Genomic DNA, 115343 nt, shown 5'->3' on the forward strand with positions numbered 1-115343 from the left:
ACCATACCTTAAGCCAGGCTAAAAAAAACATGTATATGTTGGGTACCGCGATTTTAGTCTTTATTTTAATTTTCAGTATTGTTGATCTGACCTTTGTGCAGATTAGTTTTTTCCTGGTTTTTATTGCCTTGAATTTCTTGGGATTTTTAGTTGGTAAATCTGCCCCGGCCAGAACGTTGGCCATTTTCTCTACAATTAATGTGTTGTTGTTGATCTCAGCAATGGTAAACAAAGGAGAACTGGCCATGTACAGTGTTTTAGGGATCGGTATTTTCAACTCAATCATGTTCTCCAATATCTACACTTTATCTATTGCAAAATTGGGAGCTTATACCAGTCAGGGCTCATCATTATTGGTAATGGCCATTTTAGGAGGAGCTATAATGCCGCTTGTTCAAGGTGCTGTTGCCGATAAAATTGGCGTACACCATTCATTTATACTGCCATTGGTATGTTACCTCTTTATCTTGTATTTTGGGATTTATTGTTCAAAGCGGTTAAAGGGAATTGAACAGACGAGTATGAAATCTGGGCATTAAAGTACTGTTGTGGGTATATTTTAAGGATTACAAATCCTTAGCTCAAAAGTCGGGATTACAAATCCCGACCAGCACCTTATTGATCCACCCCAGACGTTGGTCCGGATTTGTAATCCGGCCCACGTGTACTCCAGATTTGTAATCTGATTTATAGATTTAATTTATAAATAAATAACTTCCTGTTGTTGGTCCGGATTTGTAATCCGGATCTCGTGTACCCCAGATTTGTAATCTGGTTTATAGATTTAACTTATAAATAAATAACTTCCTGTTGTTGGTCCGGATTTGTAATCCGGATCTCGTGTACTCCAGATTTGTAATCTGGTTTATAGATTTAACTTATAAATAAATAACTTCCTGTTGTTGGTCCGGATTTGTAATCCGGGTCTCGTGTACTCCAGATTTATAATCTGGTTTATAACTACAAATAAACAACGTCCAATAACCCCAATCCACCGGCATAATTTATAGCAGAGCTATAGTTGTAATGTTCTGCCTCCAAAACAATTCCTGATTCAATCGGATTGTTATGGATATAATCTAATTTCTGATCTTTGAAGCCGTTAGAATATAATGTTATTGGATGAAATCCATCTTGCCAAAATTTATATTCTTTGTTTTTTGAGTTTATTCGGGCAGCAAATGAAAATTTATCCAAGAGCCATTCCCGGCTCTCGTTAATTTCTCCAATTGTTTTGATAATCTTTTTCGAGGTGAATTTTTTAAAATCCCTGATGATATCTGAAAGTTTTTTGCCTTCAGTAGCACTAACAATCATATGTAAATGACTTGGCATTAAACACCAAGCATAAATGACTAATCCTTTTTCATCCTGACAATATTTAAGACTTTGGATAACCACTTCAGCAAGTTCTTTCCTCGTGAAGGCATCGATCCATCCTACTACCGTTGTGGTAATAAAATAAATATCGTTTTGATCATTAACCGAATATTTAAAGGCCATGATTGATATCAATTTAACAAGGATTAAAAATCCTTAGCTCAAAAGTCGGGATTACAAATCCCGACTAGCTCTTTCTTTGGTCCGGATTACAAATCCGAACCTTAGATTTTCTTTTTTTTTATCCTTTAAGCAAATAGTTTTTAAACCCTTCAAAATCTATCCCCAACTGATCAGCCTGTTTTGGTTTACTTTCTAAAGCAGTAACCTGTTCCGGAATTTCAATTTTCGCCGCAATATCTTCAGGGAAAATATCTGGAAACTTACACGCGTGTGCCGTTGATAGAAAAACTGCAGCACTTTCATCTGCAGGATTTTCGCTTCTGTATTTTTCGACTGCTAAATAAGCAATTGCCGTATGCGGGCAGGCTACGTAGTTTAATTTTTGGTCAATTTCTTTAATGGCTTCCAGTGTTTCATCATCCGTAAAGCGATAAGCGGTAACCACCTTTTTAATAGCATCTACATCTCCATCAAATAAATCCATAATGCGTACCCAATTGCTTGGCGCACCAACATCCATGGCGTTAGAGTAGGTTTGTGTAGAGGCTTTGGTTTCATAAACACCGGTTTCTAAAAAGCGCGGAACTGTATCGTTAACATTGGTAGCGGCAATAAACTGTTTTATCGGTAAGCCTAGTTTGTAGGCCAATAAACCCGCGCCGATGTTGCCAAAGTTTCCGCTGGGTACCGAAAATACCACGTCCGTTAAACCTTGTTTTTTAAGCTGGGCATAAGTGTTGAAATAGTAAAAGGTTTGTGGAATTAACCGCGAAATATTGATCGAATTTGCAGAGGTCAGCCTGAATTTTGCATTTAATTCATCATCTGCAAAGGCCTGTTTAACCAATGCCTGGCAATCGTCAAAAGTACCTTTAACCTCAATTGCACGTATATTTTGTCCATTGGTGGTTAATTGCAGTTCCTGTATCGGGCTTACCTTTCCTTCTGGATACAGAATGGTAACGCGGGTATTCGGCACACCCAAAAAGCCCAGGGCTACAGCACCGCCAGTATCACCAGAAGTAGCCACCAGAACGTCGAGCAGTTGTTCGCCATCTTTAAGAAAATAGGCCATTACCCTGCTCATAAAACGGGCACCAAAATCTTTAAAAGCCAAAGATGGTCCGTGGAACAGTTCCAGTACAAAGGTTTTGTCGGCTAATTTAACGGCCGGTGCTTCGAAGTTGATGGCTTCACTGATCAGCGCTTTCAAGTCTGCATCAGGAATTTCATCTTTTAATAATGCCGAAGCTATAGTATAAGCAATTTCAGGTAGGCTGTATCGATCAATATGCTCTATAAATTCGTCATCAAGCTGCGGTATTTCTACAGGCATATATAAACCTTTATCCTGCGGCATGCTATTAAAAACGGCATCTTTAAAAGAAACCCGTAAATTTTTATTGTTGGTTGAGTATAGTTTCATGGTTTAATGAGGTTGGAGGGTTGAAAGGTTGAAGGTTGGAAGGTTGAAGGTTGGAAGGATTTGGATGCTTAGCCCTCCACCTTTAAGCCTTCAGCCTTCCAGCTTAAGAAATTACTTTTGGTCCTTCGGCGTTAACCGGCGAAACAAAAGCTTTGCTGTTAATATTTATTTTATGTAAGTGTTGTTGTTGCGATTTGGTTATTTTTTTTGCCGTTTCTTCATCTTTCGTCAAGGCAAAAACAGATGGGCCTGAACCAGAAATCCCAAAACCTATGGCGCCGTTTTCCATGGCCAGTGTTCTCATTTCTTCAAAACCTGGAATCAAGATTGAACGTGTAGGCTCTACCAGTACATCTTTCATGCTCCTGCCGATCAAATCGAAATCATTCATGAACAGTCCGCTTACCAAACCCGCAACATTTCCCCACTGGGTTACCGCATCTTTTAATGCAACTTTACTGCGGATCATCTGGCGTGCATCTTTGGTCGGTACATCCACCTCCGGGTAAACAATGGCTGCGTACATGCCTGCTGGTGTTGGTAACGAAATTACATCGAGTGGTTCGTAACTTCTTACCAGTACAAAACCGCCCAGTAGGGCAGGGGCAACATTATCTGCATGGCCGTAGCCACAGGCCAGTTCTTCGCCTTTCATGGCAAAAGGAACCAGTTCTTTCGCTGTTAACAGATCGCCCATTAATTTATTTATCGCAAATAAGCCCGCAACCGTACTGGCCGAGCTCGACCCCAGGCCGCTGCCAATTGGCATCTTTTTGTGCAGCTCAATTTCAACCCCAACATCTAAACGGTTAATATGCTGTAAATAATGCTGAACACTGGCGCTAACCGTGTTTTTAGCCGCATCTAGGGGTAAACGGCCGTCATCACCTGTAATTCTTTTGATTACCACTCCGGGCGTATCCGTAAAACGCATTTCTACTTCATCACCAGGTTCGTTTACAGCGAAGCCCAGTACATCAAAACCACAAACTACGTTGGCAACGGTTGCCGGAGCGAAAACTTTTATGCTATCTTTCATTATTTCTATATCAAGTAGCGCATATTAAAATTGAAGATTCACCTCAACTTCAATAGCTAACTTATTTATCATTTCTATTTTAATTTCACCACTTTAGCTTAAAGTGCCCACGTTAATAATATCGGCAAAAACACCGGCAGCGGTAACTTCTGCACCTGCACCAGGGCCTTTCACCACCAGTGGCCGCGATTTATAACGGTCGGTAGTGAAAGAAATAATGTTATCACTGCCCGATAGCATATAAAAAGGGTGATTGTCATCAACCATCTGCAGGCTGATTTCTACATTGCCATCTTCTAGCTTGCCAATGTAACGCAGCACTTTCCCATCATTGGCAGCTGTATTTTTTAAGTTCTCGAAATAGGCAGCATTAGCCTGCAGTTCCGAATAAAAATCTTCAACCGATGTGGCATTTAAACAGGCTTCCGGTAAAATATTGTCGATTTTAACATCGCTGGCTTCTAATGGATAGCCGGCATCGCGCGCAAGGATCAACATTTTACGCATAAAATCTTTACCGTTTAAATCATCGCGTGGATCGGGTTCAGTATAGCCCAGCTCTTGCGCTTCTTTTACGGTTTCATAAAAACCTGCATCACCTTTAAAATTATTGAAGATGTAAGAAATAGTTCCCGATAAAATGGCTTCAATGCGTGCCACTTTGTCTCCGCTCATCATCAATTCCCTTAAAGTGCGGATAATCGGCAAGCCTGCGCCAACATTGGTTTCGTAGTAAAAATCGACACCAAATTTGCGTGCGGTATCTTTAAATGATTTGTATTGTGCAAAATCTGCTGAATTTCCTTTTTTGTTGCAGGTTACCACAGAAATACTGCTTTCAAATATGCCCTGATAGAATTCAATCGGGGCCTCTGCCGCAGTATTATCTACAAAAACACAGTTTGGCAGGTTCATGGCCTTCATTTTGGCAACAAATCCGGCTAAATCAGCTTGTTCGCCATTGGTATCCAGCGCCGCTTCCCAGTTATCAAGCGATAAACCATCCTCATTGAAAATCATTTTCCGCGTATTGCTGATCCCGGCAACTTTAACCTGCAGGTCGTTATTGGCAGCCAGGAAAGGCATTTGTTCTTTCAATTGGTTAAATAGCGTTTTGCCAATGTTTCCGGTACCCAAACAAAAGATGTTTAAAGTTCTTTTTAGGTCGGTAAAGAAAGCATCGTGTACAGCGTTAACTGCTTTGGACAGATCGTCCTTACTGATAATTACCGAGATATTGTATTCTGACGAACCCTGTGCTATTGCCCTAACATTAATACCATTACGGCCAAGCGCGCTAAATAAACGTCCGCTCATGCCTGGGGTACGTTTCATGTTTTCACCTACAATGGCCAGAACAGCCAGGTTATTTTCAATTTCGGGCAGTTCGAGTTTCTTGGCATCCAGCTCCAGCTCAAATTCTTTTTTGATCAGGGCAATGGCCTGCGAAGCATCGCTCGGTTTAACCGCAAATGTAATGCTGTGCTCTGATGAGGATTGGGTAATTAAAACAACGTTGATCTGCTCCCGTGAAAGCAAAGAGAACAAGCGGCCGCTAAAGCCCGCTTTGCCAACCATTCCGCTTCCGGTGAGGTTAATAATGCTGATGTGATCGATTGAAGAAATCCCTTTGATAGGCAGGTTAGATGTTTTTACATCACTTTTAATATAGGTTCCTGCAAAATCCGGTTCAAAAGTGTTTTTAATCACAATTGGGATTTTTTTCATAAATGCAGGGATCATGGTTGGCGGGTAAATTACTTTCGCACCAAAATAACTCAGCTCCATGGCTTCGGTATAGCTTAATTCAGGTAAAGAGAAAGCTTTTTTCACAATGCGCGGATCGGCAGTCATCATACCGTTTACATCCGTCCAGATTTCTATTTCCTCCGCATTTAACGCCGCGCCCCAAACGGCGGCGGTATAATCAGAACCGCCACGGCCCAATGTAGTAACCCTGCCTGCGGTATTGCTGGCGATAAAGCCGGTAACAAAAAGTACTTTATTTTTATTTTCCTGATAGAAACTGTTGATCAGCCTTTCAGTAAGTTCGGTATCCACTTTCGCCTGTCCAAAATTACTGTCGGTTTTAATCAGTTCAGCGCCATTTACATAAACAGCATCACCAAAATGCTGCGAAGCAATATGGCTGATCATGAAAGTAGAGCAGCGTTCGCCATAGCTTAAAATCTGATCTTTGGTTTGTAAGCTCAGCTCCTTTAAATTGCTAACGGCCTGTAATAGGTCTTCCAGTTCGTTAAAAAAGATTTTTAACCGTGTAAACACTGGGTTCTGCGCTGCTGCGGGTAGCAGCGAACGGATCACTGCAAAGTGTTTTGCCTCAATTTCTTTTAAATGGGTGTCGTAATCTTCACCCCGCTCGGCCATTTCGGCCATATCGGTCAGTAAATTGGTTACACCACTCATTGCCGATAATACAACTACCGGGCTGTTCTTCTGTTTTTCTTCGCCAACCAGGCGTAAGAGGGTTTTAATGTTCTCGGCCGAACCTACGGATGTGCCGCCGAATTTGAGTACTTTCATTAGTTTATATTGGGTTTAACTGTTTGATATTGCGCGGTTTTTTAGGTTTGCCCTTACAAGTCTCATTCAGCATGGTTTAAAAAAAAAGCGTCCCGATTTTCATCGGGACGCTCTCTGTGTTTTATGTTTTTTCAATTTACAACAAATTAGCCCCGCTGGTTTATACCGGTGGTAATAATAATTGATGTAATAATTGAAGTGTTAAATTTCATCTTGTCTTCGTGTACTTTGTACACCGTAAAGTAGAAGATTATTTTTTTAAAATGCAAATGTTTTTTAATTTTTATTTCGAAATTTTTATTAAAACGTTTAAGTAGATGCAATAGCCGTATTTTTCTATCAATTGTTTTTTTAGGCAAATGATGAGCGTGGCCTGTTTAAGAAAATTATGCGGCAGTTATTTGGCCTAGCCATCGTTTTAAGTATTAATGGGGTTTATAAAATACTTCACTATTTTATTTATGGTAAGTACAAAATACTGCACACTTTAAATAGTTACCCGCCTGTAATTAAGCATAGCCGGCTAAAATTTAAGCAAGCATAAGCAAAAACGCAAAGATGTTGCAGGTGAAATGATATTGTTTAACGTTTTACTTAGTGTAATTTTTAATTTTTTTTATCCTTGTAATTTACGATGTAAACATCTGTAAATAAATTGTTTACATATTAGTGTATTTGCTACAATATGTAAAAAATTACTTATTAAAACTAGTGTTTGTGGCGGATAAGTATTTACCTTTGCTGTACTAACTAACTTATTGTTATGAGCAAAAAGAGACTGCAAGCGCCAGATTTAAGCTATTTAAATCTAGGCGAAAACATTGCTGTAAAGTACCAATTATCTCCACAGGAATTAATTGATGATGCGTTATTGAATAATGAAGGTATGCTTGCCTCATCAGGGGCGCTGGCGGTAGATACCGGAAAATTTACTGGGCGCTCTCCTAAAGACAGGTTTATTGTTTGCGACAGCGTTACCGAAGACCAGGTATGGTGGGGCGATGTAAACATCAAAATCAGTCCGGAGAAGTTTGATCAGTTGTTTGATAAGCTAACTACTTATCTTCACGATAAACAGATCTACGTCCGCGATTCTTCGGCATGTGCAAATCCAGATTATGCGATATCCATTAGGGTAATTACAGAAACAGCTTATCAGAATCTTTTTGCTCATCATTTGTTTATCCGTCCAGAAGACGATCAGTTGGGCCTTACGCCCGAGTGGACCATTATAGCTGCTCCTGGTTTTCTGTCCGATCCAGCGGTTGATGGCACCAGGCAGGAAAACTTCTCCATTCTCAATTTTACCAGAAAAATGATCCTGATCGGAGGAACAGGATACACCGGTGAAATTAAAAAAGGGATTTTCTCGGTACTGAATTTCATTTTACCTGTATTTAAGAACACGCTTTCTATGCACTGTTCGGCAAATGTGGGCAAGGATGGCGATACCGCTATATTCTTTGGTTTATCCGGAACAGGAAAAACCACACTTTCTGCCGATCCGGATAGGGGGTTGATTGGCGATGACGAACACGGCTGGGGCGCAAGCTCGGTATTTAACTTCGAGGGAGGCTGTTATGCAAAATGTGTTGATCTTACCCAGGAAAAAGAGCCTCAGATTTATAATGCCATTAAAAACGGATCTTTGTTAGAGAATATCAACTTTTTTCCAGGTACAAAGGATGTAGATTACAGCAATATCTGTAAAACCGAAAATACCAGGGTTGCTTATCCTATTGATTATATTGAGAATGCCATTTTGCCATCCATAGCCGAGGTGCCAAAAAACATTTTCTTTTTAACCGCAGATGCATTTGGCGTACTTCCCCCAATTTCTAAATTAAATGTAGAACAGGCCATGTTCCATTTTATGAGTGGCTACACCGCAAAGGTTGCAGGCACAGAAACGGGGGTAACAGAGCCACAGTTAACTTTCTCGGCATGTTTTGGCAAGGCTTTCTTGCCCTTGCACCCTTCGAGGTATGCTGCCCTGCTTGGCGAGAAAATGGAAAAACACCAGGTAAACGTTTGGTTGGTAAATACCGGTTGGAGCGGGGGCGCTTATGGCGTTGGCAAAAGGATGAAACTGGCCTATACCCGGGCTATGATTACCGCGGCCTTAAATGGAAGCTTAGATCACAATAAATATAAGCAGCACCATGTGTTTAAATTAATGATGCCGTTGAGCTGTCCGGGCGTTCCCGACGAAATTTTAGACCCGTCGAAAACTTGGGATAATCAGGAAGAATACTTTTTGAAGGCTTACGAACTGGCAGATGCCTTTACCGAGAATTTTAAGCAGTTTGAGGTACCCAAAGTTGCAAAAAGGTACGACGAAGCGTTAAAATTGTGTTAAATATGCTTTAAAATGCATTTTTTGAACGAAAAATTTGCAATTCGAATTTTTTTTAGTTTTTATTGTGAAAGAATTGCCTCCGGCTGAGGCAATTTTTTTGTTATATGCCCAAGGTAGTTACCGTAAACTAAATGTTAAGTAACGATTTGATTGTTTATTGATTTATTAATTTGTAATTTAAAATCAATTTATAAATTTGTTTTTCGCAACAAAATCAGATACGAAACGTTGTGTGTATTACAAAAGAAAAAACAGCTAAAAATTAAAAACAAGAACTAAAACTAAAATTCAAAAAAAAATGGCAAACGCACCAAAACCAACAACTGTTAAAAAAGAGAGCTCTTCTAGTGCTTCAAATGTATTTGCAACATTCGTTATTCCAATCTGTATCGTTATTGGATTCTGTGTTTGGAGATTCGTATTCGGAGAAGGAACTAACTTTATTGATGGTGACAGAGAGAAATTACCTCTACCTGGAAACTACCTTGGAACAGCATACAAAGGAGGTCCTATTGTAGCGATCTTAGTTGGATTACTATTAGTAGTAATTGTATTCTCAATCGAGCGTCTAATTGTTATTGGTAAAGCAAGCGGAAAAACTAGCTTAGATACTTTTATCCGTAAAGTACAAGGCTTATTAAGCGCTGGAAACATCGAAGCTGCAAAAGCTGAGTGTGACAAACAACAAGGATCGGTTGCTAACGTAATCAAATCTGGTTTAAAAAAATATAGTGAAGTTGAAGCTGATACCAACATGGATGTTGAGCAATCAATCGTTGCTATCCAAAAAGATGTTGAAGAAGCTACAGCTTTAGAAATGCCAATGTTAGAGCAAAACTTAACTGTAATTGCAACTTTGGTATCAATCGGTACATTGGTAGGTTTATTGGGTACAGTAACGGGTATGATCCGTGCATTCGCCGGTTTAGCAAACTCTGGAGCTCCAGATCAATCAGCATTAGCGGTAGGTATCTCTGAGGCACTTATCAACACTGCAACTGGTATCTTGGTATCTACTGTGGCAATTATCATGTACAACGTATTAACTTCTAAAATCGACAAGTTAACTTACGCAATCGATGAGGCTGGTTTCAGCATCGTTCAAACATACGCTAGTTCGCATAAATAAGAATTTTGAAAAAATTTTTACCGGCTTTATGGAAAACCGGAAAAAAGATCATCATTATTAAAAACTAGTAAAATATTATGCCTAGAATTAAAGTTAAAAGAACAAGTACAGTAACAGATATGACCGCCATGTGTGATGTGGCATCATTGTTACTTACTTTCTTCATATTAACTGCTACAGCAAGGCAACCAGAACCTTTAGCCGTTTCTACACCCTCATCTACGTATGAGTTTAAAGTACCGGCCGAAAACAATGCGATTTTAACAATCGGACAAGGTAAGGTGTTTTTCGAAGTAGCAGGAAATAAAGTAAGAGCAAGAACATTAGAACTAATGGGCGAACAGTACAGCGTAAAGTTTACACCTGATGAAATCCAACGTTTCTCAGTAATCTCAACTTTCGGTGTGCCATTTGCAAATTTAAAAGGATTTATCGCTATGGGTGGTTCTGACCGTATGAAACCAGGTGTACAAACCGGGATTCCTACCGATTCTACCGATAACCAGTTAAATTCATGGGTTCTTAATGCACGTAAAGCAACTAAAGAAATCAATAATCAGGATATGAGATTAAGTATCAAAGGTGATGCTAAAGAAGAATATCCAGTGGTTAAAAAGGTAGTTGATGTGCTTCAGAAACAAGGAGTAAACAAATTTTTATTGGTTACTAACTCTGAAGCTAAAAAGAAATAAGAAATGGCAGAATTAAATACAGGCGGGAAGAAAGCCACACCAAGGGTTGATATGACTCCGATGGTGGATCTAATGTTTCTTTTGGTAACATTCTTTATCTTAACTACTTCAATATCTACGCCACAAGCCATGGATATTGCAAAACCAGATAAGAACGAGAAGTTACCTGAAAACAGATTAGAATTAAAAGCAAGTAAAACCATGACTATTTTATTAGGTAAAAAGGATAAAGTAGCTTGGTACATGGGTGTTACTGGTGACACAGCACCAACCATTGAATCTCTATCACAAGTGGAGGATGCTATTGTAAAAAATAGAAAAACAGCCGATGCCTCAGGCGTTGCTGGAGACTTTGTTGTATTGGTAAAACCAACAGCAGGTTCAACATTCCAAAACTTTGTAGATATCATGGACGAGCTAGAAATTCTTAAAGTGAAGGTTCGTCAGATTGATGATGATAATATTATGGAGCCAGAGAAGAACTTCATGAAAGAGCAAGGAATTTTATAATCAATAAAACCAGTAGTTATGTCGAAGTTAGATATATTCAGAAAAGAATGGCTTGAAGTGGTTTTTGCGGATAAAAACAAAAATTACGGTGCGTACCAATTGCGTAAAACCAATGGTGCCAACACCACAAGAGCATTAATTATTGGCTCTGTATTATTTCTAGTGCTATTCTTCTCTCCTAAAATCTATAGCCTTATTAAAGGTTCTATGGATCAGCAGGATGAGCAGTTAAAAGCACAAGAAGTAATTTTAGCGCCGCCACCTCCGGTGGATCCAAAAACACCACCTCCGCCACCGGTAGAGCCACCGCCACCGAAGGTAGATCAGGTGAAAATGCCACCTCCAATTGTAAAACCGGATATCGAGGTTCGTGATGAACCACCTACGGTTGAAAAATTGAAGGAAGCCGATCCAGGTCAGAGAGATATCAAAGGTGATCCAACCGCTGATATCGTAATCGCTGAACCAGTTGGTGAAGGACCAAAAAGAGAAGCTGCTGTTGCGGTTGATGATAATAAAGTTTATGACTTTGTTAGTATTGAGAAACAACCAGAATATCCGGGAGGTATTGCTAAATTCTATAAATACTTAGGAGGAGCAATTAAATACCCACCAATGGCACAAGAAAACAACGTACAGGGTAAAGTATTCTTATCATTCGTTGTAGAAAAAGATGGTAAATTAACAGATATCCAAGTTACCCGCGGTTTGGGTAGCGGAACTGATGAAGAAGCTATCCGTGTATTGAAAGCTAGTCCACGTTGGAACCCAGGTATCCAAAATGGTAAGCCGGTAAGGGTAAAATACAACATCAACGTTAACTTTACATTGAACTAATAGTAAATGTTAAATTTTGATATTTTTAAGCAAAAATCGCCTAAACAGCGGTTTTTGCTCATTTTAGGCCTAATCATGTTTGTTTTCTATCTGATATTGGGCTTCGCATTTATTTTTTGGGAACCTATTGCCCTGCGTTTAAACACTATTCCGCAATGGGGTAGAATAGCGATAGGGATCTTCTTAATTATTTATGCTTTTGTTAGACTATTAAGCCTTGGAAGGCGAGACTAATCATCAATGAGAAACTTCCTTTTTACATTATGCATTTTTGCGCTTGTATCGTGCAAACCAAAGGGCAAAACAGAAGCAGTTAAAGAAACCCGCACTAGTGGTACCCTTAAAATGCTGGTTGATGAAAGTGTTGGTCCAATTGTACAAGATCAGATTGATATTTTTAGCCTAGATTATCCACAGGCTAAAATTGAAACCAGGGTTAAGCCGGAAGAAAAACTTTTGCCTGCTTTTTTAAATGATAGCGTAAGGGTAATTGTGTTGCCAAGGCTGTTAACCAAAGCAGAAGAAAAATATTATAACCAACGCAATATAAAAATAAACACTTCGAGGTTTGCAGTGGATGGTATTGCATTAATTACAAATCAGGGCAATATCGACAGTACAATTAACGTTAAAGATGTAGTTGATATATTACAGGGGAAGAAATCAGATAAGAAATTGGTCTTTGATAACGCTTATTCAAGTACCTTTCAATATTTTAAAGAATTGGCTAATATCAGTCAGTTTCCGGCCACCGGTGTCTACTCTAAAAATTCTAGCAATGAAGTAATTAAACTAATTGCAGAAGATAAAAATTTTATTGGTATTTTGGGCGTAAATTGGATTTCGGATCAGAATAGAGAGATGAGTGAATACCTTTCTCAGATTAAGGTTTTAGGTGTAAAAAACTTAAAGGGGAAAATCGGAGACGATAAGTTCTACAAACCAACCCAAGATAATCTGATCAATGGCGTTTATCCTTTTTTAAGAAATATAAATATTATAGATTGCGAAGGAAGGGATGGTTTAGGCACAGGATTTGCAACATGGTTAAGAAGTCAGAGAGGACAATTGATTGTACTTAAATCTGGACTCGGGCCACATAAATTAATGCCGAGGGAAATTAACCTGACAAAAGGAAATTAAATTAAAAATTATAAATTGAACCACGAAGTAATCTAAAGAGACACTTCATTTTTATTAAAAAAAAACAGAATATCCGATGAAAATTTTAAAGAAAGCAATAACCTTAAATGTAGGTTTGGTGTTGATGGGTTCTGCAGTTTTTGCTCAAGATTTAAATGACGCGAAAAAAGCCATTGACGCTGAACAGTACCAAAAAGCATCATCAATGCTTAAATCGTTGGTGAGCTCAAAAGCATCAGATGGTAATAATTATTACAATCTGGGTTTAGTTTATCTAAAAACTGGTTATATCGACTCAGCGAGAGCCGTATTTACCAAAGGTGTTACTGCCGATCCTAAAAACAATTTAAATTTAATTGGTTTAGGCGAGGCTGATATGTTATCTAACGATCCAACTTCTGCCAAAACTAATTTTGATAAGGCAGTTGCTTTAGCTCCTAAAGATTACAAAACTTATTTGTACATCGGAAAAGCTTATTTAGCACAGGATAAACCAAGTGATGATGTATCTAAACCTGATTTTACCAATGCATTGGCTAACATTACCAAAGCAGATGAGTTAGATTCGAAAGATAAAGATGCAGAAGTTTTCTTGGCGCAAGGTGATGCCTATGCTTTACAGAAGAAAAACTCTGAGGCTTTAGGTCCATACATGCGTGTTGGTGATGTTGATCCGAACAACAGAAGGGCTAAAACGCAGATTGGTAAAATGTACAAAGAATCTAGGGCATTTCCTGAAGGTGAAAAAGAATTACAGGATGTAATTGCTGCAGATCCTAACTATGGTCCTGCTTACCGCGAATTAGGTGAGTTATATTTACAGTGGAGTAGCTTTGGTGTTGATAAAGAAAAAGCTGCAAAAGGTATTGAGAATTACAAAAAATACATGGATTTAACGGATAAATCTTTGGAGTCTCAATTGCGTTATGCCCAGTTCTTATTCTATGCTAAAGATTACAAAACTTTAGAGCAAGTAGCTACTTCATTACAAGTACCTGCAAACGATCCTAAAAGTACTGTAGTATCTAGGATGAAAGGTTGGGCGGCTTACGAAAACGGTAACTATCCTCAGGCTTTAAGTAGCTTAACAGAGTTCTTCGCTAAAGAAAAAGATAAATCAAAGATTTTAGGTAACGATTACCTTTATTTAGGTAAAGCACAGTTAAAATCTGGTCAAGATAGTTTAGCGGTAATGAACATTATTGAAGCGGCTAAAAAAGATTCAACAAATGCAGATGCTTTAGCCGAAGCAGGATTATCATTAATGAAAGCTAAAAAATACGGTAAATCTGCAGAGATTTTCCAGTTAGCCATTAAATACAATCCTAATGGAAAAGGTTCCTTAACTAACTATTACTATTTAGGTCAAACTAGATTCTATGAGGCTTATATTGCTCAAAAAGAGAAAAAACCTTTCAATACGGCTGCGTTGGTAGAAGCTGATTCAGCTTTAAGCCACTTGAACAAAGTTTCTCCTGATTTTGCTCTAGGTTATTTTACAAGAGGAAGAATTGCAAACTTGGTTGACGATAAAACTAATCCGAAAGGAACTGCTATCCCTTATTTCGAGAAATATGTAAGCTTGGTAAAACCAGAAGAAGTTGCATCTAATAAAACCAACTTGTCAGAATCTTACAACAATATCGGTGCTTGGTATTCGGATAAAGACAAAGCAAAAGCTATTGATGCTTTTACAAAAAGCTTAGCTTTAGATCCAGCAGATGCTTATGCAGCAGCAAGATTAAAAGAATTACAAGCCCCAGCTCCAGCAAAAGGTAAAGGCAAATAATTAAAAAGTTAAATAATTTAGAAAAGGCAGAGTTTGGTTACTCTGCCTTTTTCTTTTACTTTTGCATCACAAAAATAAAAATTATGCAAGCGCAAAGTTCCTCTATAGATTTTTTACCGATTATATTTCAAGTAATTGTTGCTTTAGGTTTCGTGGTAACCACATTGGTTGCTACCCACTTATTAGGCCCAAAACGTAAAACAGCCGATAAATTGGAAACCTTTGAAGCAGGTATTAAGAGTGTGGGTAATGCCCGTCAGCCTTTCTCTATTAAATATTTCGTGGTAGCTATACTGTTTGTATTGTTTGATGTAGAGGTTATTTTTATGTACCCATGGGCGGTTAACTTCCGTGCATTAAAAATGGATGGCATGATCGAAATGTTCATCTTTATGGGCACATTGCTATTGGGTTTTATCTACGTAATCAAGAAAAAAGTTTTAGATTGGAACTAATCAAGTAACAGTTTTCAGTTCACAATTAGCAGTTAATTGATCAGGTTTTATTAACTGTAAACTTAAAATTGCCAACTGCAAACCGAGCGTGTATCACTTACACTATCTAAAACCCCTTTTAGTTATTTAGAAAGGTTCTAAATCGAGTAAAGCTAGTTTGTTTGCCTTTAAAATATTGTAAATTTGTTGCTCATTCTGCAAAGGGATGAGCATTTTTTGTTTATAAACATGAGTGAAATTAATATAGTAGATGCGCCTCCAGGAACCGAAGGACCTGGCTATTTTGCCACTTCCTTAGATAAAGTGATTGGTTTGGCTCGCTCAAATTCATTGTGGCCACTGCCTTTTGCAACTTCTTGTTGCGGAATCGAATTTATGGCAACCATGGGTTCTCACTACGATTTAGGTCGGTTCGGTGCAGAGCGCTTAAGTTTTTCTCCACGTCAGGCAGATGTTTTAATGGTTATGGGTACCATCGCTAAAAAGATGGCTCCAGTATTAAAGCAGGTGTATATCCAAATGGCAGAACCCCGTTGGGTAATGGCTGTAGGGGCCTGTGCAAGTAGTGGCGGTATTTTCGATACTTATTCCGTTTTGCAGGGTATTGACGAAGTGATTCCGGTAGATGTTTATGTTCCTGGCTGCCCGCCAAGACCAGAAGCTATTTTGGATGGCTTTCAGCGTATTCAGGATTTGGTAAAGAACGAATCTGGTAGAAGAAGAAATTCTGATTATTACAAAGAACTTTTAGGTCAATACGGCATTAAGTAATGGAAGAAACGACACTAAACAATAATATTCTTGCAAAACTTGGCGATAAGTTTGGCGAAAAAGTAACTGCGGTTTCTGAGCCTTACGGGTTGCTTACTTTTGCAACAACCAAAGATGTTATCATCAATGTATTATCGTTTCTTAAAAACGATTTAAATTTTAACTTCTTAACCGACATCACTGCTGTACATTACCCGGGTAAAGATCATGGTATAGCTGTAGTTTACCATTTGCACAATATGGTAGAAAAAGTTAGGGTTAGGATTAAGGTTTTCATTTCAGAACAAAATCCAACCATCCCAACGGCAACTACGGTATGGAAAGGTGCAAACTGGATGGAACGCGAAACTTATGATCTGTTTGGGGTTAAATTTGAAGGGCATCCTGACCTTCGCCGTATTTTAAATATGGACGATTTAGGCGTTCACCCGATGTTGAAACAATATCCATTGGAAGATCCGAACAGAGTAGATAAAAAAGACGAATTTTTTGGAAGGTAATTTATATGAATCATAACCATCCGGTATTTACAGATAACGACCCGCAAAGTGAGCTGGTAACCTTAAATTTAGGTCCAACGCACCCTGCAACTCACGGTGTTTTTCAAAACGTTTTGCAGTTAGATGGCGAGCGTATTGTAAGCGGCGTTTCTACAATTGGGTATATACACCGTGCTTTCGAAAAGATTGCCGAGCATCGCCCATTTTATCAGATTACACCATTAACAGATCGTTTAAACTATTGCTCTTCGCCTATTAACAATATGGGCTGGCACATGACGGTTGAAAAATTGTTGAATATCCAGATGCCAAAACGTGTTGATTATCTGCGCGTAATTGTAATGGAGCTTTCACGTATTGCCGATCACATCATCTGTAACACGATTATTGGTCAGGATACTGGAGCAACAACAACATTCCTTTACCTTTTCCAGTTCCGTGAGCACATTTACGAAATTTTTGAAGAGGTTTGTGGTGCCCGTTTAACTACAAATATTGGCCGTATCGGTGGCTTTGAAAGAGATTTCAATGATATTGCCTTTGCCAAAATCAATAAATTTTTAAAAGAATTTCCGGTAGCGTTAAAAGAGTTTGAAAACCTTTTAACACGTAACCGTATTTTTATCGACAGGACTGCTGGTGTTGCAGAGGTAACTAAAGAAACAGCTTTAGAGTACAGCTGGACAGGTCCGCTTTTACGCGCTACAGGTGTAGATTATGATGTTCGCGTGAGCGATCCGTATTCTTCGTACCAGGATTTCGATTTTGAAGTTCCGGTTGGTACCAGTGGCGATATTTACGACAGGTACCTGGTACGCAATGAAGAGATGTGGCAGAGTGTGCGAATCATAGAGCAGGCCCTCGAAAAATTGAAATCAGAACCGAAAGGCATTTTCCATGCTGATGTGCCTGATTTTTACCTTCCTCCAAAACAAGAAGTGTACAACAATATGGAAGCATTAATCTATCACTTTAAAATTGTGATGGGCGAAATTGATGCACCAAAAGCAGAGGTTTATCACGCTGTAGAAGGTGGTAATGGCGAATTGGGTTTCTATCTGATTAATGATGGAGGACGTACCCCATACCGTTTACACTTCCGCAGACCAAGTTTTGTAAATTACCAGATGTTTGCGCCAATGAGCGAAGGCATGTTATTGTCTGATGCTATTATCAACATGAGTAGTATGAACATTATTGCAGGAGAATTAGATGCTTAAAGTAGAAGAACAAACACCTGTAACGTTATCATCAGAATTGCTGGCCAAATTTGATGAAATAAAAAGCCGCTATCCAGAAGGAAAGCAAAAATCAGCTTTGCTGCCATTATTGCATTTGGTGCAGGCAGAATTTCTTTGGGTGCCAACGTCGGCAATGGATCAGGTTGCCGCATATTTGAATATTCAGCCGATTGAAGTTTATGAGGTAGCAACTTTTTACACCATGTACTTTTTAAAACCACAAGGTAAATATGCTTTGGAGGTTTGCCGTACAGGGCCTTGCTGCTTAGTTGGTGCAGAAAAAATATTGAGCCACTTAGAAGATAAGTTGGGCGTTAAAGAAGGCGAAGTTACTGCCGATGGTTTATTCAGCTTTAGAGGAGTTGAGTGCTTGGCCGCCTGTGGTTTTGGGCCGGTGCTGCAGATTAGCCCGGAATATACCTTTTACGAAAACCTAACTACCGAAAGTGTAGATAAACTGATTGAAGATTTAAAGAACAAGTCCTAAGTCTAGCGTCTTAAGTCGGGAGTCATTTTAGACTCAAGGCTATGGACTATTGACTACAGACTATAGACTAATTAAAATGTCTCGAAAACTGTTACTTGAGCATATAAACGTACCAGGCATCAATACACTTGAGGTCTATCGCCAAAAAGGCGGGTACCGTGCCGTAGAAAAAGCCCTTAAAACTTTAACACCCGAAGAGATTGTTGAAGAAGTTAAGAAATCAGGCTTACGCGGTCGTGGTGGTGCGGGCTTCCCTACGGGAATGAAATGGAGCTTTTTGGCTAAACCAGAAGGCGTTGCACGTTATTTGGTGTGTAATGCGGATGAATCGGAGCCAGGAACATTTAAAGACCGTTATCTAATGACCTATATTCCCCATGCTTTAATTGAGGGAATGATTGTTTCTAGTTTTGCTCTGGGTGCAAAGGCTTCATATATCTACGTTCGCGGAGAGATGATGCCTCAGATCCGTATCCTGGAAAAAGCAATTGCCGAGGCAAAAGCTGCCGGATGGTTAGGCAAAAACATTTTAGGAACAGGTTACGATTTAGAATTATATGTTCAGCCAGGTGGTGGTGCCTATATCTGTGGTGAAGAAACCGCTTTGTTAGAATCGCTTGAAGGTAAAAGAGGTAACCCACGTATTAAACCACCATTCCCAGCAATAGCCGGTTTATATGGTTGTCCAACCGTGGTAAACAACGTAGAATCTATTGCTGCAGTTGTGCCGATCATTAACGACGGTGGCGACGAATATGCAAAAATCGGTATAGGTAGAAGTACGGGTACTAAATTAATATCAGCATCGGGTAACTTGGTTAAACCTGGTGTTTACGAAATCGAATTGGGCTTACCTGTAGAAGAATTTATCTATTCGGATGAGTATTGTGGTGGTATTGCCAATGGAAAACGCCTTAAGGCAACGGTTGCAGGTGGTTCATCTGTGCCTATTTTACCAGCTAATTTAACGTTAAAGTACGCCAACGGCGAGCCGCGTTTAATGAGTTACGAATCGTTGGCTGAAGGTGGTTTTGCTACCGGAACAATGCTTGGTTCGGGCGGTTTTATCGCTTTTGATGAAGATCAGTGTATTGTTCGCAATACCTGGAATTTTTCTCGTTTCTACCACCACGAAAGTTGCGGACAATGTTCGCCTTGCCGTGAAGGTACAGGATGGATGGAAAAAATCCTCCACAAAATCGAACACGGACATGGAAGCATGGAAGATGTTGATTTATTGTGGGATGTTCAGCGTAAAATTGAAGGAAACACGATTTGCCCGCTAGGTGATGCCGCTGCATGGCCTGTAGCAAGTGCTATCCGTCATTTCAGAGATGAATTTGAATGGCACATTAAAGAGCCGGTTAAAAGCCAGAGCCAAAATTATGGTATTGCAAATTATGCAACCCCAATTGAGAAAGCTCCGGTAACAGAAGAAAAATAAAAATACCCCGGTTCGTGTTTCACGAAACGAAGAGATAAATCTTAAGGACGCAATTTGCGACCTTAAGAAAGTTTAACTTAACACGATGAATATGTAAATGAAAGAAGAAATATCACTCGAAATCATCCCAAATGAAGTAATTATTAATAAAATTTATCTTTTCCGGGGAGTTAAAGTGATGTTAGATTCTGATTTGGCAGAACTCTTTGGCGTTGAGACAAAAAAATTAAAACAACAGGTTAGAAGAAATATAGAGCGTTTTCCGGAGCACTTTATGTTCGAATTAACAAAAGAAGAGAATGAGGTTCTAAGGTCACAATTTGTGACCTTAGAACAAGGGAAATATTCAAAATACCTGCCGTTTGCTTTTAGCGAACATGGTATTTTGCAACTATCAAACGTTCTAAAAAGTAAACAGGCGGTAGAAGTAAGTATTAAAATTATTGACGTATTTGTTCAGCTTAGAACAATGGTTTTAAGTAATACGGAGATCAGGTTAGAAGTAGAAAAAATAAAAAAGAAAGTAGACAATCAGGATAAGAATATTGAAGTGATCTTCAGGTATTTTGATGAACTATTGGAACAGCAACAACAGCCAAGAAAAGAAATTGGTTATAAAATCCCGAAAGGGGAGTCATAAATTGTAAAAAAAGATTGCTTCGCGCCTCGCAATGAGGGTAGAAGTAGAAAAAATAAAAGAATATCATTAACCATGAGTGAAAAAGTTAAGGTTACGATAGACGGGATAACTGTAGAGGTTGATAACGGGACCACCATCCTAAATGCTGCAAGGCAAATTGGAGGTGATATCGTACCACCTGCCATGTGCTATTATTCCAAATTACAAGGCAGTGGTGGTAAATGCCGTACCTGTATTGTTAAGGTAACAAAAGGTTCGGAGAAAGATCCCCGCCCAATGCCAAAATTGGTTGCTTCTTGCCGTACAACCGTAATGGATGGAATGGAGGTGCTTAACATTACCTCGCCAGAGGTTATGGAGGCACGTGCTGGTGTTGTAGAAATCTTATTGATTAACCACCCACTAGATTGCCCTGTGTGCGATCAGGCGGGAGAATGCGACTTGCAGAACTTAGGTTACGAGCATGGGTTGCAAAAAACACGCTATGAGTTTGAGCGCCGTACTTTCGAGCGTATTGATATAGGTGATAAAATACAGCTGCACATGAACCGTTGTATTTTGTGCTACCGTTGTGTTTTCACCGCCGATCAGATTACCAATAAACGCGTTCATGGTATTTTAAACCGTGGCGATCATTCGGAAATTTCTACTTATATCCAACAGGCGGTTGATAACGATTTCTCCGGAAACGTAATCGATGTTTGTCCGGTTGGTGCCTTAACCGATAAAACTTTCCGTTTCAAAAACCGTGTTTGGTTTACCAAACCAGTTGATGCACACCGCAATTGCGACCATGAAAAATGCAACGGTAAAGTAACGCTTTGGTATAAAGGGGAAGATGTTCTCCGTGTTACCGCACGTAAAGATCAGTTTGGCGAAGTAGAAGAATTTATCTGCAATACCTGCCGTTTCGATAAAAAAGCAACATCTGATTGGACAATTGAACATCCAACCCATATTGATGATACTTCGGTAATTGCATCTAACCATTACGAAACATTAAAACCATTGCCGGTAATTAAGCCTAATGCAGCATTACAGGCAGCGAACGAAATTGAATTACATAAAACAGTTAAATACTAATGGATACAGGTTTTATCATAGAAAAATTTATTCTGGTAGCGGTAATTTTCGGTATCAGTTTGGTTATTGCCATGTATTCTACCTATGCTGAACGTAAGGTTGCTGCTTTTTTGCAAGATCGTTTAGGCCCGGATAGAGCTGGCCCATTTGGTATTTTACAGCCTTTGGCCGATGGTGTGAAGATGTTTATGAAAGAGGAGATTATCCCAACTACATCCAACCGTTTCTTATTTATTGCCGGTCCGGGTTTGGCTTTGCTCTGTGCCTGTATCGGTACGGCAGTTATTCCTTGGGGCAGCCCGATTGAAATTGGTGGAAAAACCATCCCTTTACAGGTTACCGATATCAATGTAGGTGTTTTATACATTTTCGGAGTTGTTTCTTTAGGTGTTTATGGTGTAATGATCGGTGGATGGGCATCTAACAACAAGTATTCTCTACTGAGTGCCATCCGTGCAGCATCACAGAATATCAGTTATGAAATTGCAATGGGTTTATCCATTATCGCTTTGCTTTTAATGACGAATACCTTAAGCTTAAAGGAAATTGTAGATCAGCAACATGGTTGGAGATGGAATGTGTTATATCAGCCACTTGGGTTTTTGATATTCATGGTTTGTTCTTTCGCCGAAACCAACCGCGCCCCATTCGATTTACCAGAGTGCGAAACCGAATTAATCGGTGGTTACCACACAGAATATTCATCAATGAAATTGGGTTTCTACCTATTTGCAGAATACATCAATATGTTCGTGTCATCGGCTGTAATGGCTGCCTTATATTGGGGCGGTTACAATTACCCTGGTATGGATTGGGTTGCTGCACATGCAGGAACAACCTGGGCACCTCTTATTGGTACAGCTGTTTTCTTTGGTAAAATATGTGCGTTTATCTTTTTCTTCATGTGGGTACGTTGGACAATCCCGCGTTTCCGCTACGATCAATTGATGAACCTGGGTTGGAAAGGTTTAATCCCCTTGGCTATTGCCAACATTATAATAACTGGAATTGTGATTGCGATTATTGAGAAGTTTTAATTATGGAATCATTAAGTAATAAGAAAAAAGTACTGGAACAAAAGCCATTGAGCTTTATGGAGCGCATGTACCTTCCGGCAATTGCCAAAGGAATGGGCATTACCATTAGCCACTTATTCAAAAAAGAGGCTACAGTAAGATATCCAGAAGTAGAACGCGAATTTTCTACCAACTTTAGGGGAATGCACTCGCTTAAACGTGATGAAAACGGCAAAGAACGTTGCACGGCCTGTGGTTTGTGTGCGCTTTCTTGCCCTGCCGAAGCCATTACCATGATCGCTGCAGAACGTAAGCCAGAAGAAAAACATTTATACCGTGAAGAAAAATATGCTGCAACTTATGAGATTAATATGCTGCGTTGTATTTTCTGCGGATTATGTGAAGAAGCTTGCCCTAAAGAGGCTATCTATTTAGATGGACCAATTGTACCTGCTGATTATCTGCGTAAAGATTTCATTTACGGAAAAGACAAACTGGTAGAGGCTCCATTGGAAATGAAAAAATAGACACAATCGTCATGCTGAATTTATTTCAGCATCTATTGAATTAAGACCCTGAAATAAATTCAGGGTGACGAAATTAAAGATTGCTTCGTACCTCGCAATGACGGTATGAAAAACAAATAAATAAATAAACAATTAATGAGTACACAAGTATTCTATTTCGTAGCCACATTAAGTATCCTCTTTTCGCTGATGGTGATTTTTGCAAAAAATCCGATCCACAGTGTGTTGTACTTAATCCTTACCTTTTTCACATTCACGGTTCATTACGTGCTGTTGAATGCTCAATTCTTGGCTGTTGTAAACTTCATCGTTTACATGGGCGCTATTATGGTTTTATTCCTTTTTGTGCTCATGTTGCTCAACTTGAACAAAGAAACAGAGCCGTCTAAATCGCCATTAATTAAAATTGTTGGTGTAATTGCTGGCTGTTGCCTTATTGTAACCTTAATCGGTTCGTTAAAAGCTGCAAGTATTACCAGCCCGTTAATTTTAAAAAATCCGGGATTAGGATTGGTAGAAAACTTGGGTAAAGAGCTTTTCGGACCATTCTTATTGCCATTCGAATTATCATCTCTATTACTGTTGGCAGCAATGGTTGGAGCCGTTTTATTATCTAAAAGAGATGAGGTAGAAGCATAATGGAAAATTTAACAACACAAATGGCCGGCGTTCCGCTAAATCATTACATCTATTTAAGTGCAATTATTTTCACTATCGGTGTAATTGGCGTGTTAACCCGCAGAAATGCAATCGTAATCTTTATGTCGGTTGAGCTGATGCTTAATGCTGTGAATTTGCTTTTAACAGCTTTTTCGGTACACAGCAACGATCCATCAGGACAGGTTTTCGTATTCTTCATTATGGCTCTTGCTGCCGCAGAGGTTGCAGTAGGTTTGGCCATTATTGTAATGGTTTACAGAAATACGAAATCGATAGATATTAATGTTTTAAATCGCCTTAAGTGGTAAATATATAATAAGAATGACAATAGAACAATTGATTTGGTTGGTTCCTTTACTTCCTTTTTTAGGATTTGTAATTAACGGGCTGGGCAGAAAATCTTTATCTAAAGGACTTGTTGGTATTATTGGTAGCGGGGTAATCCTGGCTTCTTTCATTATCAGCGTAGTTATTTTCTTTAGTTTACAGGGCGATACACAAAAATCTCACGAAGTATTTTTATTTGATTGGATCAGTGCTGGTTCACTACACATCCCATTATCATTTTTGGTCGATCCGTTGAGCTCGATCATGCTTTTGATCATTACCGGAATTGGTTTCCTTATCCACCTTTACTCTACCAGCTACATGCACGATGATGAAGGATTTGGTAAATTTTTCAGTTACCTGAACCTGTTTGTATTCTTCATGCTGTTATTGGTGTTGGGATCAAACTATATCGTGATGTTTATCGGTTGGGAAGGTGTAGGCTTATGCTCATACCTGTTAATCGGTTTTTGGTATACCAACAGTGCTTATGCTTCGGCAGCTAAAAAGGCTTTCGTAATGAACCGTATTGGGGATTTAGGCTTTTTATTGGGAGTTTTCTTGTTGTTCAATTTCTTCGGAAGTTTAGAATTCTCGAAAATTTTCCCTCAGGCAGCAAACATGCTTCCTGGCGACTCTAAATTGGTTTTAATCACATTATTATTGTTTATCGGTGCCTGCGGTAAATCTGCACAGTTACCTTTATTTACCTGGTTACCTGATGCAATGGCTGGTCCAACGCCAGTTTCTGCTTTAATCCACGCAGCAACAATGGTTACGGCAGGTATTTATATGATTGCCCGCTCTAGCGTATTGTTCGATCTGGCTCCATTTACACAACATATCATTGCCATTATTGGCGCTGCAACAGCTTTGGTTGCTGCAATTATAGCTTTAACCCAAACCGATATTAAAAAAGTACTGGCTTATTCTACAGTATCTCAATTGGGTTATATGTTTTTAGGTCTGGGTGTTGGTGCTTACACAGGTTCATTCTTCCATGTATTAACCCACGCATTCTTTAAAGCATTATTATTCTTGGGCGCAGGTTCAGTTATCCATGCCATGCACCACGAGCAGGATATGCGCCACATGGGTGGATTAAGGGGTAAACTTAAAACAACTTTTGCTACCATGATGATTGGTACCATTGCTATTGCAGGTTTACCACCATTCTCCGGTTTCTTTTCAAAAGACGAAATTTTAGCGCATGCTTTCCAGTATAGTCCAGTGCTTTGGGGCATAGGGGTGTTAACGGCATTCTTAACTGCTTTTTATATGTTCAGAATGATGTTCTTGACTTTCTCTGGAAAATACCGCGGAACCCATCATGCAGAAAGCCATATCCACGAATCTCCAACAGCCATGACTTTGCCTTTAATCATTTTGGCCATTTTAGCGGCTATTGGTGGAGCCATAAACCTTCCCCATGTTTTTGGAGGAAACGAATGGTTGGCACATTGGTTAGCGGGTGCAGGTGTTGCACAGCACGAATTGGATTTAAGCCACTCAACTGAATATGCTTTAATGGGTACATCGGTAGTGGCAGCTTTGGTTGCTTTGGCCTATGCCTATGCCCGATATGTAAAAGGTGGTCGCGTTCCTGTAGCAGATGAAGCTCCACGTTCGGCACTGGCCAAATTATCTTACAACAAATTTTATTTAGATGAGATTTATGATTTCATCATCACCAAACCATTGGATGCACTTTCGAAATTCTTTTACAGGATTATCGACAATAAATTTATCGATGGCATTGTAAACGGATTGGGATGGGGCACAACAGAGGCAAGTAAAGGCATCCGCTTATTGCAGAGCGGAAACGTTGGTTTCTATATTTTTATGATGGTATTTGGTATCATCGCATTACTGTTATATACATTTAGTTACATATTATAAAAAGGGTTCAACAATAAATAATGGAACAACTTTTACTACTTATATTTCTTCCACTTGCAGGTGCAATAATTAGTGCATTTGCAGGCAAGTCGGCCAAAATTGTGTCTACTGTATTTTCAGTAGTTTCTTTAGCCCTGACTTTGGTTATTGCCTGTAATTTTATCCCAAATGCAAGTACCCAGTTTGAGGTTAACTTGCCTTGGATTACCGATTTGGGCATTAATTTCCACGCAGGTATTGATGGCATTAGTATGCTTGTCGTATTACTGACCAATTTATTGGTGCCAATTATCATTTTATCGAGCTACAAACACGATTATAAAAATGCATCTGCTTTCTATGCATTGATTTTATTTATGCAGGCAGGTTTGTTATTGGTGTTTACGGCAATGGATGCCTTCCTCTTCTATATCGGTTGGGAAGCTGCATTAATCCCGATTTATTTTATCTGTGCATTTTGGGGCGGAAAAGACCGCATCCGCATTAACATGAAGTTCTTTGTCTATACCATTGCAGGTTCGTTATTTATGTTAATGGGTATTATTTACCTGTATCTGCAAAATCCGGCACACAATTTCGATATCCAGGCTTTTTATGCTTTAAATTTAGATAGTGCACAACAAGGATGGATTTTTTGGGCTTTCTTTATCGCGTTTGCCATTAAGATGCCTATTTTTCCTTTCCATACCTGGCAGCCTGATACCTATACTACAGCTCCAACACAGGGAACCATGCTGTTATCGGGTATTATGTTAAAAATGGGTATTTATGGTGTAATTAGGTGGTTGTTGCCAATTGTACCTAGCGGTGTACAGGATTGGTCTTGTTTGGCCATCGGTCTTTCAATTATCGGTATTGTTTATGCCTCAATAATTGCCTTTACACAGAAAGATGCCAAACGTTTAGTTGCATATTCATCAATTGCCCACGTGGGCTTAATTTCCGCAGGTATTTTTGCATTAAACCAACAGGGTATGCAAGGTGCAATGGTGCAGATGTTGAGCCATGGTATTAATGTGGTCGGTTTATTCTTTGTTTTGGATATTATTTTCTCCCGTGTAAAAACACTTAAAATTGAAGAATTAGGTGGGATTGCCAAAGTAGCACCGCAATTAGCAGTTAAGTTTTTAATCATTGTTTTAGGAACAGTAGCCTTGCCTGGAACAAATGGTTTCATCGGCGAATTTTTATTGCTGATGGGTGTGTACAATGTAGGCATATGGGCGGCTGCAATTGCCGGATTAACCATCATTTTCGGCGCCGTTTACATGTTGCGTATGTACCAGAATGTTATGCTTGGTAAAACCAACGAATTAACCATAACCTTTACAGATATTCAGGGAACGGAGAAACTGGTTCTTTACATTATCTGTATCCTGATTATTGTTTTGGGTGTTTATCCAAAACCATTATTGCACTTAACAGAGGCATCTGTACAACATTTATTAGAACAGGTAAATCAAAAATTAACATCAGTAAAATAAGCAATGAATATTATAATAACCATTAGTATAACAGCTTTTATTGTACTTTACGCAGGTTTGTTTAAAGCAAATAAAGCATTATTGCCGCTTACCGTTGTTGGCTTACTTACCGCACTGGGATTTACCTGCTGTGCATGGAATGGCAATGCCGTTCATTTTGGAATGATGCAGACAGATAATTTCGCACTTGCTTTTTCTGGTGTTTGTATTGTAGGTACGCTTTTAATTTTCTTGTTGACACAAAATTATTTCCACGCTAAAAGCGATAATGTTGCCGAATATTATACTTTGATCCTTTTTGCCCTTGCGGGGATGATCATGATGGTATCTTATAAAAACATGGCCATGTTATTTGTAGGTTTGGAAATCATGTCGGTGAGTTTATACATCTTGGCCGGTATCCGTAAAAGAGATTTTGCTTCAAACGAGGCATCATTGAAATATTTTTTAATGGGTGCTTTTTCAACAGGTTTCCTTTTATTCGGTATTACCTTAATTTATGGTGCTACAGGATCGTTCGATCTGGATAGAATACAGGCTTACCTGGTAGATAACAGCAAAGCAATTTCGCCGATCTTTTATCCAGGTGTAATTTTGATGATGATCGGTCTGTGCTTTAAAATCGGTGCTGCACCTTTCCATTTCTGGACTCCGGATGTATACGAAGGTTCTCCGTCACTGATTACTACCTTTATGAGTACAGTAGTTAAGACTGCTGGTTTTGCTGCTTTTTTAAGATTATTTGCAGGTTCATTGGCACCACTTCACGATTTTTGGGTAGTTCCATTAACCGTAATCGTCTGCCTGACTTTATTTATAGGTAACGTTACAGCCCTATTCCAGAAAAACTTTAAACGGATGTTGGCCTACTCGAGTATTTCTCATGCAGGTTACCTATTGTTTTCGCTTATTGTATTAACCAAAAATTCTGGCAACAATGTTCTGGTGTACGCAGCAGCTTATACATTTGCATCAATTATTGCCTTTGCTGTGCTAATTCTGGTAAAACAGAAAACCGGCAGCGATAGTTTCGATAGCTTTAATGGTTTAGCCAAACGCAATCCTTTGGTAGCGCTGTGTTTAACGGTGGCCATGCTTTCTTTAGCTGGTATTCCTTTAACGGCAGGTTTCATCGGTAAATATCTAATGTTCCTGAACGTAATGACCGAGTATAAAACCTTATTGGTTGCATTTGCTATTTTAAATGCGCTGGTAGGATTTTATTACTATTTCAGGGTTATTGTGGCCATGTGGTTTAAAGATGGCGCCGAAACTGAGCTTTTGGCCCCGGTACAGTACAAAGTGGTGTTATTGGTTTCTGTCGTAATTACACTTGTGCTGGGTATTTACCCTGCAATAATTTTAAACCTGATATAGGTATGCTGTTGTTTAATAATTATTTGTAGTTTTACGAATAATTGAATATGCACGATTTTTGGAATAACCTGCATCAACTAATTGATCCCGAGAAATTATTGCGGGAGGGCGGTTTCTATCTTGTCATATTCGTAATCTATGCAGAAACAGGCCTGTTCTTTGGTTTCTTTCTTCCTGGTGATTATTTATTGTTTTTAGCAGGCATGTTTGTGGCTACAGGTAAGCTGGATGTTAACATTGCCATACTTTTGGCAGGCCTATGCGTAGCCGCTATTTCGGGCAATTTTACAGGATATTGGTTTGGGCGTAAAACTGGGCCGGTACTGTACACCAGAAAAGACAGTTTCTTCTTCAAGAAAAGATATTTAAAAGCTGCAGAAGATTATTATAACAAACAAGGTGCCTTTGCACTCATTATGGGCAGGTTTGTACCAATTGTACGAACTTTTGCACCGATTTTTGCTGGGGTGGTAAGGTTAGATTTTAAAAAATTTGCTTTATACAACATTGTGGGCGGAGTACTTTGGATCTGCTCGCTAACATTATTGGGCTATTTTTTAGGCAAACGCTTTGAAAAAGAAATTAACGATTATTTATTATATATTATTATTGGCTTTATCCTTATTACAACTATACCATTATTAATTACCTTTGTAAAAAGTAAAGTAGTGAAAGGTCCTGAAGAGGATAAAACAGATTTAAATTAAAAATGGCAAAAGACGATCATCACGCGTGGCATAGCGTATCTCCTGGACATAACGTTCCAGAAATTGTAAACGCAATTATTGAAATTCCAAAAGGTTCAAAAGCAAAATACGAAATAGATAAAGAATCTGGTCTGATTAAATTAGATAGGGTTCTTTTTTCATCAGTAATGTATCCGGCAAACTATGGCTTTATTCCGCAAACCTATTGTGATGATAAAGATCCATTAGATATCTTAGTACTTTGTTCAGTGGATGTGTATCCAATGACATTGATTGAGGCGAAGGTAGTAGGTGTAATGCACATGGTTGATAATGGAGAGCAGGACGATAAGATTATCGCTGTTGCTGCCCACGACATGTCGGTAAACTATATCAACGATTTAGATGAATTGCCTCCTCACCAAATGAAAGAAATTGTTCGTTTCTTTCAGGATTATAAAGCATTAGAAGATAAAAATGTAACCATCGAACATTTACTAGGTGTTCGTTATGCGCACAAAGTAATTAAAGAAAGCATAGAACTTTATAATACAACATTTAGAGAATTAGCTTAATGGATTTACCCACGGTCTGTTTGTTTTTAAATTCAGCGTTAAGTGCAATACTGCCAACCCAAAATGTAGTTCTTGTAGCTTTACAGGAGCCCGATACCGGATCAGTTGGCTGGCGTTTGTTCTTCGCCTTGTTTTTGGTGCTGTTAAATGGATTTTTTGTAGCGGCAGAGTTTGCTATTGTTAAAGTCCGTGCATCTCAGATAGAAATTAAGGCAAAAACGGGCAGCCGCGTAGGTAAAATGGCTAAGGGCATTATCCACAATCTTGATGGATACCTGGCCGCCACACAGCTTGGTATTACGCTTGCATCACTTGGCTTAGGTTGGGTTGGTGAAGGCGTTATGCATACCATCTTTAAAAATTTATTCGATAGCCTGCACTGGGGCCTGAGCGATGCTTCTATCCATACCGCATCAACCATTGTTGCCTTTTCGCTCATCACCATTATGCACATTGTATTTGGAGAGCTGGCACCAAAATCATTCGCCATACAAAGGCCTGTAGCCACAACACTTTTTGTTGCTATACCCCTTCAGATATTTTATGTGGTGTTCCGTCCGGCTATATGGACATTAAACAGCTTAGCCGCTGTTATATTAAAGCCATTTGGTATTGATACCTCTGGCGGGCATGAATCTATCCACAGCACCGAAGAACTTCAATATCTTTTAGATCAGGGTAAGGAAAGTGGCGCACTTGACAATAATGAGCACGAGCTGATTAAAAACGTATTCGATTTTAACGAACGCGTGGTTAAAAATATCATGGTACCGAGAACCAAAATTTCGGGCATTGAGTTAACTTCTCCCAAAGAGGAAGTAATTGATACCATTATTAAAGAAGGATATTCGCGCTTACCTGTTTATGATGATATCATGGATAAGATTGTGGGGATTATCCACGCCAAGGATATTTTACCATTGGTTGCTGCAGGTAACCAGCACTGGACGTTAAACGATATCATCAGAAAACCATACTTTGTTACGGAAACAAAGAAAATTAACGATCTGATGAGCGAGCTGCAAAGCAACCGCATCCAGATTGCCATTGTTTTAGATGAGTTTGGTGGTACAGCTGGTATGGTAACTTTAGAGGATATTGTGGAAGAGCTGGTTGGCGAGATTCAGGATGAATACGATGAAGAAAAACCCTTGGTAGAAAAAGTATCCGATAACGAGTTTATTGTGAATGCATTTGCAACGGTTTACGATGTGAATGAGCACTTACCGCACGATTTGCCCGAAGATGAAGATTTTGATACCATCGGTGGATTGGTTTCTCACGTTTTTGAGCGTATTCCTGAGGTTGGGGAGAGCAACGAATCATATGGTTATCTCTTTACCATTCTTAAAAAAACCGAGCAGAATATCGAAACAATTAAGTTAGAATTGGTCATCAATAAAGGAGATATGGTTGATAATCATTAATTTCAACTATGCATATTTTTTACACGCCAGATATAACGCAAAATACCTACACCCTTAACGAAGAAGAAAGCAAACACTGTGTTAGGGTGCTCCGCCTTACGGTAGGTTCTATTGTTAACCTGGTTGATGGCAAAGGTGGTTTTTATACCGCCGAAATCACTTCCGACAATCCTAAAAAAGTAGCCTTAGCTATATTAAAGGTAGAAACGGAGTTTCATAAAAGAAACCATTACCTGCATATTGCAGTTGCACCAACCAAAAACATCGACCGTATAGAGTGGTTTTTGGAAAAGGCAACAGAGTTGGGCATTGATGAAATAACGCCGATCATTACCGATAGATCGGAGCGTAGGATGGTTAAGGAAGACCGCTTGAATAAAGTGATCACATCTGCTGTAAAGCAATCAATAAAAGCATACCATCCCAAACTAAACGATGCCATTTCTTTTGATGCCTTTTTAAAACAACCTTTTGAAGGCGATAAATTAATAGCCCATTGTATCGATGCGGGAGAGAAACAGTACATCTCTAAACTTGTACAGCCTCATCAAAAGTACCTCATCCTTATTGGCCCAGAAGGAGATTTCACACCAGATGAAGTTAATTTAGCTTTGAACAAAGGTTTTAAAGCATTAACTTTAGGTGATAACAGGTTACGCACAGAAACTGCTGCGCTATCTGTTTGTTTTGAAATCAATTACCTTAACCGATAACCAGTTTGAAGTTTTCAGTTTTTAATTTTCAGTTTTCAAAGTGGCGAACAATGGCTTTTGCTGTTGCGCTTTTTGCTTTCTGCTTTAGTTTTTTCGCTTTCATTCCACCTACCTATCGGATGGCTAAATTAAAATACAGTGGGGGAGGCGATTGGTATGCAGACCGGACAGCGCTTCCTAACCTCATCACCTTCTGTAATGCAAATCTTAAAACAAATTTTTACACTGAAGAAAGCATTGTAGAAGTAGGTTCAAAAGAAATATTCAACTATCCGTTCGTTTACATGACTGGCCATGGAAATGTGGTATTTAGTGATCAGGAGGTTAAAAATTTAAGGCAGTACCTTACCGGAGGAGGTTTTTTGCATATAGATGATAACTATGGGCTGGATAAATTTATTCGTCCACAGATGAAAAAAGTTTTTCCCGAATTAAGTTTTGTAGAGCTGCCCGCAAACCACGCTATTTACAATCAGAAATTTAAATTTCCTGCTGGCTTGCCCAAAATACACGAACACGATAATAAGCGGCCACAGGGTTTTGCATTAATCTATAAAGGTAAGGTAGTGTGTTATTATACTTTTGAATGCGATTTAGGCAACGGATGGGAAGATTTTGGCACATACCCCGAAGATACTCAGGAAACAAGATCTAAAGCGCTTAAAATGGGTGCAAATTTGGTTCAGTACGCTTTAACGCAATAAATATGTACAAGGTAAAAGTTAACAGCAATTTTTTGTTCGAGATTGAAAGGAAAGAAGCTACAGTTTTGGTAAACGGCAAGCCCGTTCAGCTTGATGTAAGTGCAATTAATCCGGGTAATGCTCATGTATTATATCAGAACAGATCTTTCAATACAGAAATTGTAGAACTGAACAGGGCCGATAAAACCTGTGCCATAAAAGTGAATGGTCATATTTATCAGATTGCGGTAGAAGATCAGTTTGATGAGCTGTTGAAGCAACTTGGTCTGGATAATCTGGCCGCCAATAAAGTTTTAGAAATTAAGGCCCCTATGCCCGGTTTGGTACTCAAGGTTTTGGTTGAAGAAAATACCGAAGTGAAAAAAGGGGATAACCTCCTTATCCTGGAAGCCATGAAAATGGAGAATATCCTAAAATCGCCAACTGATGGAACAGTTAAAAAGCTATTGATTAAACAGGGCGATAAGGTAGAAAAGAACCAGATCTTGGTTCAGTTTAAGTAGTGTTTGCTTCAAAATACGTCATTGCGAGGTATGAAGCAATCTTAATGGGTATGCAAGGTAGCGATCGTTCTAAGATTGCCTCCCCGAAAATCGGGACAGGCTGTCGGCTGAAAAAGCCTTTCCGATGAATCGGAACAAGTCCTCACAATGACGGCTTTTGGCTGGCCTAAGATCCCCTTAAGCTAATTACAAAATATAAAATATTAAAAAGTCCCGATTTAATGTCGGGACTTTTTAATTTATTTACCTCTGCTAACCCTGTAAGGTTTTTGAGGAGGGTTTTTAAAACTTCTTTTTCCTGCTGTGCTAATCTCTGGTGCGCCAAGCATCGTCATGGCACAACGGAAACCAACTTCTGCTGATGATTCATCCTGTTGCATGAAGCGGCGGGTAGCTGGGTTTAACCAGTAAGCCATATCGTTCCAAGAACCACCTTTATAAACTCTCGATTTATCGTTAACCAAGGTTACACCTTCTTCGTTTAACAAAGTGTTTTGTCTGTCACGGTAACCTCTTTGATCGGCCTGGTAAGTGGTTGAAGCTGTTGCAGCCTGCGGATCGGTAGATTTAGAAATCGAATCCGCACGTTTAGCCTGTGCCTGTTTTTCAGCCCAAGTCTGTTTTCTTCCTGAGTAGGCATTTTCCTTTATCGGATTGCCATACTTATCCAGCGATATTTTACCGTTTTGCGAATCTTCTAATTTTTTGTTGGTGAAATAGTTACCACGGTAAGGATTAAAAGCATCAGCATCGGTAAAAGTACCGGTTCTGTAAACGTCGTTAACCCACTCGTTCACGTTTCCTGCCATATTGTATAGTCCAAAATCGTTTGGTGTATACTGAATAACCGGAACAGTTAAATCTCCCTTATCGTTTAATGAACCGCCAACACCCATGTAATCTCCAGGGGCTCTTTTAAAGTTGGCCTGAATCATCCCTCTGGTTTTCTTTTTAGCAGAGCTAACGCCCAGTCCGTTCCAAGGGTAAATTTTATTCTGGTTAATATTTTCGTATTCTGTATTTCCAATCAAACCTAATGCTGCGTATTCCCACTCCGCCTCTGTTGGTAAGCGGTAAGGCTGCATAATTACACCATCTTCTAAGGTTGCAGTTCTTCTAGGCTGACCGTTTTTGCCACCAGTAGAAGCAGCAGCGGCTCCAGCTGTTCCTGTTGCTGCACCCGATTTGGTATTGTAATCTATCGGGGCGTTTTTACCTTTATCATCATACTGGCCATTTAAATAAGCATCAGTATTGAATGGTTGTGCAGGTTTTGGCGCAGCAGCTGTTGTGTTACTATTGCTCTTGCCACCACCCGCTAAGGTTTTATAATCCGTTAAAATTCCTTTTTCACGTAAAATAAATTCGTTTGCTCTTGATGTTCTCCATTCGCAATAACGCGAAGCTTGTTCCCAAGATACACCTACTACTGGATAGTCACGGTAAGCAGGGTGTCTTAAATAATTATCTACGTATGGTTCGTTGTACGATAAAGCACGGCGCCAAACCAAGGTATCAGGAAGTTCATTGTAATAAAATTCACGGTCTTCAGGAAAGTTATACCTGATCCAGTGCAGATATTCTAACCAATCGGTATTGGAAACCTCTGTTTCATCCATATAAAATGATGGAACAGTAACCTGTCTTTTGTAGTTATAAATATTCGGCTCAACTCCTGGTACCTCAATGGCACTGCCACCAACCACCAAAACCCCGCCCTCAATTGGGATTAAACCAGGCCCCGGTGCACGCTTATACTGTGTTGCCACAGCAAATGCTCCAGATTGGTTTTTTTTACTTTTCCTATCTGCATAAGGAATACCTGTTTTGCTTGAGCTGTTGCCGCCTTTCGAGCTACAACTCGAAAGTAGGGCCGCTAATGATAAACAAGTGAAAGAATATAGTAATAGTTTTTTCATATAATGCAACGGGATATAGCCTAATGGCCTTTCAACCGATAAAATTAAACAATTTTAAATGAATATATAAATAATGTGACAATAAAATATCTAATATATTTTTAAGCCTTAACGTATTATTTTTCTTCGTATTGTGTCTGTTTAATTTTTGAACGTTTTTAAAGCTAAATAATTATAAATAAGTGAGATAATTTTTGGCTTGCTGTTAATTTAGGGTAATCTTTATGTTATAGATTCAATTATGCTTGTATGCGTTTAATTACCCCAAAAGTTTAGTCAAATCCATCACTTGGATAAAAATAATAGGGATGATATCAAGATTTTTAGGGGCATCGCGGCATGCGTTTCCCGGCAATCCGTTAGTTGTTGATAAAAATTATGGTCATATTATTAATGCCATGATAGCGAGGTGCAATAAATTATAATATTTTGTTGCATACAATTATTCAGCTAAAACCTTATTAATTTAGCACTTACAATTATTGTAGTCACACTGATATGTAAAAATCGTAGGTTTAATTAGTAAATATTCTCAGAATTCGTAATTTGGTAAAATATAATTTTTGGTTTTACGTTACAGAGTATATTCTCCAGTTATTGCTAATACCAAAATCTAAAATTACGTACCTTTAAAGGATGAATTTCAAGTACATCAGTAAACTTGCTTTTTCTGCACTCTCAATGGCATTGGTGTTTGGTAAAACAAATGCCCAGGTCACTATAGGCAATACCCAAACAAATGGCAGCGAGTCTAACAATATTGTAACGGCAGTTCCATTTCTGCTCATAACTCCCGATGCGCGGTCTGGCGCAATGGGCGATGCAGGTGTAGCCGTGGCCGGTGATGTAAATTCTTCGAGTATCAATGCATCCAAACTGGCTTTTTTAGATAAGCCTTATGGTTTCTCGGTTTCTTACAGCCCTTGGTTAAAAAGCCTCGTTCCTGATATTAACCTTGCTTATTTAAGCGGTTTTTATAAGTTGGACGATCGGAATACCATTGGTGCATCATTGCGGTATTTTTCTCTGGGTTCAATCCAGCTTACCGATATCAATCAGCAGGACTTGGGTATTTCTAATCCGAACGAACTGGCTTTTGATGTTTCTTTTGCCCGCAGTTTTGGCGAAGAATTTTCTTTGGGTAGTTCATTAAGATACATTTATTCCAATCTGGCTTCGGGACAGTTTTCATCATCAGGGCAGGTGCGCAGTGGAAATGCGGTAGCCGTAGATATTTCTGGTTTATATAAAACCCCTACTACACTTTTTGGTAAGCAGGCTATCCTTTCAGCTGGTGCCAATATTTCTAACATTGGTACTAAAATGAGCTATTCGGATGGTGGAGAGAATTTCTTCTTGCCTACCAATTTGAAACTGGGCGGTGCCTCTACTATTATTGTTGATGATTTTAGCACTTTAACACTGGCCCTCGATTTTAATAAACTTTTAGTGCCTACGCAGCCGATATACGACTCGAACAATAATATCGTAAGTGGAAAAGATCCAAATAGATCGGTGCCTGCAGGTATTTTTGGTTCATTTAGCGATGCACCTGGTGGTTTTAGCGAAGAGTTAAAAGAAGTGGGCATATCGACAGGGCTCGAATATTGGTATAACCAGCAATTTGCCGTAAGGGCAGGTTATAATTATCAAAGCCCAATGAAAGGTGATAGCCGTTACTTTACCTTGGGCTTAGGCTTAAAGTATAACGTTTTTAATATAGATTTCTCTTATTTATTGGCAAATGCAGAAACAAGTCCGCTTGCCAATACACTACGTTTTGGTCTTTTGTTTAACTTTGGCGACAAAAAGATTGTTAAAAAGTAATTATAGCCACTTGCGCTGCAATTAACGGTTTAACATTAAAACATTAACCAAAAATTTCCATGAAAATTAGAGTAGGTTTCGGATTTGATGTTCATCAATTAAAAGATCAGCATCCATTTGTGGTTGGCGGCGTAACTTTAGCACATCATAAAGGTGCATACGGCCATTCTGATGCAGATGTTTTGCTTCATGCCATTTGCGATGCACTTTTAGGCGCTGCCAATTTACGCGATATCGGTTTCCATTTTAAGAATACCGATGATAGGTGGAAAGGAATTAGCAGCTTGATTTTATTGAAAGAAACGGTAAAATTATTGGCTGAAAAAGGCTGGCAGATTGGAAATATCGATGCGATGCTTTGCTTAGAAGCTCCAAAAATTAATCCCCACATTCCGGCGATGCAGCAAAATATTGCCGATGCGATAGGGATTTCTACCGAAGATATTTCGATAAAAGCCACAACCAACGAACAGATGGGCTTTATTGGCCGAGAAGAAGGCGTGGTTGCGTATGCCGTTTGTTTGATCGAAAAACCTTAGCCAAAGGTGAAGTAGTTTGGCTGTTAAATCCAATAAATTCGCCAACTATCAGCCTTAAGTTTAATTTTTAGAGAAGAGGGCGTATCATAACTTGAAGTTTCATCCAAATTTGTCACGTTGAGCTCCCGATTTTCGGGACAAGTAGTCCAAACGCCAGGTAAGACTTTTAAACAAGTCCTTCGACAGGCCCAGGGTGACAGTTGTCCATTTGTGAGACAGCCTCTTCTCCTTAAGGTGATTAAGCAGCTTGGCTTTTCACATTCCCAGTTCTTTTTAAAGTTCCCCAGGTTTCGAGCTCGCCTTTTATGGCTTTTCTGAACGAACGGAACAGCACAACATACATCAACTGGCGCCAGAAAAAGCGTTGTGGGAAAAGATACAATAGGTTTTTATATTTTTCTTTTTCCATCCTGAATGCAATGGCTGCAAAAGCCATATCTACCACGATAAAGATAATGTAATAGAAAAGTACCTGCCCGAAACCATTATGCAGGCTTAAAATCCCTGAAAAACCGGTTAATGTAAGGTTATTGATGGCGCTTAAAGAAAAAAGGCCACTGATAAGGGAAATAAGCATAAACAGATCGGCTAAGGGAGAAAAGAGCGGCAAAATAATCTGGTAGATCAGAATATTGGGCATGCCTACCATACCAAAATAGCCGTATTTTTTATTGAGCAATGTTTTCCTATTCTTCCAAAAGCTTTGCATTACGCCAAAACTCCAACGGAAACGCTGTTTTAGTAACATATTTACTGTTTCTGGGGCTTCGGTATAGGCAATTGCACTATCGCAGTTTTTTACAGTGTAGCCTGCCCTGAGTATGCGCATGGTTAAATCGCAGTCTTCGGCAAGCGTATCAATGGTGAAACCGCCAATTTCTATAATTACCTCTTTTCTGAAGGCTCCAATTGCCCCAGGTACAACCGTAATGGTGTTGAGCAGATCGAAGGCACGCCTATCCATATTCTGCGCGGTAATGTACTCGATAGATTGCCATTTGGTGATGATGTTGTGTGCGTTACCAACTTTTACAGTACCGGCTACAGCAGCAATTTTATCGTTGTAAAAGTAGCGCATCAATTCAGTAACCGCATCATCCTTGAGTTGGGTATCGGCATCTATACAAACCACAAAATCGGCGCTGGCTTTAGATATACCATAATTTAGGGCCGAGGCTTTACCTCCATTTGTTTTGCTGAACACCTTAACCTGCGGATGATTGCCAAAGTGGCTGCTGATCATTTCAAAAGTTTTATCTTTCGAACCGTCATCAACAAAAATTAGTTCGAAATCGGGATAGGTGGTTTTTAAAAGGCTGTTAATGGTTTGTACCGCAGTAACCTCTTCGTTATAAGCCGGGATAATGATACTTACTTTCTGAGATGGATGCTGAATTAATTTCCCTGCATTTTGTTTTGCCCTTTTTCTTTGTCTGATGGCCAGGTAAGCAATAAATATGGTCCTCAGAATGGCCAAAACAATCGCTACTGAAAATATGATGTTCAAAACCATATTGCCGTAGTAGAAGAAATTGATAAAAAAGTAATCGCCTGAGCCCGAAAAACCACTGTTTGCTGTAGATTTAACGGCTGGCATAAGCTCTGATCTTTTTTTGCCCATCAAATCGCCAACTGTGGTAAATGTATAGCCTTTGGCTTTAAAAAATTTGATGATCCGTGGTAAAGCGGCAACTGTTGCCTCGCGGTTTCCTCCAGCATCGTGCAATAAAAGGATATTTCCGTTCTCGTGCTGTTTAACCACTTCATTAAAAATCTGGTCGGCAGTTTTGCCGGGCTCCCAATCTTCAGGGTCGATATACTCGCCAATGTTAACATAGTTCTCTTTACGGCTTTGGGCAACAGGCAGTATTTCGGAAATGTTTTGCGGCTCTGCATCTGCATTAAATGGCGCACGGAACAAAATGGTACTGTGGCCGGTAACGGCTTCGATTAACCTGCGCGTAGCATTCAGCTCAAATTTTACACGCCTTGGGCCAATGGCCGACATATCTGGGTGGAAAAACGTATGGTTGCCTATTTCATAACCATCGTTGTATTCCTGCCTAAGCAGTTCCATGTTTTTTTCGGCCATAATGCCCACCACGAAAAAGCATCCGGGTACTTTTTCTTTTTTAAGGATACTGAGTACCTGCGGGGTATATACCGGATCGGGACCATCATCAAAAGTTAATGCAATCTTTTTATCAGCTTCGCCAAAGCGTTTAATTACATATTGTTCAGGCAAACGCGTGTATTTTTGATCGGCAATAGAAAAATTATCTTTATTCAAGGTAAATCTTACACTTCCTGGGGTAGGGGTAGAAATTAAGTCCAAAATTTCGCCGTCGCCCAGATAGGAAATTCCACCCATGTTCAGCGAAGCAATTTTGCGTAAATCGAAAGGTTTTTTCTTTAAGGTATCCAAACTTAAATCGTTCGAAATAAAGCTCCAAAGGCGTTTATCTTCTGAGCCCAGGCGCCACAAAGCAATACCTGCAATATCCCAATCATCAGCCTTGCGGATCAGATTAAAATAGGTGGCTGCATCGGTAAAGTAAACCTCGTGGTTAATGCCGCTGCCATCTTTATAGCTGTAGTTTAAATTGGCCGAAGCAGCATTGTAATTTATCTTACTTTTGTAGTTTACTGCTGCCGTCATGGCCTGTTCGTATGTTACCGGCTTTCCTACACGTTTATCTGGCCAATCGTAGCCATAGCAGGCCAATGCCAATATTACTTTGTTGGCATCAACCTTATTGCAAATGTCGTCAAGCTTTTCTTCCACCCATTCCTGGTGCGAAATATCACCGGCATTACTTTGCTCGGTATGCTGATCGTAAGCCATCAACACAATATAATCATTGTATTTTTGTAAGATTTCTGGCTTATAATCATCGTTTTCGGGTGAAATATCCTGAGATACAATTAGTTTTTCTGCATGGAACTGCGCATAAAGATTTTTCATAAAAGCATTAAAGCTATCGCTGTTTTCGAGGTCAAGTTCTTCGAAATCGATATTAATGCCGCGATAGCCATATTTCTTGGTAATGGCAATCAGGTCGTAAATTAATTTTTGCTGTGCAGGCTGATCATTTAACAAGCGCCTTACCGCTGCACCATCCCAGTGGTCTTTATTGTAGTTGGAAACCACTGCAATAGCCGATTTTTTGGCCGCATGGATTACTTTTAAAGCAGCAGTATCAGCTTTATCTACAATAGAATCGCCGTTTAAAAAGAAAGACTCTGTAGCCACCATATCCAAATGGCCGATGTTCCGTTTAAGATCTGGCAGTGATTTATCAACCGTTGAAGCCCAGCTAACGTAAAAAGCCATGTTTATGCGTTTGGCGTTGCCACGATGGGTTAAAATGCGGTGCTCGCGGTCTTTTTTGATCTTTTGAAGTTTCGATTTTTCAATCGTAAAATCTTTATACTGCTGCGATTTTTTTAATTTCTCTAACTGTTTTTGGGTTAAAGGCGTATTGGTATCAATATATGGCAAGTTTGGGGCCTGTACTGATGATAGGGTATATACAACGCAGCTGATGGCGATAATGAAGGCTAAAAAAAATGTGCGGCTTACCCAGGTAAATGTATGCCAGCGTCTTTTAGTCTCAGTTTGAAATATTTGTTTTCCGGACATTTTTCTGTTCTGATTTATGAATCAAATGTCACTAACGAATATGAAGATTGTATGAATGATCAAGAGCGGGTGCTAGGGAAGATTAATCGTTAGGTTTTTTGAATATATAAATTTATTTAGCTAAATATCAGTGTTATACGGGATATTTAAATGTGAAAAAACCGACAGATTTTAGGGAAATGCCGGCTTTTAACAGTATAATTAGCGATGGTATACTCAAATAATATTGATCACCGATTAGCCATTAGGCCTTCAAGGCTATTGTAAACGCTATCTGATCGGTGTGATAGTTTTATTTATTCTTCGAGGTAGCCAAAGCAGCCTCTGTTATAATCTTCTATGGCCTGGTTAATTTCGGCTTCGGTATTCATCAAAAACGGACCGTACTGTGCAATTGGCTCGTTAATTGGCTCGCCACTTAAAACTAAAACAATACTGTTTTCCAAGGTTTCGATGTTTATCTGCTCCCCTTGGTTTTTAAAATACACAAAACTATCGGCCGGGGCTGTTTCCGATCCATTTACCCTGATTGAACCTTCAATAACCATTAATCCGGTATTGTAGTTTTCAGGGAAACTGAAACTCACCTCTGCGCCTTTATTTAAACGGGCATTGTATAATTCGACAGGGGTAAACGTGCTGGCATTACCTTTTAAACCTTTGTAATTACCGGCAATAATTTCAATTTTTCCCCCGTTTTCTTGTAAATTAAAATGAACCATATCCGCCTGTTTAATGGCTTGGTATTTTGGTTTATCCATTTTATTTTTGGCGGGGAGGTTAACCCAGAGCTGAACCATTTGAAAGGGACCTCCGGCTAAACTGTATTGCGCTTCATGGTATTCTTTATGTAGTACGCCACTTGCCGCTGTCATCCATTGCACATCGCCAGGATAAATTACGCCACTATTGCCCGAGCTGTCGTGGTGTGCCACTGCGCCATGATAAGCAATGGTTACGGTTTCAAAACCGCGGTGCGGGTGAACGCCAACGCCCCTTGGTTCTTTCCGTGCAGAAAACTGGATTTTTGAGCCATAATCCATTAAAAAGAAAGGGCTCATGTTAATATCGTAACCGCTTGGGAAGAAATTGTGTACCCTAAAACCATCGCCTACCATATGGGGAGCAGGGGCTTTAAGTACTTTTTCTATTTGTTTTGTTTCCATTACCTTCTAATTTTATAAGGCATGGCGCAAAGCGCAAGCAGCCTTTTGTAAGGCCCAAGCGCATTGCTCTATGCTAAATTATGCTTGTTTCACGAACTGCAATTCGCCTAAAATGCGAACTTCTTCGCTAACCATTACGCCACCTGTTTCTAACGCTGCGTTCCAGGTTAATCCGAAATCTGAACGGTTAATTTTTCCGCTTAAGGTAAAGCCGGCTTTGGTATTTCCCCAAGGATCGGTAGCAATACCACCAAATTCGGCAGTTAATTTTACGGGTTTGGTTTCGCCTTTAACAGTCAGGTCTCCTTTAACAATGTAATCGCCACCATCTTTCTCTACTGAAGTAGATTTGAATTCAAGGTGGGCAAATTTTTCAGCATCGAAGAAATCGCCGCTTTTTAAGTGGTTATCGCGATCTGTATTTCCGGTATCGATAGAATCGATATCGCCTTTGAAAGAAATTTCTGCATTTTCAAACTCATCACCTTCTGATGATAATTCTGCTGAGAAAGATTTTAAACTACCGGTTACAGTAGTAATCATTAAGTGTTTTACTTTAAATTGTAATTCGCTGTGGGTTGGATCTAAAGTCCATTTTGTAGTTGCCATATCTTTTGTTTTTTGAGATGTTTAATATTTACAACACAAAAGTACAGCACAGGTTTTAACTACAAATTGATGTATGTTAAGTAATTGATTGATTGATTGATTGATTGAATGAAAGAAGGATAGATTGATGGAGGGATTGAATGATTCGTTAGTTTGTTGTATTGTTGAAAGGTTAGACTTTGCGAATCATTCACTCATTCAAAATTCAATCATTCATTAATTAAATTGTGAAAAGTTGGAATGTTGAAAAACCATTCACTCATTCAAAATTCAATCATTCATTAAAGCTAAGGCCTGAAATGTTTATTGGCAAGTTCTTTTCTAACCCTGCTTAAGGATTCGGGAGTGATGCCCAGGTAAGAAGCAATCATCCATTGTGGTACGCGGAGTGTTAGGTTTGGATACAGTTTAATAAAATCAAGGTACCTTTCTTCGGCTGTAGCACTTAACAGCATATTGATTCTTTTCTGCATAAAGCGGATAGAATTATGCAGCATGGTTACGTTTAGCGCTAACAAACAGGGAACTTTGCGTGAGGCTTCGCTCATAAAATTATCCGGAACAATTACGGCTTCAGTAGTTTCTATGGCTTCGATAAAAAATTCTGAGGGCTCATCGTGCATCTGGTTACGATCGGAAATAAACCAGTTTTCCGGGGCAAACTGAATAATGTGTTCTTTGCCTTTCGAATCGATGGAGTAAGACCTTAACAGGCCCTTGCCTACGAAGAAGCCGTATTTTAAAATATCACCTTTATATTGTATGATCTCGTTCTTCTCGAATTTCTTGACTTTTAAGGTTCCCGAAATGCTATCAAACTGTTCATCAGTTAATTCTATCTTAGACTGAAAATATACTTTAAACTGATGGATCATAAAGGTAGGCGGTTATTTTTTTACGGGCTTAATATCGGAAAAATCTACGCCACATTTGCAGTTTCCACCGCAACCATCTTTTTTTACCTGTAAAGATTTAAAAACCAAACGGCCAACATATACCAATGCTACCGCAAAAAGTAAAAAGACTAAAATCGTTTGAATATCCATAGTACAAATATAAGGGCTTTAAAGGCTTTGGTGTTCAGCTAAATGTAAATATATCGGATGTTTTACCACAGATGGCACCGAGTGGTTTTTTAATAACCTCAGTTCGATAACTAATCTTCCTTTAAGCAGGTATTAAAACGGCTTTAGTCGTCACCATGTCCCGATTTTACACCGGATCAGGGTCTTTCATGCTAAGAAGATGCTGAAATAAATTCAGCATGACGACCGCGTTAGACTAATGTGGCTAAAACTGGATGTGAATTAAATCTTTTTATTTTTTTGCTACGGATTCACAGAAAACACGGAAAGATATACCTCCGTGTCATTTCGCCTTTTGCAATAAGCATTGGTTATTAATAATTGTTTACTTTCGTGGAGACACGAACCTAGGCACAAGAAAACAGGAAATGTTATTCCTCTATGGATCTCTGTGCCTTTTCTCCGTAACCTCGGTGGTTAAGAAAATGATAATCACTCCTCCATAAAACCCACCGTTCCGCCAACCCAATCGAAATCGGCATTATAGCGCACGCCGATCATTTTGCCCTTGCTTAAACGCGCTAAATTAATGCATAACTGCGGTTCGCCGCCATCAGGCCATAAGTACATCATCCTGATTTCGGCTTTAACGCCTCCATCAGGCGCCTGAACAGCGGGTTCGTAATTTACTTTGCGTTGCAAAATCCAGTTTTCGGGATCTTTTATATTGGTAATATCTGTTTCTGTTACATCGATAATTACACCCATTCCCGCAAAAGAAAATAAGGGTTTGAGTACATAGTTTTCTAAATCTTTCGGAACTGTTGTTACTTCATTTAAAAATGTAGTTTCGGGTACAAATTCACTTTTTAAAAACGGCATGGTATATTTACTGATGCGGTAAAACCAGTTGGGATGGGTTACCCATTCGATATCCAGTTCTTCACGGGGATCGAAACTGTTTTTGAAAATTTCTGTATTATCGGCAACTTCATCAAAAATCAAACGGTTATAAATTCTTTTTAATTGAATCTGTTTGCCGTTTTCTACATAAAACAATTGCCTGCCTACTTTTTTAATGTCTGCTAAAGCTAAAATCTTGATGCCCAGTAATTTTTGCGTAACAAAAAAATCAATCGCCGTTTTCTGGTTGGGGGCATCTACATCCATTAAGGCAACTTCTTCTGGCTGGTGCTTACCTACAATTACTTCCTTAAGCAGTTGAATATACTTTTCTTCATCAAAACCATTAAGCAAGTAATTTACCGAGCTATCTATTTCGAAACAGGCCTGGAAGGTTTTAGCCAAGTGGTGCTGAAAGCCATACAATGAAGGGAAGCCCTGCATTTCAATTAACATGGGACTAAGTTCTCCGTCCTTATTTTTACAGATACCGAAATCGAATGTTAAAAAATGTGGCTGCTCATTTTCATTGGGAACATTCCAGTTTGCTGGGATTGCCTTTTGGGTTAATGTTTTAAAGTTGGGCTGCTTAATGAGGTTTATAATTTCTTCACCTGCTGCAATCAATTTTTCTTTTAGTGATTTCGGAATAAATATCGGGGTTTCTGCAACCCTGAAAGGAATTTCGGGATAACCTTTTTGCAGGTTGGCCAGAAAGTTTTTATACTTCTCTTCGGTAAACTGTTGATTGTATTTTTGGCGTTGCGCAGGTATCATAAAATTTTATTTAAAACTTATTCCATAGATTTCTCCAGTGCGGACGGAATGACGGATTAGCGAAAGATAGATTGCTTCACCCTTTCGCTTGATCCACTTCTTCAGTTCGCAATGACGAATGTTTTTGAAGGTTATCGATTGCTTTCTTTAAGAAGTTAGGCAAAATAACACTTTGGGTCAATACGATCCTTGCCGGATCATCCAAACTGTTCAGCATGTCGGAATATTTTTGCTCGCCATGCATATCTATAATTGCTTTTTTCTTTTCTTCTTGTAACAGGTACATTTTCATACCCACCGGATCGGCTTCTGGGTGAAACTGTGTACCGATGATCTCGTTCGAAAACCGGATCGACATCATGCAGCGTTCTAAATCAACATGTTTCCGCTCTTTTTCAATGGCCAATAATTTTGCCCCTTTGCGCTCAAAAGCCTCAAAATCGGGTTCAATAACCTGCCAATCCCTACTATCTACCGAGAAGAAAGGATTGGTTATGCCATTAAAAATTTCATCTTTTTCTCCTTCTTCTGTTAACGTAATCGGGAAAATACCAAAAGCATTCGACCGTCTTTCGGTTACATTACCCAGATTATATTTTCTGCAGGCCAGTTGGAAAGAGTGACAGATCAGAAAAACATATTTTTTTCTTTCCCCGTTTTGATGGTTAAATCCTTCTATTTCATCTAAAAGGTTAAAAAAATCATTTTCCCATTGCTCGCCCTTACTTTCAATCGGGCTTCCTGGCCCACCGCTCGAAATATAGGCGTCGTATTCCATGCCCGGTATTTCGCCTTTTTGCCTTAAATCAAAAATATCAAAGGTTAAATCGATATTGTTTTCGTTCTTAAATCGGGATAAAATTTCCTGAATTCCCCTCATGCCCTGGTTAGGTGCGCCATTATTCATGTCAATAACGGCCACCTTTAAACTACTTTTATCCATTATAAAATTACTTTGCGCCTATAAGTGTTTGGGTAGTAATGTAATCTACCACCGCCTCAAAGTTACCAGTTTGCTGGTAAACAGCCAACTGCCTATCTGCACCAGTGCCATGCTCCAGTATTTTATGAACATAATTAATATCATCACGGCAACCTAAATCATCTACCACATCATCGACAAAATCCAATAATTCTAAAATCAGGTTGCGGCAGTTTACTTCCATTTCCTTACCGAAATCAATCAGGTTACCATCAATTCCGTAACGGGCGGCGCGCCATTTGTTCTCGTTTATCAGCGCTCTAGAATAACTTATAAATTCCATATTCTGCAAGCGTAGTTTATACAATTTTGCACATAATGCCTGAAAAAGGGCTGTAAAGGCCATTGTTTCGTCAATTAGCATCGGACAGTCGCAAATGCGGAATTCAACCGTATCGAAAAACGGATGTACGCGGATATCCCACCATATTTTTTTTGCATTATCCATGCAATTGGTTTTAATCAGCAGTTTTACATAATTGTCGTAATCTTCAATGCTGTTAAAAATATCCGGAATGCCTGTACGTGGAAATTTGTCAAAAATTTTCGTCCGGAAAGATTTGTAACCGGTATTTCGCGATTCCCAGAAGGGCGAATTGGTTGATAGTGCAAAAACGTGCGGTAAAAAATACCTTACCTGATTGGCAATATGAATGGCCAGCTCGCGCGATTGAAAACCAACATGAACATGCAGCCCAAAAATGAGGTTGGAACGGGCAGCTTCCTGTAGTTCGTTTACAATTTCGTTGTAGCGCGGATGTTCAGTAATCAACTGTTTTTCCCAATGAGAAAATGGATGCGTACCGGCAGCGCCAATTCTTAAGCCCTGTTCTCCGGCAAGTTGCGATACGGTGTAACGCAACTGTGAAATTTCCTTACGGGCTTCGGTTGTAGTGCGGCAGATACCTGTGCCAACCTCTACAACTGCCTGGTGCATTTCTGCCTTAACCTGGTCTTTATGTATTTTTTGAGCAGCTTCTACAATTTTTTGGTCGTGCGAAGTAAGCTCTCTGGTAACGGGATCAATTACCATGTACTCTTCTTCTATGCCCAGCGTAAACTCGTTCATGCTAAATATTTGTTAAAATTTAAATCCCAATTATTTTTTTGCTGCTGTTTTTTTAGGCTTTGTAGGCGCTTTTTCAGTAACAGCTTTCGCGGCAGGTGCTTTTTTAGCAGGCGCTGTTTTTGTTGGTGCCGCTTTGGCAATTAATGGCTTTCCTCCAACCGAGGCTTTAATGTATTCGCCCCAGGTTAAATTGTCCTGGCCATCTTTCTGTGCTTTGGCGCGTTCTATCGCATAATCTGCGGTGGTTTCTACTACCCAATCAAAATTTTCCTGTCCAACACTTTTAATATCCGCATCTGGTGCCGGATTGCAAAAATCGATGGCAATAGGCACACCATCACGCACAGCAAATTCTACTGTGTTAAAATCGTAGCCTAAATATTGGCATAACTTCAAGGTATACTCTTCAACTTTTTTGAGCAATTTAGGATCGGGCGATTTTCCTTCGGTTGCATAGCGCAGATGATGCGGGTTGCGCGGATCATATTGCATAATGCGTACATGTTTGCCACCAATGCAATAACACCTAAAGTAATCTTCAAAAATAATTTCTTCCTGTAAAAGCATTACCAGTTGCTGTGTGCCGCTATGTTTATCAAAAAAATCTTCCTTATCGTGTAATTTATAAACATCTCTCCATCCACCACCATCGTAAGGTTTCATGTAAGCCGGAAAACCAACATAATCAAAAATGGCATCCCAATTTAATGGCATTTCGAGGTTCGAGAAAGATTCTGATGTGGTTCCTGTCGGGTGTTCTCTAGAAGGTATTAGTGCTGTTTTGGGTACCGGTACACCAATTTGCTCGGCGAGGGCATTATTGAAAAACTTTTCGTCGGCACTCCACCAAAATGGATTGTTGATTACAGCTGTTCCGGTAATGGCTGCATTTTTTAACGATGCGCGGTAAAATGGTACATCCTGCGAAATGCGGTCGATAATTACCGAATAGCCCAAGGGCGCATTCTGAAATATTTTGTCGATTTTAACCGCTTCGGCAGTAATGCCTTTTTCTGCTTTTTGGTTAATTCTTTCGATTACGGCTTCAGGAAAAGAGCGTTCCTGTCCAAATAAAATCCCTATTTTTTTCATCGGTATAATTAAGTTTAATTGTTTAACTGGTTAATCGGTTAATTGTTTGGGTGATACGATTTAATCGACTCTAGACTTAGGACTGGGGACTCAGGGCTAAACTAAAGCTGTGCAATATAATTTGGAAACATTTCACGCCAGATGGGCCAGTCGTGATCGGCATTTGGCCTGATATCGAGCCAGTGGTCGATGCCTTTTTTATTTAAAATGGCCGATAAACGTTCATTGTCCGCCTTACACATATCGCGATCGGTTGTGCCCAGAACAATTTTCATGTAGTGCAGCTCAGGATTACTGTTGTTTAAAAGATAATCTACCGGATTGTTGAAATAAACATCATCATTGTAGAAACCATCTAACTGACCAGAAATATCGAATGCTCCGCTCATGCTAAACATGTGGCTAACCAGCCAGGGATGACGGAAGGCAAAATTTGCAGCATGGTAGCCGCCAAAACTGCAGCCTGCTGTAATAATTTTGCTGTGACCGGTTTCCTGCCTCGCCAGCGGTGCTACTTCTTCCAGCAGGTACTTATCATACCAAATGTGGTTTTTAACCCGGTCGGCAGGGTGGATGCTTTTGTTGTACCAGCTTAATTTATCAACGCCATCGGGGCAGTAGACTTTGATTTTTCCTTCGTTGATGAATCCTTCAACAGAATCTATCAGGTTAAAATCCTTGTTTTCAAAATATCGGCCCATGCTTGTCGGGAACAGTAGGATAGGGATACCACCGTGACCAAAGATGAGCATGTCGATTTCGCCGCTTAGATTAGGGCTGTACCATTTCTTATGTTCTTCTTTAACCATAACAAAAAATTAGATGAACTTAAGGTATAAATTTAAATCTGTAAAAAGAATAGTTTAAAAGGTAAAATGATGTAAATCAAAGCGTATTGTAAAAATTAACCTATGGTAATTAATAGTTTATGGAGATTTGTACCTTTGCCCCGAAATCTGAGGGCATAGCCATGTGATAGGGGATTTGAATATGATGTACACAACAATTTTATCGGTAAAAGTTAACACCAGTAACTTTAAAATACCTTCGGCTTATTTAAAGCACGAAGTAGAAATAGATATATATAGCCCAGAAGGTATTTTGGGAAATGAAAAGATCGAGCTTCTTTTATTAAACGATGGGCAAGATGTTGCTAAAATGAATTTTAGTAGGCTTTTAGAAGAAGCCCATCATGGTAAAAGAAACCATAGGTTAATTGTTGTGGCCATTAAAGCATCTGCCGATCGCCTGTTGGAGTATGGTGTTGCAGGCGTGCCCGATTTTAAAGGCCGAGGTGCCAAAGCAGGTTTATACACCGATTTTATTATTAAAGAGCTGTTGCCTTTTGTGAAGAAGAAAATTGCCATGCCAATTACAGGTAAAGTAGGCTTCGCCGGATTTTCTTTGGGCGGTTTATCTGCCTTTGATATTGCCTGGAATAATCCTGCCGCCTTTGACGCTGTTGGCGTATTTTCGGGTGCTTTTTGGTGGAGGAAAAAGGATCTGGCTGATGGATATACCGATGCCGACCGCATTATGCATGCACAGCTCGAAAGTACATCGACCAAGCCTGATATGAAATTTTGGCTGATGACAGGTACGGATGATGAGAAAGCCGATAGAAATAAGAATATGATTATCGATTCTATTGATGATACCATCGATATTGTAAAAATACTCCTAAATAAAGGCTATAAACGGCCTGAAAACCTTTTTTACTTTGAAAAGGTTGGTGGCAAGCACGATGTTCCAACCTGGGAAAGCGTTATGCCGGCTTTTTTAAGCTGGGCGTTCGAAGTTTAAAATTATATCTTACCTAAAAGCCCATTTATTTTTATGCTCAGCTTTTTAGCGCCAAATTCGTTTAGGTGGTCCCCATCATAAAAATCTTGTGCATGGAAAGAGCTATCCTGTAACAGGTTATAATACTTAATGGCAAGGTGCGATGTGTTTAATCTTTTTATGGTAGATAAGGTGGTGTTTAATTGGTTTCTGCTTAAATGCGATACATAAGATTTATACGCTGGGCTGGTAAACAACAAAACTTTAATGTGTTTTTGCTCTGCAAAAGAGATGATCTCATCAAGTAAGTGCAGATTGGTTGCGTATTGCAGGTTATCTTTCGCAGTATGCCTGGCTGCGGCAATGGTTCCACTTTTAATCAGATCTTTATGGTTAATGGCCTTGTAACCTGCCCCCCAGCCAAGGCTGCTACAGCTGATATCATTTTCGCCTTTTATATAGTGGTTGTAAAGCCTTTCTAAATTAATATTGAGCTTATTGCTCAGCATTTCCGTGCTGTTGAAAATTTTATGGTCGGTATTGATATCATAATAAATGCGGTAGTTTTTTGCCCGCCAGGCTTCAGGGCTGTTTTCTAACCTGCCATAAAATGAAAAGTAATCAACAGGGATTACGATACACTTAAGGTGAGCCCATTTGTTGCTGTATTTTTTCAGGATTTCCAGGTCATAATCAAACGACTGCGAAATGTAGCTGGCATTAAAACTCGATTTAATGTATTTAGGATCTATGCCATAGTAAACATGGGAGCTGCCCAGAAATAAAATATTTACTTCCTTGGCGTGATGATCGAGATAGCTTTTTTTGTACTCATAATCGTTCGGGATCCTTCTGATCAATACTTCAAAAAAAAGGCCTAAAACTACAATTGGAAACAGGAATATGGCGGTATAGGTGATAAATCTTTTCATCGTAATGCTTCGCGGTTAAAACTGAAAATAAATAAACTGTTGTTCTGCTCCGGCAAAAAAGAAGATAACCAGAACAAGGCCGTAATAAATGCCCCATCTAATCGGTTTTGGCCACGATAAGGCAAATTTGGCAATGGCATATTGTTCCATTCTACCGTTACATTCTATTAAGATGAATAAAGCCAGTAAGAGGAACAGTTTAACCGGCAGTAGCTGTGGAATGGTAAAAAACGATTCGGAACCGATTGCCGATATGATATTAAATGCGTGCTGAACAGAATTGGCCCTGAAAAAAACCCATGCAAAAACGGTTAAGCCGAAAGTGAGTGTTATTTCGGTAAATTCTTTTAAGCTTGGCCATGTGCGTCCCTGAGCTACAGTATCAAGGTTCGACCTATTGGTACTGAAAACAATTGAGGGCATAATGTACAGCGCGTTCAGTAATCCCCAGATGATGAAGGTCCAGTTGGCGCCGTGCCAAAAGCCGCTTACCAAAAAGATAACGAAGGTGTTCCGTACCTTGATCCAGGTGCCGCCCTTGCTTCCACCCAGTGGGATATAGAGGTAATCCCTGAACCAGGTAGATAGCGATATGTGCCACCTCCGCCAAAATTCAGCAATATCCCTGGAGAAATAAGGGAAGGCAAAGTTTCTCAACAGTTCTATCCCGAATAATCTTGCTGTGCCCAGGGCAATATCAGAATAGCCAGAAAAATCGCCATAAATTTGAAACGCAAAGAAGATTGCACCCAACAGCAAGGTACTGCCACTGTATTCGCCACTGTGGTTAAATATGGTGTTGGCATAATTGGCGCACTGATCGGCAATTACAATTTTTTTAAATAGCCCCCATAAAATCTGCCGTAAACCATCAATGGCTTTGCTGTAATCAAATGATCGTTCTTTTTTAATCTGCGGTAACAGGTGCGTGGCCCGCTCAATAGGTCCGGCAACCAGCAAGGGGAAGAAACTTACAAATAAAGAGTAATCGATAAAGTTCTTTTCGGCCGGAATCCTGTTTTTGTAAAGATCGATTACATAGGATAAGCCATGGAAAGTATAGAATGATATACCAACCGGGAGAATAACCTTTAATGTCCAAGGGTTTACCTGAAGACCGAAGTTGGCAATGGCATGGGCAAAAGAATCGGCAAAGAAATTATAGTATTTAAATATGGCCAAAAAGCCAAGGTTAATAGAAATGCTGAGCCAGAACCAGAACTTCTTAGCCTGGCTGTTCTTGCTTTCAGTCATTTTTAAGCCCGTAAAATAATCGAGCAGGGTAGAGAAGATCAGCAAGAACATAAAGCGCCAATCCCAGCAGGCATAAAAGAAATAGCTTGCACCAAGCAATAAAATATTCTGAGATTTTAACCGCTTTTTTCCCAATAGCCAGTACAGGATAAAAACTATAGGTAAAAAAGCAGCAAAGCTAAAAGAGTTGAAAAGCATAGCGTTAAGATTAATACTTCGTTTAGGAATAAAATTAATGCTTTGCGCTGTATGATTAATATGGCGGCGAAAGTTGTACGCGGAATTGTTTAATGCTGTGTAATAACCTGTGCAGTTATTTTACGGTATCTGTGTGGCTATACTTTAAAAAAATACCGGTATCGAAAATAGTCCACAGGCAGCTTTTTTGCTTGCATGCTTTTAGGGCCGAGTTGGCCCAGGTATTGCAGGTTTTGAAAATGCTGTAACTGCCCTTGGCCTCATAAAAAGCATCTCCAATATCATAATGGATATTCGATTTAACGTTGATGAGGTGGCCTGCTTCATCTTTTTTAAAACTGTTTAAAACATATTGAACAAGCAGCTTGTACTGCGCATGGCTGATCATGATCCTTTTACAGGCAGCATCTTCCCTAATGTTTTTATAATAGGTGGTGTGCATAGCCGAAGTACTTAAGCCAGAAATGGCTCTCAAAGCTGTGCTTAATTTGAGGTCGGCAAACTCTGGGGTTTCGAGATAGAATTTTTTATCGCCCCAGCCCATGGCCAGGTACAGATAGGTGCTATCGGCTTCGAGGGTATTTGCGTAAGGGATTTCTTTTGTCCAGTTTATTTCAGGGTTAACTGCAGGCATTACAATATCGGTGTGAACGCCATTGGTCATAATGTAAATGGCAACTTCCTTTGGGTTTGTAGCCTTTGCATTTATGGTTATGCGCGAGCAACAAAAGGCAACGGTAAAATAGAGACCAATCAGCGCGATAAATGCAATAGAGAATTTACCCGAATACCTTAAAAACCTTTTGTTCATTGCGATCAGCTTTTATCCTTAATACGGTACAGGTATTTTTGGTAACCCAACCACATAGTCCAAGCTATCAATTTTATTGATGAGCATATAGAAAAACACGATTTTTTGCAGGCATAAATATCTCTACTTTCACAAAATGATAAAGGGACTATTTGAAACACATATTTATGTAGCCGATTTGAAAAGATCAGTCGATTTTTACCAAAACACGCTAGGCCTAACCCTATGCCATTATGAGCAAGAACGCAACATTGCCTTTTTCTGGATCGGTAAGCCACAGGAAGCCATGCTTGGGATCTGGCAAAAGCCAAAAAAAGAGATCGATATCAGGCATTTTGCTTTCCGCTGCGATGTGGAGGATGTACTCCATAAATCAGTCGGATTTCTTGAGGCTAAAAATCTAAAGCCGTATAATTTTCTTCAAGATGGAAACCATAAACCCATGGTTTTTGCGTGGATGCCGGCATTGGCCATTTATTTTAACGATCCTGATGGCCACGCGCTCGAATTTATAGCCATTTTGGATGGAGAAGCAAAGCCGGAACTGGGTGTAATTTCTTATGACGATTGGCTGCTGGCAAATCAATAACTAGTTTCGCCTTGCATACATATTGATCCAACGGGTACCCATACCCCGAACAGCATCGTACGTAATTTGCTGAATATTGTTTGCAAGTGCTGTTATGGCCAAATTGTTCAACAATAAATTAGGCGTAGTTGCGCGGTATCCAAAAAAGCGGATGCGGTTAATTGCTCCCGAACTGATATCGGGCGGCAAGGGTTCATGATAGGTAAAAACGAAACGCGGCCTTTTATTATCAGCAGAAACAACTGCATAATTAAGATACAGCACAAGGTTTGCTTCTAGTGGTGAATGTACAAGCTGTATACTTTGTTCTTTTTTGAGTTTTGCAGTGATGGCGCTGGCCAGGTCTTTTGGGATGGATAAAAGTATATAAAACCGGCCCCTTTTGGTCATGGCTGAGATTTCTGAACCTGGCTTTAACTGGTTGGTGTATAAAAAGGTAGAACTTGTCATGTCTACAGTCCAGTTAAAATAATCCTGATAGCCTTTAACTTTGGTAAATGGTAATATTTCTTTGTGGAATAAGGCTGTAAACGCCGTTGAATTTAGGTTTGATGTAGGAATGTAAACCTTGAGCAAAGGCCCCGAAATCCGGTAAGGATCTGCCCGTACAAATACATCACCCTTTTTAATTTTTAAAGCAGGGTTTATGGTTGCAATTGCGCTATCGGCAAAAACCTTTAGTAGTGTAACACTGATTTTATTGTTTTTTGATTTAAAGATATTTCCCATTGCCAGTTCATCATTAAAACCAGCATCGAGCGTAATGGTGCTGTTGTTGATATTGATGCAGCGCGCTGTAAAAGGTGGAGTAATTTTTTGCAGGGGAAGGCCGATAAAATTGGTGTTTTTCCGCAGGCTATCGTAGTGGTAGGTTGGGTCTTGCTGCAAACGCTGTTTAACATCCACTTCATTGGTAATTCTGGTAATTACTTCCGAAAAAGACAGGTCTACCTTACTTTTTTCAAAAACACTGATCAGCGATTTGGTAAAGGCTCCATGAGGCCGGCCCGATTCGTCGTAAATTTCCAATGCCTTTTCTGCATTTGTACAGGCAGAAAGTGAGGCAAAGCGCGAGTTTTTGGTTTCTGAAGGTCGCGGAATGTTTGCGGTATCTGCTATGGTTAGGGTAGTGCTCATATCAAAGGGGATACTTCCACGGGGTATATCTTTGTTGCCTTCAATCTCATTATAACGGTAGCCATTATGTAGTGATGGAGCTGCTTTGCCCATGGCAATATTTCCACTGTAGCAGCAATCGAACAATGTGGTAAGGATAATTTTTTTCTCTACAAAGCGGTTAAACAGGATCTTTAGCGTATTATCTTTTACAAGGCAACCATGGTTTGGTGCATACAGGTTGCTCATGCAAATGGCCTGACTGTAACCCATCTTAAATGGGTTTTTTAAGGTTGCTGGATTATCGATATACACACCATGACCACAAAAAAAGAAAACCACTGCATCGCCAGGGTTCCCTTTGTCTAATATTTCGAGCATGGCTGCGGTCATGTTCTTTTCGGTAGCAGCAGCATTTAACAGGGTTGTAATGTTTTCTTTCTTAAAACTGAAACGGTTTAAAAGCAACGATTTCATGCTCAGGGCATCATTTACACAGCCTTTTAAATTGTGCCTGCTACTTTTTATGCCTGGGGCATCATAATATTCATTTATACCGATAATAACGGCATACCTGTTTTGAGCCAAAATATGTTTAGGCAGGTAAAAAATGAAAAATGCTATTATAATCAGGAACTTTCGCATATCGGCCATTTTTTAACTAAATTTAGTTTTTAAATAATTGATAATGAGGAAAGTGTATATTTTTTGTGCAGTATTCTTTACATGTTTTACAGTTTTTGCCCAAAATAGGGCGGTTGATAGTTTATATAAAGAATTATCCTACCAAACCACAGATACAGGCCGGGCCATTGCGCTTTATAACCTCAGTTATTACTACCACAAATACAAACCAGATTCTGCGATGTTGCTGGCAAAGCAGTCTTTCGATTTATCGAAAAAAGCCAAGTTCTTAAGGGGCGAATCGTGGGCCTTAAACAGTATTGCAAATGCTTTTCATGCCTTGCACAATTACCCAAAAGCCATTGAATATTTTATTGCCCAGATGAAGATTGAGGAAAAAAGGGCAATACCCGAAAATATAGGAAGTGCCTACCTGAGCATTGCACTGGTTTACAATAGCGAAAAAGAAACCAAAAAAGCACTGTTTTATGCCTTTAAAGCCGATTCTATTGCTAAAGCCAATAAACTGCCCGAGCTTGCCCTATTTGCTAAGCTTAATATCGGCGATATTTATGAGAAAGCAGATAGCCTCTCGTTGGCCATGGTTTACACCCAAAATGCCTACGATTTATCCCTACTTCAAAAAAATGAACTGATAACCGGAACTTCATTGAATAATTTAGGCAACATTTACATCAAACGGGCCGACTTTAAACGGGCATTTGCTTATTATCAAAGAAGTATTCCGTACTTAACGGCTGTGGAGGATTACAATACATTGGCCGAATGTAATTTGGGCATAGCCAAGGTGTACCGCGAGCGTGGAAACATCGATTCTGCAGTTTATTATGCTAGGTATGTGTATCAATTGGCCAGTAAAAACGAATTTTTGGCCAGGGCTGTTGATGCAAGCGCGTTTTTGGTGCAGCTTTATAAAAACCAGGGCAAGATAGATAGCGCATTTGCCTATCAGGAAATAATGGTTAACCTTTCTGATACGATTGATAGTAAAGAACGGGCAAAAGAAGTGCAGAGCATTACCATTGCCGAAGAAATGCGCCAAAAGGAAATTTTAGAAGCCAGGGAAAAAGAAGCAGAAGAGCGGAAGCAGAAATTGCAATTACTTGCCATTGGCATCCTCATCCCCATCTTCTTTTTCATTAGCATATTTTTGAGCAGAAGAAAGGTAAACAAAAAGCTGATCGAATTTTCGGGAATTGTTTCTCTGTTAATGCTTTTCGAATACCTTACCTTATTTATCCATCCATTTGTGGCCGAAAAATCGCACCACTCGCCGCTGATAGAAATTGTAGTTTTTGTGGTTATTGCTTCACTGCTCACGCCGGCGCATCACCGGGTAGAGCACTGGCTGATTAATAAGTTGAGTAAAATAAGGGAATACCACCAACAGATCCGCCAGTTAAAAAACAATGAATAATTGACCGCAATAAAATTACTTTTTTGGAGGTGGTGCCTGCCCGTTTCTTCCGCCCGTATCGGTAGTATCGGCCATTCGCGATGATGACATTACTTTTGTGGTATCTACAACCACTGTATCGGCAGTTTTTACCACAGTGGTATCGGTAGTTTCGGCTTTCTTTTCGCTATTGCAGCTTTGCAGCGATAATACTGAGCTGAGGGAAACAATAAATGCCCCGGTTAAAATAAGTTTTTTCATCTAGTTTGAGTTTAAGTGTTATTGAAGTTACAGCTTAATTTTTGTTTTGTAATTGGTTGTAAATTATTTTGTTAAAGTTGTAAACTAGTTTGGTTTGACTTGCTGTTGTGTAAATTAACCTGCAAATCAATGCCGGAAATCGATATTGTTAGCTGGTAGAAATAAGTTTTATACAAAAACATTGGAGCAATGACACCGTACGTATGGTCATTCAGATAGCTATTGGATGAGAACCACGATTGGTGATCTTAGATAATGTTAAAGCGTAATGCATCTGTTATGGATAGTGCATCTGCCTTCTGATTAAAAATGAGACAATTACAACATTATCTTCTTATTAAATAGTGACTTGTATAGTTGAAAATCCATTTCTAAACACTATCTTTGCGCCAAATTTGAGGCGCATTTTATGCAAAAGATTAGAAATATAGCTATTATAGCACACGTTGACCACGGTAAAACCACTTTGGTTGATAAGATTTTACACTCTTGTTCTATTTTTCGTGACAACGAACAAACAGGAGAGTTGATATTGGATAACAACGATTTAGAGCGCGAGCGTGGTATCACCATCGTATCTAAAAACGTTTCTGTACAATACAAAGATGTAAAAATTAACATTATTGACACTCCTGGTCACGCGGATTTTGGCGGTGAGGTAGAGCGTGTTTTGAAAATGGCCGATGGTGTACTTTTACTTTGCGATGCTTTTGAAGGTGCAATGCCTCAAACGCGTTTCGTAACGCAAAAAGCTTTGGCACTGGGTTTAAAACCAATTGTGGTTGTAAACAAAGTGGATAAAGAAAACTGTCGCCCAGAAGAGGTTTACGAGCAGATTTTCGAATTGTTCTTTAACCTTGAAGCTACTGAAGAACAATTGGACTTCCCGGTTATCTACGGTTCATCTAAACAAGGATGGATGAGTACCGACTGGCAAAAACCAACTACAGATATTTTCGCTCTATTAGATGCGGTTGTGGCAAACATTCCACCTGCGCCAATTAACGAAGGTACTTTACAGATGCAGATCACCTCTTTAGATTATTCATCTTTCGTAGGTCGTATTGCAATCGGTCGTGTTCACCGTGGTACAATTAAAGAAAACCAACCGGTTACTTTAATTAAACGCGATGGCAAAATCGTTAAATCAAGAGTAAAAGAACTTTACACTTTCGAAGGTTTAGGTAAAGTAAAAGCTACTGAAGTAGGTTCAGGCGATATTTGTGCTGTTGTAGGTATTGATGGCTTTGATATTGGCGATACTATTGCTGATTTTGAAGCACCAGAGCAACTTCCTGTAATCAGTATTGATGAGCCAACAATGAACATGTTGTTCACCATCAATAACTCTCCTTTCTTCGGTAAAGAAGGTAAATTGGTAACTTCTCAACGTATAAAAGACCGTTTGTTAAAAGAAATGGAGAAAAACTTGGCGTTGAAAGTTGTTGAAACTGCATCTCCAGATTCATGGTTGGTTTACGGACGTGGTATTCTCCACTTATCGGTATTGATCGAAACCATGCGTCGTGAAGGTTACGAATTGCAAGTTGGTCAACCACAGGTAATTGTTAAAGAAATCGACGGTAAAAAACATGAGCCTGTTGAGACTTTAATTGTTGATGTTCCTGGAGAAGTTTCTGGTAAAGTAATCGAATTGGTAACTCAACGTAAAGGTGAGTTGTTAATTATGGAGCCAAAAGGCGATTTACAGCACTTAGAGTTCGAAATCCCATCTCGTGGTATTATCGGTTTACGTAACAACGTATTAACGGCTACTGCTGGTGAGGCGATTATGGCACACCGTTTCAAAGCTTACGAGCCTTGGAAAGGCACTATCCCTGGCCGTTTAAATGGTGTATTGATTTCTATGGAGAAAGGTCAAACTACTGCATATTCAATCGATAAATTACAGGATAGAGGTCGTTTCTTCATCGATCCGGGAGCTGATGTTTACGAAGGTCAGATTATGGGTGAGCACATCCGTGATAACGACTTGGTAGTAAACGTGGTAAAAGGAAAAGCATTAACCAACATGCGTGCTTCTGGTACTGATGATAACACCCGTATTGCTCCGGCTATTAAATTCTCTTTAGAAGAGGCTATGGAGTATATCCAAGCTGATGAGTATATCGAGGTTACGCCTGTTAGCATGCGTTTACGTAAAATCTTCTTAACAGAGCAAGAACGTAAAGTTAAAGGAAAGCAATTCGCTTAAAACCTAAATCCCCGAAAGGAGATTTAGAAAAAATATCAAAGCCCCGGTGTAAATCGGGGCTTTTTTGTGTTTTAGAATTTAAGTTGTAAGATTAATGATTTGCATAATCTTAAAGTATTCTAATCATGGTGCCGTTATGCTGATCCGATATCTATCGGATCAGCATAACGATTATGCAATAAATATTGATATGAAATCTTTTAAGGGTATTTTTAATCATATAACTTAAATCAATAGTTTATCTTGCCATCACAATACCGTATCCATGCAAGCCTACCTTCAATCATTTAATATTCTTTCAGCTGATGAAATAGAGATATTTGTGAAAAATGCTAGACCGAGGCTATTAAAAAAGGGAGAATTCTTTATCACGGAAAATCAGATCTGTAAAGAGGTTGCTTTTATAAAATCAGGTATCCTGCGTTCTTATTATACGTCGGCCAGCGCAGAAGAATACACCTATTGCCTCACCTTTCCGAACCAGTTTATGACCGCCTATTCTTCACTGATTACAGGTGGCCCAACTGTCGAAAATATTCAGGCCATGAGCGATGTAGATTTATTGATTGTTGGAAAAGAAGTGATTGACGATTTGGCCGCATCAAGCATAAATGGATTAAGGCTATTAAAAACCATTGCCGAGCAACAGTACCTTCACCTGGAGAAACGGGTTTTTATGTATCAAAAAGATGCCGCCAAAGAAAGATACCTGGAGCTTTTTAAAAGCCATCCCGATTATATTAAACAAATTCCGGTAAAATACCTGGCTTCTTTTCTGGCCATAACTCCAAGGCATTTAAGCCGGCTGCGGAGAGATATTATTTAAGAGACATTTGTCTGCCCGTTTGATAAAAGATCAAGCCTAGTTTTGTGGTGTAATTAACAAGCAACATGAAAAACATCTTGATTATTAATGGTCATCCCAATAAAAACAGTCTTAATTTTGCGTTGGCTGCAGCTTATCGTAATGGAGCAAAAGAAAGTGGCGCAAACGTTTCGCTGATCCACATTGCCGATTTAACCTTCAATCCGAACTTGCAGTTTGGTTACCAGCAGCGCATGGAATTAGAGCCTGATCTGCTATCTAGCTTAGCACAAATTAAGGCCGCCGATCATCTGGTTTGGGTTCATCCTGTTTGGTGGGGCGGTATGCCTGCCATAATGAAAGGATTTATCGACCGGCTTTTTCTGCCCGGCATTGCCTTCCAATATCGCGAAAATAGCATTTGGTGGGATAAACTGCTGAAAGGCAAAACGGCAAGGATTATCACCACATTAGATCAACCGGCATGGTATTACCGTCTGTTTTTCGGACGGCCAAGCATCAACCAATTAAAGAAAAGTGTTTTGCAGTTTTGCGGCGTAGATCCTGTTAAAGTTACCTATGTGGGCATTGTTAAAAAATCTACCGATTTACAGCGGTTAAAATGGGTAGCGCGGGTCCATCAACTCGGAAAGAAACTGGCTTAGCGAGCCGATGAATAGAAATGAAAAATTAACAATTAGATGGCACTTAATTTTGGTTTCAACCATAATTTTGTAAACCAAGCAACCATTTTGTATATAGATGATTAACAGAGCATTATCGTATGTAGGTATATTGTTGTTAAATATACTTTCTCTTTTGCCACTATTTGTTTTATACAGATTGGCCGATGCCTTTTATGTGCTGATATTTTACGTTTTTGGTTACCGGAGGAAAGTTGTTACAGAAAACCTGGTTAATGCTTTTCCCGAAAAAAATACTGCCGAAATTAAATCCATTGAAAAAAAGTTCTATAAATTTTTAGCCTCACTTTTTATCGAAGTAATTAAGATGAAAAGCATTTCTAAAAAGGAACTGAATAAAAGGGTAAAGTTCAAAAATGTTGATTTAGTTGAAGCCTATTTAAAAGATAATGAAAGTGTGCTTTTCTGCTCCTCGCACTATGGAAATTACGAATGGGTTTGCATGGCCATTGGCTTAAATTTTTCAGGCCAGCATTATCCCATCTACAAACCTTTAAGCAGCGAAGCTTTTGATGAATGGTTTCTGAACATGAGAAGCAGATTTGGCAACCATATGGTTTCTATGCGTCAAACGCTAAGGTCTATTCAGGCAACCAAAAACCAGGCTACCATGTTTACCTTTGGCAGCGACCAAGCACCATCAAAAGATGAATCCAATTATTGGACCACCTTTTTAAATCAAGAAAGCTCTATTCAGCTTGGGGTAGAAAAGATTGCCAGAAAAACAAACCGTCCTGTTTTTTACCTAAAAATCAATTACCTAAAAAGAGGTTACTACGAAGTAGATTGTGTGCCCATCTGTTTAAATCCGGCAGAAACAGCTGAATTTGAAATTACCGAGATGCACACCCGCTTTTTAGAAGACATGATCAGGGAAGTGCCTCCATATTGGTTATGGAGCCATCGGAGATGGAAATATAAACCAGAAAATACTGCAGCTAAAAAGGTTTCGAACGATCAGAATATGATGGATACCATGGCCTGATTATTGGGTCTAAAATTAAAATCTAACATTTTTATGGCATATTTTTTTTAAGCGCTTTTTATTTTAGCACTTAAACTAATCTGGTATGATTAAAAAGGGGATTTCCCATGTGGGAGTATTTTTTTTAGGCGTATTGTCTTGGCTTCCGTTATCGGTTTTGTACCTGCTGGCCGATGGAACTTATCTGCTTCTGTATTACGTTTTTACTTACCGCAGAAAAGTGGTTAGGGAAAATCTGTTAAATGCACTGCCCGATAAAAGTATGGCCGAAATACTAACTATCGAAAAACGTTATTACCGTTACCTGGCCTCCCTAATCTTTGAAGTTATTAAAATGAATACGATTTCGAAAGCAGAAATTGAGCGGCGTTTTATTTTTAAGAACAAGGAAGCGGTATTGGCCTATTTAAACCGCGGACAAAGCGTACTTATCTGTTCTGCACATTATGGTAATTGGGAGTGGGGAACGCTAGGCATTGGACTCAATTTTCCGGCAGATCATTATCCCATTTACAAGCCTTTAAGCAATCCAGTTTTTGACAACTGGCTCAAACAAGTGCGTAGCAGGTTTGGAAACAGATTAATTGCCATGCGCCAAACCATGCGGGCGCTACAGGCAAGTAAAGGCACGCCTAGCATGTTCAGCTTTGGTAATGATCAGGCACCTTCAAAAGACGAATCGCACTATTGGACCACTTTTTTGCACCAGCCAAGTTCTGTACAGCTGGGGATTGAAAAAATAGCCAAGAAAACCGGACAGCCCATATTTTACTTTAAGATTTCTGTTCCTAAACGAGGTTTTTACGAAGTTGATTGTGTGCCGCTGTGCCTCAATCCTGCTGATACCGAGCCATTTGAAATTACCGAACTGCATACGCGGTTTCTGGAAAAAATTATTCGGGCAAAACCAGAATATTGGCTTTGGAGCCATAGGAGGTGGAAATTCAAACCCAAAGAAGTACAGATGGAAATAAAAACTAACACACATCTAAAGCAGGCTTAATTTTTTAAATATTTTATATTTGTTGGCATAACGCACCACCGATGAAAATCTTTAAAAAAACACTCTTAATTTTAATTTATTGCTTTTTCTTTTCCTTGCTGGCCTTGTTTCTGTGGAAGCCGTATCTTTTGAATGTATTAAAATATAGAACTCCCCGGGCCGGTACCTATAAAATATTTCCGCAGGAAGTTGCGCACAAAAGCAGTTCGGCCTTTCATTTCGCCAGAAACGGAGTACAAAGAAATGATTTGGATACCCTGCATGTTCTGGATGGAAACAACCAGTCTATTACTTTGAAAGATTACCTGAAAAACGGCGAAATTAATGCGTTTTTGGTCATCAGAAATGATAGTGTTTTATATGAACGATATGCCCATGGATATAGTGATAGTACTTTAACAAGCGTATTTTCTGGTGCAAAAAGCATCATTTCTATTTTGATTGGCCAGGCTATAGGCGAGGGGAGCATAAAAAGTTTAAATGATAAGGTAACGCAGTACATTCCAGAGTTAAAGGCGAACCCGGCATTTGAAAACATTACCCTAAAAAATCTTTTGGATATGAAATCTGGTCTCGAATTTAATGATGCTTTAGGCGGGGTAATAAAAGCATTTTTTTCTGACGAAGCCAAATACTATTATACGGATGATATGCAGGCCCAATTACTGAAAGTAAAATTGGTCAATCAGCCGGGCACAGTTTGGCAGTATAAAAGTATTGATCCAATTTTACTGGGCTGGGTTTTGAAAAAGGCAACAGGAAAATCGGTGGCACAGTATTTTGAAACGCATCTGTGGCAGCAAATCGGTACCCAATATAATGCTACATGGGGTTTAGATCAAACAAATGGACTTACCAATACAGCCAGCCGTTTTCAGGTAACCGCAATTGATTTTGCCAAAATAGGCCGCTTGTATTTAAATAAGGGGATGTATGAAGGGAAACAGGTTGTGCCTGAAAATTGGGTAAATCAATTGCTAAATATTGGGGCTGAAAAACCTGCTTCAGCCAAAGGATGGCAAAAATCTGCCCATCATTACCTCTGGTGGATACCACAAGAAGGGGATAAAGGCGATTATGCCGCAGAAGGTATGTTAGGGCAACGGTTATATGTCGATCCTAAAACCAACACAATTATTGTGCAGTTTGCGGCCCGAGGCGCTGGTAATTATCCGTACCGTAAAATCAGTAGGTATTTAAGTGGCCTGCCGTTTAGTTACCCGAAGTCTTAACCGCAAAGTTCGCCAAGGAAAAGCTGCGCAAAGAACGCTACGATTTTTTCTTAGCTTTCTTCGCGTAAAACTTAGCGGCCTTTGCTGTTAAATTTTTAAAACTGTACATTGCCGCTGCATGGAAAATAACGACGTAAAAATTTCTAAAAAGAAACCGATTTTCCCGGTAACACCTGCCCTGCAAAAATATTTGCGCACCTATCAGCGCGAAGCAAAACTTCCCATTTCTTATCAAGACCTGATGCAGTTTAACGAAGCTTTTCCATTGATGGATAAGTTTGGCAAGGATTCTTTATGGGAAGGACCGATTTATGCGCAGGATTTAATAGAAAACCTCCACAATGGTTTAAAGGAGATTTATGCCAACCTAAAAGCATCCGGAAACCTGCGTATAGTTGAGCACAAGTACATTGATAAAATTGAGTATTGTACTTTTGGCAATACCCACCCATTCCGCATCAGGATTGTAAACCGTTTAAACGATGTTTACGATTATTTTTATATTAAAAAGGCTGATGCTTCCCGCATTTATGGCCTGGAAATGGAAGAAATACTATCGCCAAACCAGGTAAACTATCTGGTTGATGGCGATACTTTGGTTGAAGAGCATATTGCCGGCATTCCGGGCGATGTTTTTACAAAAGGGCAGTTGTATACACCCGAATTTAACCCTACACGTATTGCGAAAGAGTTTGTTAAGTTTAATGAACGCTGTTTAATTATGCTGCTCGGCGATATGCGGGCTTATAATTTTGTGGTTCAGATTACGCCAGATTTTGACGATATCCAGTTCCGTATCAGGGCAATTGATTTTGATCAGCAGTTTTACGAAGGCAACCTGAAGGTTTATCTGCCTCAGTTTTTTAAAGAGAACCTGCCCTATGTAAAAATGAGCATGGAGCAATTGACAGATAAAACGGTGCTTCAATATCAACAGGAAGAAAGATCATCTATTGTACACCGCGTGCGGAGCGAGCGCCACCGTTTAACCGATCTCCGCGATGTATCCAATAAAGAAGAGTTAACTACGCCCCAAAATATTGCCATGCTGAAGCAGGGGATGAGCGAGTATTTTAAAGATCCGAATTATTTAAGATGTAATACGATGACCGATATTATTGAGTTGAACATTAAAAATATCATCAGGCAGGTTAAGTTGTAAGTGGTGTTGGGGTCTGGTGGTGTTGGACGCTGCCATCCGACACAGCAAAAAAACGTTCGGTAAGACGGTAACGGCTGATAGCACAAAAATTAGCACAAAACAAAAACGGCTGGCAAAGTACCAACCGCTTTTTGAGTGAATCTAGAAAGAGCGTCCAAAGTTTTAAGCGTGCTGCCCCTCATGGATACCTTCTGCAAATTCCTCTACAATTTTATCGTTAAAAGCGGGTAAATCTTTTGGTGTACGGCTGGTAACCAAACCTTGATCTACTACCACTTCTTCGTCTGACCATATTGCGCCTGCATTAATTAAATCCTGCGAAATGTTTTTTACAGAAGTTAATTTTCTGCCCTGAACTACATCTGCATTGATTAAAGTTTGCGGCCCGTGGCAAATAGCTGCTACAGGTTTTCCATCAGCAAAAAATGATTTTACAAAAGCGATGGCATCTTCATTTACCCTAAGCTGATCGGGATTGATAACGCCGCCTGGCAAAAGCAGGGCATTATAATCATCTGCGTTAGCCTCGGTAATGGTTTTATCTACATCTACTTCTATCGACCAGTGATCGTGATCCCAAGCCTTTATTTTGCCGCTTTTTGAAGAGATAATGTGAACGGTGGCTCCTTCCTCCTTTAACCTTTTTACCGGTTCGGTTAATTCTACTTCTTCAAATCCGCTTTCTGAAAGTACAGCAATAATGCGGTTACTTAATTGTCCCATAATCTTTTATTTTTAATAGGTGATATATTAAAGACAGTTGGGAAAAATTATTGTTTTCAGAAATTTAAGATTGCGATTACAATGGTTGATTTAAATGAGTGCTTGTCACGTTGAGCCTGTCGAAACGTTTCGATATCTATTTTAGATGAATCTTCAACAAATCCAGTACTTTTACAGATGCTGAAACAAGTTCAGCATGACGATGATGCAGTAAAACGACTAGTCATTAGTTCTGCGGTGCTTAACAAAGTACCAGGCTAAATTACCTGCAATAACAATATGGTTAAAAATGTTGGGGATTAAACCATAATACTTAGAGAAGATTTTGAAACGCTCTTTTAAGCTTTCGCGGTGTTTCTTCTTGCTCATGCCGCCAACCAGATATTTGGCAACATAGCGGTGAACATTAACAATGTTCGATGCTTTTTTTGCGGCTTTGATTATCCAATCTATATCTGAGCTATACTTATAGTTAAGATCGTAAGGGGTAATAATGCTGCGGCGGATATAGATGGCCTGATGGCTGATGTTCATGCCGTACTTAAAACTGGTCCAATCAAACTGTTCTGGGGCTTCGTGCCTTCTGCGGCCCAAATTTTCCCAGTTATCGTTGTACATTTCCGTTTCTCCGTAATAAATATCCGCACCGGGAGCTGAGGCAAAAACATCTTCCACGGTTTGTTCGTCATAAAGTTCGTCGCCAGAGTTCATAAATAAAACATAATCGCCTGTAGCCAATGCCAAACCTTTATTCATGGCATCATAAATGCCTTTGTCGGGTTCTGATACGATTTTGGAAATCTGATCTTTATAACGCTCAACAACCTGCAGCGTACCATCGGTTGATGCGCCGTCTATTACAATATATTCGATTTTTTTATAGGTCTGTTTAAGGATAGATAGAATGGTACGTTCGATATCGCGAACGTTATTGTATACAATGGTGATGATTGTTAATTTGGGCATGGGTTAATCCATTAATTTTTTAAAGGTTTCGGCATCGGGGATTAGACCTTTAAATGCTTTAGGTAATGTTGCACTGGTTTTGTAGGTAGAAACACCCATTGCTTTGTTAAAATCGCGGAATGAAAATTCTACAATCTTATTTTTCTTTTCTTTGCAAAGTATGATGCCGATTGATGGCTGCTCGTGTGGCTGCTTAACATATTCATCAAGAGCTGATAAATAGAAATTCATTTTACCCAGAAACTCGGGTTTGAATTTTCCGGTTTTCAGTTCGAAAACAACCAAACATTGCAAACGGCGGTTAAAAAATAAAAGGTCTAAAAAATATTCTTCATCTTCAACAATTAATCTATACTGGTTGCTGATAAAGGCAAAATCGGTCCCTAAAGACATTAAGAACTTTTTAATATTCTGTACGATGCCACTTTCCAAAACACGTTCATCCTGATCATCAGCATCTTCAATATTAATGAAATCCAATAGGTATTCATCCTTAAAAGATTGGAGGGCTTTATTCCTAATCTCTTCGTTCGAAATCGTTTTTAAAAAGTTGTTCGGTAAACTGCCTGTATTGCTAAATGATTTGTTTTTGAGTTGGTGTTTTAAGGTAGCTAAACTCCAGAATTCTGTTGCCGTTTTTTGGATGTAGTATATCTTTTCCTCTAAAGTTTCAGTAGCTTGGATTAGCTCTACATGATGTGAAAAGCTTAGTTTAAAAAAATGATTTTCAATTTGGGCCAACAGTGTTGGTCTAATTTTAATTATCTCATTGTCAGTGTGTTCTATTTGGTCCAACAGTGTTGGTCTAAATACAAGTTCTTCAATATCAATGATGGATAATTGTTGCTTAGTTGATGGTTTGGTTATAAAATATTGCTCCCACGATTCAAAAAAGAACCTCATTCTTTTTATGCCTGTTGCTGAAAATCCCCTTAAACCTGGTAACTCTAACTGTAAATCGGCAGACAGGTTATCGATAACCTTTGCCCCCCATTTCTCTTTCTTTGTTTTCTCTGAAATAAACTTGCCAACCTTAAAATATAACAGCAAAAGTTCTTTATTTACTAAAGTAGCAGCTTTATAGCGGCTCGATAAAATAGCCGATTTTAATGCCTTAATACTTTCAGAATAATTTGCGATGCTTTCCATTAAACAGTTTCAGTCGGTATAAATTTAATAAAGATTGACCAAATTTTTATTTGTTGAAAAGAAAATGAGATTTGTCCAACTAAACCCTGATTTTAACAGTAGAACGATTTTACTTCGGCTGCAGATCAATCAACGTTTCGTAGAGGTGGATGTGCTCTGCTGCAATAACTTCTTCCGAAAAATCGGTGAGGATGCTTAATCTGGCCGCTTTTTGTACCTCTTCTTTGTTGGGGCGGTGGTAAAGCCATTCAATGCCATTGGCAAGGTCTTCAGCATTCTGATATTCGGCCAGGTAGCCGTTTTGCATGTGTTTAACCATATCCGGAATGCCGCCAGTGGTAAATGCAACAACAGGTGTGGCGCAGGCCAGGCTTTCCATTACGGTATTCGGTAAGTTATCTTCTAAGGATGGGGTAATAAATGCATCGGCGGCCGAATAGCATTTGGCCAAATGGTCATCTTTGTTAATGGTGCCCAAAAAGGTTGTTTTAAAAGGAAATTCGGGCATTTCTGCATTTTCCTTGTTTCCGAAAATAACGAGTTCAATATTTTCTTTTTGAATACCGGCCCTACGCGATAAAATTTCCAAAGCCTCAATCAGGTAGGGGGTTCCTTTATGTTTGTCGTTTTTTGAGGGCATAAAACCACTCATCAGCACAAATTTATCCGGATTGATTTTTAAAATTTTCTTAGCCTCTGCCTTAACATAAGGCTTAAAAATTTTGGTTTCTATAGTATTTGGAATTACCGTGGTTTTTCGGGTACCCAATAAACTGCTGAATTTTACCGATGCTGCCATCCAGTTGCTTGGCGCAACAATATGGAAATTGAGTTCGGTGTAGGCTTTCTGTTTCCTAAGCCAGGTTTTGTGCGAAATGTCGTTTTTGCCACTGATTTTTAAAATCGGGCAATGGCCACACTGGTGATGAAAATTTTCGCAGCCATAGCGCACATGGCAGCCACCTGTAAAAGCATTGCTATCGTGAAAGGTCCACACAATCGGTTTTTCGAGCTCATCCAGCTGCGCTAAAAATTTAGGATTAAGAAAACCATGATTTACCCAATGCAAATGGATGATATCGGCATTTTTAACATCTGGATGGTTAATTACCGAACGGCCGAACCACTGTAAACTAAAAGGCGTTTTAACCGATCTGCTCAGCCATTTGGCATAATACCTTTCTGACATGATATTATAAACCGCTTTAGCTTTCTGTATTGGCGATTTACTGAAGGTATCTATTTTCGGGTTTTGCCCAAACTTATAATAAACCAATACCTTCGAATCTATGCCATTTGCTTTCAAAGCATCGCTCAAGCGTAAACAGGCACGCCCAGCGCCGCCATTTCCATCATAGGTATTTAAGTGTACTACTTTCAAATCAATCAAAAATACATTTTATTGTTTACGAATATAAAATCTGTTGCGTAATTTCATCCTAATATTTTTTATCGCTTTTTAATTGTAGAACAGAACTTTTTATAATTATTTATCCAAGCGAGTTTCAAGCATCCAAAGCCAAACAAAATAAACCATGATCAAAACCCTGTTGAAATCGCTTGCAACAATTGCCTGCCTGTTGCCAGTTTATTCATTTGCCCAAGGCCAAACCTATTTTGCAGCTTACCCTGCTTTAACGCCAGATGCGCAGACAATAGTATTCAGTTATGATGGTGATATTTGGAAAGTACCCGTAAAAGGCGGCGTAGCCGCTAGGGTTACAGCCATGCAGGGCGAAGAAATTAATCCGAAAATATCGCCTGATGGCAAATGGCTTGCTTTTTCATCTAACCAGTTCGGCAATTATGATGTTTATGTAATGCCTGTAAACGGCGGCGATATTAAACAGCTTACTTTTAACGATGCTGCTGATGAGGTAGACAATTGGAGCTGGGATTCGAAAACCATCTATTTTACCTCAGGAAGGTACAATTCTTTTTCTAGCTATAAAGTAAGTGTAAATGGAGGAACGGCCGTTCGCTTGTTCGATAATTATTTTAATACCACCCACCACATTGCCGAATCGCCATCGGGAGAACTGTTTTTTAACGATACCTGGGAGAGTATGCGTTTTGCCAACCGTAAGCATTACAAAGGGGCCTATAATCCTGATATTCAATCGTACAACCCAAAAACAAAAAGCTATAAAAGGTATACGGATTACATTGGCAAAGATTTTTGGACCAGTGTTGATCAAAAAGGGAATGTATTCTTCGTATCGGATGAGGGTAATGATGAATACAACCTCTACACATTTAATAACGGAAAGAAGACTGGTTTAACCAATTTCGATACCTCTATTAAACGTCCTTTTGTTGCAGCAAACGGAACTACCGTGGTATTTGAAAAAGATTATCAGCTGTATACCTACGATGTGGCCAGCAAGAAAACCGAAAAGGTAAATATCAATACTTCCAGAAACCAGGTGTTGAGTAAAGAACAGGAATACGATGTGCGTGGAAACATTTCTGCATTTGATGCTTCTACCGATGGCAAAAAGATTGCCTTCGTATCCCGTGGCGAAGTTTTTGTAAGTGATGCCGACGGAAAGTTTATCCGTAAAATTACCAATAGCGGCGAGCGTGCCTTAGAGTGTAAGTGGCTTGCCGATAATAAGACTATTCTATTTAGCCAAACGGCCAACGGATACCAAAATTGGTTTACCATTACCGGCGACGGAAAAGGAACTGTAAAACAGCTCACCAAGGATAAAGCCAATAACCGCGACATTACCCTGAATAAAACCAAAACCATGGGTGTTTATTTAAGCGGTAGAAACGAACTTAAATTATTGGATTTAAAAACCTTTGAAAGCAAAACCCTGGTAACCGACGAGTTTTGGGCGTTACAAAGTGCTGCACCAAGTTTTTCTCCAAATGATGAATATGTGCTTTTTACCGTTTACCGCAATTTTGAACAGGATATTGTGGTGCACAACATTAAAGGCAACAAAACCATTAATTTAACCAATACCGGAGTAACCGAAACCGGGCCAGCCTGGTCTCCAGATGGGAAATATATTTTCTTTACCAGTGCCCGTACCAAACCAGCTTATCCAACTGGCATGTCGAACGCCCATATTTACCGCATGGCTTTAAACAATTACGACGAACCTTACCGCTCTGATAAGTTTGATGATCTGTTTAAAGAAACCAAGCCTGCTCCAACTGATGTTAAGCCAGGTGTGCCTGATAACAAGAACGATAAAAAAACAAAGGCCGATACCGCCAAAAAGAAAACCGAAGTTAAACCAACACCCAAACCGGCCAATGTAATTACAATTAATACCCAGGATATTTTAGATCGGATAGAACTGGTTGGCCCTGCATTTGGCGGCCAATACGGAACCGATGCTTTTGCCAAGGGCGATAAAACCTATGTGTTTTATTCTTCTAACCATGAAGGTGGCGCTCCTGGGCTTTACCGAACAACCATTGAGCCATTTGAAGCCAATAAAACCGAAAAAGTGGCTGATGGTGGCGATTATGCTATCGTTCAGGCAGGCGATAAGTTTTTTGTGCTATCGCGCGGTGTAATCAATAAATATACTTTGGAAGCCAATAAGCTCGACAGGATTGACAACGGCTATAAATTTACCAGGAACCTCAATGCCGAATTTAACCAGATGTTTTACGAAACCTGGGTAGGTTTGGACGAGAATTTCTACGATGAAAAATTCCATGGTGTAGATTGGGATAAGATGAAGACCCGCTATGCGGCTTACCTTCCTTATGTAAACAACCGCAGCGATTTAAGAATTTTATTAAACGATATGCTGGGCGAGCTGAACTCATCGCACATGGGCTTTAACAGTGCCGGCGCCGAAGAACGTAAAAATTTAACCTACACCACCAACGAAACCGGAATTATTTTCGATAATGAAAATCCGTTAAAAGTAGAGCGGATTGCGGCTAAAAGTAATGCCGCCCGTACTGGCAATAATATTTTGCCCGGCGATATTTTAACCGAGGTTAATGGGGTAAAAGTTGACGAGAAAATAGACCGTGATTATTATTTCAGTAAACCCTCTTTAGACCGTGAAATGACCTTGACCTTTAACCGTGGAGGCAAACAGGTTTTTGTAAATGTGCATCCCGAAAGCTCTGGTACTTTAAGAGGAAACCTTTACGATGAGTGGATTACCAAAAACCATCAGAACGTAGATAAATGGAGCAATAACCGGATAGCTTACTCGTACATGAAGAATATGGGCACTGGCGAGCTAGAAACTTTCCTTTTGGATATGGTTGCCCAGGAAGAAAATAAAGAAGCTGTTATTTTAGATTTACGCTATAACACTGGCGGTAACGTGCATGATGATGTTTTAAAATTCCTTTCTCAGCGCCCATACCTGCAATGGAAATACCGCGGTGGCAAATTGGCCCCCCAAAGTAATTTTGGTCCTGCGGCGAAGCCTATTGTGCTGTTAATTAACGAGCAATCTTTAAGCGATGCAGAAATGACTGCAGCAGGTTTTAAACAGTTAAAACTGGGCAAAATAATCGGCACAGAAACTTATCGCTGGATTATTTTTACCTCTGCAAAAGGTCTGGTTGATGGATCATCTTACCGCTTACCATCTTGGGGATGTTATACCATGGATGGCAAAAACATAGAAAAAGAGGGTGTTAAACCAGATATTTTTGTGAAAAACACCTTCGAAGACCGCTTGGCAGATAAAGACCCTCAATTGGAAAAAGCTGTTGCCGAGATTTTGAAAGACCTGAAATAAGTTAATCGGTTATTTGTTTGAACTGGTTAACCGGGCACGCAAAATCTTCATTTCGACCATAGCGGAGAAATCTTTAGCCAGGCTAAAGGTTTCTCCGCTTTATAATTTAGCGCTTATTGAAAAACTGTTGAATTGCTAAATTGTGGCAACCGACAATAAAGTATTTGTGACTGCGATACCCACTTTAAATTGGCAATAAAGCAATTTAACAACAAAGCAAAGCGAAAGAGCTGTAGGTTTTGCTGCTCATTTCAATTAGCAATTTAACAATCCGCCAATGGAAATTTTTACAATTTAAACAGTTAACCAATTTAAACAATTAACCACTATAGGCAGTTAATCAAATTTTTCCGTTTCTTTGGGGTTTGAATGATTTAAAATATGGCAAATTTATTAACCGACAGGGCTTTTTGGGTAAATTATTGGGAAAGTAAAAAAGGACTTGCGGTTCAGCTACCATCAAACTATTTGTTTCATCGTCAACTGGCCGATGTTATCCAGCAAAATCAGGTAAAAACTGCTATCGAACTGGGTGGTTTTCCGGGTTATTACGCCGTATTTCTTAAAAAATATTTCAAACTGGATGTTACGCTTTTAGATTATTTTGTTCACCCGCCGGTTGTAAACGAACTTTTGGAGAAGAATGGTTTAACAGCGCAGGATATTCACATCATTGAAACAGATCTTTTTAATTATAGTCCCGAAAAACAGTACGACCTGGTTTTAAGCTGCGGTTTAATTGAACATTTTAACGATACCGCCGATATTATCAACCGCCATATTGCTTTTGTAAAACCAGGGGGAACATTGTTTATTACCCTGCCAAATTTTAAGGCTGTTAACGGTTGGTTTCAAAAGAATTTTGATAAAGAAAATTACGACAAGCACAATATCGACAGCATGGATCCAGCCCTGCTAAAATCTATCTGCGAGCAGGCAGGTTTAAAAGATGTTAAGGCCGGTTACTTTGGGCGTTTCAGTGTTTGGTTGGAAAATGAAGATCAAAAATCGGCAGGTGTGCGCCTGTTTAAAAAAGCAGTGTGGTTAACCGGAAAAATATTTACCAAGATTATCCCTTTCGAGAGCAAAAATTTATCACCATATATTATCTTAGCTGCGAAAAAAATCTAAACGCGCTATGTCAATCAGTTGGGGTTACTCGCCCAAAATTGAAAAGTATATTCCCTTGGCCGATTTCCCGGCCGATAAGTATTTAATTATTGCCCGCCAGGTTATCGAAAACCTGGGCTGGAAGCTCAGCCACATTTCCGAAACCGGAATAATTGCCTATACGCCCATATCTTTTCAATCTTATACCGAAGAAATTTCCATCCGCATACAGGCTAATTTTGCCGTTGTAAAAAGCGAGTGTGTAGGGATACAGATGTGGTTTAACGATTATGGCAAAAACGATTTAAACCTCGAGAAATTCTTTCACGAATTTGAGTACGTTCAGTATCATTTACAGGATATCTGGGATGAACGCCTGGCCGAATTTCATGCACTGATCAATACGCAGGATGACACTTATTTTGATAAAGCGCCCTTAACGGCTAAAAATAAAATCAAGAATGTACTGTATCTCTTTTTTCCGCAAAAAGGATATCTGGTTACACCCATATTATTGATTTTAAATGTGCTGTATTTTGGGTTTACATTGTTGTTTGTTACCGTTGTATTTAAACTAAGGACAGAAGATTCACTTATCACCGAAGTAATTACCAACGCCTATTTAAATTTGGGCGCAAATAGCAGGGAGCTGGTTTTAGAAGGACAGTTTTGGCGCTTAATTACGCACCAGTTTGTACATTTAGGGCTATCGCATGTGTTTTTTAACATGTATGCACTGGTTTATATCGGTTTAATGGTTGAACATAAACTTGGCTCGGTTAAATTTTTAACCACCTACCTGCTGAGTGGCATATGTGGAGGATTGATCAGTATCGTCTTTCATAAATTCGGCTTTATGGCTGGGGCATCAGGTGCAATTATGGGGATTTTTGGTGCTTTTATGGCCTTAATCCTAAGTAAAGCTTTCGAAAAAAATGCAAACAAAGCGCTTTTGATCAGCACCATTTTGGTAACCGCCATTATGCTTTTAAATGGCATAAACAGTAAAGTTGATAATAGTGCACATATTGGTGGACTCGTATCGGGTTTTATCATCTGCTATATACTTTTTAACGAAAAACTGTTTAAATGGCAGGTAACAAGAAACTGGCAGTATGGTTTAACGGGTATTTTGGTGGTAGCCTTTTCGGCCGGAGTATTGATTTTAACCCCCAACTATCAAAACAGAAAATTTTATAAACTGCAGTTCGGTTTTGAGCAAAACTCATTTGATTTTAATAAAGTTTATTCTATCCCCTACGATCTTTCCAAAGCAGAAAAATTAAAGGTGATTGAAGAATATGGCATACAGCTTTGGCAAAGAAATAAAAAGATTGTGGCTGAGATGAAAAAACTCAGGCTGGAAGGAAAAGAAAACTATAGAAGAGATTTTGATGGCAAAATAACAGATCTGGCCATCAAAATCTCTGCACTTTTACACAAAGAATACCTCGAAGGAACTTCAAAATACCGTGATGAGATAGAGCAGCTTACGGATGAAATTAACATCATCCGCGGCGAAGCTGGTTCTAGTGAGTATAAGTGGTAATTAGTTTGTTTTTTTATAAAGCCCAATTTCGCTCAAAGTAATACAAACCGGCGATTGGGTAATGCTGATTTTTACTTTATTGGTGGTAACAGGCGCATCTAGCTTAATTAGCCTTTTGGCGCCGATGCTCGTTCCATCATAAACTTTTTTCCAGGTGTTGTTTTCAAAAACTTCAATGGTATAGGTTTCAACCCTTTGTCCCAATGGGATGTATTCCTGTAAACTTATAATATCAAAGGTTTTTGCCGCAGCCAAGCTGATCGTAATTGTGGCCTCGTGAACATCGTCCTGTGTAGCCCAATAAGTGTTTTTATTATTATCGAGCAGGGTATTGGCACTGTATTTTGCGCCCCTGGTATTGCTTACTTTTAACTTGGCATTTTTAGCTAAATTATTGGTAAAGGTGTGCTTAACCATGTCGCCAAAAGTTTTTAGGGCGGCAACATCATCAGCGTGGAGCTGTCCGCTTTTATCGGGTGCTAAACCAAGGTCTAAACCAGCGCCACGGCCAACACTTTTTAAATAAAGATCGAATAAAGTTTCGGGTGTTTTAGGCTTTTCTGTTGGGTGGTAAAACCAGCCTTTTCTTAAGGGCACATCGCACTCGGCAGGCATCCAGAATTTGCCATTTCTAATTCCCTCTGGGCTTTGCGGATAATTGGCCTGACCTGGAACGGCTACATTTTTTCCATCAGGAGCCATTGGCGTAAAGGTAGCCCAGCTGGTTTCGGCAGCGTGCCCGTCTTCATTACCCACCCAACGGATATCAAGTCCAATATCGCTAAAGATGTTGGCCATCGGTTGTATTTTGCGCGTAATGCCCCAGGTATTGTTCCAATCGTAATAAGTGGTATTGTCGATCGAGCGTTTTTCTTTTGCACCACCATAATAGCCGTCACCGCCGTTTGCACCATCGTGCCAGCTCATAAAAAGCTGACCATAATTGCTGTACAGTTCTTTCAACTGTGCCTGGTAAATGGCCAGGTACTTATCTGTTCCGTAAAGAGCATTGTTTCTGTCCCATGGCGAGCAGTAGACGCCAAATTTCAAACCATTCTTACGAACTGCTTGCTCTACTTCCTTAACCAGATTACCTTTTCCGCTTCTGAAAGGGCTTTTGCTGATATTGTAGCTGGTTGTTTTGGTTGGCCACAGAGCAAAGCCATCATGGTGTTTAGCAACCAGGATAATTCCCCTCAGTCCTCCCGCTTTGGCCGCTTTTACAATTTGATCTGCATTGAAAGCAGTAGGGTTAAAAGTTTTGGGGTCGGCATCACCAAAGCCCCACTCTTTGTTTTCGAATGTAGTTGGCGTAAAATGGATTAAGCCATATACCTCTATATCGTGCCAGGCAAGCTGTCGTTTAGTGGGTAGCGCACCATAAGGTTTGGGCGGTGTTTGGGCATAAACTGCCGTGGTAATCAATAAAAAAAGAATCAATAAAGGTCTCATAATCATTATAGCTTAGATAACCCTAAAGTACAAATAATTACGATTGCTAAGCCAAGAGTTAATCAATATTTAACTTGTTGGGTATATAGGAGCCAAATTATTTTTACATCTTGATCGTTACATGCACAAGGCAAACTTTTAATTTTATGTAGCGTTTACCTACTATGATTGCGATTATCCAAACTCCTCCAGATGGCGGTACTGTATATGCCGAAACCAACCTTCGCCAGTTTTTTCCTGAGCCCTTTAATACCCTAACCAGCTGCTTTTTTCTAGCCATTGCAGTGTATTGGACGATTAAGCTTTGGGGAAATTTTAAACAGCATCAGTTTTTGAGTATTGCGCTGGTACTGCTTTATATCGGGGGGATTGGCGGAACAACCTATCACGGTTTAAGGCGCTGGCCAATATTTATCATGATGGATTGGATGCCCATTATGCTGCTTTGCCTATCGGCTGGAGTGTATTTTTTATCCAAGTTAACCAAGTGGTATTTTGCCGTTTTAATTGTTGGGGTTTATGCTTTTTTCCAGTTTTATGTAAGGAAGCTTTTTAGCCATGGCGATTTTCAGATTTTTATTAATATCAATTACGCATTTATGGCGGCCCTGGTGCTGTTCCCCGTATTTGGCTATTTGGTTAAAACAAACTGGAGGAATGGCAAATGGGTTGGCTTTGCATTGATTGCTTTTATATTTGCCCTAACGTTCCGGATTGCAGATAAATGGGAAATATTGAGTATCGGTACCCATTTTCTGTGGCATACTTTTGGAGCCGTTGCCTCATCCTGTATGCTCAATTACATTTATTTGGTTAACCTCAAAAAAATAAACCTTAGTTAAGAAAATATTTAAATTCTTAGCTGCCAGTCTTTGGAATAATTTATCGCATAAGAATCAACAAGGGTGATAGCCATTCTGAGGTTGCGCTTTTAAGCCTATATGTTCTTAAATGTCGCATAGGGCCAAAAAAAATAATTTCCAGTTCTTGCATGGGCGTCATTATAAACGTAGTATAACGAAGTCGAAAACCATTTTGTGCTCAGTAAATTAGCGTTGTAAATTGCTTTAAGATTCCCGCTTGCGCCAGAATGACGCCAGATTTCAAAATCTTTTATTGGTAGTCCTTTCTGCCACTGTTCTATCAACAAAAAAAACGCCTGCTAATTTGAATAAACAGGCGCTTTTTTTTTTTTGGTTTAAAGCAATTTAGAAGTTGCTTTGCTATAATCCAATTTCTTTTGTTTGCCAATGGCGTAGCTTATGCCTCCCCAAAGGTGGTTTAAGAATTTATCCTCTGCCCAGGTTTCTTTGGTATGCCCCATAGACGTATAAAAAGCCCTGCCGCCATCAAAACTGTGGTACCAGCTAAAAGGGTGGAAGCTTCCGTTTTTACCGCCACTGTACGATTTCTCGTCGATAGTGATCAGCACTTTTATATCGGGATTAATATTTTTAAAATTATACAGTTCATCTTTATGCATCCAAACAGAATCGGTTAAGAACTTCGTAGCAGGGTGGTTTTTATCCTTAATTACAAACCTTGCTTCTTGTACGGCCGGATGACTGGTAAAATATGCGCCTGCAAGTTTTCCATACCAAGGCCAATCGTATTCTGTATCGGTTGCGGCGTGTACACCTACATAACCACCGCCAGCTTGGATATAGCGCTCAAATGCTGATTGCTGTGCATCATTTAAAACATCGCCTGTTGTACTTAAAAAAACAACTGTAGCATATTTTTTTAGGTTATCTTCTGTAAAAAGATCTGCATTTTCGGTGGTATCTACCTCAAAATTATGGGCTAAGCCCAGCTTTTGTATGGCTGCTTTGCCAACCTCTATTGAGTTGTGCCTAAAACCTTTTGTTTTCGAAAACACTAAAATTTTAGCGGGTTTCTTAACTGCGGTAAAACTTTGGAATAAAATAATGGATACTGTTAATAAGCACAATGACAGGTACTTTTTCATATTTGATCTGGCTAGTAATTGATATGTGCTAAATTTAAGAAAGTTGTTTGATAATTTCCATACATCTTTCTTCCACCTGCTGGCAAACAGGCTTAAACAGGGCATTATCCCAATATGGGTCTGTAACTTCGTCGTTATCCAAAAAAAGTTTAACCTTTTTACGCTCGGCATCGGTATTGGCCAAGGCTTGAACATCCTTTAAGTTATTCTTGTCCATGACCAAAATCAGGTCGTATTGGGCAAACATGCTGTGGTTAAACTGCTGAGCACGCTGTTTGCTGATATCGTAGCCCATTGCCCTGGCAGCCGCAATACTTCTAAGGTCGGGCGCTTTTCCGATGTGCCAGTTTCCCGTACCAGCCGAAGCAATTTCCCAGTTCAGTTTTTGTTGATCGGATAAATGCCGCATAATACCTTCGGCCAATGGCGAACGGCAGATATTGCCCAGGCAAACCATTAAAATTTTCAATGCTATTTAGTTTTTGCTGTAAATATATACGTTACTGTAAAAGTAGTTCCATTTTGTTCGAAAATATATTTATCGATAATATTTTTACCTTCTAATTTAGCTACCCGGGCATTAGTGCTAAAGCCATCGTTCAGTGTTATTTCATTTCCCTTCTTTGTCCATTTGGCATTTTGATAAGAAATCATATCACATAAAGGGCCGTTAGAGGTGATGGTAAAAGTGCCGTTTTCTAAAAAGTTAAGTGTGTAATTATTGTTTAAGCAGGCAGATGGACCAGCGAGGGTCATGAAATTGGTTACCGCTTTACCCTCTACCTGCAGGGCCGGACTTACCGTAGCCGATTGTAGTGCCCAGCTGTATCGGGTTATTTCGACAGTGTTTTCTGCATCATTTTTCTTTTTGCAGCCTAAAGCCAGACATAAGGTTACCATTAAGAGTAGTTTTTTCATCGCGTTTTTAGTTTTTTATTGTAAAACGATCGGCAGCCCCGATACGCTACAAAAAAAGCGCTGATCTAATTAAAGATCAGCGCTTTTACATCGAATATTTTAAAACTACCCGTAAATATCGTTTAACATTTTGGCCAAGCGTACGCCACCTTTTAAAAGCTGATCGTTTAGCGTGCCGATCCAATCAAAATTGTAGCGGTAACTTAATTTGGCATCAGGCTTGGTAGTATCGTAAATTTTGTTGCAAACACCGTACGATTCGTAAATACAATCTTTTAAGCTGGTATTTTGCCAGTTGTAAAGCTGAACGGCCGAAGGGTGGTTAATGGCCTTTGCATATTCGGTATAACTTAATTGCTGGTAATCGATCAACTGCTCATCCCAAACCCTGTGGATGTTCGATTTTTCATTGAACCACAATACCGAAACGCGGTTGCCACCTAAATCTTCTTTACGGGCAACATGCATGGGCTGACATAAATCGCCGGCCAAATGAACAAGCATGCGCAGGGCCAGTTTCTTTTCGGCTGCTGTACTGTTTGTTTTCTTTAAAATGGCAATTAAATCAGGGATCTTGGAATACAAGCTTATCGATTTGTCCGTTTCAAGGAAATTATAAACCCCATCCTTATTTAAACCTGCCGGAAGATTAACAAAATGCCAGTTATACATGTAATTGTAGGTAGAATCTGACTTGATAAAATCGCCCCAGTTGGCACACATGGCCAAAGATTCTGAACCTAAAATGCCCTGGATGGCTTTACGGGTTTTGGCTTTTAAATAGCTGTCGGCAATTTCGCCTACCACGCGATGGCCGATCATGCCCCATGCATTTACCTGAACGGGCGCATAAGCCAGCAATCCGATAACCAATGCTGTGGTTACCTTTTTTTTAATTGATGTTAAAATCATTTTATAATTCTTTTTGTATGCAGGTAATTTTTTCTTTGAGTGTTAATTTAATTTCACGCTGATCGTTTAAGCTTTCCAATAGCAAGCTATCTGCAGATCGTTTTTTGATCAGGAAATTTTTCTCGTACCGGCCAATGCGGTAACAGCCTGATATTTTTTGTTTGTAATTGGCATGCGTAAAGGTAGCACCAACAATCAAAGTATCGCCCCTAACGGTATAAACACCTTTGGCATATTCTTTCCATATGCCATTATTATAGCAGGAGTCTTCGTAAAAATTAACCTTGCTGTGCGTAACCAGATCGATGTATACCGAATCGCAGGTAAATTTAAAGTGATGCTGGGTATAATTGCTTAACCTATTGCTAAACGCAACCGAATCTTCGTTCCATACCCCCTGCATAAAATCTTCGCCTTTGCCCTGTATATTTGGACGTGGGCTGCATGCCACATGCAAAATAGTTAATGTGGAAAGGATGATGTAGAAAACCTTTAAGCCGGGATGCAGTTTGTTCATTATAATGTTAATCGATGCTTTTAGGGAACTGATCGTTAATGGCTGCTTGCTTTTTTAGGGTATTGATAATCAGGATTAAAAATCCAGCTGCAAAACTAACGCCGGCCATAAAACTAACAATACCTATTAAGGTGTAATATTGTGAAATATCAGTATATTCCATGTGTTTGCCGGTAAGTAAGAATGGCATTAAAACACTGTAAAACAAGGTTACCAGCAAACCAACGCCCGAACCGATAGCCATCAAAATGGCTTCGAAAACAGGTTTTTTGGTTAAAAAATAACAGCAGGTTCCAAATACGATACAGGGTGAAATGATGGATACTAAGCTGAGCAGTGAAGAAAGTATGGATGTCATTTTTCCTGTTGTTTAATTAACAATATTGAATTAGTACTGTAATCTTGAATTTGAAAAAACCTATCGTCATTCTCCATTTGGGAATGACGATAGGTTAAGCATTTATTTTAAGCTGCCAACCATATCTTCTGGTCGTACCCACTCATCAAACTGTTCGTTGGTTAATAAGCCTAACTCAACCGCTGCAGCCTTTAAAGTTTTATTTTCTTTATGTGCCTTTTTAGCAATTTTAGCTGCGTTTTCGTAACCTACATGTGGGTTTAAAGCCGTAACCAACATCAACGAGTTTTGTAAATGTTTCTCAATTTCAGGTAGGTTAGCCGTAATTCCTTCCGCACATTTATCAGTGAAAGAAACGCAGGCATCGCCAATTAAACGTGCCGATTGTAATACGTTGGCCGCAATTAAAGGCTTAAATACGTTCAGTTCGAAATGGCCCGACATGCCGCCAACAGAAACTGCAACATCGTTACCAATTACCTGCGCGCATACCATGGTTAAAGCTTCCGGTTGGGTTGGGTTAACCTTACCTGGCATAATTGAAGATCCCGGCTCATTATCCGGAATAACAATTTCGCCGATACCGCAACGTGGGCCCGAGCTCAGCATCCTTACATCGTTAGCCACTTTCATCAATGCCACGGCAGTACGTTTTAACGCGCCCGAAAGCTCAACCATTGCATCGTGTGCAGCCAAAGCTTCAAATTTATTCGGCGCCGTAACAAATGGAAGTCCGGTTAAATCGGCAATTTTTTTGGCTACTAAAACATCATATCCTTTAGGTGTATTTAAGCCTGTACCTACTGCAGTACCGCCTAAAGCCAGCTCGGCAACCATAACCAAGGCATTTTTAATCGCCCTGATGCTATTGTCGATCTGCTGTACATAACCCGAAAATTCCTGACCCAAAGTAAGGGGAGTAGCATCCATAAAATGCGTACGGCCGGTTTTGGTAATGCCCGAGAATTCAGCTACTTTTTTAGCCAGGGCATCGCGTAGTTTTTCTAAACCCGGAATGGTATTTTCAACGGTTAATTTATAAGCCGCAATGTGCATTGCAGTTGGATAAGTATCGTTTGATGATTGTGATTTGTTTACATCATCATTAGGATGCAGTACTTTTTTATCATCAGCTAGTGAGCCACCATTAATTACATGGGCACGGTTGGCAATCACTTCGTTTCCGTTCATATTGCTCTGCGTACCAGAACCCGTTTGCCAGATCACCAAAGGAAATTGATCATCCAGTTGACCGGCAATAATCTCATCACATGCTTGGGCGATTAAATCAGCTTTATCAGCAGATAATACACCAAGTTCGGTATTGGCCAAGGCCGCCGCTTTTTTCAGGTATCCAAAAGCATGGATAATCTCTTTTGGCATCGAACCTTCAGGGCCAATTTTAAAGTTATTGCGTGAGCGTTCGGTTTGTGCACCCCAGTATTTATCAGCTGGTACCTGCACCTCGCCCATGGTATCGTGTTCTATTCTGAAACTCATTATATTTTGATTTTTTGTTGTCGCAAATTTAGGTTTTTTGCCTTTTAATGCGTTGGATTTATGTAAGATATTTGGTGGATTGTAAAATATAAGCTTAAAATTTAGGCTTAAGTTAATCCATTAACCGCAATAGGCTAATTTTTAACAGCGCCGGTAGCTTCTACCAATGAAATCATATTCATACCTTTACCGCAAATATGCAGGGATTAGTTATTAAATCTACAGGTAGCTGGTATAATGTGCTTGCCGATAACGGCGAACGTTACGATTGCCGCATTGTGGGTAAATTTAGGATTAAGGGGATTAAAACAACTAACCCAATTGCCGTAGGCGATAGGGTGAAGTTTGAGCTGGAACGCGATAGCAATCAGGGCCTGATCAATGAAATGCTGCCCCGCAAAAACTATATCATCCGCAAATCGATTAACCTGAGCAAGCAGGCCCAAATATTGGCGGCCAATTTGGATATGGCCATTTTGGTGGTCACCCTGGCTTCACCACGAACTTCCTTAGGCTTTATCGACCGTTTTCTGGTTACAGCCGAAGCATACGATGTACCTGCCGTTTTGGTGTTTAACAAGCTCGATCTTTTTAGCAAAGAAGGGCTGGAAATTCTTCAGGAATTTAAGCACATTTACGAAAATATTGGCTATGCCTGTTATGAAGTTTCTGCGCTGAAAGGCATCAATATCCCGGTTATTCAAGAGCTGATAACCGATAAAATTACTTTAATTTCAGGTCACTCAGGTGTAGGTAAATCGAGTTTGATCAATGCCTTGCTGCCAGATCGCGATTTGAGAACGGGCGAGGTATCAGACTGGAGCGATAAAGGCCAGCATACCACCACTTTTGCCGAAATGTTCGAACTGCCGCAGGGCGGTTTCATTGTAGATACCCCTGGTATAAGGGAATTAGGCGTTATTGATATAGAAAAGGAAGAACTCGGCCATTTCTTCAGGGAGATTTTCGAAACCTCGCACAATTGCCGTTTTAACAATTGCCGCCACATTAACGAACCTGGCTGTGCCGTTATTGAAGCCGTAAACAACGATGAAATTGCAGTTTCGAGATACGAAAGTTACCTGAGCATTTACCACGGAAACGATACTAGACATTAACCCCCAGCCCCTTAAGGGGAGCCGAGCGGCTGGGTGAAATTTGTATAAATTATAATAATTATCACTAAATAATATGGAGAAGTCCCCTTTAGGGGATTTAGGGGCTATGAAATTCAAATTAGGCGATTTTGTCCGTTTTGTTGATGAAAAACGTGAAGGCTACGTAACACGGATTATTGATGCACAGACTTTGGGTGTAACCGACGAAGATGGTTTCGAGATTCCGGTTGCTGTGGGTAATTTAACTTCCGTTCACGGTCATGGTGTAGTGGCAGAAGAAATAGATCAGCCCAAGCCCATACAGGTTAATGTGCCCAGCGTTAACAAAATCGAAAATGGTATTTATGTGGCTATAGCAACCGACGATAAGGCGGGCAATGTGGTCCATTTCCACTTACAAAATCAATCGCCTAATATTTTACTGGTGACCCTAAGCACCGAAAGAAAAGAGAAATATGCCGGTGCTTTTCATGGCATTATCCCTTCCTATGCATCAACTTTGGTTTATTCTGCCTCATTGGCCGATTTGGATCTTTGGCCTGAATTTACCTTCCAGGTTTTGGTGTTCAGCAAAGCGGATGTTAAGCCTATCGATCCTTTGGTGATCCGCAAGAAGTTTAGGGCAAAAGATTTTGGCAGCGAACAGAAAGAATTGCCACAATTAAAAAATAAAGGCTGGTTAATCCGTTTGGATGATCTGGTTCCGGTAACCATCGATGCGCAGAAGCTGAAAGAGAGTTTTTTTAAATCGCCCGCCGAAAAGAAAACCGTAGCAGCACCTTCGAAAGAAATAGACCTGCACATTGAGAAATTAAGAGATGATCATCATTTTTTAGAACCGGATGAAATGCTGCAGATCCAACTGGCGCATTTTCAAAATGCTTTAGATGCAGCCATTGTTCATCACTACGATAAAATGATCTTTATCCACGGCTCTGGTAACGGCACACTGCGCGATAAAATCCACAAGCTGATCAGTAAAAACCCGCACATTAAAACCTATATGGATGCCAGAAAAGAAAAGTTTGGCTACGGCGCAACCGAAGTGGTGTTTAAGTAATTACCTATCGTGATATTGATATTTTGGAAAGGATTGAATGATTGAATGAATGAGAGAATGAGAGAATAGGTATTACGCCCCAATCATTCAAAATTCAATCATTCAAAAATCACTCATTCACTCATTCAAAATTATCTAATTCAATCATTCAAAAAGAAAACTCCAAAACCACTACAATGGCATTATTGCTCAGTGCTTCCAGCTCAACCTCTTCAATATCCCAAAGCGCTAAACCATCTCTGGCATGCATTAAACGGCCTTCAATTTCGAAAGCCCCATCTATAACAAAGCAGTAAAACTTATTGCTGTGGTTTTGCATCCGGTAAATAGCCTCTTCACGTCCGGCAAAAATACCGGCACTTAATTTAAAGGGTAATTTCGGATTCGAAATAATTTCTATCAACTGGTTCTGGTCTTTTTCAAAATCGAAGCTGTACAGCATTTCGCTCGGTCTCAGTAAAAAGAAATCGGTTTTAATGCCCAATTGAATGTAGTTTATCCTGTCGTTGGGGTAGGGGTTGCTAATTTCCAGCACCTCGCCTTTACCCGTGTTGAGTACCTGCACTTTGCCGGTATCAACCGAAAACTCTTTGTTGCCCTGAACCACATCAATACCGCCGGTAACCGGAAAAAAGATTTGAAAGGAATCTTCTTTTGAAAGAAAAAAAGTAACCTTTCCGCCGTTGATGGATTCATCGTTGCATAAAAATAAATCACCAACAGGTGCTTTGTGCTCGCTGTAAAATTTTTCGAAATTAAAAGTACTGTATCTGCTCAGTACCGAGCTTTCTGCCAGGCCACGCTGATCGGCTAAAAATATTTTTCCAGGTGTTAGTTCCATGGTTAATCGGTTTGTTTTATAGAATGAATACTCACAAAAGGCTGCATTTCAAAAAGATTGGTATAAACTTCATCCCCCTGGGTTTCTTTAAACTGCGAAATCAATAACTGGTTCCCAATGGTTTCGTGCCAAACTAAGGGTTTTGAGAAAAAGTTGATGGCTATTTTGTGTTGTTGCACATCTTTGATGTCCGAATTGATCAGCTCGAACTTAAAATGCTCAAAGGTTAAAAAACGCCTGCCCAGATTATCCAGAATGTCGGGTATTATTCCGTTCAATTGCCGTAAATATCCCGTTATTGCCGCACTTACCAAAAAATGTAGTTTTTCGGCATCGGGTACGTGCAATAATATTTCGGCAAATGTGGTAAACTGTTGTTCCTGGTTGTAAAGCTGCGACTGCATTTTAAACTCAGCAAAACTATCTTCATGCACAAATTTGCTCCATGGATTATTATCCGTTGCATCGATTATTTTTCGATAACATAAAACGATCACCTTTTTCGACATGGCATAAAATTAAAAAAGACGTTAAGAAAACCCAACGTCTTTGATGAAAATAAAACAATTATAAGGATATACTATGCTTTCACGTTTACTTTAAAGCTAAGGTCGAACCCAGCTGCCAGCGTTCCGGTAACGGTTGCAATCTCAATACCTGTTTTGTCATCGCTAAAAACGTTGTCGGCATTGTTGTAGGTATAACCGGTCATGCCTTTGCTGTAGCCGTTTACCAAAGCCACCGAAGATCCGCTGCCTTCAGGGAAGGCAATCTGGGTAACCATTAACGATGTTCCTGCTGCACTGTACACATGTACATGGATATGGGTTGCGCGGCCACTGTACCAGCCCGGAAAAATTGTGGTAAAAGTTACCAGGCCATTGGCATCGGTAGTTTGGCGGCCACGTAAAAAATGTACCGATTGATAATTGGTGCTCTGCATCCCTGATCCCCCATATTCTGAGTAATTTCCTTCAGCATCGCAATGCCAGATATCAACTATGGCGCCGGCCAAACCAGCGCAGCTATTGTTCAGGTTGCCAATGGTAATTTTTGCTGTTAATTTATAGCCTGTACGGCCATCGGTAATATCGCTGCGCACATATGATGCAGGTACCTTAGTCGGAAAAGGGCCTTCAGTTTCTGTTGGGGCTACTGTACAGGTGCCATTGGTACTGGTAGTGGTGCCCGCCGTGCCAGAACCCGAAGTGCTGGTGCCATCCATAATGCTGCTTTTTTTGCAGGCCTCAATAATCACTGGAGTTGAGATGGCCCCGATCATTAAACTTCTGATGAAATTTTTTCTTTCCATAAGTTGAGTGTTTTGCTTTGTTACCTTAAAGTTGCACCAAAAGAATTAACTGTAACAAATGTATCGACAAACGCTTGCTTTGAAACGTTAAAGACCGAGCGGTGGACATCATTTTGCACTATATCAGGTATTTAAGGGGATATAAGCTTACACGCATTTAATTCCCCTCTTTCAGAGGGGTGTCCGATAGGACGGGGTGTTTTTTATCTCTACATAGAACTGTCGCACGCAAGCATAGAACTGTCGTCTGCATCAATAAATTCATAAGAGACCCCTGCAGAAAATTAAGGTATGCTTTTTGCTCTGGTCAGATTTCTTTTTATAAAAGATTAAAACTAGCTTTGCCGCTATTAATGAAACACCTGGTTACCATATCGCTTGTATTTTTTAGCTTAACACATTTGGCAAAAGCCGAACGCGTTGAAGGGCTTAGGATATTGAACGAATATTGTAACGAACATAAAATCGGAGTTAATGCAACTGATACTGCCCCAGTTCAGCTCAACGAACGCCGTAACCCTTATTTATTATCATACACCAGCCTAGCTATAATTGGAACTCAAACGCCACTTAAGGTTGCAAAATATGTAAGCATAAATCAGGTAATTACTGATTTAACCATCAGGAAAAAACCGAAGAACAACAGTCCTTAACTTACCTTTCCCCAAAAATCTTTAATAAGATTTTATGCTCCATTTATATCAGCAACTGCCAAACTGACTTAGTACAGACAAATGGCTTGGTTGTTGTAACACACCATTTTTTTATAATACATACGATTTAAAATATAATGTTAGGATTTTTAGCGAAGATTTTCGGAAGTAAATCAGAAAGAGATATAAAAACCATCCAGCCCTTGGTGGTTAAGATTAATGAACACTACAGTAAGCTTTCAGCGCTTAGCAATGATGAGCTACGTGGTAAAACCATAGAATTTAAAGAAAGAATTTCCACTTTCTTAACTGAAATCGACGGAAAAATTTCGGCCCTAAAAGCCGATGCAGAGAGCGAAGATTTAGATCTTCACCAAAAAACAGCTATTTACGATCAGGTTGATGCCTTAGGTAAAGAGCGCGATGCAGAATTGGAAAAGGTATTGTTAGAAATCCTTCCAGAAGCTTTTGCTGTAGTTAAAGAAACGTCACGCCGCTTAAGCGAAAACGATTACCTAGAAGTTACCGCAACTCAATTTGATAGAGATTACGCGGCGAAAAAAAACAACGTTAAAATTGTTGGCGATAAAGCACAATGGGCCAATAAGTGGGATGCAGCTGGTACAGAAGTAGCCTGGAACATGGTACATTACGATGTACAGTTAATAGGTGGTATTGTTTTGCACAGCGGTAAAATTGCCGAAATGGCTACGGGTGAGGGTAAAACCTTGGTAAGTACATTGCCAGCCTATTTAAATGCACTTGCAGGTCAGGGTGTACACATTGTTACCGTGAACGATTACCTTGCACGCAGGGATAGTGAGTGGAACGGACCTTTATTCGAATTCCACGGTTTAACAGTTGATTGTATCGACAAACACGAGCCAAACTCTGAAGAAAGAAGAAGGGCTTATGCCGCAGATATTACCTATGGAACAAACAATGAGTTCGGTTTTGATTACCTGCGTGACAATATGTCGCAAACACCTGATCAATTGGTGCAGCGTAAATTGCACTTTGCCATGGTGGATGAGGTCGATTCAGTATTGATTGATGATGCCCGTACACCTTTAATTATCTCAGGTCCGATCCCGCATGGCGATCAGCACGAATTTTATGAGTTAAAACCACGTATCGAACGTTTGGTTAATGCACAAAAAGCATACGTTACCCAAGCTTTAAATGAAGCCAAAAAATTAATCAACGCCGGTAATACCGGAACCGAAGAAGGCGAAGGCGGTTTAGCTTTATTGCGTGCTTACCGTGGTTTACCAAAAAACAAGGCATTAATTAAATTCTTGAGCGAAAGCGGTGTACGTGGCCTGTTGTTAAAAACAGAAAACCACTACATGGCAGATCAATCTAAGAACATGCCTAAAGTAGATTCAGAACTGTATTTCTATATTGATGAGAAAAACAACCAGGTAGAATTAACCGAAAAAGGTATCGAGCTGATTACCCAATCGGGCGAGGATCCTCATTTCTTCGTATTGCCTGATGTAGGTACCGAAGTGGCAGAATTGGAAAAATCTGATCTTCCTTTAGAAGAAAAAGTGGTTAATAAAGATGCCTTAATGCGTGATTATTCTGTAAAAGCAGAACGTATCCACTCGGTTAACCAATTGTTAAAAGCCTATACCTTATTCGAAATTGATGTAGAGTACATTATCGATGAAGGAAAGATTAAAATTGTTGATGAGCAAACTGGCCGTATTATGGATGGCCGCCGTTACTCTGATGGTTTGCACCAGGCAATTGAAGCTAAAGAAAATGTAAAAGTTGAGGATGCAACCCAAACTTATGCAACAGTAACCTTGCAAAACTACTTCCGTATGTACCACAAGCTTTGCGGTATGACAGGTACAGCAACTACCGAAGCAGGCGAGTTCTGGTCGATCTATAAATTAGACGTAGTAGAAATCCCAACAAACAGGAACATTTCAAGAAAAGATGAGCAGGATTACGTTTACCGTACCGTTCGCGAAAAATATAATGCCGTTGCCGATGAGATTGTAAAATTAACAGAAGCTGGCCGCCCGGTATTGGTGGGTACAACCTCTGTTGAGATTTCGGAATTGTTGAGCCGAATGCTTAAACTTCGTGGTATTAAACACAACGTATTAAATGCTAAAATGCACCAGAAAGAGGCCGATATTGTAGCCGAAGCTGGTCAGGCAGGAACAGTTACCATTGCAACCAACATGGCCGGTCGTGGTACCGATATTAAATTAGGCCCAGGCGTTAAAGATGCCGGCGGTTTGGCCATTGTGGGTACCGAGCGCCACGAATCGCGTCGTGTAGATAGGCAGTTGCGTGGTCGTGCAGGCCGTCAGGGAGATCCGGGTTCATCTCAGTTCTTCGTTTCACTGGAAGATAACTTAATGCGTTTATTCGGTTCAGAAAGAATATCGAGCATTATGGTACGTATGGGTATCGAAGATGGAGAAGTGATCCAGCACTCTATGATTACCAAATCTATCGAACGTGCACAGAAAAAAGTAGAAGAAAACAACTTTGGTATCCGTAAACGTTTATTGGAGTACGATGATGTGATGAACTCGCAGCGTACCGTAATTTATGCCAAACGTAAAAATGCTTTATTCGGCGAGCGTTTAGATGTAGATATGAACAATATGGTTTTCGATGTTGCAGAAGATATCGTTACCGAATACAAAGAAGAATCAAACTACGATGGATTCAAACTGGAAGTAATTAAAAACTTCTCGTTAGATACGGCCATTACCGAAAAGGAATTTGCTTCAACCAATATCCCTCAGTTAACCGAACGTTTGTTTGATGAGGCAGAAGCATTTTATGCGCGTAAATCTGAGGCAATTATCCAACAGTCGTTACCGGTTTTAACACAAGTATACGAAGAACGCGGTCAGCACATCGAGCAGATCATTGTTCCCTTTACGGATGGTATCCGCGGTATCCAGGTTGCAGTAGACCTTAAAAAGGCAATTGATAACAAAGGAAAAGAAGTTGTCCGTTCATTCGAAAAAACAATTGTTCTGGCCCTGATTGATGATAGCTGGAAAGAGCATTTACGTGAAATGGATGATTTGAAACAATCTGTTCAAAATGCAGTTTACGAACAAAAAGATCCGTTGGTAATTTATAAAATGGAAGCTTTTAACCTATTTAAAAGCATGCTGAATGCGGTAAATAAAGAGGTGGTAAGTTTCTTGTACAAAGGTGGTATTCCGGTTCAGCAGGAGCCAGATCAGGTTAGGGAAGCACCAGCTCCGGTAAAACAGCCAAAGTTACAAACCACTAAACAGGAGTTTGGTAGAGAAGAACCAGGCATTGAGTTTGGCGATACCCGTGAGGCCGTTCCTCAGCAGCCAATCCGCAAAGAAGCTACCATTGGGCGCAACGAACCTTGCCCATGTGGAAGTGGTAAAAAATACAAAAACTGCCACGGCGCTAATTTGTAATCAGAACATTATAATATATCAAGTCCCGGCATCTTTGCCGGGACTTTTTTATGCACGAATGTTTTATCTTGATAACAGACTTTTTTTAGTATTTTTGAGATATGGAAACATTAACCATAAAAATTCCAGAAGATAAAAAGACAGTTGTACGGCAGTTACTTAAAGAACTCGGCGTTACAATTCTCGATACGAATGCTAAAAGTAAAACCTTGGTTCTAACTACAGAACAACAAGAAGAAATTATTTCATCCCAAAAGCAAATTGAAAATGGCTTATATGTAGCTCAGGCTGCTATTGACGATGAAATAGAAAAATGGTTAAAAAAATAATATGGTCTCACAATGCAAGGATTAAGCTGTTTGCCATACTTGAGTTTTATGCTAAAAGAAATGGCAACAAAAAATATTCTGCCAAGCTTTACAAGAGATTTAATAAGCAAATAAAATTACTGATTAGAAACCCACAATTAGGGATTCAATCTTCAAAAGATAACATAAGAGGGTTAATCATACTTGATTATATCATTTTTATGAAAGCAATGATCTTCAAATCATCATTCATACCATCTGGCCCACCAATCAAAACCCCGACGATCTAATCATTTGAGCAGGCAACATTAAACTATTTGCACAACCCATAAAGAATGCCGATTTTTGCAAAGATTTCGGCATTCTTGTTGTTAAGAAGAAATGAGATAATAAATCTGCTCACCAAATGCCAATTACTTTATCAATGAAAAGAATAATAACTTTTATATCCTGTTTGTTCCTTGCTATTACTGCTTTTGCGCAAAAAGGAGAAGTAACAGTTATTAAAGATCCGCTAATTGATAGTTTAATTGCAAAGCGGATGGAAGTTTATAAAACTTCGGGCGAAGTTAAAATAGGAAAACCGATTGTTTCTGCCTTCGGTTACCGCGTACAGATTTTTTATGGATCGGACCGGCGGGAGGTTTTCAATGAGCAGGCAAGGTTTAAAGGCCTTTACCCCAAATTAAATACTTACCTTATTTATAAAGAGCCTAACTACTATATCAGGGTAGGCGATTTTAGAACCCGCATTGAGGCACAGCGCTTAATCAGCGAGCTGCGGCCAGCTTTCCCTACACTGTTTATTTTTAGGGAAAAAATCAATGCACCAAATTTAGATACCACAACAACCAATGATCAAAAATAAAATACAAGAACTGGCTGCCCACATTTTTAATGATGTGGTTGGCTACCGTCAACATATCCACGCCAATCCAGAATTATCTTTCAAAGAATTCGAAACTTCATTGTTTATCAAGGATAAATTAAAAAAATGGGGCATCGAATATACCGATTGCGCTAACACAGGTGTGGTGGGTTTAATTAAAGGCAACCTCCCGTCTGACCAAGTAATTGCCCTGCGTGCAGATATGGATGCCTTGCCCATTCATGAAGCGAATGATAAACCATACCGCTCTAAAAACCACGGCGTAATGCATGCCTGTGGCCATGATGTGCACAGTTCTTCGCTATTGGGAACGGCTTATATCCTTAACCAGTTAAAAGACGATTTCGGTGGTACAATCAAATTGATTTTTCAACCTGCGGAAGAATTATTACCTGGTGGTGCAAGCATTATGATCAAAGAGGGAGTGCTCGAAAATCCGAAACCACACCATATTGTTGGTCAGCATGTTATGCCGTTAATCGATGCCGGTAAAGTGGGTTTCCGTTCAGGTATTTACATGGCTTCAACCGATGAGCTTTACGTTACCGTTACCGGAAAAGGTGGCCATGGCGCGCAGCCACACCAAAATATCGATCCAGTGGTAATCGCTTCGCATATTATCATCGCGCTGCAGCAAATTGTTAGCCGTAATGCCGATCCACGTATCCCTTCAGTGCTATCTTTCGGTAAAGTAACCGCAAACGGAGCAACAAACATTATCCCTAATGAGGTTAAAATTGAAGGTACATTTAGAACTTTAGATGAAGATTGGAGGGCAGAAGCACACAAACGCATGAAGAAAATGGCCGAAGGTATTGCCGAGAGTATGGGTGGAAGCTGCGATTTCGACATCCACAAAGGATACCCATTTTTAATCAACGAAGAAAAGCTAACTGCCAATGCAAGGAGCTTTGCCGAAGATTTTTTGGGCAAGGATAATGTGGTAGATCTTGATATCTGGATGGCTGCCGAAGATTTTTCTTTCTATTCGCAGGTTACCGATGCCTGTTTTTACCGCTTAGGAACAGGCAATGCAGCAAAAGATACGCAGTATTCAGTGCATACCCCAAAGTTCGATATCGACGAAGACGCCTTAAAAATATCAACAGGCCTAATGGCTTACATCGCTCTGAAACAATTAGGGAACTAATAATGTAAAATGTAATTAGGTAAGATGGATTGGGGAAGGTTTTTTATCATCCATTTTGCATCTCACATCATCCATTTTACATTTCCCATTAAACATCACCCATTTTCCATGAAAAAGATATTTTTGTTTTTATTGTTTACGCTCGCGCTCAGTACAGGTTTTGCCCAAGAAATTCAACGGTTTAACCCCGATACCATTAAAACCATTACGCTCGATTCGACGGTAAACATTAAAGCCGAAAAGTTAAATGTAGAGATGTTTATTAATAAAGTGGTAAACGATACCTCTTTCTATCAATCGTTCAGGGATATGAAACGCTATAGTTTTATTGCCGAGAACCGCATTTACAGTTACGATAAAAAGAACAAGGTTGATGGTAAGATTTACCGTAAAATTAAGCACAATAACAGCGGCCCGTACAAAATGGAGTATCTGGTAAAGCAGGATACCGGTAAAATTTATAAGAAAAACGGTAAATACCAGCTTTACACGGTAGAAATGTTCGATTACATTTTTATGAATGCCTACAATACCGATTTTGTGCCCAATGCGCCTGCTGCCGATGGTAAAGGGGGTACAAATGAAAGTTATAAAGACAAATTAAAAACGTTGATCTTCAATCCCGGCCGGCCGGTTAAAGTTCCTTTTATCGGGAGCAAAACCGAAATATTTTCGGCCAATATGCGCCAGTACTATGATTATGGTTTTACCAGCGGTACCTATCTCGATTCTATTCCCGTATACCGTTTTAGAGTTTCGGTAAAACCCGATTTAAGCAGTTGGACAAAAGATGGGGTGATGATAAAAGAACTCGTAACCATTTTTGATAAACGTAATTTCAATATTCTGGGCCGTTATGTAGATATGAAATACAGCAACATGCTTTTCGATTTCGATGTACAGATGAATATTGAAATGGGATATTTTGGAGATGACAAACTTCCAACCAAAATTACCTATCAGGGCAACTGGGATTATCCTTTTAAAAAAGAAGAACGGGCCAGTTTTTTAATTGTACACAAAGATTACAGGCTCGAAAAGGGTAAATAAGGTTCGGTTAATATTTTACTTTATCAGGCCGCCGGTGCTTTATCATAATTGAAGAGTGTCATCTTGAGCCTGTAGAAGGGTTATGACGATTGCCTTTGGCAATAGAGATAAAATTTTATCATTCTGAATAAATATTAATCGAATTCAGGTTGTTATCTTTAAACGATTATTTAAACCGATCGATATGCAACTTTTTTCATCATTAAAATGCAGGATGCTTTCTGCCTTACTCCTGTTTTTCAGCCTTCACGTACAAGCACAGGTACTTTCTTCCAAGCAGATCGATAGTTTGGTCGAAAAAACCTTAACTACTTTTAATGTACCCGGAATTGCAGTATCGGTAATTAAAGATGGTAAAATAATACACTTAAAAGGTTACGGCGTTAGTTCTATCAAAACCAATAAAAAGGTAGATGAAAATACACTTTTTGGGGTAGCATCAAACACGAAGGCCTTTACAGCTGCGGCTTTGGGCATTCTGGTTGATGAAAAGAAAATAACCTGGGATACAAAAGTGACCGATGTAATTCCTGAATTTAAAATGTACGATGCCTACGTAACCAGCGAATTTACCATCCGCGATCTGCTTACCCACCGCAGTGGCCTGGGCCTAGGTGCAGGCGATTTAATGATCTGGCCTGATTCATCAACTGTAGATAAAAAACAGCTTATCCATAACCTCCGTTATTTAAAACCGGTTTCATCTTTCCGCACCAAATATGATTACGATAACCTGATGTATATTGTGGCAGGAGAAGTTGTGGCAAGGGTTTCGGGTGTTACCTACGAAGATTTTATTGAAGGCAGGATTATTAAACCTTTGGGCATGACAAAAACCGCCGCCTCCTGGTACCGCTTAAAAGATAAATCGAATGTAATTGATGGACATGCTCCATACGAAGGAAAATTATTGCCTGTAGGTTTAAGTTTCGGCGAAATTGCCAATGCTGCCGGTGGTATCTACTCAAACGTTACCGACATGAGCAAATGGGTAACAGCCATGATCAACGGCGGTAAATATGGCGAAACACTCGATAAGAAATTATTCAGTCCCGCAGTGGCAAGAGAGCTTTGGACACCGCAGACCATTATTGCTGGTGGCAATCCGGCAGCTTTTAGCAGCTATGGTTTAGGCTGGTTTTTAAGTAATGTAAACGGTAATTTTCAGGCCACGCATACCGGAGGTTTATCCGGAATTGTAACACAGGTTACCATTTTGCCCGAACTAAAGCTTGGAATCATCGTGTTAACCAACCAACAATCGGGTGCAGCCTTTAATTCCATTACCAATTCAATTAAAGATGGCTATCTGGGCATTAAAGGTCAGGATCGCGTTAAAACCTATAATGATAACAGACTCAGAAATGAAAAACAGGCCAATGAAATGGTGGCCAAAGTTTGGAATGATATTGCTGCCCAGCAAAAACTGACCACAGCCAAACCGGATAATAAAAATTATTACGGTACTTTTCACGATGCTTGGTTTGGCGATGTAACCATTAGCGAAGTAAATGGCAAAATGCATTTTCAGGCTAAAAATGCACCTAAATTAAAAGGCGATATGACTTACTACAAGGGCAATACTTTTATTGTGAAGTGGTACGACAGAAGTTTGGATGCCGATGCCTTTGTTAATTTTGGTTTAGATAACAATGCGCAGGCTGATGGATTTAAAATCGAAGCCATTTCGCCATTGACTGATTTTAGTTTCGATTTTCAGGACCTTGACTTTAAAAAGACCGATAAAAAATAACCTAACCAATTATACACATACAGATGAAAACATTATTAAGAACAAGTATTTTACTAAGCTTTTGCTTAATTGCATTAACCTCAATGACATTTAAACCAAAACGGATTATCTTTTTCGGCGATTCGATTACCCAACAGGGCGTTTCTAAAAACGGATATGTAACACTCATTAAAAAATCACTCGATTCTACCAAATACGACGTAATTGGAGCTGGAATTGGTGGGAATAAAGTTTACGATTTATACCTGCGCTTAGAAGATGATGTGTTAAATAAGAAACCTGATTTGGTGGTTATTTATGTAGGCATTAATGATGTTTGGCATAAGCAATCCTCTCATACCGGAACAGACTACGATAAATATTTAAAGTTTTATCAGGCCTTGATCAACAAAATTCAGGGAGTGGGAAGTAAAGTGGTATTAGTTACACCATCCGTTGTGGGAGAGAAAAAAGATGGCACCAATGAACTGGACGCCGATTTGAATAAATATGCCGAAGGAATTAGAACGCTGGCCGCAAAAAATAACCTTCCTGTATGCGATTTAAGGAAGATTTTTGCAGAATATGAAGCAAAAAATAATCCAGAAGATAAAGAAAAGGGAATTTTAACCGTTGATAGGGTGCACTTAAACGAAACCGGTAATAAATTGGTTGCCGATGAGTTATTGCCTTTGGTAAAGTAAGCCAAGTCGTCATTGCGAACCGAAGCAAGGTGTTGAGTGATGGAGTGAAGCAATCTTTCCTGTGGTGATAACTAATTGAGAGTAAATAATAGTATGAAAGATTGCTTCGTCGTACCTCCTCGCAATGACGATAATCAGTGGCCGTCATTGCGAACTGAAGCAAGAGTGTTGTGTAGTGGAGTGAAGCAATCTTTCCTGTGGTGATAACTAATTGAAAGGAAATAATAGTATGAAAGATTGCTTCGTCGTACCTCCTTGCAATGACGATAATCAGTGGCCGTCATTGCGAACTGAAGCAAGAGTGTTGTGTAGTGGAGTGAAGCAATCTTTCCTGTGGTGATAACTAATTGAAAGGAAATAATAGTATGAAAGATTGCTTCGTCGTACCTCCTCGCAATGACGATAATCACTGGCCGTCATTGCGAACTGAAGCAAAGGTATTGTGTAATGGAGTGAAGCAATCTTTCTAGTACAACGTTAATCTAAATTATAAAAATGGAAAGAGGTGGAACGGTTTACATTATAACTAATTATACCCATACCACGTTATATACTGGAGTTACTTCAGATATTGTGTTTAGAATGAAAGAACATAAAGTAAAAGAATATCTTAATTCTTTTTCGGCTAAATACAACACGGATAAACTTGTTTACTTTTGTTCTTACGATTCCATAGAGGAAGCAATCGCAGAAGAAAAGAGAATTAAAGGTGGAAGCAGGAAAAAAAAGATAAAATTAATAGAAGCTATGAATCCAGAATGGAAGGATTTATGGGAAATAGTGAAGGAATGGTAAAACTACTTTTTATCGTCATTGCGAACTGAAGCAATGGGCTGTGCTATAGAGTGGTGCAATCTTTTCTGTATGATAACGAATTGAAATTAATATAATAGCATGAAAGATTGCTTCGTCGTACCTCCTCGCAATGACGATAATCAGTTGCCGCCATTGCGAACCAAAGTAATGGCAAAGCGATAGAGTGAAGCAATCTTTCCTGTGGTGATAACTAGATTGGTGATAAAATAATAGCATAAAAGATTGATTTGTTCTGTTTCCTCGCAGTGACGATCAATAATAGGTATGATAAACCGCGAAACGATAGATAAGATAATGGATACCGCCCGCATTGAGGAGGTAGTTGGGGATTTTGTGCACTTAAAAAAACGCGGAACCAGTTTAATTGGGAATTGTCCTTTTCATGGCGAAAAAACACCTTCGTTTCACGTTTCGGTAACCAAGGGTATTTACAAGTGCTTTGGTTGTGGTAAAGGTGGCGATTCGGTACGCTTCATTATGGATCATGAAAAATATTCATATCCAGAAGCCCTTAAGTTTTTAGCCAACAAATACAATATAGAAGTAGAAGAAGCCGAATTGAGTCCGCAGGATGCAGAAGCTCAAAGCGCTAAAGAAAGCCTTTATATTGTATCGCAGTACGCAAGTGCCTTTTTTGTAAAACAACTTTGGGAAACTGAAGAAGGAAAGGGGATTGGGCTGAGCTATTTTAAAGAACGTGGCTTTAGAGAAGATATCCTCAAAAAATTTGAAGTTGGTTATTCTCCAGATGTATGGGATGCCTTAACCCAAAGTGCTACCAATGCAGGCCACAATTTACCCTTTTTAGAGGCTACCGGCTTATCCATTAAAAACGATAACGGAAAAATTTACGACCGTTTCCGTGGCCGGGTGATGTTTCCCATCCATAACTTTACTGGGCGGGTTATCGGTTTTGGGGGTAGAACCTTAAAAACCGATAAAAATGTTCCCAAGTATGTAAACTCACCCGAAAGTGAAATTTACCATAAATCGAATGTGCTTTATGGTTTGTTTCACGCCAAAAAGGCCATCCGCGATTTAGATAACTGTTACCTTGCAGAAGGTTATGCAGATGTGCTTTCGGTACACCAGGCCGGGATTGAAAACGTTGTTGCCTCATCAGGAACATCATTAACCGTTGAACAGATTAAGCTGATTGGCCGTTTTACCCAAAATATTACCATTTTGTTTGATGGTGATGCAGCCGGAATAAAAGCTTCTCTCCGTGGTTTAGATATGATCCTCGAAGAAGGCCTAAACGTAAAAATCGTTTCTTTCCCTGATGGGCATGACCCCGATTCGTATATGCACCATGTTGGGGCGGGCGCCTTTAAAACTTATCTCGAGCAGAACCGTAAAGATTTTATCCTGTACAAAGCAAACGTACTGCTTAAAGATGCAGGCGATGATCCAATCAAAAGAGCTGGTATTATCCGCGATATTGTAGAGAGTATTGCCAAAATACCCGATCCCATAAAAGCATCGGTTTTTATCCGCGAATGCAGCAGCTTACTCGAAATAGATGAACATATTTTATTGGGTGAGCTGAATAAAATGCGTTCGGCCAAGCTTAAAAAGAACTTAGAAAGTAACCAAAGAGGCCATCAATCAGGTGCGCCAAAACAATCTTTTTCTTCCTATTCTTCAGGCCCTCCAGAACCACTTGGTCCACCAGATGATTTGTGGGACGATAGCGCCGGTCCTATGGGTTACGAGCCGCAACAGCCTGTTAAAGAAGAAGAGCATCAGGAAAAGGAGATTGTGCGTTTGTTACTCACTTTCGGGCATGAGTTTGTGAACTGGGATAAAATTGACGATATGTATATTGGCCCGTTCATTATGCAGAATTTGGCCGACGTAGAATTTGATGATCCCTTATGCAAGAAAATTATTGATTATTATAAATCAGAGATCGATAACGGACGGTTGCCAACAGCTAACCATTTTATCACCCACCAAGAACGTGAGATTGCCGATTTAGCCATAACCTTATCAACATCAGAACATGCTTTAAGCGAAAACTGGTTAAATAAGCACCTCATTTATGTAAAGGATGAAACAATGAACCTAAAAGCCACTATATTGGGCGGTATTTTTCACCTTAAAAAACGTAAAGTGGAAAAGATATTGATGAACCTTTTAAAAGAAATAAAAGAAGAAAAGAACGAGGATAACCAAATGATTTTGATGCAACGTTATGGCGTAATTAAAGGCGTGGAACGTGAAATCTCGAAATTCTTGGGATCAGTTATTGTTAAATAAAATGATTAATTGAGAGAAGGATTTAATAACTGAACGAGAGAATGATTGAATGACTGAATGGGGGAATGATAGCGTGTTAGTGGTAATTTGATGTTTATTCAGCTATTAAATCCAAGTCATTCACTTGTGATTTAAAATTTAGCCATTCAATCATTCACTAATTCAAAATTCACTCATTCAACAGCTCACTCATTCAAAATTCAATAATTACAGCATATGGCGCTTCACAACGATTTGGGCCGGGAGGGCGAAGGTATTGCAAAACTGTATCTCGAAGATAATGGTTACGAAATATTGGACGAAAACTGGACCCATGGCAAGGCTGAAGTAGATCTGATTGCTTATAAAAACGGGATTATGGTCTTTGTAGAAGTTAAAGCCCGTAGCTCGGTAGCTTTTGGCGAGCCCGAAGATTTTGTGCACAAAGCGAAACAGGTGCAGATGGAGCTTGCCGCAAACGAATATATTGAGATTATGAACCATCAAAATGATATCCGTTTTGATATTATTGCAGTTACATTTACAAAAGATAAAAATTATACATTAAAACATGTAGAAGATGCTTTTTGGCCTGAAGATTAATTTGATTAAAAAAATCGCATTTGTTGGCGTTGCATGTGCATTAGTGAGTTCATGTAAAAACGATGCCGTAACCAGTTACCGTAACTTTATTTCGCCAATGATTGGCCAGAATATCCCATCGGGCAATGAATTTGAAGTTAAAGTACAGTTTGGGAACGAACCTAAGGTAGATTCGGTAATTTACCTATTGGATACGGTTAAAATTGTTTCAAAAACTGATACATTAAGCGTTAAGTTCAAAACCGAAGGACTAAAACTGGGCAACCATTTGTTAACCGCTAAAATATACAGTGCCGGAAAATTAGAAGACATAACCTCCAACATCAATGTATTGGCTGCCAACGCTCCTGTAGAATATGGTTATAAGGTAATTAAAACCTTGCCGCATGATACTTCTTCGTATGTAGAAGGATTGGAATATCACGATGGCTTCTTTTATGAAAGTGCTGGCGATTATGGTCACTCGAGCCTGCGGAAAGTAGAGCCGGCAACAGGTCAGGTATTGCAAAAAACCGATCTGGATAAGCAGTATTTTGGAGAAGGGATTACTTTAATTGGCAATAAGATTATCCAGCTTACCTACCGCGAAAAAGTTGGCTTTGTATATGATAAAAGCACATTTAAGAAACTATCTGAATTTGCATACACTACAGGTAGAGAAGGCTGGGGTTTGGCATTTAACGGCGAAAAAGTATTCAATACGGATGGTTCCAACACTATATTTTTCCTGAATAAAGATAATTACCAAAAAATTGGTTCAATTGATGTCTTTGATGATAAAGGCCCGATCCAAAACCTGAACGAGCTGGAATACATTGATGGTAAAATTTATGCAAATGTATATACCACCAATAATATCCTCATTATTAACCCTGAAAATGGAGCGGTAGAAAGCAAAATAGATTTATCTGGTTTACTGCCTGCCGATTACTTTAAAACTGAAGACGAAAAGGCCAATAACGTGTTAAACGGAATTGCCTACGACAAGGCAGGAAAAAGATTGTTTGTAGCCGGTAAAAAGTGGCCACATATTTTTCATATTGAGCTGGTAAAGAAGTAGTTAAAGGGATTGGAGATTTCTATAAAAGGTAGCAATTCCAAAATAGATCTCTCCACTACCATCGACAAAACCAATAAAAAAATCGTCATCTCGATCCGATAGCTATCGGATGCAGCGCAGCGGAATGGAGAGATCTATTGGTAAAGATTTCTCGACTACATTATATTCCGCTCGAAATGACGATCTCTGGGGAATTGTAATTCGTATTGTTTATGCAATAAATCCGAACCCAGAACGGCAGATTTTTTAAAAAATACCATCATGCTGACGAAGTGATATATTTAATCCATTACTAATCCTTTTTTTTCGGTTCGTCTAAATAACCGTTAAAAAGTATAGGCTGTTTGTTGATGCTACTGGCGGTTAAAGAAGCATATCCATTGGTTGATATGTTGATGGTAAACCGGTAGTTCTCTCTTTTAACATCTTTGGTATTGATCAGGATGGTATAAGCACCTTTTTTATTTTTAGATTCTGTATAGGTAAAATCTTTTGACGTGAATTTAATTCCACCTTGGCTTGGGTCCATCGGTGCCGAAAATGATCTTCCATAGTAAGGCAGGTAAGCCACAACACTGTCTTTGGTTACCCTTACATCATATTGCGACCCAGAAAGGTTGATTGAGGCGCCGCCCTGTCCACCGGGCATCATGTTCAATACCTTCGAAATATCGTTGTTCGACATGGGCATGGCTGAGTTGGCAACAAAAACATAATTTTTATCCGCTACGATTTTTACCGTAGTTTCTTTATCGGTTTGGGCAAAAGATTGAATCCCGATAAAAAGAAGGGATAGGCCCAATATTAAATTTAAACGTTTCATAATGTGTGTTTTAAATGTGTTATAATTTAAAGATGCACAGATACGGAATATTCCATAATAGTGCCAAAAATGAAATGCTTAGTAAATTTAAGAAATTAGTTTTTATATAAGGGATTAACCCCTTCTGAATAAGTTGATTTATACAATGGATTACCTTTTTCATTTGCCGAGGCGCCAAATGCGGTGAATTTATACGTTCCGGCAGCGATGTTATTCAATTCTATTTCACCGCTTTCATTTGTAATTACAGTAATTAAATTTCCACCTGGGTTTTTGCCGCCCTTTACAATAATTCCGCCAATGGGCGAACCGGCCACGCGCGAGTTCGGGTTGCTTGTAGGTACTGAAATGATAAATTTATAATTGCCCGCTGTGGCATTGTTGAATTCAATTTCACCCTTTTCATTGGTCGTTAAATTTACCATGCTTCCACCAGGGTTTTTACCACCTTTTACAACAATACCACCAATGGGCTGGCCCGCTACAAAACTTACCTCGCCAGTAGTAACGTTCAGTTTGCCCTTTATCGATTTCATAATGCAGGGGAAATGCGATTCGGGATAGTTTAATTTGCAGTAATCGCAATAATGCCCTTCGGGAGCTGCTGTTTTAAGCTGTACGGGTGCAGTTTCTTTAATTATAGTTGATGTTTGTGTAGCAGTTCTATTAACCTGTGCAAAAACGGTGAATGATATACATAGCAGAAATACTGCTAGAGCAGCACGTTTATTCATAATATTTGATTAGAAAGATAAAATTAATCAAAAAATACCGCTATTGCCAGTTTTTAACAAGTGAAGGTGGTAATGCCTTGTTTTATTGCATTTTCTTTTTGGATGCTTTTGCAAAAGGATTGAAAGCCAGCGCAAGGTTAACCCAAAAATTTAGCTCATCATTTCTTTCCAGTACATCTTCCGATACAGAAATATAGCCTTTCATTGGTCTGCCGCCCATTACCATCTGTTCCCAGCCATCTTTATTGGATAGGCTTTCCAAATCGTTTGGGTTGAGCCGAACCATTATGCCATTTTTAGAAACGCCGATGCACATTTTGCCATTTACCATAAAAACCAATCCCGTGAACATCAGTTTTTCTTCCACATCCTCTATATGCATTAAACGTTCTGCAATGCGAAGGGCAAGGCTTTCATTGTAAGTTCTCATGGTGTAAAATTAGCCATCATTTTTTCGCGTGCCATATTTGATACCTGTAGCCTGAAAGTATTTTCTAATTAGCTCGTATTTATCGTCGCAAAATTCTCCCGTCTTTATTTTTTCTGAGCTTTCTTTCCTTTTATGGCATGCAAAACAGATCTCAATATATTCGGCTATTAAGCCATCTTCATCTAAGAATACAATTGCATTTCGGGGCTCATAACAGCTATATCCACGTGATTCTGCTATCAGTAATCCTTTGTAGCTTTTGGTGGATGTATAGCCAAAGTTATAGAGCACATCGGTAAGTTTATCAACTTCCAGTGCCGATAATATTTTCTTTTCTTTTAATCTTGTTAAATCTAATTTTTGGTTTTTTTCCAGTAATGCGTGGTGAAATTCTTCCTTAATTGAAGGGTTGATAGGTGCTTTTGTGGTATCGGTATAAACAATCTCGTCCCTTGGCTCTGGTAGTTCGAAGGCTATCAGCATAACCTTTTTATAGCGGCTAAATGGAAAAAATTTTAACCGCTCTACAGGCGAATATTTGTTCTGATACTTGCAAACCATGCGTTTTTCTAAAACAGCATAGTCTGCCTTGGAAGGTGGCGCGATTGGAGGCAGCGCTGTAACCTGCTTTTTCTTTTGGGCGAAACCCGTAAGGCATAAAAGGCAAAAAAAGAAAGTCAATTTAGTCCAGTGCATTATAAATCCTTTATGCTTAAAATTAACGTTTAAAAGATGTTGAACAAAATAATTTCCTTAGTATCTCTATTTCAGTAAATTTGCAACATGTTGTTAAACTGCTATCAGGAAGAATTATTAGAAGCGGGATGTGATGAAGCCGGTAGGGGCTGCCTTGCCGGACCTGTTTTTGCAGCTGCCGTAATTTTGCCCAAGGGCTTTGTACTCGAAGGATTGAACGATTCGAAACAGTTATCTCACGAGCAGCGCGATTTGCTGCGGCCAATAATAGAAAAAGAAGCTTTGGCCTGGGCAGTAGCCTCCTGCGATCATGAAGAGATTGACCGGATCAACATCTTAAATGCTTCATTTTTGGCCATGCACAGGGCAATTGAGAAGTTGAATACCCAGCCGCAATACTTGGTAATCGATGGAAACCGTTTCAAAACCTACCCGCAAATTCCCCACAGTTGTATTGTAAAAGGCGATGGGAAATATTTAAACATTGCTGCGGCTTCTATTTTGGCCAAAACCCACCGCGATGAATATATGACCAATCTGCATATCGATTATCCGCATTACAACTGGCAAAAAAACAAAGGTTATCCAACCATTGCACACCGTAAAGCCGTTATCGAAATCGGACTATCGCCTTTTCACCGCAAAACTTTTAATGTTAGCGATCCACAGTTAGAACTGTTTTCAAAAAACGCCTAAAATTTCGTATTTTCACCACATTGTGAAAATACTGTTAATTACTAAGCGGGTTCCCTTTCCGCCAAATAGTGGTTATCCGATTGTGGTTTATAATACCATAAAAGGCCTGCTGCAACTTGGTGCTGATATTACTTTGTTTAGTCTTAACCCCATCAAAGGGAGAATCGATATTGAAGATATTTATGATCCTATTTTTGAGCAGATCAAATACCACACCCACGATCTGGATACCGATGTAAACATTTGGTCGGCCTTTTTCAATATTTTCACCAACGAATCTTATAACGTATCGAGGTATTACAGTGAAGATGCAGCGAAGCAGCTCGAAAACCTGTTGCGCGAAAATGCATTCGACATTATCCAGTTTGAGGGCTTATTTGTGGTGCCTTACCTGGATGTTGTTAAAGCCAACAGCAACGCAAAACTGATTTACCGTGCCCATAACATTGAATTTACCCTTTGGGAGCGCCTCTCGCATTCAGAAAAGTTTCTGATCCGCAGAAAATACCTTGCCTTTCTGGCGCAAAGGTTAAAAGCCTACGAAACAGATCAGATTAACCGCTTCCATCAGATTTTTGCCATTAGCGAGCCCGACAGGCAGAGCATATTGAGGTTTGGTTGCGAAATTCCGATGTCGGTTTTTCCCGTGGCTATCGATCTGGAAAAATATAAAGTTGATAAAAGCAAAACCAGTTTTCCTACACTTTTTCATTTGGGTGCAATGGATTGGCGGCCAAACCAGGAAGGTTTAGAATGGTTTTTGGACGATATATGGCCGGATATTGAGAAATTAAATAAAGACCTCCGCTTTTACATTGCTGGAAAGAACATGCAGAAACACTTTTTCGAATACGACTCGGAAAATCTAATTGTAGAAGGAGAGGTTTTTGATGCGGTAGAATTTATGAACTCTAAGGCCATCATGATTGTGCCCTTAATTTCGGGTACCGGCATGCGCGTAAAAATTATTGAGGGCATGGCCATGAAAAAATGCATCATTGCCACAACTACTGCCGCCGAAGGAATTAACTGCAAGCATGGTCACGATATTTTGATTGCCGATTCTGCCGATGAATTTTACCGCTCTATTTTACAGTGCATCATTAACCCCAAACGCTGGATGGAAATTGGGGAAAATGCACGTAAAACCGTCGAAAATGACCACGGTGTTAATTTAATTTCTTCTAAAATGCTTAAAATTTACCAAGAGTTGGTGGGTATTTAGAGGCATTTAACTGGCCCTAAATTTTTCAGCTCCGTGCATTAGATTATTCGATGCGCAAATAACTTCAGCATAAGGTATGGAATTACAAAACTTCTCTATATCCTTTAAAATTAACCTCCAAATTTTACCTTTTTCTTAGTACTTTTGGCGCCAACTATATATTAAGAATGAAAAATACCGCATTAACAGAAAAACACATCGCTTTAGGCGCTAAAATGGTTCCATTTGCAGGTTATAATATGCCTGTTACTTACGAGGGTATAAATGCAGAGCATGCAACTGTTCGTAACGGTGTAGGTGTTTTCGATGTAAGCCACATGGGCGAATTTATCCTTAAAGGCGAAAATGCATTAGATCTTATTCAGCGCGTAACCAGTAACGATGCTTCAAAATTATATGATGGAAAAGTTCAGTATTCTTGTCTTCCTAACCAGGATGGTGGAATAGTTGATGATCTTTTGGTTTATCGTTTAGATGAGAAAACCTACATGTTGGTGGTAAATGCCTCTAATATTGAGAAAGATTGGAACTGGATCCAACAGTTTAATACCAATGCTGTAGAAATGCACAACATTTCTGACCAGACCTCTCTTTTTGCAATCCAAGGGCCTAAAGCTGCCGATGCATTACAGAGTTTAACTGATGTTAATCTGGCATCGATGGAGTATTATACTTTTGTTAAAGGCACCTTTGCCGGTGTGGATAACGTGGTGATTTCTGCTACAGGATACACTGGTGCTGGCGGTTTTGAAATTTATTTCGAAAATCAATATGCCGATCAGATCTGGGATGCCATTTTCGAAGCTGGTGCTGCATACAACATTAAACCAATTGGTTTGGGTGCCCGCGATACCTTACGTTTAGAAATGGGTTTCTGCCTGTACGGAAATGATATCGACGATACCACTTCGCCAATTGAAGCAGGTTTAGGATGGATTACCAAATTTTCTAAACCTTTTACCAATTCTGAAGCATTATTGGCGCAAAAAGAAGCGGGTATTAAAAACAAACTGGTTGGTTTCGAAATGATTGACCGTGGTATTCCACGTCACGATTATGAAATTGCTGATGCGGAAGGAAATATTATTGGTAGGGTAACTTCTGGTACACAGGCTCCTTCTTTACAAAAAGCAATTGGTATGGGCTATGTTGCTAAAGATTTCGCCAAAGAAGGAACTGAGGTTTTTATCAATATCCGCAATACACCGATTAAAGCAAAAGTGGTTAAATTCCCTTTTTATAAATAGAGATTTACGTTTAGTGCAGCACTATTTTTGGACTGATGAGACCGGAAGAAAATAAATATAATGAGCTGCTCTATCAAATTGGATCTGCATTACAAACGGCCAAGCAGAATGCAATAAAGGCAATTAATATCGAACTTATAATTGCCAATTGGAAAGTTGGACGTTACATTGTTGATTTTGAACAGCATGGTAAACAAAGAGCCGAATACGGGAAAGAGTTATTGGTAACACTTTCTGCAGATTTAAAAGTGAAATTTGGTAAAGGGTTTAGCCGATCAAGTTTGCAGCTGATGCGCTTGTTCTATATACACTACCCTAAATTTCAACCTTTAGTCGACAAAGATTTAATTCGCCAGACAGTGTCTGGCGAATTCTCAAAAAGCCAAACACCGTCTGGCATTTTTTTAAGTTGGAGCCATTACGCAGAACTGTTAACCATTTCTGATGAACTGGCTAGAAGCTTTTATGAAACACAAGCCATAAACGAAAACTGGAGTTTCAGAGAAATGAAACGGCAAATCGATTCTGCCCTATTTCAAAGATTGGCGCTAAGCAAGGATAAAGATGGCGTAATGGCATTGGCTGAAAAAGGACAGGTTATTGATAAATCGGACGATTTAATTAAAGATCCTTATATTTTTGAATTTTTAAACATCCCCAAAGGAAGCGTCATTAAGGAATCTGGACTAGAGAAAAAACTTATTGATAATCTGCAGAAATTTCTTTTGGAATTAGGCAAAGGTTTCTCATTTGTAGCTAGACAGTTTAAAATAACGGTTGATAATGAGCACATGTTTGTTGATATCGTGTTCTATCACCGCATATTAAGGTGTTTTGTATTGATTGATTTAAAAACGAAAAAAGTTAAACATCAGGATATTGGTCAAATGAATTTTTACCTCAACTATTTTAAGCACGAAGAAAATGTTGAGGGCGATAATGACCCCATAGGAATTATCATTGCTGCCGATAAAAACGAGTTTTTGGTTAAGTATGCTACCGGTGGACTGTCGAATAAAATCTTTGTATCCAAATATCAACTCTATTTACCTGATCAAAAACTGTTGGAAGAAAAGGTAAAAGAAATTATTAACGAATAAAATATCGAATATGTCAAAAAAAATAGAAGTATGCTTAACACCAGCCTTGATCGATTTGTACGATATTGAGCAGAGCATAGTGGTGGTGATCGATATTTTAAGGGCTACGAGTTCCATTACTTACGGAATAGACAATGGCGCCGAAGCAATTATCCCAGTTGCCAATGTAGAAGATTGTTTAAATTATAGCGACAAGGGTTTTTTATTGGCTGCCGAAAGGAATGGGGAGGTGGTTAAAGGATATGATTTTGGCAATTCGCCTTTTTCTTATACCAAAGAGAAAGTAGAAGGTAGAACCGTGGTATTAACTACAACCAACGGAACAAAAGCCTTGCACCTGGCGAATAAAAGAGCATTTCAAGTGGTTATTGGTTCATTCTTAAATTTGGATACGCTATGTGATTATCTCCAAAAACAGGATAAAAACGTACTGTTATTGTGTGCAGGCTGGAAAGATCAGTTTAACCTGGAGGATACTTTATTTGCAGGTGCTGTGGTAAATAAGCTTCGCCAAAATTTTGAACACTTCGACGATTCGAGCGTAGCCGCTGAAGACCTGTACCTGCTTGCTAAAAACGATTTAAGAAAATACCTGCATAAATCATCACATAGCCACCGTTTGGCTCAATTGAACATTGAAGAAGATGTTGTCTTCTGCCTACAGTTAAATATTTGCAACGCCATTCCGGTTTTAGAAGGAGAGCGCTTAGTTGCTTTGAAACACTAAAACTTAAAAGCTGAAATTCACACCCAATGCAATTGTATTTTGGTTAAAGTTTGCCCCGTTAAACTGTGTTTCCTCTGTAGGTTTGTTAATGAAATAAGCTTTATCAACCCCAGTGTAGGTTTTAATATGGTTAATTTTATAATCAAGTTCCAATTGTAAGCTTTTATTTAAGGGTATAGATAAATTAACATTTCCGTTTAAGGCAAAAGAGTTGGCATCATGTGTAAAACTAACCGGCTTAACAAAACTTGGAATTAAATTCCAGTTGGCTTTAGCCGAATAGGTGTAAAAACCACTTAAAATACCTGCCGTTACTGTAAACAGCTTGGCTTTAAAAGCAGCCTCAAAGCCAAAGTTAAAACCCTTGTACCGGGTTTGATAGGTCGAGTTTAAACCTGCACTTTCAGGATTATTGGCACTTTCTAATAAATAAAACTTATGCCCTTTGTAAGATAGGCCTATCACTGGATCAAGACTGAACTGTTCAGCTTTTAAAATGGTATAACTGAGCTGTAAATCAGTATTAAACAGATAGCCTTTATCCGCATTAAGCAGGTCAAAATAAAAGGCGTTCTGTCGGTTATCATCCGCATAATCAGTATCTTCTGCCTCACCTTTGCTGATATTGCCATATTGGTTAAGTGTTTTAATGTGCAGGCGTTCGGTAATGTTATATTTAACATCAAGGCCAAATGCTGGTCCTTTAAGCTTATCCCAAATCAGTTCTGATAAAACATTGGGGCTGGTACCTGAACTATTGCCGGCAATAGACCAATCAAATTTTGATAATTGATAGCCAACGTAAGGTTTTATGTTCCATTTGGGGCTTGTATTTTGCGCCGATGCGATATGGCTTAACGTTGAGGCAATGAAGAAAACAAAAAAAAGTTTGCGGAAAGAAATCCGTAAAGCGATTGGCATATATTTTAAATTTGTTGATGTAAAATACGCATAATGGCTTAAGTGCCACTATGCGTAAAATATTATTTTTTAAAACGGATATACAGAGGCAATAAATGATTTATCTGTTGGCGATAAAACGGTGTTCCATCCCACTTCAAAATCGCCTATAGTTAATTCATTTGGAACCGAATAATGCATAATAGAGTATTTATCATATGCACTATAATTGGTTTGGGTTGTACTGTATTTGGCAAACAGGTTATTGTCTACATCTGCTTTAGTCCAGTAATTTGGCGCAGCTGCGTAATAAGCATATACAGCTGGTTTATCCCACGGAATAGCCACTAATGGGTGCTGATGCTCATGGATCAAACCTAATGCATGACCAAATTCGTGTATTACCACACGGCTGTATTCACTATCGGCTGTAGTTGAAGTAAGCCATCCGTAATTCATCGTAGCACCGGTACTTGGTGTCGATTTTCCAATGTACGACCATGATCCATCTCCGCTCACAAAACTTACTCTGATTTTAGCGGTATTATCGTTGGTTACGAAATTGAATTTAATGTTTGCATAGCTTTCCCATTGTTTGGCAAACTGTATTACCTTGGCTCTAATGGCCGCAGTGCTTCCATTTAAACTTACTTTAATGGTCGATCCGTTTGGCCATTTAGTTGATTTGATAACGGCGCCCCTTGGTGTGGTTCCATCCAAAGTTCTTTCAGTACAGATTTGGATATCACCAAGAGGGTTAACACTTAATTTTTCAGGTTGGTCTAGCGTTGCTGTGTCGGTTGGTTTTTCTTTTTTACAAGAATAAAGTACAGCAGTAAAGGCAAGGGCGATAAATAACGCCTTGTTTGATTTTAATAAATTCATGTTTTAGGTTTTTTAGGTAAAAATTAATGATCTGTGTTTTCGATTGGAAATCAAGTTAGAAAATGGTAAACACAGGGATTCTCCGCCGTTGCTGGAGAACAAGAAGTTTGAAAAACATAGACTGACGTTTAGGTTAAATACCTCATTTTTCGAGAAGTATAATCCTAAAGTAAAATAATATTACATTACTTGCAAGAGAAATGTAATATTTTTATTGCATAAGTGTAGTTTTTACACTTATTTTTATTGATCAAAAAGAAGTCTATTTTGTAGTATTAATTACATATGTAAGTTTGGCCTTACGATTGTTTATTTGGTAATCAAATCGGAGATGGTAGGACTGTTTTTAATGGTTTTTAAAGCTTCTTCGTGCGCCAGCCAATAAATATCTTCAGCACGTTTCATGTCAAAGGTGCTAATGGCCCCTAAACCCTTTGGCTCTATGAGTACATTGCAGAATTTTGCCTTTCTTTCCATATCGTGATTGATGGACATGATACCTGCACGGCCCATTAAATTGGTAATGCCTGTAATTTTATCAACAGGTTTAAGGTGGTTGCAGGATGAGCCGATAATAAAATCGCAATCCTCCATTAAAGGTTCAACCGGGAAATTGTTTAAAATTCCGCCATCTACATACATCTGGCCATCAATCATAATCGGTTTAAAAATGCCCGGTATACAGCTCGAAGCATGTATAGCCCTGATTAGGGGACCCTTGGTGAAATAAACCAATCGCCCCTCGCTAAAATTAACGGCAGCAATGGTTAGCGGTATCTTCAATTTCTCGATGGCATCATCAGGAAAGTATTCTTTTAAAATTAAGGAAGTGTTTTCAATATTGATCAATCCTAAAGAACCCACAGCCGGGCGCACAAAACGCCACAATTTGGTTCGAAGGAAAATATTCAAACCTTCTTCCGGATCTATACCGGCTGCAAAAAAAGATCCAGCAATGGCTCCAGCACTTGTTCCGCTAATATGGCTAAAGGTTATACCCAAATTACTAAAAGCCTTTAACACGCCTAAATGTGCAATTCCCCTTATGCCCCCACCTGATAATACAATGCCAACTTTCATCTTTTTGCTTAATCTTTTGAATTGGTTAATCGGTTAACTGTAAACTGATAACTGCCAACTATTTCTGTTGCTTAGGTTTGTACTTCGATTGATTTAAAATTTTCTGTGCATCCTGGTCGGCCATTAACTGCTGTAAGCTTACGTCAGGATTTTCTTTCATGTACTGTTTTACAATCTGCCAGCCGGTCCATACACCCAATTTTGGTGCCGAGTCTCTGTTTTCGCCCAAACCAGGGGTAAAAGGCCCTTCCGAAAGAAATACCTGTATCTTTTGGTAGTCGGTTTCGAACAGGTAATTGTTTTCTAAAAAATAGGCCCAAATATCCCCTTCAAAATTCTTTGCCCAATCCAGCTGTTGTTGGGTATAACCTATTTTTGTCGAATCGGGCATGTGCTCTGGCAATACCTGATCAAGAAAATAAAGGATCTTGCCCTGAAAAATCATTTTGGATAGCAGTGTTCTGTTTTCATCAGGCTCTGCAAACAGTTCCTCATGCGCGTAAGTTTCGGCTACCCGGGGCACAATATATTCGGGCGCAAACCTTCTCGAAAGATATAAGGGAACACTCTGCACAATGGCTTTGTAAAATTTACTGTCTTTTCCCAGAAACATATCCAGTCCAATGCCCAGGTAATTGTCGCCAACCGGCATCTGATAGGCAAAGCCAGAGGCAAAAGAGATAAATTTTGGAATTTTAGCTTTGGGATAATAGTGTTTAATGTATTTGAAAGTTTCATTTAATCCATCTTCCTGTGCTTTTAAGTTGGGGAAAACACTATCAACCTCTTTGGTTAAATCGGTATAGGCCTGGTCGCGGTATAAATTGGCCAGTGTTTCTGTATTGCTGTACTTGCTATCTAAAATCCGGTGTAAAAAGTCATCGTAAAACAAACCATAGTGCGTACTTAACTGCTTATCAGTTTCGATGGGGTTTTTGTTTTTTCCGGCAAATAGCTCGTTATCAAATCTTTCAATTTTAATATCAACCTGTATATTGCTCACATCTGGGCGGTTACTTTGCTTACAGGAAATAAATGCAATGGCAAAAAGAAAAATTAGATAAATTTGCCGGTGTTTTACGTTATACATCATGTACAACAAATATATATAAACAGCTATAGCATGAAAAGAATATCGGCCATTTTAATTTTATCATTTTTAAGTATAGGCGCCTGGGCACAAAATTCGGTATTAACGGGTTATGGTTTTAGGCTGGGTTTAACCGCAACCCCTACCATTGGCTGGATTAAGCCCGAGCAGGGCAAAACAGATGGAGTGGCACTGGGCTTTTCTTACGGCTTAATAGGCGATTTTAACTTTGCACCCAATTATAGTTTCGCAACAGCCTTAACCATCACATCCATTAATGGTAAAAGTACCGAGGCTAATGTTTTACCTTATTATGTGGCCAGTAGCAGTACGGCACCAAAAGCATACGATTTAAAATATATGCTGCAATATGTAGACTTGCCGCTAACCATAAAGTTAAAAACAGTTAAGGCCGATGGAAAACGCTGGTATGGCCAGTTCGGATTATCGAATTCAATTAACATCAGTGCTAAACAGGATGCTGTAACAAGCGGAAACGTTGTGGGCGATAATTTGAATGTATCGGATAACATTAAATTTTACCGTGCCGGGTTAATTATTGGCGGCGGCGGCGAATTTGATATTTCTGGCAATACCAGTATCGTTGCAGGTTTAACTTTTAATAACGGTTTTACTAATATCGTAACAGATAAAGCCAGAAACGTTAAAAATCATTATCTCGCACTAAATTTCGGTGTGTTCTTTTAAAGCCAATACTAAAATCTATATAATTGCTTCTTGATACT

The 115343-nt window shown here is 39.4% G+C and carries 108 protein-coding genes (1 of these 108 only partly in view); 65 read left to right on the forward strand and 43 right to left on the reverse strand.

Annotated elements, in window-relative coordinates; genetic code table 11:
* Nucleotides 1-539, forward strand: the final stretch of a protein-coding gene (locus ACS5PU_RS14350; RefSeq protein ID WP_439459847.1) for a sugar MFS transporter. Its footprint begins 886 nt before the window's first position; only the last 539 of its 1425 coding nucleotides appear in the window; its start codon lies off the left edge, out of view; its stop codon occupies nucleotides 537-539.
* A gap of 421 nt (nucleotides 540-960) precedes the next feature.
* Here ACS5PU_RS14350 and ACS5PU_RS14355 read toward each other — a convergent pair whose 3' ends face one another.
* From ACS5PU_RS14355 to thrA, 4 genes are all read right to left on the reverse strand, one after another.
* Nucleotides 961-1503, reverse strand: a complete 543-nt coding sequence (locus tag ACS5PU_RS14355) for an REP-associated tyrosine transposase (RefSeq protein ID WP_439459848.1) — start codon at nucleotides 1501-1503, stop codon at nucleotides 961-963.
* Between the two features lie 118 nt (nucleotides 1504-1621).
* Entirely contained in the window at nucleotides 1622-2929 is a 1308-nt protein-coding gene (gene thrC / locus ACS5PU_RS14360) for a threonine synthase (protein ID WP_439459849.1), read from the reverse strand.
* A gap of 103 nt (nucleotides 2930-3032) precedes the next feature.
* Complete coding sequence (locus tag ACS5PU_RS14365) at nucleotides 3033-3968, reverse strand: homoserine kinase (RefSeq protein WP_439459850.1); 936 nt, start codon at nucleotides 3966-3968, stop codon at nucleotides 3033-3035.
* A 93-nt stretch (nucleotides 3969-4061) separates the two neighbouring features.
* Nucleotides 4062-6512 carry a bifunctional aspartate kinase/homoserine dehydrogenase I gene (gene thrA / locus ACS5PU_RS14370; protein WP_439459851.1) on the reverse strand — a complete coding sequence of 817 codons (2451 nt, stop codon included), beginning with the start codon at nucleotides 6510-6512 and terminating at the stop codon, nucleotides 4062-4064.
* Nucleotides 6513-7275: 763 nt separating this feature from the next.
* On the opposite strand from thrA, the gene pckA reads away from it, so the two are divergent.
* The 28 genes from pckA (at nucleotide 7276) to ACS5PU_RS14510 (ending at nucleotide 33490) form a co-directional block, all read left to right on the forward strand.
* The gene (gene pckA, locus ACS5PU_RS14375) at nucleotides 7276-8871 is read left to right on the forward strand and encodes a phosphoenolpyruvate carboxykinase (ATP) (protein WP_439459852.1); all 1596 of its coding nucleotides are present in this window, start codon (nucleotides 7276-7278) and stop codon (nucleotides 8869-8871) included.
* 298 nt (nucleotides 8872-9169) lie between these two features.
* Nucleotides 9170-10000 carry a MotA/TolQ/ExbB proton channel family protein gene (locus ACS5PU_RS14380; RefSeq protein WP_439459853.1) on the forward strand — a complete coding sequence of 277 codons (831 nt, stop codon included), beginning with the start codon at nucleotides 9170-9172 and terminating at the stop codon, nucleotides 9998-10000.
* A 77-nt stretch (nucleotides 10001-10077) separates the two neighbouring features.
* Nucleotides 10078-10692: a biopolymer transporter ExbD gene (locus ACS5PU_RS14385; protein WP_439459854.1), complete on the forward strand. Its 615-nt coding sequence runs from the start codon at nucleotides 10078-10080 to the stop codon at nucleotides 10690-10692.
* 3 nt (nucleotides 10693-10695) lie between these two features.
* Nucleotides 10696-11202: an ExbD/TolR family protein gene (locus ACS5PU_RS14390; RefSeq protein WP_439459855.1), complete on the forward strand. Its 507-nt coding sequence runs from the start codon at nucleotides 10696-10698 to the stop codon at nucleotides 11200-11202.
* 18 nt (nucleotides 11203-11220) lie between these two features.
* The gene (locus ACS5PU_RS14395; RefSeq protein WP_439459856.1) at nucleotides 11221-12039 is read left to right on the forward strand and encodes an energy transducer TonB; all 819 of its coding nucleotides are present in this window, start codon (nucleotides 11221-11223) and stop codon (nucleotides 12037-12039) included.
* A 240-nt stretch (nucleotides 12040-12279) separates the two neighbouring features.
* Entirely contained in the window at nucleotides 12280-13182 is a 903-nt protein-coding gene (locus tag ACS5PU_RS14400) for a PstS family phosphate ABC transporter substrate-binding protein (RefSeq protein WP_439459857.1), read from the forward strand.
* 76 nt (nucleotides 13183-13258) lie between these two features.
* The gene (locus ACS5PU_RS14405; RefSeq protein WP_439459858.1) at nucleotides 13259-14971 is read left to right on the forward strand and encodes a tetratricopeptide repeat protein; all 1713 of its coding nucleotides are present in this window, start codon (nucleotides 13259-13261) and stop codon (nucleotides 14969-14971) included.
* 83 nt (nucleotides 14972-15054) lie between these two features.
* Complete coding sequence (locus tag ACS5PU_RS14410; RefSeq protein WP_113949920.1) at nucleotides 15055-15426, forward strand: NADH-quinone oxidoreductase subunit A; 372 nt, start codon at nucleotides 15055-15057, stop codon at nucleotides 15424-15426.
* Between the two features lie 228 nt (nucleotides 15427-15654).
* Nucleotides 15655-16197 carry an NADH-quinone oxidoreductase subunit B gene (locus ACS5PU_RS14415; protein WP_039472971.1) on the forward strand — a complete coding sequence of 181 codons (543 nt, stop codon included), beginning with the start codon at nucleotides 15655-15657 and terminating at the stop codon, nucleotides 16195-16197.
* Complete coding sequence (locus ACS5PU_RS14420; RefSeq protein ID WP_439459859.1) at nucleotides 16197-16697, forward strand: NADH-quinone oxidoreductase subunit C; 501 nt, start codon at nucleotides 16197-16199, stop codon at nucleotides 16695-16697. Before ACS5PU_RS14415 ends, ACS5PU_RS14420 begins: the two co-directional genes overlap by 1 nt.
* Before the next feature lie 5 nt (nucleotides 16698-16702).
* A complete protein-coding gene (locus ACS5PU_RS14425) occupies nucleotides 16703-17917 on the forward strand; it encodes an NADH-quinone oxidoreductase subunit D (RefSeq protein WP_439459860.1) in 1215 nt (404 codons plus the stop codon).
* Entirely contained in the window at nucleotides 17910-18425 is a 516-nt protein-coding gene (locus tag ACS5PU_RS14430) for an NADH-quinone oxidoreductase subunit NuoE family protein (RefSeq protein WP_439459861.1), read from the forward strand. The genes ACS5PU_RS14425 and ACS5PU_RS14430 overlap by 8 nt, the downstream gene beginning before the upstream one ends.
* A 76-nt stretch (nucleotides 18426-18501) precedes the next feature.
* Nucleotides 18502-19869, forward strand: coding sequence for an NADH-quinone oxidoreductase subunit NuoF (gene nuoF, locus ACS5PU_RS14435; protein WP_439459862.1), 1368 nt, complete (start codon nucleotides 18502-18504; stop codon nucleotides 19867-19869).
* Nucleotides 19870-19966: 97 nt separating this feature from the next.
* A complete protein-coding gene (locus ACS5PU_RS14440) occupies nucleotides 19967-20509 on the forward strand; it encodes an ORF6N domain-containing protein (protein ID WP_439459863.1) in 543 nt (180 codons plus the stop codon).
* 72 nt (nucleotides 20510-20581) lie between these two features.
* A complete protein-coding gene (locus ACS5PU_RS14445; protein ID WP_439459864.1) occupies nucleotides 20582-21592 on the forward strand; it encodes a 2Fe-2S iron-sulfur cluster-binding protein in 1011 nt (336 codons plus the stop codon).
* The gene (gene nuoH / locus ACS5PU_RS14450) at nucleotides 21592-22629 is read left to right on the forward strand and encodes an NADH-quinone oxidoreductase subunit NuoH (RefSeq protein WP_439459865.1); all 1038 of its coding nucleotides are present in this window, start codon (nucleotides 21592-21594) and stop codon (nucleotides 22627-22629) included. Before ACS5PU_RS14445 ends, nuoH begins: the two co-directional genes overlap by 1 nt.
* A gap of 2 nt (nucleotides 22630-22631) precedes the next feature.
* Nucleotides 22632-23135, forward strand: a complete 504-nt coding sequence (locus tag ACS5PU_RS14455) for a NuoI/complex I 23 kDa subunit family protein (protein ID WP_090504254.1) — start codon at nucleotides 22632-22634, stop codon at nucleotides 23133-23135.
* Nucleotides 23136-23270: 135 nt separating this feature from the next.
* Nucleotides 23271-23774: an NADH-quinone oxidoreductase subunit J family protein gene (locus ACS5PU_RS14460; RefSeq protein ID WP_439459866.1), complete on the forward strand. Its 504-nt coding sequence runs from the start codon at nucleotides 23271-23273 to the stop codon at nucleotides 23772-23774.
* Nucleotides 23774-24103: an NADH-quinone oxidoreductase subunit NuoK gene (gene nuoK, locus ACS5PU_RS14465; RefSeq protein ID WP_039472993.1), complete on the forward strand. Its 330-nt coding sequence runs from the start codon at nucleotides 23774-23776 to the stop codon at nucleotides 24101-24103. Before ACS5PU_RS14460 ends, nuoK begins: the two co-directional genes overlap by 1 nt.
* 13 nt (nucleotides 24104-24116) lie before the next feature.
* Nucleotides 24117-26021 carry an NADH-quinone oxidoreductase subunit L gene (gene nuoL, locus ACS5PU_RS14470; RefSeq protein WP_439459867.1) on the forward strand — a complete coding sequence of 635 codons (1905 nt, stop codon included), beginning with the start codon at nucleotides 24117-24119 and terminating at the stop codon, nucleotides 26019-26021.
* Nucleotides 26022-26041: 20 nt separating this feature from the next.
* Complete coding sequence (locus tag ACS5PU_RS14475) at nucleotides 26042-27505, forward strand: complex I subunit 4 family protein (protein ID WP_439459868.1); 1464 nt, start codon at nucleotides 26042-26044, stop codon at nucleotides 27503-27505.
* 3 nt (nucleotides 27506-27508) lie between these two features.
* Nucleotides 27509-28882 (forward strand): NADH-quinone oxidoreductase subunit N, encoded by a 1374-nt coding sequence (locus ACS5PU_RS14480; protein WP_439459869.1) that lies wholly within the window; start codon nucleotides 27509-27511, stop codon nucleotides 28880-28882.
* A gap of 47 nt (nucleotides 28883-28929) precedes the next feature.
* Nucleotides 28930-29589, forward strand: coding sequence for a DedA family protein (locus tag ACS5PU_RS14485; RefSeq protein ID WP_439459870.1), 660 nt, complete (start codon nucleotides 28930-28932; stop codon nucleotides 29587-29589).
* A 2-nt stretch (nucleotides 29590-29591) separates the two neighbouring features.
* A complete protein-coding gene (locus tag ACS5PU_RS14490; RefSeq protein ID WP_025146339.1) occupies nucleotides 29592-30143 on the forward strand; it encodes an inorganic diphosphatase in 552 nt (183 codons plus the stop codon).
* A complete protein-coding gene (locus ACS5PU_RS14495) occupies nucleotides 30143-31570 on the forward strand; it encodes a hemolysin family protein (protein ID WP_439459871.1) in 1428 nt (475 codons plus the stop codon). Before ACS5PU_RS14490 ends, ACS5PU_RS14495 begins: the two co-directional genes overlap by 1 nt.
* A gap of 8 nt (nucleotides 31571-31578) precedes the next feature.
* Nucleotides 31579-32283 carry a 16S rRNA (uracil(1498)-N(3))-methyltransferase gene (locus ACS5PU_RS14500; RefSeq protein ID WP_439459872.1) on the forward strand — a complete coding sequence of 235 codons (705 nt, stop codon included), beginning with the start codon at nucleotides 31579-31581 and terminating at the stop codon, nucleotides 32281-32283.
* 50 nt (nucleotides 32284-32333) lie between these two features.
* Nucleotides 32334-32987 (forward strand): DUF4159 domain-containing protein, encoded by a 654-nt coding sequence (locus ACS5PU_RS14505; protein ID WP_439459873.1) that lies wholly within the window; start codon nucleotides 32334-32336, stop codon nucleotides 32985-32987.
* A gap of 2 nt (nucleotides 32988-32989) precedes the next feature.
* The gene (locus ACS5PU_RS14510) at nucleotides 32990-33490 is read left to right on the forward strand and encodes a biotin/lipoyl-containing protein (protein ID WP_439459874.1); all 501 of its coding nucleotides are present in this window, start codon (nucleotides 32990-32992) and stop codon (nucleotides 33488-33490) included.
* A gap of 239 nt (nucleotides 33491-33729) precedes the next feature.
* Here ACS5PU_RS14510 and ACS5PU_RS14515 read toward each other — a convergent pair whose 3' ends face one another.
* Nucleotides 33730-35409 carry an SUMF1/EgtB/PvdO family nonheme iron enzyme gene (locus ACS5PU_RS14515; protein WP_439459875.1) on the reverse strand — a complete coding sequence of 560 codons (1680 nt, stop codon included), beginning with the start codon at nucleotides 35407-35409 and terminating at the stop codon, nucleotides 33730-33732.
* 636 nt (nucleotides 35410-36045) lie between these two features.
* On the opposite strand from ACS5PU_RS14515, the gene porV reads away from it, so the two are divergent.
* Both porV and ispF read left to right on the forward strand, forming a co-directional pair.
* Nucleotides 36046-37236, forward strand: a complete 1191-nt coding sequence (gene porV, locus ACS5PU_RS14520; RefSeq protein WP_439459876.1) for a type IX secretion system outer membrane channel protein PorV — start codon at nucleotides 36046-36048, stop codon at nucleotides 37234-37236.
* A 59-nt stretch (nucleotides 37237-37295) separates the two neighbouring features.
* On the forward strand, nucleotides 37296-37775 hold the full coding sequence (gene ispF, locus ACS5PU_RS14525; protein ID WP_439459877.1) for a 2-C-methyl-D-erythritol 2,4-cyclodiphosphate synthase: 480 nt from the start codon (nucleotides 37296-37298) through the stop codon (nucleotides 37773-37775).
* 238 nt (nucleotides 37776-38013) lie between these two features.
* Here the strand turns inward: ispF and ACS5PU_RS14530 are convergent, their stop codons facing one another.
* The 10 genes from ACS5PU_RS14530 to ACS5PU_RS14575 form a co-directional block, all read right to left on the reverse strand.
* Nucleotides 38014-41418 carry a glycosyltransferase gene (locus tag ACS5PU_RS14530; protein ID WP_439459878.1) on the reverse strand — a complete coding sequence of 1135 codons (3405 nt, stop codon included), beginning with the start codon at nucleotides 41416-41418 and terminating at the stop codon, nucleotides 38014-38016.
* A 296-nt stretch (nucleotides 41419-41714) separates the two neighbouring features.
* Nucleotides 41715-42584, reverse strand: coding sequence for a pirin family protein (locus ACS5PU_RS14535; RefSeq protein WP_439459879.1), 870 nt, complete (start codon nucleotides 42582-42584; stop codon nucleotides 41715-41717).
* 78 nt (nucleotides 42585-42662) lie between these two features.
* Nucleotides 42663-43193 carry a YceI family protein gene (locus tag ACS5PU_RS14540; protein ID WP_439459880.1) on the reverse strand — a complete coding sequence of 177 codons (531 nt, stop codon included), beginning with the start codon at nucleotides 43191-43193 and terminating at the stop codon, nucleotides 42663-42665.
* Nucleotides 43194-43480: 287 nt separating this feature from the next.
* Nucleotides 43481-44068, reverse strand: coding sequence for a Crp/Fnr family transcriptional regulator (locus ACS5PU_RS14545; RefSeq protein ID WP_439459881.1), 588 nt, complete (start codon nucleotides 44066-44068; stop codon nucleotides 43481-43483).
* A gap of 12 nt (nucleotides 44069-44080) precedes the next feature.
* Nucleotides 44081-44239, reverse strand: coding sequence for a FeoB-associated Cys-rich membrane protein (locus ACS5PU_RS14550; protein ID WP_082458743.1), 159 nt, complete (start codon nucleotides 44237-44239; stop codon nucleotides 44081-44083).
* Nucleotides 44240-44710: 471 nt separating this feature from the next.
* Complete coding sequence (locus ACS5PU_RS14555) at nucleotides 44711-45898, reverse strand: hypothetical protein (RefSeq protein ID WP_439459882.1); 1188 nt, start codon at nucleotides 45896-45898, stop codon at nucleotides 44711-44713.
* Between the two features lie 76 nt (nucleotides 45899-45974).
* The gene (locus ACS5PU_RS14560; protein WP_439459883.1) at nucleotides 45975-46841 is read right to left on the reverse strand and encodes a type 1 glutamine amidotransferase; all 867 of its coding nucleotides are present in this window, start codon (nucleotides 46839-46841) and stop codon (nucleotides 45975-45977) included.
* A 7-nt stretch (nucleotides 46842-46848) separates the two neighbouring features.
* Nucleotides 46849-47949, reverse strand: a complete 1101-nt coding sequence (locus ACS5PU_RS14565) for a carboxylate-amine ligase (protein WP_124558004.1) — start codon at nucleotides 47947-47949, stop codon at nucleotides 46849-46851.
* 30 nt (nucleotides 47950-47979) lie between these two features.
* On the reverse strand, nucleotides 47980-49041 hold the full coding sequence (locus ACS5PU_RS14570) for an ATP-grasp domain-containing protein (RefSeq protein ID WP_439459884.1): 1062 nt from the start codon (nucleotides 49039-49041) through the stop codon (nucleotides 47980-47982).
* 101 nt (nucleotides 49042-49142) lie between these two features.
* Nucleotides 49143-49850, reverse strand: coding sequence for an esterase family protein (locus ACS5PU_RS14575; protein ID WP_439459885.1), 708 nt, complete (start codon nucleotides 49848-49850; stop codon nucleotides 49143-49145).
* A 181-nt stretch (nucleotides 49851-50031) separates the two neighbouring features.
* Between ACS5PU_RS14575 and ACS5PU_RS14580 the strand changes: the two genes are divergently transcribed.
* Nucleotides 50032-50844, forward strand: coding sequence for an alpha/beta hydrolase (locus ACS5PU_RS14580; RefSeq protein ID WP_439459886.1), 813 nt, complete (start codon nucleotides 50032-50034; stop codon nucleotides 50842-50844).
* Between the two features lie 2 nt (nucleotides 50845-50846).
* On the opposite strand, the gene ACS5PU_RS14585 is transcribed toward ACS5PU_RS14580, so the two are convergent.
* The 3 genes from ACS5PU_RS14585 to ACS5PU_RS14595 all read right to left on the reverse strand — a co-directional run bounded on the left by ACS5PU_RS14585 (nucleotide 50847) and on the right by ACS5PU_RS14595 (nucleotide 54018).
* On the reverse strand, nucleotides 50847-51755 hold the full coding sequence (locus ACS5PU_RS14585) for a hypothetical protein (RefSeq protein WP_439459887.1): 909 nt from the start codon (nucleotides 51753-51755) through the stop codon (nucleotides 50847-50849).
* A gap of 15 nt (nucleotides 51756-51770) precedes the next feature.
* Complete coding sequence (locus ACS5PU_RS14590) at nucleotides 51771-53207, reverse strand: MBOAT family O-acyltransferase (RefSeq protein ID WP_439459888.1); 1437 nt, start codon at nucleotides 53205-53207, stop codon at nucleotides 51771-51773.
* Between the two features lie 115 nt (nucleotides 53208-53322).
* Nucleotides 53323-54018 carry a TIGR02117 family protein gene (locus tag ACS5PU_RS14595; protein WP_439459889.1) on the reverse strand — a complete coding sequence of 232 codons (696 nt, stop codon included), beginning with the start codon at nucleotides 54016-54018 and terminating at the stop codon, nucleotides 53323-53325.
* A 136-nt stretch (nucleotides 54019-54154) separates the two neighbouring features.
* Here ACS5PU_RS14595 and ACS5PU_RS14600 point away from each other — a divergent pair, with 136 nt between their 5' ends.
* Nucleotides 54155-54607 (forward strand): VOC family protein, encoded by a 453-nt coding sequence (locus ACS5PU_RS14600; RefSeq protein WP_439459890.1) that lies wholly within the window; start codon nucleotides 54155-54157, stop codon nucleotides 54605-54607.
* Here ACS5PU_RS14600 and ACS5PU_RS14605 read toward each other — a convergent pair whose 3' ends face one another.
* Nucleotides 54608-56368, reverse strand: coding sequence for a caspase family protein (locus tag ACS5PU_RS14605; RefSeq protein WP_439459891.1), 1761 nt, complete (start codon nucleotides 56366-56368; stop codon nucleotides 54608-54610).
* Between the two features lie 43 nt (nucleotides 56369-56411).
* On the opposite strand from ACS5PU_RS14605, the gene ACS5PU_RS14610 reads away from it, so the two are divergent.
* The gene (locus ACS5PU_RS14610; protein WP_439459892.1) at nucleotides 56412-57785 is read left to right on the forward strand and encodes a tetratricopeptide repeat protein; all 1374 of its coding nucleotides are present in this window, start codon (nucleotides 56412-56414) and stop codon (nucleotides 57783-57785) included.
* A gap of 15 nt (nucleotides 57786-57800) precedes the next feature.
* Here the strand turns inward: ACS5PU_RS14610 and ACS5PU_RS14615 are convergent, their stop codons facing one another.
* Nucleotides 57801-58025 carry a hypothetical protein gene (locus tag ACS5PU_RS14615; protein ID WP_439459893.1) on the reverse strand — a complete coding sequence of 75 codons (225 nt, stop codon included), beginning with the start codon at nucleotides 58023-58025 and terminating at the stop codon, nucleotides 57801-57803.
* Between the two features lie 409 nt (nucleotides 58026-58434).
* On the opposite strand from ACS5PU_RS14615, the gene typA reads away from it, so the two are divergent.
* The 7 genes from typA to ACS5PU_RS14650 all read left to right on the forward strand — a co-directional run bounded on the left by typA (nucleotide 58435) and on the right by ACS5PU_RS14650 (nucleotide 66131).
* Nucleotides 58435-60240, forward strand: a complete 1806-nt coding sequence (typA, locus tag ACS5PU_RS14620; RefSeq protein WP_439459894.1) for a translational GTPase TypA — start codon at nucleotides 58435-58437, stop codon at nucleotides 60238-60240.
* Between the two features lie 265 nt (nucleotides 60241-60505).
* Nucleotides 60506-61066: a Crp/Fnr family transcriptional regulator gene (locus tag ACS5PU_RS14625; RefSeq protein ID WP_439459895.1), complete on the forward strand. Its 561-nt coding sequence runs from the start codon at nucleotides 60506-60508 to the stop codon at nucleotides 61064-61066.
* A 65-nt stretch (nucleotides 61067-61131) separates the two neighbouring features.
* Nucleotides 61132-61710 (forward strand): NAD(P)H-dependent oxidoreductase, encoded by a 579-nt coding sequence (locus tag ACS5PU_RS14630; protein WP_439459896.1) that lies wholly within the window; start codon nucleotides 61132-61134, stop codon nucleotides 61708-61710.
* Between the two features lie 97 nt (nucleotides 61711-61807).
* Nucleotides 61808-62734 (forward strand): lysophospholipid acyltransferase family protein, encoded by a 927-nt coding sequence (locus tag ACS5PU_RS14635; RefSeq protein WP_439459897.1) that lies wholly within the window; start codon nucleotides 61808-61810, stop codon nucleotides 62732-62734.
* Between the two features lie 85 nt (nucleotides 62735-62819).
* The gene (locus ACS5PU_RS14640) at nucleotides 62820-63737 is read left to right on the forward strand and encodes a lysophospholipid acyltransferase family protein (protein WP_439459898.1); all 918 of its coding nucleotides are present in this window, start codon (nucleotides 62820-62822) and stop codon (nucleotides 63735-63737) included.
* Between the two features lie 41 nt (nucleotides 63738-63778).
* Nucleotides 63779-64969, forward strand: coding sequence for a serine hydrolase domain-containing protein (locus ACS5PU_RS14645; protein ID WP_439459899.1), 1191 nt, complete (start codon nucleotides 63779-63781; stop codon nucleotides 64967-64969).
* 118 nt (nucleotides 64970-65087) lie between these two features.
* Nucleotides 65088-66131, forward strand: a complete 1044-nt coding sequence (locus ACS5PU_RS14650; RefSeq protein WP_439459900.1) for a hypothetical protein — start codon at nucleotides 65088-65090, stop codon at nucleotides 66129-66131.
* A gap of 162 nt (nucleotides 66132-66293) precedes the next feature.
* On the opposite strand, the gene ACS5PU_RS14655 is transcribed toward ACS5PU_RS14650, so the two are convergent.
* From ACS5PU_RS14655 to ACS5PU_RS14670, 4 genes are all read right to left on the reverse strand, one after another.
* The gene (locus ACS5PU_RS14655; RefSeq protein ID WP_439459901.1) at nucleotides 66294-66854 is read right to left on the reverse strand and encodes a type 1 glutamine amidotransferase domain-containing protein; all 561 of its coding nucleotides are present in this window, start codon (nucleotides 66852-66854) and stop codon (nucleotides 66294-66296) included.
* A 219-nt stretch (nucleotides 66855-67073) separates the two neighbouring features.
* Nucleotides 67074-67820 (reverse strand): glycosyltransferase family 2 protein, encoded by a 747-nt coding sequence (locus ACS5PU_RS14660; protein ID WP_439459902.1) that lies wholly within the window; start codon nucleotides 67818-67820, stop codon nucleotides 67074-67076.
* Between the two features lie 3 nt (nucleotides 67821-67823).
* Nucleotides 67824-68969 (reverse strand): PDDEXK nuclease domain-containing protein, encoded by a 1146-nt coding sequence (locus ACS5PU_RS14665; protein WP_439459903.1) that lies wholly within the window; start codon nucleotides 68967-68969, stop codon nucleotides 67824-67826.
* A 109-nt stretch (nucleotides 68970-69078) separates the two neighbouring features.
* Nucleotides 69079-70359, reverse strand: coding sequence for a glycosyltransferase family 4 protein (locus ACS5PU_RS14670; protein WP_439459904.1), 1281 nt, complete (start codon nucleotides 70357-70359; stop codon nucleotides 69079-69081).
* 145 nt (nucleotides 70360-70504) lie between these two features.
* On the opposite strand from ACS5PU_RS14670, the gene ACS5PU_RS14675 reads away from it, so the two are divergent.
* The 3 genes from ACS5PU_RS14675 to ACS5PU_RS14685 all read left to right on the forward strand — a co-directional run bounded on the left by ACS5PU_RS14675 (nucleotide 70505) and on the right by ACS5PU_RS14685 (nucleotide 76361).
* Nucleotides 70505-73702: a S41 family peptidase gene (locus tag ACS5PU_RS14675; protein WP_439459905.1), complete on the forward strand. Its 3198-nt coding sequence runs from the start codon at nucleotides 70505-70507 to the stop codon at nucleotides 73700-73702.
* Between the two features lie 381 nt (nucleotides 73703-74083).
* Nucleotides 74084-74833: a class I SAM-dependent methyltransferase gene (locus tag ACS5PU_RS14680; protein ID WP_439459906.1), complete on the forward strand. Its 750-nt coding sequence runs from the start codon at nucleotides 74084-74086 to the stop codon at nucleotides 74831-74833.
* Nucleotides 74834-74840: 7 nt separating this feature from the next.
* Nucleotides 74841-76361: a rhomboid family intramembrane serine protease gene (locus ACS5PU_RS14685; protein WP_439459907.1), complete on the forward strand. Its 1521-nt coding sequence runs from the start codon at nucleotides 74841-74843 to the stop codon at nucleotides 76359-76361.
* Here the strand turns inward: ACS5PU_RS14685 and ACS5PU_RS14690 are convergent, their stop codons facing one another.
* Entirely contained in the window at nucleotides 76362-77813 is a 1452-nt protein-coding gene (locus tag ACS5PU_RS14690; RefSeq protein WP_439459908.1) for an alpha-L-fucosidase, read from the reverse strand.
* Between the two features lie 164 nt (nucleotides 77814-77977).
* On the opposite strand from ACS5PU_RS14690, the gene ACS5PU_RS14695 reads away from it, so the two are divergent.
* Nucleotides 77978-78655, forward strand: coding sequence for a hypothetical protein (locus tag ACS5PU_RS14695; protein ID WP_439459909.1), 678 nt, complete (start codon nucleotides 77978-77980; stop codon nucleotides 78653-78655).
* Between the two features lie 356 nt (nucleotides 78656-79011).
* Here the strand turns inward: ACS5PU_RS14695 and ACS5PU_RS14700 are convergent, their stop codons facing one another.
* From ACS5PU_RS14700 to fumC, 7 genes are all read right to left on the reverse strand, one after another.
* Nucleotides 79012-79782: a ThuA domain-containing protein gene (locus ACS5PU_RS14700; protein ID WP_439459910.1), complete on the reverse strand. Its 771-nt coding sequence runs from the start codon at nucleotides 79780-79782 to the stop codon at nucleotides 79012-79014.
* 34 nt (nucleotides 79783-79816) lie between these two features.
* Nucleotides 79817-80251, reverse strand: a complete 435-nt coding sequence (locus ACS5PU_RS14705) for a low molecular weight protein-tyrosine-phosphatase (RefSeq protein ID WP_439459911.1) — start codon at nucleotides 80249-80251, stop codon at nucleotides 79817-79819.
* 2 nt (nucleotides 80252-80253) lie between these two features.
* Nucleotides 80254-80700, reverse strand: a complete 447-nt coding sequence (locus ACS5PU_RS14710) for a hypothetical protein (protein WP_439459912.1) — start codon at nucleotides 80698-80700, stop codon at nucleotides 80254-80256.
* A 105-nt stretch (nucleotides 80701-80805) separates the two neighbouring features.
* A complete protein-coding gene (locus ACS5PU_RS14715) occupies nucleotides 80806-81612 on the reverse strand; it encodes a S1/P1 nuclease (RefSeq protein WP_439459913.1) in 807 nt (268 codons plus the stop codon).
* Between the two features lies 1 nt (nucleotide 81613).
* Nucleotides 81614-82129 carry a fumarate hydratase gene (locus ACS5PU_RS14720; protein WP_439459914.1) on the reverse strand — a complete coding sequence of 172 codons (516 nt, stop codon included), beginning with the start codon at nucleotides 82127-82129 and terminating at the stop codon, nucleotides 81614-81616.
* Nucleotides 82130-82136: 7 nt separating this feature from the next.
* Nucleotides 82137-82487, reverse strand: coding sequence for a hypothetical protein (locus ACS5PU_RS14725; protein ID WP_439459915.1), 351 nt, complete (start codon nucleotides 82485-82487; stop codon nucleotides 82137-82139).
* Nucleotides 82488-82589: 102 nt separating this feature from the next.
* Nucleotides 82590-83987: a class II fumarate hydratase gene (gene fumC / locus ACS5PU_RS14730; protein WP_439459916.1), complete on the reverse strand. Its 1398-nt coding sequence runs from the start codon at nucleotides 83985-83987 to the stop codon at nucleotides 82590-82592.
* Between the two features lie 197 nt (nucleotides 83988-84184).
* Between fumC and rsgA the strand changes: the two genes are divergently transcribed.
* Complete coding sequence (gene rsgA / locus ACS5PU_RS14735) at nucleotides 84185-85105, forward strand: ribosome small subunit-dependent GTPase A (protein ID WP_439459917.1); 921 nt, start codon at nucleotides 84185-84187, stop codon at nucleotides 85103-85105.
* 106 nt (nucleotides 85106-85211) lie between these two features.
* On the forward strand, nucleotides 85212-86165 hold the full coding sequence (locus ACS5PU_RS14740; RefSeq protein WP_439459918.1) for a Smr/MutS family protein: 954 nt from the start codon (nucleotides 85212-85214) through the stop codon (nucleotides 86163-86165).
* 148 nt (nucleotides 86166-86313) lie between these two features.
* Here ACS5PU_RS14740 and ACS5PU_RS14745 read toward each other — a convergent pair whose 3' ends face one another.
* The 3 genes from ACS5PU_RS14745 to ACS5PU_RS14755 form a co-directional block, all read right to left on the reverse strand.
* Complete coding sequence (locus ACS5PU_RS14745; RefSeq protein ID WP_439459919.1) at nucleotides 86314-87006, reverse strand: hypothetical protein; 693 nt, start codon at nucleotides 87004-87006, stop codon at nucleotides 86314-86316.
* Between the two features lie 2 nt (nucleotides 87007-87008).
* Nucleotides 87009-87515: a hypothetical protein gene (locus ACS5PU_RS14750; RefSeq protein ID WP_439459920.1), complete on the reverse strand. Its 507-nt coding sequence runs from the start codon at nucleotides 87513-87515 to the stop codon at nucleotides 87009-87011.
* Nucleotides 87516-87586: 71 nt separating this feature from the next.
* Nucleotides 87587-88318: an intradiol ring-cleavage dioxygenase gene (locus tag ACS5PU_RS14755; protein WP_439459921.1), complete on the reverse strand. Its 732-nt coding sequence runs from the start codon at nucleotides 88316-88318 to the stop codon at nucleotides 87587-87589.
* A gap of 353 nt (nucleotides 88319-88671) precedes the next feature.
* Between ACS5PU_RS14755 and ACS5PU_RS14760 the strand changes: the two genes are divergently transcribed.
* The 12 genes from ACS5PU_RS14760 (at nucleotide 88672) to ACS5PU_RS14815 (ending at nucleotide 102964) form a co-directional block, all read left to right on the forward strand.
* The gene (locus ACS5PU_RS14760) at nucleotides 88672-88971 is read left to right on the forward strand and encodes a hypothetical protein (protein ID WP_439459922.1); all 300 of its coding nucleotides are present in this window, start codon (nucleotides 88672-88674) and stop codon (nucleotides 88969-88971) included.
* Between the two features lie 137 nt (nucleotides 88972-89108).
* Nucleotides 89109-92411: a preprotein translocase subunit SecA gene (gene secA, locus ACS5PU_RS14765; protein ID WP_439459923.1), complete on the forward strand. Its 3303-nt coding sequence runs from the start codon at nucleotides 89109-89111 to the stop codon at nucleotides 92409-92411.
* A gap of 101 nt (nucleotides 92412-92512) precedes the next feature.
* Nucleotides 92513-92740, forward strand: coding sequence for a hypothetical protein (locus tag ACS5PU_RS14770; protein WP_439459924.1), 228 nt, complete (start codon nucleotides 92513-92515; stop codon nucleotides 92738-92740).
* Between the two features lie 403 nt (nucleotides 92741-93143).
* Nucleotides 93144-93587, forward strand: a complete 444-nt coding sequence (locus ACS5PU_RS14775) for an SPOR domain-containing protein (protein ID WP_439459925.1) — start codon at nucleotides 93144-93146, stop codon at nucleotides 93585-93587.
* Nucleotides 93574-94758: a M20 metallopeptidase family protein gene (locus ACS5PU_RS14780; RefSeq protein ID WP_439459926.1), complete on the forward strand. Its 1185-nt coding sequence runs from the start codon at nucleotides 93574-93576 to the stop codon at nucleotides 94756-94758. Before ACS5PU_RS14775 ends, ACS5PU_RS14780 begins: the two co-directional genes overlap by 14 nt.
* A gap of 108 nt (nucleotides 94759-94866) precedes the next feature.
* Nucleotides 94867-95808, forward strand: coding sequence for a hypothetical protein (locus ACS5PU_RS14785; protein ID WP_439459927.1), 942 nt, complete (start codon nucleotides 94867-94869; stop codon nucleotides 95806-95808).
* A gap of 184 nt (nucleotides 95809-95992) precedes the next feature.
* Entirely contained in the window at nucleotides 95993-97561 is a 1569-nt protein-coding gene (locus ACS5PU_RS14790) for a serine hydrolase (RefSeq protein WP_439459928.1), read from the forward strand.
* 23 nt (nucleotides 97562-97584) lie between these two features.
* Nucleotides 97585-98244 (forward strand): SGNH/GDSL hydrolase family protein, encoded by a 660-nt coding sequence (locus tag ACS5PU_RS14795; protein ID WP_439459929.1) that lies wholly within the window; start codon nucleotides 97585-97587, stop codon nucleotides 98242-98244.
* Nucleotides 98245-98739: 495 nt separating this feature from the next.
* Nucleotides 98740-99039, forward strand: a complete 300-nt coding sequence (locus tag ACS5PU_RS14800; RefSeq protein WP_439459930.1) for a GIY-YIG nuclease family protein — start codon at nucleotides 98740-98742, stop codon at nucleotides 99037-99039.
* 285 nt (nucleotides 99040-99324) lie between these two features.
* A complete protein-coding gene (gene dnaG, locus ACS5PU_RS14805) occupies nucleotides 99325-101322 on the forward strand; it encodes a DNA primase (protein ID WP_439459931.1) in 1998 nt (665 codons plus the stop codon).
* Between the two features lie 216 nt (nucleotides 101323-101538).
* On the forward strand, nucleotides 101539-101904 hold the full coding sequence (locus ACS5PU_RS14810; protein WP_439459932.1) for a YraN family protein: 366 nt from the start codon (nucleotides 101539-101541) through the stop codon (nucleotides 101902-101904).
* Nucleotide 101905: 1 nt separating this feature from the next.
* On the forward strand, nucleotides 101906-102964 hold the full coding sequence (locus ACS5PU_RS14815) for a glutaminyl-peptide cyclotransferase (protein ID WP_439459933.1): 1059 nt from the start codon (nucleotides 101906-101908) through the stop codon (nucleotides 102962-102964).
* Between the two features lie 292 nt (nucleotides 102965-103256).
* Here ACS5PU_RS14815 and ACS5PU_RS14820 read toward each other — a convergent pair whose 3' ends face one another.
* The 4 genes from ACS5PU_RS14820 to ACS5PU_RS14835 form a co-directional block, all read right to left on the reverse strand.
* A complete protein-coding gene (locus ACS5PU_RS14820) occupies nucleotides 103257-103787 on the reverse strand; it encodes a DUF4251 domain-containing protein (RefSeq protein WP_439459934.1) in 531 nt (176 codons plus the stop codon).
* A 95-nt stretch (nucleotides 103788-103882) separates the two neighbouring features.
* Nucleotides 103883-104521 carry a carboxypeptidase-like regulatory domain-containing protein gene (locus tag ACS5PU_RS14825; RefSeq protein ID WP_439459935.1) on the reverse strand — a complete coding sequence of 213 codons (639 nt, stop codon included), beginning with the start codon at nucleotides 104519-104521 and terminating at the stop codon, nucleotides 103883-103885.
* 82 nt (nucleotides 104522-104603) lie between these two features.
* A complete protein-coding gene (locus ACS5PU_RS14830; protein ID WP_439459936.1) occupies nucleotides 104604-104951 on the reverse strand; it encodes a TfoX/Sxy family protein in 348 nt (115 codons plus the stop codon).
* A gap of 9 nt (nucleotides 104952-104960) precedes the next feature.
* A complete protein-coding gene (locus ACS5PU_RS14835; RefSeq protein ID WP_439459937.1) occupies nucleotides 104961-105647 on the reverse strand; it encodes a hypothetical protein in 687 nt (228 codons plus the stop codon).
* 87 nt (nucleotides 105648-105734) lie between these two features.
* On the opposite strand from ACS5PU_RS14835, the gene ACS5PU_RS14840 reads away from it, so the two are divergent.
* From ACS5PU_RS14840 to ACS5PU_RS14860, 5 genes are all read left to right on the forward strand, one after another.
* The gene (locus tag ACS5PU_RS14840) at nucleotides 105735-106343 is read left to right on the forward strand and encodes a ribonuclease HII (RefSeq protein ID WP_439459938.1); all 609 of its coding nucleotides are present in this window, start codon (nucleotides 105735-105737) and stop codon (nucleotides 106341-106343) included.
* 22 nt (nucleotides 106344-106365) lie between these two features.
* On the forward strand, nucleotides 106366-107568 hold the full coding sequence (locus tag ACS5PU_RS14845; RefSeq protein ID WP_439459939.1) for a glycosyltransferase family 4 protein: 1203 nt from the start codon (nucleotides 106366-106368) through the stop codon (nucleotides 107566-107568).
* 167 nt (nucleotides 107569-107735) lie between these two features.
* On the forward strand, nucleotides 107736-108815 hold the full coding sequence (gene gcvT, locus ACS5PU_RS14850) for a glycine cleavage system aminomethyltransferase GcvT (protein WP_439459940.1): 1080 nt from the start codon (nucleotides 107736-107738) through the stop codon (nucleotides 108813-108815).
* Nucleotides 108816-108850: 35 nt separating this feature from the next.
* On the forward strand, nucleotides 108851-109915 hold the full coding sequence (locus ACS5PU_RS14855; protein ID WP_439459941.1) for a PDDEXK nuclease domain-containing protein: 1065 nt from the start codon (nucleotides 108851-108853) through the stop codon (nucleotides 109913-109915).
* 10 nt (nucleotides 109916-109925) lie between these two features.
* Nucleotides 109926-110642, forward strand: coding sequence for a 2-phosphosulfolactate phosphatase (locus tag ACS5PU_RS14860; RefSeq protein ID WP_439459942.1), 717 nt, complete (start codon nucleotides 109926-109928; stop codon nucleotides 110640-110642).
* Nucleotides 110643-110645: 3 nt separating this feature from the next.
* On the opposite strand, the gene ACS5PU_RS14865 is transcribed toward ACS5PU_RS14860, so the two are convergent.
* The 4 genes from ACS5PU_RS14865 to gldB form a co-directional block, all read right to left on the reverse strand.
* The gene (locus ACS5PU_RS14865) at nucleotides 110646-111563 is read right to left on the reverse strand and encodes a hypothetical protein (protein ID WP_439459943.1); all 918 of its coding nucleotides are present in this window, start codon (nucleotides 111561-111563) and stop codon (nucleotides 110646-110648) included.
* Between the two features lie 69 nt (nucleotides 111564-111632).
* The gene (locus ACS5PU_RS14870; RefSeq protein ID WP_439459944.1) at nucleotides 111633-112427 is read right to left on the reverse strand and encodes a M12 family metallopeptidase; all 795 of its coding nucleotides are present in this window, start codon (nucleotides 112425-112427) and stop codon (nucleotides 111633-111635) included.
* Nucleotides 112428-112736: 309 nt separating this feature from the next.
* Complete coding sequence (locus ACS5PU_RS14875) at nucleotides 112737-113507, reverse strand: patatin-like phospholipase family protein (RefSeq protein WP_439459945.1); 771 nt, start codon at nucleotides 113505-113507, stop codon at nucleotides 112737-112739.
* A gap of 58 nt (nucleotides 113508-113565) precedes the next feature.
* Nucleotides 113566-114600, reverse strand: coding sequence for a gliding motility lipoprotein GldB (gene gldB, locus ACS5PU_RS14880; protein ID WP_439459946.1), 1035 nt, complete (start codon nucleotides 114598-114600; stop codon nucleotides 113566-113568).
* Between the two features lie 30 nt (nucleotides 114601-114630).
* On the opposite strand from gldB, the gene ACS5PU_RS14885 reads away from it, so the two are divergent.
* Nucleotides 114631-115305 (forward strand): porin family protein, encoded by a 675-nt coding sequence (locus ACS5PU_RS14885; RefSeq protein ID WP_439459947.1) that lies wholly within the window; start codon nucleotides 114631-114633, stop codon nucleotides 115303-115305.
* Nucleotides 115306-115343: the final 38 nt, after the last annotated feature.

Origin of the sequence: Pedobacter sp. GSP4, from assembly GCF_051857575.1 — a bacterium.
Lineage (GTDB): Bacteria > Bacteroidota > Bacteroidia > Sphingobacteriales > Sphingobacteriaceae > Pedobacter.

Coding starts and splice junctions, on each gene's coding strand:
- gcvT (WP_439459940.1), top strand. CDS start 107,736: ATGAAAAATACCGCATTAACAGAAAAACACATCGCTTTAGGCGCTAAA.
- ACS5PU_RS14610 (WP_439459892.1), top strand. CDS start 56,412: ATGAGGAAAGTGTATATTTTTTGTGCAGTATTCTTTACATGTTTTACA.
- ACS5PU_RS14625 (WP_439459895.1), top strand. CDS start 60,506: ATGCAAGCCTACCTTCAATCATTTAATATTCTTTCAGCTGATGAAATA.
- ACS5PU_RS14530 (WP_439459878.1), bottom strand. CDS start 41,418: ATGTCCGGAAAACAAATATTTCAAACTGAGACTAAAAGACGCTGGCAT.
- ACS5PU_RS14460 (WP_439459866.1), top strand. CDS start 23,271: ATGAGTACACAAGTATTCTATTTCGTAGCCACATTAAGTATCCTCTTT.
- ACS5PU_RS14575 (WP_439459885.1), bottom strand. CDS start 49,850: ATGGTTAAAGAAGAACATAAGAAATGGTACAGCCCTAATCTAAGCGGC.
- nuoF (WP_439459862.1), top strand. CDS start 18,502: ATGTCTCGAAAACTGTTACTTGAGCATATAAACGTACCAGGCATCAAT.
- ACS5PU_RS14385 (WP_439459854.1), top strand. CDS start 10,078: ATGCCTAGAATTAAAGTTAAAAGAACAAGTACAGTAACAGATATGACC.
- ACS5PU_RS14800 (WP_439459930.1), top strand. CDS start 98,740: ATGGAAAGAGGTGGAACGGTTTACATTATAACTAATTATACCCATACC.
- ACS5PU_RS14630 (WP_439459896.1), top strand. CDS start 61,132: ATGAAAAACATCTTGATTATTAATGGTCATCCCAATAAAAACAGTCTT.
- secA (WP_439459923.1), top strand. CDS start 89,109: ATGTTAGGATTTTTAGCGAAGATTTTCGGAAGTAAATCAGAAAGAGAT.
- ACS5PU_RS14570 (WP_439459884.1), bottom strand. CDS start 49,041: ATGAAAAAAATAGGGATTTTATTTGGACAGGAACGCTCTTTTCCTGAA.
- ACS5PU_RS14365 (WP_439459850.1), bottom strand. CDS start 3,968: ATGAAAGATAGCATAAAAGTTTTCGCTCCGGCAACCGTTGCCAACGTA.
- ACS5PU_RS14395 (WP_439459856.1), top strand. CDS start 11,221: ATGTCGAAGTTAGATATATTCAGAAAAGAATGGCTTGAAGTGGTTTTT.
- ACS5PU_RS14585 (WP_439459887.1), bottom strand. CDS start 51,755: ATGAAAAGATTTATCACCTATACCGCCATATTCCTGTTTCCAATTGTA.
- typA (WP_439459894.1), top strand. CDS start 58,435: ATGCAAAAGATTAGAAATATAGCTATTATAGCACACGTTGACCACGGT.
- ACS5PU_RS14780 (WP_439459926.1), top strand. CDS start 93,574: ATGATCAAAAATAAAATACAAGAACTGGCTGCCCACATTTTTAATGAT.
- ACS5PU_RS14885 (WP_439459947.1), top strand. CDS start 114,631: ATGAAAAGAATATCGGCCATTTTAATTTTATCATTTTTAAGTATAGGC.
- ispF (WP_439459877.1), top strand. CDS start 37,296: ATGAAAATTAGAGTAGGTTTCGGATTTGATGTTCATCAATTAAAAGAT.
- ACS5PU_RS14485 (WP_439459870.1), top strand. CDS start 28,930: ATGCACGATTTTTGGAATAACCTGCATCAACTAATTGATCCCGAGAAA.
- rsgA (WP_439459917.1), top strand. CDS start 84,185: ATGCAGGGATTAGTTATTAAATCTACAGGTAGCTGGTATAATGTGCTT.
- dnaG (WP_439459931.1), top strand. CDS start 99,325: ATGATAAACCGCGAAACGATAGATAAGATAATGGATACCGCCCGCATT.
- ACS5PU_RS14515 (WP_439459875.1), bottom strand. CDS start 35,409: ATGAAAAAACTATTACTATATTCTTTCACTTGTTTATCATTAGCGGCC.
- ACS5PU_RS14695 (WP_439459909.1), top strand. CDS start 77,978: ATGATTGCGATTATCCAAACTCCTCCAGATGGCGGTACTGTATATGCC.
- ACS5PU_RS14445 (WP_439459864.1), top strand. CDS start 20,582: ATGAGTGAAAAAGTTAAGGTTACGATAGACGGGATAACTGTAGAGGTT.
- ACS5PU_RS14405 (WP_439459858.1), top strand. CDS start 13,259: ATGAAAATTTTAAAGAAAGCAATAACCTTAAATGTAGGTTTGGTGTTG.
- ACS5PU_RS14785 (WP_439459927.1), top strand. CDS start 94,867: ATGAAAAAGATATTTTTGTTTTTATTGTTTACGCTCGCGCTCAGTACA.
- ACS5PU_RS14830 (WP_439459936.1), bottom strand. CDS start 104,951: ATGAGAACTTACAATGAAAGCCTTGCCCTTCGCATTGCAGAACGTTTA.
- ACS5PU_RS14835 (WP_439459937.1), bottom strand. CDS start 105,647: ATGCACTGGACTAAATTGACTTTCTTTTTTTGCCTTTTATGCCTTACG.
- ACS5PU_RS14580 (WP_439459886.1), top strand. CDS start 50,032: ATGATGTACACAACAATTTTATCGGTAAAAGTTAACACCAGTAACTTT.
- ACS5PU_RS14425 (WP_439459860.1), top strand. CDS start 16,703: ATGAATCATAACCATCCGGTATTTACAGATAACGACCCGCAAAGTGAG.
- ACS5PU_RS14495 (WP_439459871.1), top strand. CDS start 30,143: ATGGATTTACCCACGGTCTGTTTGTTTTTAAATTCAGCGTTAAGTGCA.
- ACS5PU_RS14700 (WP_439459910.1), bottom strand. CDS start 79,782: ATGAAAAAGTACCTGTCATTGTGCTTATTAACAGTATCCATTATTTTA.
- ACS5PU_RS14865 (WP_439459943.1), bottom strand. CDS start 111,563: ATGCCAATCGCTTTACGGATTTCTTTCCGCAAACTTTTTTTTGTTTTC.
- ACS5PU_RS14505 (WP_439459873.1), top strand. CDS start 32,334: ATGGCTTTTGCTGTTGCGCTTTTTGCTTTCTGCTTTAGTTTTTTCGCT.
- nuoH (WP_439459865.1), top strand. CDS start 21,592: ATGGATACAGGTTTTATCATAGAAAAATTTATTCTGGTAGCGGTAATT.
- ACS5PU_RS14860 (WP_439459942.1), top strand. CDS start 109,926: ATGTCAAAAAAAATAGAAGTATGCTTAACACCAGCCTTGATCGATTTG.
- ACS5PU_RS14715 (WP_439459913.1), bottom strand. CDS start 81,612: ATGATTTTAACATCAATTAAAAAAAAGGTAACCACAGCATTGGTTATC.
- ACS5PU_RS14740 (WP_439459918.1), top strand. CDS start 85,212: ATGAAATTCAAATTAGGCGATTTTGTCCGTTTTGTTGATGAAAAACGT.
- ACS5PU_RS14475 (WP_439459868.1), top strand. CDS start 26,042: ATGGAACAACTTTTACTACTTATATTTCTTCCACTTGCAGGTGCAATA.
- fumC (WP_439459916.1), bottom strand. CDS start 83,987: ATGAGTTTCAGAATAGAACACGATACCATGGGCGAGGTGCAGGTACCA.
- ACS5PU_RS14400 (WP_439459857.1), top strand. CDS start 12,280: ATGAGAAACTTCCTTTTTACATTATGCATTTTTGCGCTTGTATCGTGC.
- ACS5PU_RS14420 (WP_439459859.1), top strand. CDS start 16,197: ATGGAAGAAACGACACTAAACAATAATATTCTTGCAAAACTTGGCGAT.
- ACS5PU_RS14550 (WP_082458743.1), bottom strand. CDS start 44,239: ATGGATATTCAAACGATTTTAGTCTTTTTACTTTTTGCGGTAGCATTG.
- ACS5PU_RS14810 (WP_439459932.1), top strand. CDS start 101,539: ATGGCGCTTCACAACGATTTGGGCCGGGAGGGCGAAGGTATTGCAAAA.
- ACS5PU_RS14430 (WP_439459861.1), top strand. CDS start 17,910: ATGCTTAAAGTAGAAGAACAAACACCTGTAACGTTATCATCAGAATTG.
- ACS5PU_RS14560 (WP_439459883.1), bottom strand. CDS start 46,841: ATGGATAAAAGTAGTTTAAAGGTGGCCGTTATTGACATGAATAATGGC.
- ACS5PU_RS14655 (WP_439459901.1), bottom strand. CDS start 66,854: ATGGGACAATTAAGTAACCGCATTATTGCTGTACTTTCAGAAAGCGGA.
- ACS5PU_RS14760 (WP_439459922.1), top strand. CDS start 88,672: ATGAAACACCTGGTTACCATATCGCTTGTATTTTTTAGCTTAACACAT.
- ACS5PU_RS14790 (WP_439459928.1), top strand. CDS start 95,993: ATGCAACTTTTTTCATCATTAAAATGCAGGATGCTTTCTGCCTTACTC.
- ACS5PU_RS14755 (WP_439459921.1), bottom strand. CDS start 88,318: ATGGAAAGAAAAAATTTCATCAGAAGTTTAATGATCGGGGCCATCTCA.
- ACS5PU_RS14775 (WP_439459925.1), top strand. CDS start 93,144: ATGAAAAGAATAATAACTTTTATATCCTGTTTGTTCCTTGCTATTACT.
- ACS5PU_RS14605 (WP_439459891.1), bottom strand. CDS start 56,368: ATGCGAAAGTTCCTGATTATAATAGCATTTTTCATTTTTTACCTGCCT.
- ACS5PU_RS14720 (WP_439459914.1), bottom strand. CDS start 82,129: ATGAACAAACTGCATCCCGGCTTAAAGGTTTTCTACATCATCCTTTCC.
- ACS5PU_RS14825 (WP_439459935.1), bottom strand. CDS start 104,521: ATGAATAAACGTGCTGCTCTAGCAGTATTTCTGCTATGTATATCATTC.
- ACS5PU_RS14635 (WP_439459897.1), top strand. CDS start 61,808: ATGATTAACAGAGCATTATCGTATGTAGGTATATTGTTGTTAAATATA.
- ACS5PU_RS14840 (WP_439459938.1), top strand. CDS start 105,735: ATGTTGTTAAACTGCTATCAGGAAGAATTATTAGAAGCGGGATGTGAT.
- ACS5PU_RS14640 (WP_439459898.1), top strand. CDS start 62,820: ATGATTAAAAAGGGGATTTCCCATGTGGGAGTATTTTTTTTAGGCGTA.
- ACS5PU_RS14680 (WP_439459906.1), top strand. CDS start 74,084: ATGGCAAATTTATTAACCGACAGGGCTTTTTGGGTAAATTATTGGGAA.
- ACS5PU_RS14490 (WP_025146339.1), top strand. CDS start 29,592: ATGGCAAAAGACGATCATCACGCGTGGCATAGCGTATCTCCTGGACAT.
- ACS5PU_RS14500 (WP_439459872.1), top strand. CDS start 31,579: ATGCATATTTTTTACACGCCAGATATAACGCAAAATACCTACACCCTT.
- ACS5PU_RS14455 (WP_090504254.1), top strand. CDS start 22,632: ATGGAATCATTAAGTAATAAGAAAAAAGTACTGGAACAAAAGCCATTG.
- ACS5PU_RS14710 (WP_439459912.1), bottom strand. CDS start 80,700: ATGAAAAAACTACTCTTAATGGTAACCTTATGTCTGGCTTTAGGCTGC.
- ACS5PU_RS14555 (WP_439459882.1), bottom strand. CDS start 45,898: ATGATACCTGCGCAACGCCAAAAATACAATCAACAGTTTACCGAAGAG.
- ACS5PU_RS14535 (WP_439459879.1), bottom strand. CDS start 42,584: ATGGAAACAAAACAAATAGAAAAAGTACTTAAAGCCCCTGCTCCCCAT.
- ACS5PU_RS14750 (WP_439459920.1), bottom strand. CDS start 87,515: ATGTCGAAAAAGGTGATCGTTTTATGTTATCGAAAAATAATCGATGCA.
- ACS5PU_RS14675 (WP_439459905.1), top strand. CDS start 70,505: ATGATCAAAACCCTGTTGAAATCGCTTGCAACAATTGCCTGCCTGTTG.
- ACS5PU_RS14660 (WP_439459902.1), bottom strand. CDS start 67,820: ATGCCCAAATTAACAATCATCACCATTGTATACAATAACGTTCGCGAT.
- ACS5PU_RS14650 (WP_439459900.1), top strand. CDS start 65,088: ATGGAAAATAACGACGTAAAAATTTCTAAAAAGAAACCGATTTTCCCG.
- ACS5PU_RS14480 (WP_439459869.1), top strand. CDS start 27,509: ATGAATATTATAATAACCATTAGTATAACAGCTTTTATTGTACTTTAC.
- ACS5PU_RS14590 (WP_439459888.1), bottom strand. CDS start 53,207: ATGCTTTTCAACTCTTTTAGCTTTGCTGCTTTTTTACCTATAGTTTTT.
- ACS5PU_RS14725 (WP_439459915.1), bottom strand. CDS start 82,487: ATGACATCCATACTTTCTTCACTGCTCAGCTTAGTATCCATCATTTCA.
- ACS5PU_RS14355 (WP_439459848.1), bottom strand. CDS start 1,503: ATGGCCTTTAAATATTCGGTTAATGATCAAAACGATATTTATTTTATT.
- ACS5PU_RS14595 (WP_439459889.1), bottom strand. CDS start 54,018: ATGAACAAAAGGTTTTTAAGGTATTCGGGTAAATTCTCTATTGCATTT.
- porV (WP_439459876.1), top strand. CDS start 36,046: ATGAATTTCAAGTACATCAGTAAACTTGCTTTTTCTGCACTCTCAATG.
- ACS5PU_RS14545 (WP_439459881.1), bottom strand. CDS start 44,068: ATGATCCATCAGTTTAAAGTATATTTTCAGTCTAAGATAGAATTAACT.
- ACS5PU_RS14510 (WP_439459874.1), top strand. CDS start 32,990: ATGTACAAGGTAAAAGTTAACAGCAATTTTTTGTTCGAGATTGAAAGG.
- ACS5PU_RS14600 (WP_439459890.1), top strand. CDS start 54,155: ATGATAAAGGGACTATTTGAAACACATATTTATGTAGCCGATTTGAAA.
- ACS5PU_RS14795 (WP_439459929.1), top strand. CDS start 97,585: ATGAAAACATTATTAAGAACAAGTATTTTACTAAGCTTTTGCTTAATT.
- ACS5PU_RS14410 (WP_113949920.1), top strand. CDS start 15,055: ATGCAAGCGCAAAGTTCCTCTATAGATTTTTTACCGATTATATTTCAA.
- thrC (WP_439459849.1), bottom strand. CDS start 2,929: ATGAAACTATACTCAACCAACAATAAAAATTTACGGGTTTCTTTTAAA.
- ACS5PU_RS14565 (WP_124558004.1), bottom strand. CDS start 47,949: ATGAACGAGTTTACGCTGGGCATAGAAGAAGAGTACATGGTAATTGAT.
- ACS5PU_RS14690 (WP_439459908.1), bottom strand. CDS start 77,813: ATGAGACCTTTATTGATTCTTTTTTTATTGATTACCACGGCAGTTTAT.
- ACS5PU_RS14745 (WP_439459919.1), bottom strand. CDS start 87,006: ATGGAACTAACACCTGGAAAAATATTTTTAGCCGATCAGCGTGGCCTG.
- thrA (WP_439459851.1), bottom strand. CDS start 6,512: ATGAAAGTACTCAAATTCGGCGGCACATCCGTAGGTTCGGCCGAGAAC.
- ACS5PU_RS14540 (WP_439459880.1), bottom strand. CDS start 43,193: ATGGCAACTACAAAATGGACTTTAGATCCAACCCACAGCGAATTACAA.
- ACS5PU_RS14820 (WP_439459934.1), bottom strand. CDS start 103,787: ATGAAACGTTTAAATTTAATATTGGGCCTATCCCTTCTTTTTATCGGG.
- nuoK (WP_039472993.1), top strand. CDS start 23,774: ATGGAAAATTTAACAACACAAATGGCCGGCGTTCCGCTAAATCATTAC.
- ACS5PU_RS14390 (WP_439459855.1), top strand. CDS start 10,696: ATGGCAGAATTAAATACAGGCGGGAAGAAAGCCACACCAAGGGTTGAT.
- ACS5PU_RS14665 (WP_439459903.1), bottom strand. CDS start 68,969: ATGGAAAGCATCGCAAATTATTCTGAAAGTATTAAGGCATTAAAATCG.
- ACS5PU_RS14645 (WP_439459899.1), top strand. CDS start 63,779: ATGAAAATCTTTAAAAAAACACTCTTAATTTTAATTTATTGCTTTTTC.
- ACS5PU_RS14875 (WP_439459945.1), bottom strand. CDS start 113,507: ATGAAAGTTGGCATTGTATTATCAGGTGGGGGCATAAGGGGAATTGCA.
- nuoL (WP_439459867.1), top strand. CDS start 24,117: ATGACAATAGAACAATTGATTTGGTTGGTTCCTTTACTTCCTTTTTTA.
- ACS5PU_RS14770 (WP_439459924.1), top strand. CDS start 92,513: ATGGAAACATTAACCATAAAAATTCCAGAAGATAAAAAGACAGTTGTA.
- ACS5PU_RS14615 (WP_439459893.1), bottom strand. CDS start 58,025: ATGAAAAAACTTATTTTAACCGGGGCATTTATTGTTTCCCTCAGCTCA.
- ACS5PU_RS14415 (WP_039472971.1), top strand. CDS start 15,655: ATGAGTGAAATTAATATAGTAGATGCGCCTCCAGGAACCGAAGGACCT.
- ACS5PU_RS14870 (WP_439459944.1), bottom strand. CDS start 112,427: ATGAATTTATTAAAATCAAACAAGGCGTTATTTATCGCCCTTGCCTTT.
- pckA (WP_439459852.1), top strand. CDS start 7,276: ATGAGCAAAAAGAGACTGCAAGCGCCAGATTTAAGCTATTTAAATCTA.
- ACS5PU_RS14440 (WP_439459863.1), top strand. CDS start 19,967: ATGAAAGAAGAAATATCACTCGAAATCATCCCAAATGAAGTAATTATT.
- ACS5PU_RS14380 (WP_439459853.1), top strand. CDS start 9,170: ATGGCAAACGCACCAAAACCAACAACTGTTAAAAAAGAGAGCTCTTCT.
- ACS5PU_RS14855 (WP_439459941.1), top strand. CDS start 108,851: ATGAGACCGGAAGAAAATAAATATAATGAGCTGCTCTATCAAATTGGA.
- gldB (WP_439459946.1), bottom strand. CDS start 114,600: ATGATGTATAACGTAAAACACCGGCAAATTTATCTAATTTTTCTTTTT.
- ACS5PU_RS14685 (WP_439459907.1), top strand. CDS start 74,841: ATGTCAATCAGTTGGGGTTACTCGCCCAAAATTGAAAAGTATATTCCC.